Here is a 113,514-nt window from a genome sequence, read left to right as displayed (position 1 = left end):
CTCGCCATGATCGGCATGCACCTGCTGGAACGACGCGCCGCCCGTGGATTTACCAGGAGCACCCAATGAACTGGGACATCATCATCAAGTGGCTGCCGAAGCTGGCCCAAGGCGCCACACTGACCCTGGAACTGGTGGCCATCGCCGTGATCGCCGGACTGCTGCTGGCGATTCCACTGGGCATCGCCCGCTCTTCGCGCCTGTGGCAGGTGCGGGCATTGCCCTACGCCTACATCTTCTTTTTCCGTGGCACGCCGCTGTTGGTCCAGCTGTTCCTGGTCTACTACGGCCTGGCGCAATTCGATGCCGTGCGCAGCAGTGCGCTGTGGCCGTACCTGCGGGATCCGTTCTGGTGCGCCACGGCCACCATGACCCTGCACACGGCCGCCTACATCGCCGAGATCCTGCGCGGCGCGATCCAGGCCATCCCCCGTGGCGAGATCGAAGCCGCCCGGGCCCTGGGCATGTCGCGGCCCAAGGCGCTGTTCTACATCATGCTGCCCCGCGCCGCGCGCATAGGCCTGCCGGCCTACAGCAACGAAGTGATCCTGATGCTCAAGGCCAGCGCCCTGGCGAGCACCGTGACCCTGCTGGAACTCACCGGCATGGCCCGCACCATCATTGCCCGGACCTATATGCCGGTGGAGATCTTCTTCGCGGCGGGCATGTTCTACCTGCTGATGTCCTTCGTCCTGGTTCAAGGTTTCAAGCAACTGGAACGCTGGTTGCGTGTCGATGCCTGCCAAGGACGCTGACAGCGGCGGTCTAACGGGCGAGGCACTGCTCGCCCGCTTCACGGCGTTGGATGTTTTTCTCACAGCGCACCAGGCGCTGTGGAAACCACGTCCATTCACCTATCTGCATCTGCCTTGGGAAACATCCCACCCGGAATTGGCCCAATGGCTACGCCAGCGTTCGCTGAAAGCGGCGGAAAACGATCATCACCAGCCATGGTTGATGGAAGACGCGCCAGCGCCATTCCCGGAACTGGCCGCTACCTCTCGCGCGTTGAGTGCTGTCGCAGCATTACCCGCCAACACGCTCGAAGCGCCAAGCCATCGCCTGAACGTCGACGTGCCCGGGCGCAAATGGCAGCAAATCGAAGCCTTCGCCAGCCGCCTGCGCTTCACCACCCCGCCGACCCACTGGCTCGATTGGTGCGCCGGCAAAGGCCACCTCGGTCGGCGCCTGCTGCACGATGAGCAGCAACTGACCTGCCTGGAGTACGATCCTACGCTGGTCGCCAGCGGCCACTTGTTGAGCCAGCGCCATCACCTGCCGGCCACGCACCTGCAACAAGATGTGCTCGCAGCGGACGCGGCCCACGCACTGCATCCGGGACACACCCCCGTGGCCTTGCACGCCTGCGGCGACCTGCATGTGCGCCTGATGCACCTGGCCAGCGCCGCTGGCTGTGCACAACTGGCTATCGCGCCATGCTGTTACAACCGCATCAGCAGCGAGCGCTATCAAGCGCTGTCCGACGCAGCCAAAGTCGCTGCCCTACAGCTATCACTCGACGATCTCGGCCTGCCGCAAACCGAAACCGTCACCGCTGGCGCGCGTGTAAGAAGACAGCGGGACCAATCCATGGCCTGGCGCCTGGGTTTCGACCTCCTGCAACGGCAGATCAGAGGGTGCGACGACTACCTGCCCACCCCGTCGTTGCCCAGCGCCTGGCTGGAAAAATCCTTCGCCCAGTACTGCACCGATCTGGCGGCCCTGAAAGACTTATCCACAGTCGGCACGCCTGATTGGGTCGCTCTGGAAGCAGCAGGTCACCAGCGCCTGGCCGAGGTGCGCAACCTGGAGTTGCTGCGAGGCCTTTTCCGACGGCCACTGGAGCTTTGGCTGGTGCTGGACCGAGCACTTTTCCTCACGCAAAAGGGCTACGACGTTCGCCTTGGCACCTTCTGTGAAACACCCCTGACGCCGCGCAATCTGCTGTTGCTGGCAGAGCGTTACTGAGACGAAACAGCCTGTGGATAACTCTGTTGATGAAATAAACTCGAATCCAAGAAATCCGTGATTTCCTGACCGAATCAGCATTGGTCATTTTTTGTTCATATGGATAAAAAACCATGAAAACAGGCATTTGCGACGAAACGCGAAAGCGGTCACAAAATCGCAAGGTACCCCGCGTGTCATCCAGCCTGTTGTGCATAAGCGTCTAAGCAAAACGACATAACCGCCGAATTCAGTGCTGCCCCGCGCCAATAATTGCGTCCACCGCGCCCGTGCTATACAACAGCCCCACGTATCGTGATTGACACCATGCCGACACACTCAAGGACAGGCCGTGACGTTCATTTCCTACGCACAAAACTTCGAAGACATACGCCTGTGGCGCGCCCTTCAATCGGTGGAAAACGGCTTTTACCTCGACGTCGGCGCCAACCATCCGACAGATGATTCGGTCACCCGCGCGTTTTACGACCGCGGCTGGCGCGGCATCAACATCGAACCGGTGCCAGCCTACTACGACGCGCTCTGCCAACAACGCCCGTACGACATCAACCTGCAATGCGTGGCCGGCGAAAACGCCGACAGCCTGACTTTCTACACCATCGCCGACACAGGCTTATCCACAGTAGAAACCAGCGTCGCCCAACAACACCGCGACGCCGGCATGGACGTGCGCACCCAGACAGTCCAATCCCGCACCCTGGCCTCCATCTGCGAGCAATACGCCCAGGACCGCCCCATCCACTTCCTGAAAATCGACGTCGAAGGCCATGAAGAAACCGTGCTGCGCGGCATGGACTTCAGCCGCTGGCGCCCTTGGATCATCCTCATCGAAACCCCATGGGCCCGCGACCAGACCTGGGAAAACCTGGTAACCGACGCTGGCTACCAATCCATCCTGTTTGACGGCATCAACACCTACTACCTCGCCGAAGAGCACCTGGCCCTCAAACCCGCCTTCGACATCCCCCCGTGCAACCTCGACGGCTTCCAGCTCTGCAAAGGCCACAAACTCAGCCACCCCGTCGACGATGCAAACCCACAGCTCAGCGCCGCACTGCAACGCGCCGAGCAGGCCGAAGCCCAACTCCACGCCATGCAAAACAGCCGTGCGTGGCGAGCCTTGCAGAAAGTACGCGCCCTGCTGCGCCGCGCTTGAGCATGGGTCGTGCAAAAATAGTCAGAATTCAGGGGTTTACAGAACGCACCCAATCGCTATAATCGTCGCCCACACGCCGGTATAGCTCAGTTGGTAGAGCAACTGACTTGTAATCAGTAGGTCCCGGGTTCGACTCCTGGTGCCGGCACCATACAAGGTTCCAGAGAAGGCTTTCAAAATCTCTGGAACCCCCGAAAAACCCGCCTTCTGGCGGGTTTTTTCGTTTTGGCGTTCCATCGGTTTCCGTCAGAAACTGGTGGATTCCAACCGTTTTAAGGGTAGAGTTTGGGATACAGGTCACTTCGATAAAAGGGAGTACCCTTATGTCGCGCACCACAGCTCCGCTCTCCGACGCAGCTTGCCGCCTGGCAAAACCTACAGACCGCGCCTACAAGCTTTTCGACGGCGATGGCCTCTACCTCCTAGTCCAACCCAATGGCCGCAAAGGCTGGCGGCTCCGTTACGTCAAACCCGACGGACGGGAAGGACTGACCTCGTTCGGCAACTACCCCGTCATTGGCCTCGCCGATGCGCGCCGCAAGCGCTTGGAGGTCAAGCGAATGCTGTCGGATGGCATTGATCCCATAGAGACCAAGCACCAAGCCAAGGCGGAAGCCGTGATCAAAGGCAGAACCTTTGAAAGCGTTGCGCTGGACTGGCACACGGAAATGTCGGCCAAGTGGGCGCCGGGCCACTCCAAGACTGTGATGAGCCGCCTCAAAACCCACGTATTCCCGCTGATCGGCGCCCGCGCCATTGTCGACCTCGACACCCATGACCTCATGCAGCCCTTGGAAGCGATCAAGAAGCGCGGAACGATAGACGTTGCTTTAAGGGTACAAAATTACCTGCAGAGCATCATGCGCGAGGCAAAACGCCTCCGGCTTATCACCATAAACCCTGCTTACGACCTCGAAGGCTCGATCAAGGCCCCGCGTGTGGTCCATCGCCCGGCTCTACCCTTATCGCGACTGCCGGAACTGCAGGAGCGGATCGACACCTATAAAGGCCGGGCACTTACCCGTCTGACGGTGATGCTGTCGCTGCATGTGTTTGTACGTTCCAGCGAACTGCGTTTCGCACGCTGGAGCGAGTTCGACCTCAAGCGCGGTACATGGGAGATACCCGACACTCGACCCGCGCTGGAGGGAGTACCCTTTTCCACAAGGGGTACGAAGATGGCAGGGGATATCCATTTAGTACCCTTATCGCCGCAAGCAGTGGCACTACTCGAAAAAATCCATGCACTCACGGGTAAATTCGCATTGGTCTTCGCAGGTGATGCCAAACCCTGGAAACCCATGTCCGAAAATACCGTGAACAACGCGCTACGAACGATGGGATACGACACCAAAATCGATATCTGCGGGCATGGGTTTCGTTCGATGGCCTGTAGCGCACTGATCGAGTCAGGACTGTGGTCCGAGACCGCCATTGAAAGGCAGATGAGCCACAAGGAACGCAACAACGTCCGCGCCGCTTACATCCACAAGGCCGAGTTTATTGAGGAGCGCAGGCTGATCATGAACTGGTGGAGCCGGTACCTGGAGGCCAATGGGCAGGAGCATGTCACTCCACACGAATTCGCGAACCAGACCGGACCGAACGTCACTCGCCTAAAAGCAAAACGTGGCGCAACTGAGTAAGCGCTCGGTCTTCATATCTCAGCGATCCGCTTGTCCACGCGGGTCCATCCAAGCAGGGCTGCAAAGCCGCCCTGTTTGGATGGACCTCACTTAAAAAATCTAAAGCCCACCCAACTGTCTGTGGAAAACCACGGATTTCCACCGGTGGATAATTTCATCCACAGCCGCAGAACTCCCGAAAATTGGAGTCTTGACCCGAATTATCCACAGGCGTAGAAAAGATCGGGCAAAGCGCTGTCGTTGACAGCAACCCAGGTAGCCAGAACCTTTAAGGCTACGCCACACCGTGGTGGTTCCCCCAAAGTGCGATTAGCGTCCGGCGGCTCGCACGGTCACAGCGATGTGATGGATGCCTACTTTTATCAGTGTGCCCACTGCGGCAACTCATACCCCTTCATCGCTGCCCTGCAGCAACCTATCCGCTTGGCCATTTCATTGCGCCAACCTGCGCCCGTCTCTTTCTCCCGGAAAGAGACGGGCGCTCCTACCGCTGCTGCAGCCCAACTCGTACAAGGCTTTGCGGCATTCCCCCTCGTGACAATCGGCGTGACAAACACCGAAGTCACCCGCAACAGCGATGCAGATGATGGTGCCGCAGCCCACGAAATGGACTGCACCTGACTGACAGTCAGGGATGCCCCGGTCATCGCCTCACTGCCTTCACCTGACTCAGGATCCCACGGCGCTGGTCTCGTCAGCCAATGCAACCTCCGCCCGCCCACCGGTAACGGTGTTCAGGAGGCCAGATCATGAGATGCCCAAGCTCCCGGTCGTAAAGAGCCGTCAGTCCCGCGTTAGTGGACAACCCTCACAGGTCGCAGGGGCCTTGATCCCTGATAACACTCAACATTCTTGGCGGGATGACGTGGGGAAAGTTTTAAAAGTTTTGGCTTCGAGAGGAGTTTGATCATGGCATTGGTCGGTAGACGGGACGGACGCAATTTTGGCTATGGTCGGCAGTTGAGCTATGCCGGGCCGCAAGCGCTGAAAGACATGTTCGGCGGCGGGCACTATGGGACCGTTAAAGCGCACAGTGATCGCTGGCAGGCGTTTGTTCGGTGGTGTCGGTCGGAGGATGGGCCCGGGTTTAACGATGCGCGACAAATTGATCGGCAGACCTTGCTGAACTACGCGATACATCTGCGTCACCAAGTTGAACAGGGCGACCTCGCCATCGCCACCGCGCAAAACCGGTTGTCCAGTGTGAACCGGACCCTGGCGGCGATTCGCGGTGATCAATATGTGAAGGTGGCGAGTCCGAGTAAGACTTTGGGGATGCAGCGCACTACTGTCCGTACAACAGCCCCACAAGGTCAAGATCGTGAACAAATAATGCAGATCGTCGACGCGCTTTGCGAGCGGTACCCACGTGCCGCTGCAATAGCTCACTTGGCACGAGCCACCGGAATGCGCTTGCGCGAGGCCATTTTGGCCGACCTTCCGCGCCTAAAACGAGAAGCTGAACAATTTGGCAAGATCAACATCCAGAATGGCACCAAAGGTGGCCGCTCTGGTGCATTGGCACCCCGTTGGATCAGGGTAGATGATCATATTCGCGATGCGCTGAGGTATGCGGAACAGGTCTCTCCCGACGGTAGCCGCAACCTGGTTGCGTCAAATGAAAGCTACCTCGATTTCCAAAAGGGAATCATCCGCCCCGCACGAGAGATCCTCCATACGCACAACCTCAAAGGATTCCACGAACTGCGTGCGGCTTATGCGTGCGAACGCTATGAGCAAATCACCCATCATCTTGCGCCCGCCAACGGAGGCCGTTGCCACCAAGTCGACCGACATCTCGATCAAGAAGCCCGAGTACAGATCAGCTATGAGTTGGGGCACAGGCGTATCGACGTGGTAGCGGCATATATTGGGGGGACGCATGTGTAAACCATTTAGCATGGAACTCTTCATATCCGGGATCGTCCATGGCTCCTCGACAACTCGAGCAAGACACTTTCATCAGGCAAAAAATATCCAAGCAGCGATTCTGGAACGTTGGCAGCTGGAGAATCCGTGGAAGTGGAAAGAAAAGCATCTGAAATGGTTCTTGAACAGCTACCTTCGAAATCGGAAAACCGTAACTGTTTACTCTTACTATCTAACCAGCAGGTACATCGTGATGCGGATGGGTAGACCCTGGCGGTTGGATAACCCACGCCTAGGTATCTCAAGGAGAGCAGATACGTTGGAGGGTTAGCGCTCGTCTACCCATGTCGAATACAAAGCTCGACGGCAGCACGAAAAAATCGCATCATGGCCATACGACATCACTAAGAGCTACCGCAGCTCGCATAAGTGGCGACGAAAGTAGTTCGCCAACAGGGATTGAGAAATGGATTTTGAAGTTCTAATTGACAGTAGTTTTATTAATTTAAATATAGACCCTGAACTAATCCCAATAGAAAACAAACATGTACTTAGCATAATTAATGACTTTGAAGACGGTGATTGGCGTTACGAGAAATTTAGTAATTTCATCTGGGACAACATCGCACAAACCGCGCTATCTCATCAAGAACGTAAAAATCTTGAACACAAATCACAGTCAACCCTAAAGCGTGCAGCAGAGAACCTAAGACTTACAGATAAGGATCAAGATATAAGCAAGGGTAGTGAGTTAGCAGAAATTGTTCTATATGCCATCATGAAGCATAAATACAAAGCCCTACCTGTTGTTCCAAAAATATTCTATAAGCAAAATGCTCAAGACAATGCTAAGGGAGCGGATAGCGTCCATATTGTTCTGGAAGGGGACGACGATTTCTCTTTATGGTTTGGGGAAGCGAAATTCTTCAACAGTATTGAGGATTCAAGATTACCAAGCATTATTACCTCCGTAGGAAACTCATTAAAAACAGATAAGCTAAAAAAAGAAAACAGCATAATCACTAATATCGCGGACATTGATCACTTAGAAATAAATGATCAATTGAAGAAAAAAATAAAAGCTTCGCTATCACATCAAGCTTCAATTGATACCTTAAAACCGAAGATCAACATACCAATATTACTGCTACACGAGTGCAGCATCACAAATGCATCAACAGAGATCTCTGAAGACTACAAGGAAAAAATAATCGCATTCCACTCAGAGCGAGCAAACGCTTATTTCAAGAAGCAAATAAAGAGCCTGGCCAATATACACTTCTACGAAAAAATAAAATTTCACATAATTCTTTTCCCTGTGCCTGAGAAGGAGCCCATCATAGAGGCATTCGTAAGCGACGCGGAACATTATAAAAAACCGAAAAAAAAGCAGGGCTAAGAAATGGAAATCTTTGAAGAATGTGGAAGAATAAACAACCTGATCACCGAGGGTAATGAATTTTCAGCACGCAATGAACTTATAAAACTACTCGATTACTTCCAACGCCAGAAGCTAGAATATACTCCTCTTCTAAACAACCTAATTAGACAAACTGGCCTTTACCCCTACCTAGAACTTGGCAGCTCAATTTGGCAAGATAGGTATGTGCACGAATCTTTTAAGGTAGACACAGGAGCACCTGAGCTAGTCACCTTGCACCGTGAGCAATCATTACTTCTAAGCAAATTACTCTCGGGAAAAAGTGTGGCGGTAAGCGCACCAACAAGTTTCGGAAAGAGCTTTGTTATTGACTCTTTTATTTCAATAAAAAAGCCTAAAAACATTGCCATAATCGTTCCAACAATCGCTCTCACCGATGAGACAAGGCGTCGATTACAAAGAAAGTTCGGGCTTGACTATAAAATAATTACGACATCCGACCAAGAGCTTTCCGATCAAAACATATTCATATTCCCTCAAGAAAGATCAATATCTTACGTAGATAAAATTGATGTGTTAGATATGCTTGTCATCGATGAATTTTATAAAGCAAGCTCGGTTTTTGATAAAGAAAGATCTCCATCCTTGCTAAGGGCTATTTTGAAGCTAGGCGACAAGGCAACGCAGCGATATTTTTTAGCCCCAAACATAAACAAGTTGAAAGATAATATATTTACAAAGGGCATGGAGTTTTGCAGCCTTGATTTCAATACCGTTTTTCTAGAAAAACAAGATTTATATAAAGAAATAGGAAAAGACGAAACCAAAAAAAGCCAAGAGCTCCTACGAATACTGGACTCCACGACTGGCAAAACTTTAATCTACGCGGGCACCTATACAAATATTGAAAAATTATCCACCCTAATATTAAGTAATCGAAACAAACAAAACACTAAGCTACTTAGCAATTTCAGTAAATGGCTTGCTAAAAATTATGACCCCAACTGGGGACTCACCAACATGGTTCTACGGGGAACTGGAATTCATAATGGCCAGCTACACAGATCCCTAAGCCAAATCCAGATAAAACTTTTTGAAGAGCCGGATGCACTTCAAACCATAATTTCCACTTCATCAATTATAGAAGGAGTTAATACATCCGCCCAAAATGTAATATTATGGAGCAACTTAAGTGGAAAAGGCAGAGCGCGAATAACTGACTTCACCTATAAAAACATTATAGGCCGAGGTGGACGAATGCTTCGTCACTTTGTTGGGAAGATTTATATACTTGAAGAACCACCAAAAGAGACAGACAACTCACTAAATCTTGAAATCCCGGACGAACTAGTTTCCGACTTGGAAAGTAGAGTCGCCTCTGAAGAGCTGACTCCAGAACAAATCGCCAAAATCATTGCCTACCGAGAGGAAATGTCAGAACTCATTGGGGAGAAGAGCTATAAAGATATAAAAAACAACAGCATGCTTCAAAGTAGCAATTCGTTTCTTATTATGGATATCGTTAAAGACCTCAAAAATAATCCTGCCTCATGGAACGGACTCGGATACCTTAACTCTCAAAACCCAGAAAATTGGGAAAGATTATTATTCAAAGTCATTCGACTTCAGCCAGCAGGCTGGGGAACTGATTATACAAAAGTTGTTGAATTTGTAAAAATCCTGTCCCAAAACTGGACAAAAACGATCCCGGAACTATTACAACAGCTCAACGCCATTGATGTTGGAGTTGACGATTTTTTCAAATTAGAAAGGACTGTAACATTTAAACTTGCAGCTCTCTTCAATGACGTATCTATAATACAAAAAGAAATTCTCGGCGATAGCGCACAAGACATTTCACCATTTGTATCAAAACTAGCTCACGCATTCCTCCCGAAAGTCGTATATCAACTAGAGGAATATGGACTCCCACGAAACATCTCCAAGCAAATTCACCATGCGGGACTTATAGACTTCAACTCCGAAGAATTAAACATATACCAAGCGATTGATAAACTACAGGCCTTGAATACACAAGGACTCAACCACCTTATCGGCGAGTTGGATGAGTTCGACTTATATATTCTAGATTATTTTTTTGATGGCGTCGAAACACAGACTCGCAACAGCAAGCCTTGAAACAACATCGACTACTTCCAATGGGCTCCAGTACTTTTATAGTCATGGAGCCTAAAAACTTACGACTCCAATTTAACAACAGGCAAAGCCCTATTCGCCCCACCCCCATCATAACTGGAGAACATAACCCTATCCCCGATTTTCAGCGGTGCACCATAGACACTATCGTTATGATAGAACACATTTCCCAATGGTGAAGATATAAACCCGTACGAACTGTACAAAATATTATTGATCGTACCATTGTGTCTTGGAGAAGATGTGTAACACAGCTCACTACAACTCAACACTAAGTCATCAGCGGTAGGTCTTTGCTGTGGATCTTTTTTCAAACAAGACAACGCCAAGTTCATAACCTCGCTACCAAGTGGTGCGAATTGAGCTTTATTCGTTATAAACTCCGGAATTCCAGGAAGGACAGCAGCAATAATTTGGGGAACTGCCTTTAAACCCTGTCCGAACGGATACTGCCCGGACAGCAAATGATACATCATTGCACCAATTGACCAGATATCGGAGGCTTTCGATACATCCTTAGGGCTTTCTATTGCCTCAGGAGCCATATACGGCAGTGCACCGACAGCAGTCTGTGAGCTAGTCATGCTAGTATCCCCACCCTCGACCGCTTCAGCCAATTCCTCTTCAGCCATCTTCGCAATACCGAAGTCAGTGACTTTCAGCTCGTTCAAAGAGTAATCGCCTACTACCATGATATTTGTCGGCTTCAAATCTCGATGAATGACACCAGCATGATGTGCTGCGGCTACACCTTTGGCTAGATGATGAAAAACTTTTGCGGCCAAATATGGATCTAAGAACTTAGCATCCTTTAGCAAGGCTGCCTTCAGATCCTTACCTTCAATTAGCTCTTCAATTAAAAACCGGCGATCCCCTTCCCGTACGTAGTCAAGTGTCTTCGCTACATTGGGATGATTCACCTTCGCAGCAACCACTGCGCTTCGGCGAAAACGTTTTTGTGCTGACTTATTCTTAGGAGTTTTCAGAGCGACAATTCTCCCAGTCAATAAATCCTTCGCAACATAAACGAACTGCATCCCTCCCTCATCCAAATAACGCTCTACCTCATATCGCGTTCCAATAACATCACCCGCAGCCAACGGACCGCTCATAGAACTATCTCCGGATGTGAAAGATCGAACGTTATGTATCGGCGTCTATTACCATGTGCAGGAGCACCCAATGCGACAACACATGCGCCAGGGAGTACGTATCCAACAACCGCACGGCGGTTATTCACAAAAACATCCCCGCTCATGCTTATAACTGAAAAATTCAGTCCATCGTAGCTGATCTCAACTTCTCCCATTGTAGGCAACTTTAGTGAAACGGAACGAGACGAATGGTCCAGGTAGGAAGCTTGATTCCCAAAGACTACAAGTGCCTTGTGCCTACCTGACAACAAGTACTTCCCGATCAGGTCTCGAACAGCCGCCATTGCAGGTCGTTGAGCAGGGTCAGGATTTAGACAGGCATTTAAGATCTGTACTAACTCAACAGGCAGGTTAAAATTGTTATTTTGAAAATTATCTTGCGGGAACGAAGGAGGCTGCGCAGTAAGTTCGGCAGGCAGCCCCCTTTTAGCCATAAACAAGGCTGTAGCACCGAATGCGAAGGTATCGACGGCGGCGGTGAAATTTACATGTTGCGCATAAAGTTCCGGTGCAGCAAACCCACGCGTTCCTACAAATCCAACTGTGGAAGCCTCATCTCCATCAGGTCGAGAAAGCCCAAAATCAAATATTTTAAGAACGCCCTCTCCATCGACCTTCATATTATTCGGCTTTATATCGCGATGAATTATTCCAAGCTTGTGAATATCCGCGATACCCGAAGAAATTTGCCATATGAGCTTTAGGTAATCTTTAGTATTTTCAGGAAACATTGTGGCATCAAACAAGTCTCTGCCATCTATGAATTCTTGAACTATCGCTAGGTCTTCCCTACTCTCAGCAAGCGCAAAAACGTCGTAGACTTGAACCACATGCTTAGACCGTAACGTGAGTAGTGCAGATATTTCGTCTCTTACACGCCGTTGATTTCCATCACCGGGCATTACCTTAATGGCGACTATTCGTTCCAAGATAAGGTCACGACAAACGTACACATGGGCCATCCCTCCAGAAAAGGAATCCCCCCCCATTTCATATCGGCCTGCCAATACCATGACTGAATCCTGTCAGTTAATTTTGTTTGGGAAGTCAATTAGTAACTGTGGAATTTTCTTCGAGGCCTTTGGCTTAGCAGAGGTTTTTTTTGTAGATACAGGCTTATTTCTTTGATGCTCGTTGTTATTTTTTACGTGTGCGTATTCAGCGCTGGTCGAAGCACTACTATCAGGTACTGTTTCCGATACAACGGCTCTTTTTATACGAGGTCTCGAATATTGTTGCCTAGGCAATATTTCCTGCTTAGGAGTGGAATTTGACTCGGACATACTAGCGTCATTCAAATGGATTTGAATCTCGCCAAACCCGTCCCAAACCTCAATGAAGTCGTATGGCATTTTTGGATTAAGGTCTAAAACCTCATTTAGTGACAGTATCGCAACAGTTGCGTTGTCGGGTCCGCCACACCACTTCGCCAAGTCTAAAAATCGCTTCGCACAAACGCCTGGATCGGCAGCATTTATAAAGATAGCTTCCAATAGCTTCGGCGTAGGAGCTACGTAGTGGATACCATCCGTTGTTAAAATAATCGTTTGGACATATTCAGTATTAATCTGCGAAACATGTACTTCAAGATCATCGCCCATCCCGATGAACTGCAGAAGCTTCGATTGCTCTGCTGCTACATTTGTATTTTTTCCAAGTTGGCCTGCGATAGTGTCATCTATGGAAGCCTGATGGAGCTCCTTATTAGACACTTCATAAACACGACTATCCCCAACACTCATCCAAAAAGCATCTCGGTTTGGCCGCAACACAACGGCGACCATCGTTGAGCCGCCATCCCCATGAAAGTGGCTATAAACTGACCTGTTAGATACATTTGCAGCTTCACGAAGCCAATTCTCAGGATTAGTAGATGTCGAACGCGCTTTCTCATGCAGGGCAGCTAAAAAAGAACCTACAGCTATAGAAGCGCAAGCACCTCCATTTCGCATACCGCCAATCCCATCAGCAACGACAGCGACTATGAAATCGTGCCCCTCACGATCCCAACCATGCGCAAGAATAGCTCGGTCTTGGTTCTCGGTTCGAACATTCCCTATGTCACTAGCCACCGAAGCCGCAAGTGCTGCCACTCGACGAACTCCACCTGTAGGGGTTTTACGCGACAGCCAATTGGTCAGCTGTTGCTGGAGGAAGAGGTTGTTGGAACTCATATCGATCTTTTCTGCATACTGACAATCCTGCGTGATGTGGCTATGTGCCGGCAAACCAAAAGGCATCAAATGCTGAAAGGAGATACTACACGACACTGGCAGCTCACCACGGTTAACTGCTAATGGCTTTATAGCATCAATTCGAAGCAGGTGCCGCTCACCACACGGACAAAAATGAGGTTCTATTAGCGCGAATTCGGCATAAAAACCTGACTACGACATCTAGCATGAGGGCAGCCTGCATTCTAAGGATACAAATAGAGGTAGAAAAAATTCTACCTACGAAATTTTCCTTTATTTTCAGATACAAAGACATGGATTCGACTCTTGGTGCCGCACCATACAAAACGAAGCCCTCGCAGAAATGCGAGGGCTTTGTTGTTTCTGGGGTGTTCACTTTTCATCCGCCCCTCTGAAAAACCTGTGGGAGCGAGCTTGCTCGCGATGAGGCCGTCAAACCCATCGACAATCTTTCGGCCAGGACAACCGGCAACCTTTCCAAAACCAGCTCAACCAAACAGCATCTTTTGCCAGTAATCCTCACCCACAATGGCAATCGAAGCACCCGCCTCCCAATGTCCGGGTACAAAAATGCCCCCGACAGCGACGTTGTGGGGCTTGTCATCAGCGATCAGCCACTGGGCCTAGGCTGCTTCCACTGAAAGCGAGAGTCGGCGCCCGAGTTGCTCCAAAGCGCGCTCGACGCTCTCAATTTTGGAGTGGTGCAAAAAGTCGACCAGACGATCTACTTGAGGCCTTTGTACGTCCAGGCGGCGCGCCAGCTCGGCTTTGCTCATTCCAGACTCCAGAAGCGCATTCCACAGCCCAACCTTGGCTGCAGTTAGAGCAGGCAGGCGGAGCAGGAAATGGTCTGTCTTCCCATCTGATTTACCGTCGGGAATTGCCCGACGTTCATCGACGTAGATGGACAGTGCTGTCTCGATCGCATCAAGGGCACCGTCCAAGGCTTCTGCGAGATTATCGCCAGCGGCGTGCATTTCCGGAATTTCCGCGCACGACAGCCAGACGCAGCCTGGCTCCTCGTGAATTTCCAACGCATATTCAAACATGCCGCTTCTCCTCTGCCTCAACTACCGGTACAGCTAGGCCTCAATCCTTCACCCATTTCCTTGGCTCCATGGTCGGGAAACACAGTTGACCTGCCATTCAAGGAACCTGAGGTGACTGCCCTTCCTGGGTTGAAACTCAACCCCTTGGGCTTTCAACCATCGCCGAAACTCGCTGTATTTCATGTGCATCCTTCGCCGTTTCGGTGGAGCACACCGTGCAACAAAAAAGATGCGCTCGCAACATTTATGTTGCGCTTCGATTTGCCGGGCGATGCCCATCAGTCTCCCTTTTGGTGCCGTGGAATAAGCCTTCATATGCGCCAAGCGGGCTAAGAGGCAACAATGTCCGATGGCCCCAATGACCATCGGACATCGAGATCACCGACGAGGAATGAAATAGGCCACGTTACCGATCGTCATCAACCAAATATGGGTTGAACTGTCGACCGGGGTATCGTTACCAAACAAGATCATGGTTTTCATGAGTTGAACTCCAGCCAGGAGGAGTGGACCTCAGCCGAAAATGGCCGAGGTTGTTCCTGACTAAGAGTATTTATAGGGGGGCGCAAAAAAAATGGATTATTTTGATCACCTTTTCGATGATCGCACCGACCGCCGAACTCAACCACCTAATCGCTCAGCCGCTTTCCGATAAACCTGATCTCGTTCACATTTGTCGACGGCCACGACAAACACCACGACCTCCTGATCAATCACCTGATAAAACAACCGATAACCGCTGCTTTGCAGCTTAATCTTGTAGCAATCAGGAAAGGCATGCAGTCGGTTTGCTTCGATACGCGGATTGGCCAGGATCGTAGTGGGCTTCTTTTTTGAGCTGCTCACGGACGGGATTCCCTAGCTTTTGCCATTCCTTTAGTGCCCGTGCATCGAATTCGAGGCTATAGGTCGTCTAGCGAAACCTTAACCCGCCGCGGAGCTGCGAGTCGCTCGCGCACCGTTGCGATCAAGGCTTCATCGTCTTCGGTCGTCAGGACGGGCTTGAACGGTAACTGGCCGCGCTCCGCTACGTACTGCAAGGCTTGGCGCATCAGCTCAGAAGGGGTCACGCCGAGTTTTTCCAGTTCGCGGTATGCACGCGCCTTTAGGTCGTCGTCGATACGGACGTTGATGGAAGCCATAAGATGGCCCTCACTGTAATGACATTGGTCTTTACAGTGAAAGAAAAGCTTGCTTCCGGCAAGCCCAGAACTCACCCATGTTCCTGCTCCAGCGCCGAGCACGCATCGCTACCTAAACCTCACCCGCCAGCATCGCGCCACGATTGCACCCTACCCAATCGCCCGCTACCCTCCAACCGTCGCTGCCAATTCAGCGACCGGGCCTGAGAACCCGAGTAAGATGCAGGCGCTACAGCGCCCGAACCACGTTTTGCGGCGTTTTTTTATGTCCGCATTCCGTGCAATGGCGGCTGTGCGTGGGAGACCTTCGGGTCTGCCGGGTTCCTGTATCTCCGGTTTCTCAGCCTGCGCACAGCTGCCACCCATTCGCCTGAGAACGAACGTGGCAGCTCTCATTTGATATGGGAGTTTATCGATGCATGCCATGGATCTGCTGCAGCCTCGCTTTATCGCTTTGCTAGTCACCGCCCGCCGCCAGTTGACAAATGGAGGAGCGCAATGACCCATCCCAGAGACCTCAAAACCCCAGGCCTAACCCCCTTCTGCTACCACTCCGACCGCCCGCTCTTCCGCGTCAACAGCGGCATCCCCATCGGCGAAGCCCTGTCCCACGCCTCCGACCTGCTCCACGTTGCCAAGGTCCTGGCCGAGGACGCGGCGATGATTCGCAGTACGGATCGGTATGCCTGGGCGTCGTGTTATTTGCAGGATATGAGCAAGGCCGTCATCGATGATGTGGTGAAGGTGCTTGAGGCGCCAGGGAGCAATCCGGCCTAAGGGCTGCCACTGCAATGCTGCTCTGAGAGGGCAGCATTGAATTTTATTTGCGGGAGCGGATGAGGGAAGGGCTGTTTCAGCCCAGCGGGAGCAAGCTCTCTCGCCACAGGAAGCAAATTCCTACGAGATTTTCAGAAGCAAAGTTTCAGGTGGTGTGATCAGCGGTCAGTATGCTGAATGTCACTTTCCCATTCGGGATGCCCGTCACAAGACGCTTGAAATGTCCGCTATTAAGGACATACTCAGGGCTCTCTAGCAAAAAGTCCGTTATGGTGGACATCATGCTCATTCTCAATCCTTCAGCTCTCGGCGAAAGAATACGTTCGCTGCGCCGTGCCAAAGGCTACAGCCAACAACGTCTCGCTGAAAAAGCCCACTGCAATCGCAAGACGATCATCGACCTCGAAGCCGGTGAAAACGTGGCCATGTACACCGTGTTTCGGGTCGTGTCTGCATTGGGAATGGCACTGGAAATCGTCGACAAACGCATTGATCTCAAATCCCTGGCAGATCTGGTGGAACATGATGAGTAGGGTCAAGTTGCTCAATGTCATGACACCACAAGGCTATAGCGGCGACTTGTCCAAAGGTTCGCAGTTCTCGTTTGCGTATGCCAGTGCCGAGGCGCCTCGGGAGGTTTCGCTGGTCATGCCCTATGACCCTACGCCTTCAGTTAGCAATGTCCTTCATCCTATATTCGACATGAATGTGCCTGAGGGTTTTCTGGCGGACCAGATCAAGCGTCGGATGGCCAGGCATATGCAGGTCGATGATATGCGCCTGCTGTCGATAATAGGCGGCAATCAAATCGGGCGACTCAGCTATCTAAATCCTGTCGAGGCTTCGGTGCCTGTTCTTGCTCAGGTCGGACTGCAGGACATTCTGTCGGCGGACATTTCACAAAGCGTTTTTGATTTTCTGGTCGATACGTATTTCGAGTCGGGTATTTCGGGTGTGCAGCCCAAGGTGCTCGTGCCTGACTTGGACAAGCTGACGGGTGATCGAAAAACCATGCTCAGCTCCGATCTGATCGTTAAATCCGGTGCTGAGGAGTATGCCCATCTGGCGCAAAACGAATTCCTTTGCCTGGAGGCGGCACGCCTGGCAGGGCTTGAAACGCCGCCATTCTGGCTCTCGGAAAACGGCGAGTTGTTTGTTATGGAGAGGTTCGACCTGACCCCTTCCGGACGGCTGGGGTTCGAAGACATGGCGGTATTGCTCGGCCTGCATAAAGACCCCCACGACAATTACAAATACTCCCAAAGCTACGAAATTCTTGCCGCAGTAGTGGAACAGGTATGCCGTCATGCTGAACCGCTTCGCGAGTTGGAGCGCTTTTTTTCTTCGGTGTGCCTCTCGGTGATGGTGCGCAACGGCGACGCCCATCTAAAAAACTTTGGTGTTATCTATACGCATCCAGACGCACTGGAAAGCGTGCGATTGGCGCCGGTTTTTGATGTCACCACCACCACGGTTTATGAACACTACAACCCCAAGTCTGGCCGTTCGCTGGTAGACCGCACATTGGCGATCAAGATGAACAAGGTAAAAACTTATCCTGATCGCAAGCAATTGATCGAGTTCGGTCGTAAGCATTGCAAAGTCGATAAGCCCGCCTTGATCATCGAACGAATCGCCGATGCGATGAGCCAGGCGCTGGCAAGCAGCGGGTATCGAATCGATGGAGGGTTGCTGGAGGGTATGCGAGGAGAGTGGGACGCGGGCCGGTTTGCCGCACTTTATGACTCGGCACCGTTGCGCTTCAGGGAGAAGCCATTGGCGCAAAAATGAACTCGGCTTATGGTTGCAAGGATCTTGAGCGTGCCGGCCCCCGTCGCAAGGGGAGCCTGCTCCCGCTCGGAGGCGAATCCGCCGTAAAACCGGTGCGTGCGATAGAGCTGGTAAAAGGAACGGGCTACCTATATCGCAGCCCAGCGCAAGCAAGCTCCCTCGCCACGGGCTCATCTAATCATTTCCCCCGCCGATAGCCTCGAATAAGGGCATTGCCTGTTCCAAGGCTCCGCTTGCGCTCGACTACACTTCCCAGAATTCCCCCGCTCCAAGGAGCAGTAAGCGATGAAAATCCGCACCAAGGTCATAGGCTCGGGGTTGGTCAGTCTTTCTTTTGCGCTGCTGCTTGGCGGTATCGGGTTATGGGGTTATCACTCCATGACCGAGGCCCTGGTGCAGAACGAGACCAGTATCTCGGCCATGCGCAAGCACATGGAGGCGGACATGATGCACGACGCCATTCGTGCCGATGTGCTCGCCGCCCTGCTGGTGAAGCCGGGGGATGCCCAGGGGGCGAAGGAAGTGTTGGAGGCGTTCGATGAGCATACGCAGCGGATGCGCAAGGTCATCGCCGAAAACGCCGAGGCGAAGTTGCCGGGGGATGTCGCCAAGGCGATTGTCGAGCTCAAGCCACAGGTCGAGACCTACATCGATAAAGCCAAGCAAATCATTGGCAAGGCCTTGGGCGGTGCCCAGGACGGCCATGCGTTGCGGGCGGAGTTCGACGGGGCGTTTTCGGCGCTGGAGGAGCGCAACGAAGCGGTGAGCGAGCTGATCGAAAACCAGGCGCAGTCATCGCGTGAGCATCAGGACCACAGCATTCAGACTTCGGAGCGCTGGCTGATCGCGACGTTGCTGGCCACTTGCGTGGCGCTGGCGCTGTTGTCGTGGAGCCTGCTCAAGGCGGTGCTGACGCCGCTGAACAAGATCATCCTCAATACCCAGGCGATTTCCCAAGGGGATTTGCAGCGCTCGATGGGGGCCCAAAGCAAGGATGAGTTGGGTCAGTTGCAGGGCGTGATCGAGCAGATGCAGTCCAATCTGCGGCAGATGATCGCCACGATCCGCAGCCAGAGCGATGAATTGCACGGCACCTCCCAGAATTTGGGTAATACGGCGCGGGAGATTGTGTCCAGCGCCGATCAACAGGCCCAGAGCGCCACCAGCATGGCCGCGAGCATGGAGCAGATGATGGCGAACATCAGCCAGATCCATCAGCACGCCGACAGCGCCCGGACGATTTCGGCGCAGTCCGAGCATTTGGCGAGCAGCGGTGGCCAGGTGATCCTCGGGGTGGTGGAAGGCATGAACCGGATCGCCGAGGTGGTCAACCAGTCGTCCAGCAAGATCACGGCGCTGGACGCCTCATCCGAAGACATTCATTCGATTATCCAGGTGATCAAGAGCATCGCCGAACAGACCAACTTACTGGCCCTCAACGCTGCCATCGAAGCCGCCCGCGCCGGTGAGGCGGGGCGTGGTTTTGCGGTGGTGGCCGATGAGGTGCGCAACCTCGCGGCGCGCACGACGCAGTCCACCCAGGAAATCACTGCGATGATCGAGCGCATCCAGTCCAGCGCCCGGGACGCGGTGGCGAACATGCAGGCCTGCGTCAGCCGTGTGGACGAAGGCGTCAACCTGGCCCAACAGGCCGGGGTGTCCATCAGCGAAATCCGCACCGGCGCCCGGCATGCGGCCGAAGTGGTGGAGGAAATTTCCCAGACCATCGCCGAGCAGTCCAAAGCCAGTGATGAAATGGCCCAGCGTGTGGAGTCGATTGCCGAGCAGTCCCGTGAAAACACCCGCTCCATTCACAATCTGACGCAAACGGCGGATCAATTGAACGATGCGGCGGGGTCGATGCAGGCTTCGGTGCAGCAGTTCAAGATTTGATCAATAGACGCTCTTGTGGCGAGGGAGCTTGCTCCCGTGGGCTGCATAGCAGCCTCTGCTTTCAATAATCGCGAATTATTGGAAATTATGGCTGGGCAATAATTATTGCCCAGCCATAAAACACCCTAAAAGCCTGACTCACACCTGACTCACCTCAAACACAAACGAAATCTCCCGCTTCTGGGCACTCCAGACATACCGAATATGCTTGCCCTGCACCGGAATCGAAACCGCCGGCGGGCGAAACGCGGCCACGCATTCGTGGCCGGGCAATCGGACGCTGTTGTACAGCAGCCCCCACGACAGGGTTTCACGCAGTTGTCGGGCGAACACTTGAGATGGACCGTAGGCGGTAGGGTCCGGGTCGTGGAGGTGGGGATAATCGTGGCGGATGTCGTGCAAGGGTTTGACGACCTTGTTGACGTAGGTGCGCATGGTCAACTCGAGATCGGGCTCGTTGGTCGCGCCGAGGAATCGTGCCTGGTGGTAGCAGGTTTCGGCAATGGCCGCTTCCTGGCTGCTGGCGGCGTAATAGACGCCGAAGGTGCCGTCGCTGAAGCGGCTGCTCTTGCCGATGTGAGTAAACGCCGCCATCACCGGCGAGGAACCGGGCCCGGAAATACGGTCCTCGGGGCGTACCCGGGACAGCACCCCAGCCTGTTCCATCAGCCGATCGTTGGTCAACGCTTCCAGTGCGTAGGCGGTGGGCAGGTCTTCGGGGTCAAGTACGTCTTCAAACAGCGAAATCGGCGGGAAGCTGCTGTTGACGATCCGATAGGCCCGTTTCCATTGCGGGTCCGCCAGTGGTGGCAGCATCAGCCGCGCACTCCGTCGAGGTATCGTCGCACATCAGCGATGTCCACCACCCGACCGGTCAACATGTAGGACAGCGCCGATTGGCCGTTGAACGGTGCAGCAGTGTTGGGGCTGCTGACCCACTGATAGGCACGGTCCCGGCTGTTGCTGAAGATGATGCTCAGCGCCTTGTGAATACCCATGAGGTAGGAAATGCGCTCCAGCGTATCGCGAGGCAGCCTCACGTTTTCCGGCAATTGCTTGTACTTGTAGAAGGTCGTGTTGCCCACCTTGCCCAACAAAGTACGCTGCTGCTCGACGCTGCAACCCCAGAGCGCCATGAGGTTGAAGAAAAACTTCAACGCGACTCGACCCGCGTCCGGGGAATCCAATTGCTGCTGTGCGTTGAGGGTGATGGAGGAAGTCGCCATGGGTTTGGGCTCCTTTGTAGCGGGGTGGTGCTTAGAGGATAGTACAGATATGGATTATTTTTAAGTTTTTATTCATAAGTGAATCACAAAGATCCCCTATTTGAACAATTCGGCATGACTTCCCAAGTCAACAAACGTAACCAGGTTCGGGCGCGAATGCTCATAAATCAACAGAAAGTCACCGCCAATATGGCACTCTCGAAATCCAACCCAGTGACCAGTCAAGGCATGATCCATGTATTCGCTCGGTAGCTGCTCACCCAAAAAAAGCATGACCATCACATGACGCACTTCATTCATATCACGCCGCCCTGCCCGTTTGTAACGCTCCCAGGATTTTTTGAATTCAGACGTATATGCACATTGCTTCGGCAATTCAGCGCGCTTTTGCTTTTCTCCCGGTTTCGCCATCAGCCTCTCTCAGCATGTCGTCTATCGAGTTGAATCGTTGACGGATATCCCGTGCCTCAGTCATGGCCCGGGCGGTCTTGTCCGAAGGCACTCGTATTTCGAATGGAAGCCCCTGAGTCTCAACAACCTGGCGCAGGAAAAGACGCATCGCGTCGCTAACACTCAATCCGCAGGCGTTCAAAACCTCGGTGGCACGAGCCTTCAAGTCCTCATCAATGCGGCAACGCACGTCGGTGGTTTTTAATAATGCACCCATGAAATAAACCTCATCGCTAAATTTGTAGCTACATTGGCGCTACCTCAAAAACATTGTGGTGAGACTGCCGCCATGGGTCAACGTCAGGTGGATAAGCGGCCTTGCATGGATAACAGCAGGTTTGGCATCGCCTGTATTAAGGGGTGTATTTCAACCTGAGTTTCCAAGGACGGATATCAGAGCGATCAGCCATGATGTTGGGAGTGTTCCGAGACTCACGCAGGATTTTTCGCAAGACAGTCCACCTTTGACCCTGCTAACTGATCCCGGCCAGCAACGACTGGGCAAAACCTCCAAATCCCGCATAAGCTCCAACCATCGCCTCCCGGCGCTTTTCGGCACAAAATCGCGACAAGCGTGGCAAGGTGCATGATGATAGCCAGCATGACCCCTGGCCTGACCCAGGTGCACAACAATAGCGAGCCCACTTAAGCAGAGGGCATTACCTCATGGATAGCAGAACCCTACGCAACCTCATGCGTATCGTGCAGACCGGCTCGTTGTCGGCAGCGGCCGAGCATTCGTGCCTCACGGTGCAGGCATTGGCGGCGCAGTTGAACAAGGTCGAGGAGCAGTTCGGTTTCCGGTTGTTCCGGCGTTCGAACAAAGGCCTGACGTTGACGAGCCAGGGCTCGGAACTGACGCCCTTCATGGACCAGGTGCTGGTTGCCACCCGACAATTGGAAGAAAAAGTCGCAGCGCTCAAGACGCCGCGACAGCGCACGCTCAAAGTGGCGCTCAATACCACCCTGCCAGCGGAGTTCAACCGGCGGATGATCGATCGGTTGATCGCTGTATTCCCCCAGTATCAGCTGGAATTCAGCTATGCCGAGTCGATGGAGAACCTGAGCAAGCTCAAGAACGAGGATTTTGACCTGGCGATCCTGATCGGGCAGCAACAGGGCGGTTTTACCAGCATCACCATGCCGGATGTGCAGGTGCGCGTGGTCGGTGCCCATTGTGGCGACGAAGACGACTCCCTTGGTTTGCTCGGCGACAAGTTTCAGGTGCGTCCGGCAGAAGAATGTCCGTATTCCCACAGTTTCCTGCGCTTTCTCGACGCCGGCCTGGGTGAATACGGGTCGAGCCAGCGCATGGTGTATTCCTGCAGTGAGACGCTGACGCTGTCGTTGATCACGCAGCTCGATGGCCTGGGGCTGGTGTCCCGGGAAGCGGCGCTGCGCAACGGCCTGGCGATTTTTCCGGACTTCGAGGACTTTCTTGAAGTCCGCCTGGCGGTGAACAATGCGGAGTTGTCTGGCCAGGCGCTGCACGATGTGGTGGACCTGACGCTACAGGAGCGAGCCGAGCGCGATGTACGCCGCCGTGCCCAGCGCCACACTGAGAAACAGGTTGCGGCTGAAATACGCACATAACAGCGTCGGAATCGCGGCATAAAACTCAGGGCGATCGAGTTGTATCTGCTGGTCCTTGATCAACAATGGCGTCAGGCTGATGGCAGCGACGATCGCCACGGGCAGGTATTCCAAGGCACGGGCGACGAAGGGCGGCCAGTGGTCGGTATTGATCTGCAGCGGCAGGGCGCGCGGCAGGAAGGTCACGGCCATCATCAGGACCACGACCAGGATCAGGAACGTTTGGTCAGGCATACGCCTACCCCGCAGCCAACGAACGTGGCAATGAAGACATTGAACGGCGAGCTGCCCAGCAGGCTCAGCCCGCCCATGCAGACGACAGCCGCCAGGGCCGCGATCAGTTTGTTGCGGGTGTCGCATAACGAAACCAGCACATAGAGCATCATCGCCGTCAGGGCATAGTCGAGCTGGTATTTGATGAGGTGCGCCGCATATTGCGCACACACTGCGCCCAGCAAGCCACCGAGCACCCAGGATGTATGGCAGAACAGGTTGAAGCCGACCAGGTAGCGCACGCTCACCGGCGCCCCGCTGCCGAGCTTGACGCTGTGGAACGCGAACGACTCGTCCGTCAGCCCCGCCGCGTAGCACCAGCGTTCGAAGCGACTGAGCCCCAGCGCGCGCAGGGCCTTGGCCATGTAGACCGACATCAGCATGTGGCGGGCATTGATCAGGAACGTGGTGAGCACGATGGTGGTCAGCGAGGCACCGCTGGAAATCAACGCCAGCGCTGCGAATTGCGAAGCGCCCGCGTAGACGAACAGGCACATCGCCACCGGCAACCACAGGGGCAGCCCGGCGTTGACCGCCATCAGACCGAACACAAACGAAACCGTGAAATAACCCGCTACCACCGGACTGGCTTCAGCAAAGGTACGCGAGGCTTGTGGTTCGACCGCCAGCGGCTGGCTGGAAGTCTTGTTCATAAATCCCTCTCGAAGGTGATTTCACCCCGAGGTTCACAGAACCCCTGGGCGGCCCAGAAACGCTTGCCGGCCAGATTAGCATCGTCGACGAAAAGGAACATGCGCAGCACGCCCACCCGCTTCATGTCTGCCGATGCCGCTTCGACCAGGCGCTGGCCCAGGCCTTTGGTGCGATGCTGCGGGCTGACCGCCAGGTGATTGATCGTGCCGCGGGTGCCGAGCATGCCGCCGATCACAGCGCCCACCACTTCACCGCTCGCATCGATAGCCAGGTACGCGGTGGTGGTGTCCTGCAACAACACACCGCGCAAGAATCGGGCATCCTGCCATTCGCAGAACGACACTTCGTCGAAACCGCGAAAGAACCGCTCCAGCCGCTCGGCGTCCCGGACCATGGCCCGACGCAACAGGACTTGCTGCGTCAGGTCGTCCATGGGTTCGAGCCGTTCAGCGAACAATGTCGAAAGCGGTCCCGGGCCGCGAGAACGAAATGGCGAGGATCTGCCGGTACGCCATGTCATGGCTATGGGTGTTGCGCGCCGGGGTTACGTAATGGCGCATGTCGCGATCCAGGAAAAACGTGGTGTCGAGAATGTCCTCGTAGGTCGTCGCCGCCAGCTGTTCTTCCTGGGCGGTGTACAAGCGGCTTTCCGCCCCCGCCACATTCTGACGGCCCCAGAAGTGCACGCCGCTGAACGGATAACCGTCGCAGTGAATCCCTTCAGGGGTGATTTCCAGCTGTTTGCCCGGCTTGATCTCGATGCGGATCTGATGGATCTGGCACTGCCAGATTTCATCATGCAGTTCCTGCGGCAGGACGTTCTTGTACACCTCGAAGTCCGTGTCGATCAGGCTGCGCATCACCGGCGAGTTGATCACTTCGTTGGAGAAATCCTCGAAGTGCCGCTCCAGTCCGCCGACATAGCTGTTGTTGGCCTTGGACTGAACGTAGGCCCGGTGTTCGAGCTGCGTGAGCTCACGGGTCGTGGGGTTGTATTCGAAGTCGCTGTAGCGGCGAAAACGCATGCCTGACTCGGCCTGGCCGTAATAACTGTCGGGCTCCATGTTTTCCCAGCTTTTGGTCAGCCGGACAAAGTCGCCGAAATGACCGTAGAGGTTGAAGTCCCCACCGCGAACGTTGACGTATTTGTCACGTCTCAGCGCTTCGCCCACTTCCCTGTTCAGAACGATCATTTTTCATAGGTCTCCACTGCGTTGAGCGGCCTAATCTAGTAGGTGCAGGATTTACGTCCATGAGAAAGTATTTGAGGCATTTCAAGCGGCGCTTGAAATGGCGGGCAACGTTACATAAAGACGACTTTTTCTCGGGAAAACAGGCGATTCCAGCGGCTTTTCTTGGGCTAAAAGCCAAAAGAACCCGAGCTTGGCGTCGACATGCTGTTCACTTCAGGCAGGCATGAATCAACTGTGGCGAGGGAGCTTGCTCCCTCGCCACGGCTATCGACTTACAACCTGATCAGGCCTCAGAAGACGCTGATCGGATAATCCACGAACACCCGCAGCTCATTGCCGCTGACGTTGTACTCGCTGGATTTCTGCGACACCCGCAACACAGAGCTGCGCAACCTGACACTCAAGTCCTTGGCCGGGCCGTTCTGGACCACGTACTTGAACTGGTTGAAGATCTCGCGCTCGGTCCCGCCTTCGCTGGTGGACGTGGTGATGTTATCGCCACGTACATAAGCGACGTTATAGGTCAGGCCCGGTACGCCGAAGGTGCTGAAGTCCAGGCCGTAGCCCAACTGCCAGCTGCGCTCATCTTCAGCGTTGAAGTCGGACCAGTAGGAGTTGGCCAGGTAGATCGTGTTGCCGCCATCACCCACACGGTTCTGCTCGCGCTGATAGCCGCCGTAGGCGTAGCCCAGGTTACTGTCGCCGGTGCTGCGCTGGTGGGCGAGCGTGAAGCTGTGCGGGCCAGTGGCGAAAGTAGCGGCCAGGCTCCAGATCTTGTTGTCGTCGCCGGTGACGTTGTTTTCACGAACGTAGCTGTCGTCCAGCTTGGTGCGATAACCGTTGAAGTCCAGGGTCAGGGATTGATCCTTGGCCAGTGGGAACACGTAGTTGGCGTTTACGTATTGCTTCTTCAATACGTCTTCGACATCCGAGGCGTAGAGCGATGCCTTGAACTGCTCGGTGAACTGATAGCTGCCGCCCAACACGTTGATCGACTTCAGGCCACCGCTGTCATGGCCTTCGGCGCTCTTGCGCGATTCGGCGGTGAAACGACCGGCGTTCAGTTCCAGCCCCTTGATCTCCTTGGAGGTGATCAGCGTGCCGGTGTAGCTTTCCGGCAGCAGGCGCGAATTGTCATAGCTCAGCACTGGCAGGGCCGGCATCTGGTCACCGTAGGCCAGTACGGTATTGGAAACGCGGAACTTGACCGCCGCACCGAACTTGGACAAGTCATCGGCCGCGCTGCCGCTGTCGCCTTGCTTGAAGAAATCGATGCCTTGCGCACCGCTACGCCCCTTGCCGCCATCCAGACGCAACGCGTACAGGCCAAAGGCATCGACACCCACGCCCACCGTGCCTTGGGTGAAACCGGACGAGAACGTACCGATGGCCGCCTGGCCCCATTCGGCCTTGTCCTCTCTGCCGTCCTTGTAGTCGCGGTTGATATAAGCGTTGCGCAACAGCACTTTCAAGCTGCTGTCTTCAACGAACCCCTTTGACTCCGCCTGGTCATTGGCCATGGCGTGTGTCGTGCTCAAGATCCCCAGTGCGATCAAACTAATGCGCTTGTTCAACATGATTATTTTCCTTGTACGGGTTGATACGCACTGCGGCGAGCAGCCGAAATGGCGCTTTGCGCTCTTTTTCGGACTCTTGCTCCTGGAAATAATGAAAAGGCCCGCCCACGTCTGATCGTGTCGGGCCTTTTTATTATTTAAGAGTCATGGCTGTCAGCCACAGGCGTAGGGCGAATCCTAGTCGCGCCCTCAAGAGCGTGTCAATTTCGTGAATCGTCTTTAATTAGGCAAAAAATGTCTAAGAACAATCAAAACGAACAACCATCCAGACCGCAAGTGGCTGATGGCGCAGAGGCCTGCTCCGGCAGTGCTTGCTTCAACCATTGGGCGAATGCCTCGGGCTTGCCCAGCCAGGGACCGATGTCGATCAGCGTGAACTGGCCGTCCTGCTCCAGAGCCAAGGTTGGAAAGCCCTGGCCGCCAACCTGGGCGAGCAAGGCGCGACTGGCCTTGATATGCCCTTGCACATCAGCCACGCGGAACGCCGCCAGGAACGCCTGGGCCGGCAGGCCGATGGATTGAGCGAGCGCCAGCAGGACGGTTTCGTCTGCAATGCGCCGCCCTTCGACGTAGTGTGCGGTTTGCAGCCGTCCTAGCAGTTCCAGGCCATGGCCGCCGAGCTGTTCGGCCGCAAGGACGGCGGCGGTCGGCGGCGCCGAATCGAACACCGCGCTGTGGTCGCGCAGCAAACCGTCGAAATAGGCCTCGCCAAAGGGCTGCCCGGAGTATTCGGCGATGCGCCGGTCGTGGGGCATCACATAATTGCGCAGTTGTGGCGAGACCTGCTGGCGATTGGTACCGGTCATCATGCCGCCGCCATGGGCGATCACTGGCAATACAGCCTGCGCCGCCTGCACCAGCGGTTTGGCGCCGTAGCACCAACCGCACAGCGGGTCGTAGAGGTAATGGAGAGTGGTCATGGAAAACTCCGCTAGCCATGGGGATTCGAAGGCAGCAGGGTAGCCTCGCGAGCGCTGCGGAAAAACGCCGGAACGGCTTTCAGTGTGTTTCGTGGATCGGGCGAATAGCCGCTGAATTGAAACACCACCTCCTGTGGGAGCGAGCCTGCTCGCGATGGCGGCGTGTCAGTCGACATCAGTGGCATTGATCCACCGCTATCGCGAGCAGGCTCGCTCCCACAAGGATCCGGGTGAGCTTGAAAACCAGCGGACACAAAAAAAGCGCTGCCATCCCGGCCAGCGCTTTTTATCAATCCGTCGAATTCTATCCTTGCATCACATCCCACAGCGCTTCCAGCTCAGCCTCGCTGAACAGGCCAGCGGGGTAGCGCTCAACGATCATCCGGCGCGGATCAGGTTCTCTGATCTGACGCGTTCCGTTGGACTTCAACCACTGCGCCAACGCTTGAAGCGACTCACCATTAACGGCCAAGGGATGGCATGTGCGCTCGCTTGTCATATTCATTCCAGCGCCCTCTCCTGGTTGATGAGCGGCTAATTTATCCAAGGTTTATGACAAAACAACTCAGTTCCCTTCCCCGGAACTGCTGCTGATCCAATACAAGAGCTATGCCAATCCATCCCTGCCCAGCCACGAACGAACACAAAAAAACCCGCGACCCAATCGGGCCGCGGGCTTGCCGGGATGGATCCAAAATCACCGGTTTAGAGCCGGCGCTGGCGATATCATCAGGCTGTTACATCGCCACTCACTTTGCCCGCGGCGCGGGTTGCTGTTGAGTAAGGCAATGGATATTCCCGCCGCCCAGTAACAGTTCGCGTCCTGGCACCATGACCACTTCGTGCTGCGGGAACAGGTTCTGCAGGATGTCCCTGGCCGGTGCATCCAGCGGGTCGTCAAAACTCGGCGCGATGATGCCGCCGTTGACGATCAGGAAGTTCACATAGGAACCGGCCAGTCGCACGGTTGGGTTGCGTTCCTGGGAACCTTCCACCGCATCCACGCCCGCGCATTCCTCTTCGGTGGCATACAACGGCCCCGGGATCGGCATTTTATGCACTGTGAAGGAGCGCCCCTTGGCATCCGTGCTGTTTTGCAGCACGTCCAACGCCGCGTGGCAGCGGGTGTAGTTCGGGTTTTGCGGGTCGTCGGTCCAGGCAAGCAGGACTTCGCCAGGCCGTACGTAGCAGCAGAAGTTATCCACATGACCGTCGGTTTCGTCATTGAAAAGACCGTCCGGCAGCCAGATGATCTTGTCCACGGCCAATTGCGCACTGAGCACCGCCTCGATCTCCTCACGGCTCATGTGCGGGTTGCGATTGCGGTTGAGCAGACACTCCTCGGTGGTGATCACGGTGCCTTCGCCGTCCACATGGATCGACCCACCCTCGAGCACGAAACCTTCGGTGCGATAACGCGGGCTGCGCTCGAGCTCGAGGATCTTGCCGGCCACTTGCGAATCACGGTTCCACGGCGCGTACAGGCCGCCGTCAAAGCCGCCCCAGGCATTGAAGTCCCAGTCGATACCGCGCACTTCACCGCTGTCGTTGATCACGAACGTCGGGCCGGTATCGCGGACCCAGGCGTCGTCGCTGGACATTTCCACCAAGCGGATATTCGGCACGTCAAGCCGCGCCCGGGCATTTTCGTATTGGCCCGCGGACACCGCCACGGTCACCGGTTCAAAACGGGCGATGGCCTTGGCGACCGCCACGTGGGCAGCCTGTGCGGGCTTGCCGCCCAGGCGCCAGTTGTCCGGGCGCTCGGGCCAGATCATCCAGACCTGGGTCTGGGTCGCCCATTCGGCAGGCATGTGGAAACCATCCGCGCGCGGAGTGCTGTGCAACGTTGTCATGGGTCATCTCCTGGGCGATAGGCAGTGGTCATTTTATATACGATAAATATCGACTAATAAAGTCAAAAATCCAGTCAACAATAAATTCAAAGCGAAAAAGACCGACAAAAATCGATTATTAAAACGCTAAATCCCCTGTGGGAGCGAGCTTGCTCGCGATAGCGGTGGGTCAGCCACATGACGATTGGCTTGGCCACCGCTATCGCGAGCAAGCTCGCTCCCACAGGGAAACAGATCGGCATTCCAGATCGATTACAGCCCCTCGTCCAATACCTTCATCAGCATATCGACAAAGAAATCCACACTCTGGCGCGTAGTCACCATCGGCGGTTTGATCTTGAGGATGTTCAGGTAATCACCCGTCGGTTGCATGAAGATGCCCAGCTCCCGCAGGCGATTGCACAGCGCCGTGGTTTCCTCGGTGGCCGGCTCCAGAGTGTCGCGGTCGCGGATCAGCTCCACGCCCAGGTAGAACCCCGAGCCGTGCACTGCGCCGACCAATGGATACTGATCGATCAAGGCCTCCAGTCGAGCTTTGAAATGCCCGCCAACCGCCCGGGCGTTTTCCCAGAGATTGTCCTCCTCCATGACATCCAGCACCGCCATGCCGATCTGGCAACTGACCGGGCTGCCGCCGGCCGACGAGAAGAAATACCCCTCGGCCTCCAGCGCCTCGGCGATTTCCCGGCGAGTGATGACCGCGCCCAGCGGCTGGCCGTTGCCCATGCCCTTGGCCATGGTGATGATGTCCGGCACCACGCCTTGCTCTTCGAAACCCCAGAAGAACTCGCCCATGCGCCCGTAACCGACCTGTACCTCGTCGGCGATGCAGACCCCACCGCGCTCGCGCACCATCGCGTAGACCTGCTTCAGGTAACCGGGCGGCAGTGCGATCCCACCGGCGTTGCCGTACACCGGCTCGCAGATGAAACCGGCCAGTTGACGTTTGCTCTCGGCAATTTTCGCCAGGTTGTGTTCGACACTGCGCACGTAGTCCGGCGCACTGTCGGGGCCGCGGAATTCGCCGCGATAGGTGTTCGGCGCGGTCACCGGGTGCACCCAGTCCGGGCGACTGCTCAGGGCCTGGGGGTTGTCGGCGATGGAGGTCGATACCGCATCGGCGGCCACCGACCAGCCGTGGTAAGCCTCCAGCACGCTGAGCATGTCCCGTCCGCCGCTGTAGGCCCAGGCCAGGCGGATCGCCAGGTCGTTGGCCTCGGTGCCGCTGTTGACCAGGAACACTCGGTCCATGTTGGAGGGCGACAGCGCCAGCAGGCGCTCGGAAAACTCGGCGATCGCCGCATAGTGGAAACGCGAGTTGGTATTGAGCAGCGACCATTGCCGGGCTGCCACCGCCGCCATGCGCGGATGGCCGTGGCCCAACACCGCGACGTTATTGAGCATGTCCAGGTACGAGCGGCCCTGCATGTCGATCAGGTGGTTGCGCCAGCCACGCTCGATGCGCGGCGGATCGACGTAATAGTGTTTCTGCGAACGGGCAAAGCTCGCATCGCGACGAGCCAGCAGCGCCTCGGGATCGGTCTCCGGCTCGGCATCGCACGCCAGCCCCAGCAGCACCGCCGGCGAAGGGCAAAGCGCCTGCCAGGCCGGGGCCCTGGAGGGCGTGCAGAACAGTGGCGGATTCACGTGGGCGCCCCGGCACAACTGGACGCACAGCGACCCCGTCACTTCGCCCAGCACCTGCCCCTTGACCAGCGCCGCGCCGGAATGCAGCCGCGACGTCACGCCCCACAAGCGCACGCTCAACTGTGCACTGTCCAGTTGCAACATGCCGTCGGCAGACGTGTGCACAACCCCGGCGAACGGAGATTCGAGCGGCGTTCCCCGAGGCACACTCAACGCCACGTGCAAGGGATAAGTGTCGGGTTCGACGGCGCTGTCCGGCCGAGTGCGAGACAAGCGGTACTGCCCATAGCGGCTGGCCGCCAAGCCGTGAACACCCGCGGCTTCATCCAGCAGGCGCTGGTCGATTCCCGGCTGCTCCCAATTGCCGGCTTCGAAATGCGGGCTCAGCACTCCCAGGTCGATCAGGGCGAACTCACGCCCTACCAGGGTCGGCAAGAGCGGCGCAAAGCCCTCGCTGGCAATGGGCGGCAGGTTTTGACCGACGGCGGTGAGAATCGCCGCTTCCATCAGTTCGAAGGGCACCGAATGGGCGACGCGGAAAATCTCCCACTCATGGGCCAGGTTGTCGCGGCTGTAGTGGTTGTCCGGGTCGATGGAAACCTGCTGCTCACCGCTGAGCACCAGCACTGCGGCGCGCGCCACGATCAGCGGCCACAGCGCCAACAGTTCCTGATGCTGCAAGGGGTTGATCGCGTGGTAGGCCTTGATCGCCGGCAAGATAAAGAACGGATCGCCGTCGGCGTGATGCAGCAGGGCTGCGCACGTCACCGACAAGTCAGTGATGCGCCAGGTACGGACCAGGTCGCCGAAATCGATAACGCCCTGCAATTGCCATTGGCGCTGGGCATCGCGCTGCCAGACCACGTTGTCATCGGTGATGTCCATGTGGATCGCCTGCACCGGCAGGCTGGACTTGAGCGGCTGCAAGCGCCGCTCGGCCTGTTGCGCGACCTCGGCGACCCGATGGCGTCGTGTTTCATCCTCGATGACAGGCAGCAGGTAATCGACCAGGGCCGGGGCGTGGCGCGCGTCCCATTGCAGGGTGCGCTCCAGGCCCGGGTGGTCGAATGTCGCCAGGGCCAGGTCCATTTCCGCGCACAGGCGGCCCAGGCCAGTGACAAGCTCGGGTGTCAGGTGCTTGAGCTGCGTGAGGGACTGGCCGTCGATGTATTCCAGCAGACGCATGTGAATCGCTTGGCCGTCGACGTCCAAGGTCAGCAGGTCCTGGCCGTTGATCGCCGCAATGACCCGCGGCACTTTCACCGCGTCGTGTCCGGCCAAGTGCTTGAGGGCGGCATGTTGGGCCTGGATTTCCTGGACAGCGTAGTCGCCGTGGCAAATTTTCAACACAAAGCGTCCGCGCTCGCTGTCGACGCGGTAGTTGAGGTCCTGGTTGCTGCCAAGGGGTCGCAGGTCGCCGCTGAGTCCGTAATTCGAGCGCAACAGCACCAGCGCTTGCTCAGCGCTGATCTGTGGGCTTGGCAAACTGGCGCGGTGAACCAACGTAGCGAGTGGCATACAAGGACCCCTGAGGTGGTTTGTTCGGATGCCTATCTCGCCACCGAGTCGGGGGATAAGCAACCCCCCTGTTCAAAAATATGCACAGCTCTCCTGGGAAGCTGAATAGGAGGGTGTGTCCATGGGATATTCGCTTGCACCGCTCCCGCCATGCCGACAAGCTATGCTCCTATGCTTTGTCGTACCACGGAAAAAGGCTTACCCGGATGCGCATTCTCATCACTGGCGGTGCTGGCTTCATCGGCTCGGCGCTCATACGGCATCTGATTCTCGATACAGAGCATCAGGTCCTGAACCTCGACAAGCTGACCTACGCAGGCAATCTCGAGTCCCTGAGCAGCATCGATCACGACAGCCGCTACGAATTCGTCCACGCCGACATTGTCGATCAAGCCGCTGTCAGTGCGGTGCTGGCGCGATTCCAACCTGACGCCATCATGCACTTGGCGGCCGAGTCCCATGTGGACCGCTCCATCGATGGCCCCGCGGACTTCATCCAGACCAACATCGTAGGCACCTACAGCCTGCTGGAAGCCACCCGCGCGTATTGGCAGGCCCTGGCCGAACCGCAGAAGCGCGCGTTTCGCTTCCACCACATCTCCACCGATGAAGTGTATGGCGACTTGCACGGCGTGGATGACCTGTTCACCGAAACCACCGCCTATGCCCCAAGCTCCCCGTATTCGGCGAGCAAGGCGGCGTCCGATCATCTGGTCCGCGCCTGGCAACGCACCTACGGCTTGCCCGTGCTGTTGACCAACTGCTCGAACAACTACGGGCCGTTCCACTTCCCCGAAAAACTGATTCCCCTGGTGATTCTCAACGCGCTGGCTGGTAAACCGCTGCCGGTCTACGGCAACGGCCAGCAAGTGCGCGACTGGCTGTTCGTCGAAGACCATGCCCGGGCGCTGCTCAAAGTCGTCACCCAAGGTGCGATCGGCGAGACGTACAACATCGGCGGGCACAACGAGCAGAAAAACATCGACGTGGTGCGCAGCATCTGCACGCTGCTCGAAGAACTGGCGCCACGCAAACCCGAAGGCGTCGAGCACTATGCCGACCTGATCAGCTTCGTCCAGGATCGCCCCGGCCATGATTTGCGTTACGCCATCGACGCCAGCAAGATCGAACGGGAACTGGGCTGGACACCTCAAGAAACCTTCGAGACCGGGCTGCGCAAGACGGTGCAGTGGTATCTGGAAAACCTGCTGTGGTGCCAACGGGTCCAGGACGGTAGCTATCAGGGCGAGCGCCTGGGCTCGCTCGACAACAAGGATGCAATCGCATGATGAAAGGCATTGTTCTGGCCGGCGGTTCCGGCACCCGCCTGCACCCGATTACCCTAGGGGTTTCCAAGCAGCTATTGCCGATTTATGACAAACCGATGATCTATTACCCGATCTCGGTGCTGATGCTTGCAGGCATCAAGGACATTCTGATTATTTCCACGCCTCAGGATCTGCCGCAATACCGCAACCTGTTGGGCGACGGTCGGCAGTTTGGTGTGAATTTCAGCTATGCCGAGCAGCCGTCACCCGATGGCTTGGCCCAGGCGTTCCTGATCGGCGAGCAATTCATTGGCAGCGATTCGGTGTGCCTGATCCTGGGCGACAACATTTTCCACGGCCAGTATTTTGGCGAGCAATTGCAGACCGCCATCAACCGACCGAGCGGCGCCACGGTGTTCGGCTACTGGGTCAAGGACCCTGAGCGATTTGGCGTGATCGACTTCGATTCGGAAGGGCGGGCGATGTCCATCGAAGAAAAACCCACCGCACCCAAATCCAGCTACGCGGTGACCGGCCTGTATTTCTACGACAACGATGTGATCGAGATCGCCAAGGCCATCAAGCCATCCAAACGCGGCGAACTGGAAATCACCGACGTCAACAATGCGTACCTGAAACGCGGCAACCTGCACGTCGAGCGCTTCGGCCGTGGTTTCGCCTGGTTGGACACCGGCACCCACGACAGCCTGCTGGAAGCCTCGCAATACGTACAGACCATCGAACATCGCCAAGGCCTGAAAGTGGCATGCCTGGAAGAAATTGCCTACCAGCAAGGTTGGGTCAGCCGCGAACACATCCTTGAGCGCGCCCAGTATTTTGGCAAGACCGGCTACGGCCAGTACCTGTTCAAGATCGCCGGAGAAACACGTTGAACGTCATCGCCACCTGTTTGCCGGACGTCTTGATCATCGAACCGAAAGTCTTCGGTGATGATCGGGGGTTTTTCTACGAAAGCTTCAATGCCCGGGCATTTGCCGAGGCGACCGGCAGCACCTTGCAGTTTGTCCAGGACAATCACTCACGCTCCACCCGGGGCGTGCTGCGGGGCCTGCACTACCAGATCGAACAGGCCCAGGGAAAACTGGTGCGCGTCACGGCGGGGGAGGTGCTGGATATCGCGGTGGACATTCGCCGCAGCTCGCCGACCTTCGGCCAATGGGCGGGCGTTCGCCTGTCGGCGCAAAACCATCGGCAGCTGTGGGTGCCGCCAGGGTTTGCCCACGGTTTCGTCGTGTTGAGCGAATCGGCGGACTTCCTCTACAAAACCACCGATTACTACGCGCCCTCAGCTGAACGCTGCATTCGCTGGGACGATCCGCAACTGGCCATCGATTGGGCGCTGGACGACGCGCCGATCCTCTCGGCCAAGGACCAGAACGGCAAGGCCTTGCACGAGGCAGACCTGTTCCCATGAGTATTCCCTTGCGCATCCTGGTCATCGGCCGCAATGGCCAAGTTTCCCGAGCACTCCAATCGCGCCTGAGCGGCATGGGCGAGTTGCTCGTACGCGGCAGCGACCAGCTCGACCTGGCGCAGGCGGATTCCCTGCGCGCCCCCATCAAGGCCTTGAAGCCCGACCTGATCATCAATGCCGCCGCCCACACGGCCGTCGACCAGGCCGAGAGCGAGCCGGAACGGGCGTTCGCCATCAATGCCACGGCGCCGGGCATCCTGGCCCAGGCGGCGGCCGAACTGGGCATACCGTTGATTCACTACTCCACCGACTACGTCTTCGATGGCCTCAAGCCCGCCCCCTACACCGAGGACGACGCACCCAATCCGCTGAGCGTCTATGGGCGCAGCAAACTGGCCGGTGAAGATGCCATCCGCCAGGCTGGCGGCCAGCACCTGATCCTGCGCACCAGCTGGGTGTATTCCACCGAGGGCCGCAATTTCCTGTTGACCATGCAGCGCCTGTTGCAGGAAAAACCGCAGCTGCGGGTGGTGGCCGATCAAATTGGCGCACCGACCTGGGCGGGCACCATTGCCGACAGCACCGCCCAACTGATCGAACGCTGGCAGGCCGGTCAAGCCGGAGCCTGGGGCACCTATCACCTGACGGCCCGGGGGGAGACGTCCTGGTTCGGTTTCGCCCAGGCCATCGGCGAAAACCTGCTCGAGCGACACAAGCCGTGCGCGCGACTGGAGCCCATTGCGTCCAGCGACTATCCGACGCCGGCCCCTCGACCGTTGAACTCGCGCCTGGATTGCAGCCGCCTGTCCAAGGAATGGGCTGTGAGCCAGCCCGACTGGCGAAGCGCGTTGCAGCGGTGTCTGGCCGGACAAGCCTGGTAAGGCCTTACAAATAGTATTTGCGAGACAACTAGGCATAATACGCCTGTCACCACAGGCGCCCCATGTTCATGAATTCCACCCTTCCTCGCAGACCCCGTTGGCGCAGCCTGGCCTTGCTCGCGCTGTGCCTGGCGCCGTTGCTGTGGCCGTTGGAGCACCTGGCCGAGCGTTATTACCGCAGTGAACTGGCCGGCCAGAACCGCCAGACCCTGGACCTTTACGTCGCCAACCTGCTGGGCACGCTGCACCGCTATGAAGTGTTGCCACAGATCCTCGGCGAGCTGCCGGCCTTGCGCGCCGCCTTGTCGGCCCCGGACGACGGCGTCACCCAAGGCAACGCCAACCGGCTGCTGAAAAACATCAGCACCCAGACCGGCGCCGAAGTCATGTACCTGATGGACCCTTCCGGCAAGACGCTGGCCGCGTCGAACTGGGACAAACATGACAGTTTCGTTGGGCGTAATTTCGCCTTCCGGCCGTACTTCATCGAAGCCATGGCCGGGCGCCTGGGGCGTTTCTTCGGTTTGGGCACGACGTCGGCCAAGCGCGGTTATTTCTTCGCGGCCGCCGTGCACGATCGCGAAAAAGTTATCGGCGTGCTGGTGGTCAAGGTCGACCTCGACCACACCGAAAGCCTATGGGGCAAGACCCCGGAACAATTGCTGGTGACCGACCACAACGGCGTGGTCATTCTCACGTCGCGCCAGGAATGGCGCTTTCGCGCGACCCGGCCGCTCAATGACGACGAGCGCAAGGCCATCAGCGCGGTACAACCTTATCCAACCCGCGACCCCAAGCCGCTGAACCTGGATGCCAACGCCTGGCTGCCCCAGACCCAATCCATCGAAGAAACCGGCTGGAGCGTGAGCATCCTCGCCCCGCGCACGCTGATCGACCGTCCCGTGCGTACCGTGGTTGCCACCGGTGGCGCGGCCTTGCTGGTCTTGATGCTGTTGCTCGGGTTGATGATGCAACGCCGGCGCCACTATCTGCATCGGATCGCCTTCGAAGCCAAGGCCCGCCAGGAGCTGGAAGGCCGGGTGGCCGAACGGACCAGCGACCTGGAAGGGCTGAACCGGCGACTGAGACAAGAAGTGCTGGAGCGCGAGCAGGCCCAGCAGGAATTGGTCCGCGCCCAGGATGACCTGGTGCAGGCCGGCAAGCTGTCGGCCCTGGGCACCATGTCGGCGAGCATCAGCCACGAGCTCAACCAGCCACTGGCGGCGATTCGCAGCTACGCGGAAAACGCCGAGATCCTGCTTGACCACCAACGCACCGAAGACGCCCGCGGCAACCTCAAGCTGATCAGCGAACTGACCGGGCGCATGGCATCGATCATCGCCCACCTGCGCGCGTTCGCCCGTCGCGACCGTCATGCCCCGGAAAGCGTCGCCCTGCAGCCGGCGCTGGACGATGCCCTGGCGCTGCTCGCCAAACGTCGGCGCAGCATGGAAGTAGAGCTGATCCGCGACTTGCCGGCCGCCACGCTGTGGGTCGAGGCCGGCGAAACCCGCCTGCGCCAAGTACTCGGCAACCTGCTGGCCAACGCCCTCGATGCGCTCACCGAGAAGGGCCAGCCGCGCAAACTCTGGATCAGTGCCCAGGCCACCGACACCGGCGTCAACCTGTACATCCGTGATAACGGCCCAGGGTTTTGCATGGAAGCCTTGGGCCGCGCCGGCGAGCCTTTCTACACCACCAAGACTCGCACCCAGGGCCTTGGCCTGGGGCTGGCGATCTGCGACACCTTGATGCGCGCCTTCGGCGGCGAACTGTCGTTCGCCAACCACAAGGAAGGCGGCGCCCTGATTACCCTGAAGCTGCGCGCCGGTGCGCCCGGGGTGAGCCTGCAACCGTCCGAGGACCGAAGTGTATGACCATCGACAACCGGATTGAGGTGGTGCTGATCGATGACGATCCCCATCTGCGTCAGGCCTTGAGCCAGACCCTCGACCTGGCCGGCCTGAAAATCCTGCCCCTGGCCGAAGCCAAGGGCGTGGCCGGGCAGCTGCCCCGTGACTGGCCGGGGGTGGTGGTCAGTGATATTCGCATGCCGGGCATGGACGGCCTCGAACTGCTGGGCGAACTCCACGCGCAAGACCCGGAACTGCCGGTGCTGCTGATTACCGGCCACGGTGATGTGCCGCTGGCGGTGCAGGCGATGCGCGCCGGGGCCTACGACTTCCTGGAAAAACCGTTCGCCAGCGATCACCTGCTCGACAGCGTACGCCGCGCCCTGGCCTTGCGCCGCCTGGTGCTGGACAACCGCAGCCTGCGCCTGGCCCTGAGCGATCGTCAGGAACTCAGTGCCCGCCTCGTCGGCCAATCGACCCCGATGCTGCGCCTGCGCGAGCAGATCGGTGCGCTGGCCGCCACACGTGCCGACGTGCTGATCCTCGGAGAAACCGGCGCCGGCAAGGAAGTGGTCGCCCGTGCCTTGCACGACCTCTCAGGCCGGCGCAACGGCCCCTTCGTGGCGATCAACGCCGGTGCCCTGGCCGAGTCGGTGGTGGAGAGCGAATTGTTCGGCCACGAACCCGGTGCTTTTACCGGCGCGCAGAAACGCCGCATCGGCAAGTTCGAGTTCGCCAACGGCGGCACGCTGTTCCTGGATGAAATCGAGAGCATGAGCCTGGATGTCCAGGTCAAGCTGCTGCGTCTGCTGCAAGAGCGCGTGGTGGAGCGGTTGGGCGGCAATCAACAGATTCCCCTGGATATCCGTGTCATCGCCGCGACCAAGGAAGACCTGCGCCAGGCCGCCGACCAGGGGCGTTTTCGCGCCGACTTGTATTACCGCCTCAACGTCGCGCCGCTGCGCATACCGCCGTTGCGCGAACGGGGCGAGGATGCGCTGATGCTGTTCCAGCATTTCGCCAACGAAGCCAGTGCCCGACATGGCCTGCCGCCCCACGAATTACAGCCGGCGCACCGGGCGTTGCTGCTGCGCCACAGCTGGCCGGGCAATGTGCGAGAACTGCAGAACGCCGCAGAACGCTTTGCCCTGGGCCTGGAGCTGGCCCTGGACAACAGCGCGCCCGACGGCAACCCTGGGACACCGGTGGAACTGGTCAGCGGCGGCTTGAGCGAGCAGGTGGAAAATTTCGAGAAAACCCTGATCGCCGCCGAGCTGGCCCGCCCCCACAGCTCGGTGCGCAGCCTGGCCGAGGCCTTGGGCATTCCCCGCAAGACCCTGCACGACAAGTTGCGCAAGCATGGCCTGACCTTCGGCGACAGCAGCCAGGGGTCGGCCGATGAATCCGATTGAATTATCGTCATTACCCTGTCAAGCAAGAGGCCCCGCAATGAACCGCGACAGCCGTTACCTGGAATCGATCCTGCACCACGACATCCCCTTGACCCGGGACATGGGCCTCAAGGTGCTCGATTGGCAGGCCCGGCAACTGCGCCTGTCCTTGCCGTTGGCGGCCAACGTCAACCACAAGAGCACCATGTTCGGCGGCAGCCTGTATTGCGGCGCCGTACTCGGTGGCTGGGGCTGGCTGCACCTGGCCCTGCGCGAGGAAGGCATTGAAGACGGGCATATCGTGATTCAGGAAGGGCAGATCAGTTATCCGCTGCCGGTGACCCGCGATGCGGCCGTCGTCTGCCAAGCGCCTGAGGAAAAACTCTGGAAACGCTTCCTGGCCACCTACCGGCGTTACGGACGGGCGCGGCTGGCCTTGCAGACCCAGGTGATGAACAGTGGGAGCGAAGACGTGGCGGTGCAGTTCGAGGGGCAATACGTGTTGCACCGCTGAAACAGCACATGGCCTGGATTGTAGGGTGGGTAGCCCCTGTGGCAAAAAGCACTCTTGCCAGACAAAAAGCTTTTGCCACAAGAATCAGGTAGGGCTCAGGAGCGAGCCAGCTCCAACAGCTTCCCACGCCACGCCGCTTTCGCCGGCAACGCCAGGAACGACGCATTCAACAGCGACTCACGCGGTGGATAACAGAACGGCTCGCCGCTCAAGTCCAGCACCGCGCCTCCCGCACCTTCCAATACTCCCTGGGCGGCGGCGGTGTCCCACTGGGAGGTTGGCGCCAACCGTGGATAACAGTCCGCCGCGCCTTCGGCCACCAGGCAAAACTTCAACGAGCTGCCAATACTGGTCAGTTGCAGCTCACCCAGGCTCGCGCTCAAACCGTTGAGTAGGCGCTCCTGCTCCGGGCTGGTGTGCCGGCGACTGGCGACCACGGTGAACGCCTCGCCTGGCGCCACTGCGTCACGTACCGCGATAGGCAAAGGTACGCCCCCCTTGTCACCACGCCAGGCACCCAGCCCGGCGCCACCCACGTAGAAGCGACCACTGGTGGGCATCGACACCACGCCGAACACCACGCGGCCCTGTTCCACCAAGGCAATGTTGACGGTGAATTCCTCGCTACCGGAAATGAATTCCTTGGTGCCATCCAGCGGGTCCACCAACCACCAGCGTTGCCAGCCGGCCCGCACGCTTTGGGCGATATCCGCGTCTTCTTCGGAAAGGATTGGAATGTCCGGGGCCAGCGCCGCCAGCCCGGCCACGATCACATCATGAGCCGCCATGTCGGCAGCGGTCACTGGCGACTCGTCGGCCTTGTGGTTGACCAACACGTTGGCGCGCCAGAACGGCAGGATCGCCTCGCCGGCCTTGAGCGCCAGCTCGACCACCGGGGCCATCAGCGAATGAGGAAATATCATGACAGGAACGCTCCACGCTGGGCCAGCAGGTCACGGGCCAGGTACAGCGCCGCCAAGGCCCGGCCCTCGGTGAATTGCGGGTTTTGCGCCAGGGCCGACAGCTCGTGCAGGTTGACCTTGTCCACGCGCATCGGCTCGGGCTCGTCGCCCTCCAGCCGCTCTTCATACAGATCGGTCGCCAGCACCACTTGGATCTTCTGGCTCATGTAGCCGGGGGACAGCGACAACTCGGTCAGATGTTCCAACTGTCGCGCCCCGAAACCGGCCTCTTCCTTGAGCTCCCGCTCGGCCGCCGCCAGTACATCTTCCCCTGGCTCGATCAAGCCCTTGGGCAGGGATAACTCGTAAGCATCGGTGCCACCGCAATACTCTTCCACCAGCACCGCATGGTCGGCGTCGAGCATCGCCACGATCATCACCGCGCCGTAGCCTGCACCCTTGCTCGCCAGACGCTCATAAGTGCGCTCCACACCGTTGGAAAACCGCAATTTCAGTTCTTCCACGCAGAACAGGCGGCTGGTAGCGACGATCCGGCGATCGAGTATGGTGGGTTTCTGGCGCATAAACGGCTCCCTGGGCGATAGCGGGCTACTATACCCGGCCTATTCTGATTGTTTGTGTCGGATATCCGATTACCGCTGGAGAAGTTTTATGGCCTTGCTGCCCTGGCATGAGATCGATACGGTTCTGCTGGACATGGACGGCACCCTGCTGGACCTGCATTACGACAACCACTTCTGGCTCGAACACCTGCCCCAGCGCTACGCCGACCTGCATGGTGTGAGCCGGGCGATGGCCGAGATGGAGCTGCAGCCATTGTTCGAGCGCAACGCCGGCCAGTTGCAATGGTATTGCCTGGATTTCTGGAGCGCCGAGCTGAAACTGCCGGTGCGCGAACTGAAGTTGGAAACCGCCCACCTGATCGCCTTGCGCCCGGACGCCGATACATTCCTGGCCGCGATTCAGCGCGCCGGCAAACGCGTGGTGATGATCACCAATGCCCACCGCGATTCGTTGTCCTTGAAGTTGGAGCGCATCGAACTGGCCCCCTACTTCGAGCGTTTGATCAGCTCCCACGACTACGGCTTCCCCAAGGAAAACCCGCAGTTCTGGGACGCACTGCAAGCCGACCTGAATTTCGACCCGGCCCGCAGCCTGTTCATCGACGACACCCTCCCGGTGTTGCGCAGCGCCCGGGATTTCGGCGTGGCGCACCTGCTGGCCGTCAGCGAGCCGGACAGTCGCAAGGGACCGAAGGATACGGGGGAGTTCGAGGCATTGGGGGATTATCGCGATTTGATCGAAGGGCTCTGAACCGTGGTGCCTTCATCGCGAGCAAGCTCGCTCCCACACTGGTTTCGCGGCGAACCAAAAAAACCTGTGGGAGCGAGCTTGCTCGCGATGAAGGCACCACAGCCCTGGAAGTTATTCAGGGATACGCAGCACCTGCCCCGGGTAGATCTTGTCCGGATGCGACAGCATCGGTTTGTTGGCCTCGAAGATCTTGTTGTACTTGTTCGCGTCGCCGTACTCGGCCTTGGAGATGGCGCTGAGGGTGTCCCCCTTCTTCACAGTCACGAAGCGCGCCGCTTGTGCCACTGGGCCAGTCACGGTGATCTGGTCGTCTACGCTACCGACACCGGCGATATTACCCACCGCCAACAGGATTTTTTCCTTCTCTTCCTGGCTCGCCACTTCACCTGTGACGATGACTTTGTCGCCCTCGATGGTCGCCTGTACATTCGGATTACCCAGGCCGACCTTTGCAATGTGCTCTTTCAGTTGTTCGCTGGCATTGGCGTTACCGGGGGTCAGCAGGTCGATCAGCTTTTCACCGGCTTCCTTCACAAAGCTAAAGATACTCATGGCACACGCTCCTTGATTTAAGTGTCCAGACGCAAAGACTAGACCAGGCGAGACGAACCCGGTTCCCAGCCGACCAATGACCCCGCCACGCGCAAGCGCTAGAATCCGAACCTTCCCGCGCCCTGGAGCGAAGATGGACATCAAGCAGCTGAAATTTCTCATCGCGCTGGACGAAACCCGTCACTTCGGCCAAGCCGCCGCACGTTGCCATATCACCCAGCCGACGCTGTCGATGCGCCTGCGCAGCCTTGAAGAAGAACTCGACCTGCCATTGGTCAACCGCGGCCAGCGCTTTGAAGGTTTTACCGCGCCGGGGGAACGGGTGCTGGCCTGGGCACGCACGGTGCTGGCGGCCTATGACGGGCTGCAGGCCGAAGCAGCGGCCTGCCGCGGCAACCTGGTGGGCACGCTGCGCCTGGGCGTGGTGCCGTTGTCGGACTTCGACCCGCTGGCGATGATGCAGCGCTTGCACACCGAGCACCCCAGCTTGCGTTTCGAATTGTCGTCCCTGAGTTCCGAACGCATCCTCGAACAGTTGGCGAACAACCGCATCGACCTGGGCATCTCCTACTTGGAGCGGCTGGACAATGAACGCTTCGAGGCCCTGCCCTTCAGCCCCACCCGCATGGGTTTGCTTTACGACCAGCGGTATTTCTTTTTCGGTGAACAACCGCTGAGCTGGGAGGCGCTGATCGAACTGCCGCTGGGCATGCTCACCAGCGGCATGCATTTTCGTCAGTCCATCGACCACAATTTCCACAGCCGGGGTCTGACGCCCCAACCGCTGTTGCAAACCGACGCGGTGCATCAATTGTTACAAGCTGTGCATGGCGGATTGTGTTGCGCGGTGATGCCCCTGGACAGCGGCCTGAATGTCCTGACCGAAGACTTGCGCATCCAGCCCATTGAAAACGCCCAGACGCTGGTTTCGCTGGGCCTGATCATGCGACGCGGCGCCCCCCGCTCGGCGTTGGCCGAGGCCTGTTTTGCCCTCTATCAGAAATCATCGATGACTTCTTGATCGACGTCATCTATTGGAAGATCAGTAATAGCGATTAGACGTGGCAGATTGCCGCATTTAGTCTTAGCACTATTCCTACTTTCAGTGATGCCTATGAACGACAAGCCTCCGGTCAGTCCAGCGCCTGGGATGGAAACATCCGCGCCGGCCGCCAGCCAGAGCTATCGCTACTGCAATCTGGACCACGCCCAATCGGACAGCACCGCGCTGGCCGAGGAAGTGGCGCTGGCGATTGCCTATAACGGCATCAGCCAGGCGGTCATGCTGGTCACGCCCACCGACCTTGAAGACTTCATCGTCGGCTTCAGCCTCGGCAGCGGCATCATTGAAGACTCATCGGACATCTATGACCTGCAACTGAGCGGCACAGGTGCCGCGCACTACGCCCAAGTGACCATCGCCAACCGCGCCTTCTGGAACCTCAAGCAGCAACGCCGACAGTTGGCGGGCACCAGTGGCTGCGGGTTGTGCGGTGTGGAAGCGGTGGAACAGGCCTTGCCCAACCTCAAGGTGCTGCCCGGCGCGCCCTTGCCTGCCGCGCAATGGCTCGATGGCCTGCGTGACCGTATCGGTCAGTTCCAGCCCTTGGGCCAACATTGCGGCGCGGTGCATGCAGCCTTGTTCATGAATGCCCAGGGTGAGTTGCTCCTGGGTCGCGAAGACATTGGTCGGCACAACGCCCTCGACAAACTGATCGGCGCGCTGATCCGGCAACAAATCCCGGTGGCCGGTGGCGTGGCGATCGTCACCAGCCGTTGCAGCCTCGAACTGATCCAGAAAGTACTGCGCGCCGGCATCCAGACCCTGGTCAGCCTGTCGTCGCCCACGGGCCTCGCCGTGCAATGGGCCCGTCAACACAACCTCAACCTCATCCACCTGCCGCAAAAAAGTGCGCCGCGGGTCTACAGCCCTGCGATGGAGAAACAAGCGTGAGCAATCATCAACAAGCCGACCAGAAACCCGTACCACGCTACAAGCCCTACAAGGGCCCAGCCGGTGGTTGGGGTGCGCTGATCAGTGTCGCTCAGGCCTGGTTGACCAGCGACAACGCGCTGAAAAACATCCGCATGATGCTCAAGACCAACCAGAACGGCGGTTTTGACTGCCCGGGCTGTGCCTGGGGCGACTCGCCGGAAAGCGGCATGGTCAAGTTCTGCGAGAACGGCGCCAAGGCCGTGAACTGGGAGGCTACCAAGCGCCGTGTCGATGCCGCATTTTTCGCCAGGCACAGCGTGACCTCGCTGCTGGAACAGAGCGACTACTGGCTCGAATACCAAGGTCGCCTGACCGAGCCAATGCGCTACGATGCCGAAACCGACCGCTACAAGCCCATCAGTTGGGAAGCGGCGTTCGCCCTGGTTGGCAAGCACCTGCAAGGGCTGTCCAGCCCCAACCAGGCCGAGTTCTACACCTCGGGCCGGGCCAGCAACGAAGCGGCCTATTTGTATCAACTGTTCGTACGCGCCTATGGCACCAACAATTTCCCTGACTGCTCGAACATGTGCCACGAGGCCAGCGGCGTAGCGCTGGCCCAGAGCGTGGGCGTGGGCAAGGGCACGGTGACATTCGACGACTTCGAGCACGCCGACGCGATTTTCGTCTGGGGCCAGAACCCTGGCACCAATCATCCGCGGATGCTCGAACCACTGCGCGAGGCGGTGAAGCGCGGCGCCCAAGTGATCTGCATCAACCCGCTCAAGGAGCGTGGCCTGGAGCGCTTCCAGCATCCGCAGAGCCCGATCGAAATGCTCACCAACGGCAATAAGCCGACCAACACCGCGTATTTCCGCCCGGCCCTGGGGGGGGACATGGCGATCTTGCGCGGCATGGCGAAGTTCTTGCTGCAATGGGAGCGGGAGGCCCAGGACAGCGGTGCGCCGGCCGTGTTCGACCACGCGTTCCTCAACGAACACAGTGCCAACGTGCTGGATTACCTGGCAGCGGTCGACGATACGCCTTGGGCGCAGATCGTCGAGCAATCGGGCCTGACCCTGGTCGAAATCGAACAGGCCGCGCGCATGTACGCCAGAAGCAAGAACGTGATCATGTGCTGGGCGATGGGCATCACCCAGCACCGTCACTCGGTGGCGACCATCCAGGAGATCGCCAACGTGATGATGCTGCGCGGCAACATTGGCCGGCCAGGCGCTGGCCTTTGCCCGGTCCGCGGCCACAGCAACGTGCAGGGCGACCGGACCATGGGTATCAACGAACGTCCGCCAGTGGCGTTCCTCGACACGCTGGAGCGGCGCTTCCAGTTCAAGGTTCCGCGTGAGAACGGCCACAACGTGGTCGAGGCGATCCACGCCATGGCCGACGGCCAGGCGAAAGTATTCATCGCCCTGGGCGGCAATTTCGCCCAAGCCACGCCGGACAGCCACCGCACGTTCCAGGCCCTGGCCAATTGCGATCTGACAGTGCAGATCAGCACCAAGCTCAACCGCAGCCACCTGGCCCACGGCAAGGACGCGCTGATCCTGCCGTGCCTGGGCCGCACCGACATCGACCTGCAAACCGAAGGCGCGCAAGCGGTGACCGTGGAAGACTCCTTCAGCATGGTGCATGCCTCCATGGGTCAGTTGCAGCCACTGTCGAACCAGATGCGCTCGGAACCGTGGATCGTCGCCGGCATCGCCGCCGCCACTCTGGGTAGCCGCCCGGTGGATTGGAACTGGCTGGTGGCCGACTACAGCCGCATTCGCGACCTGATCGCCGAGACCGTCCCCGGCTTCAAGGACTTCAACGAAAAGCTGAAGAACCCCGGCGGATTCTACCTGGGCAACAGCGCCGGCTCGCGACGCTGGAACACCCCGTCGGGCCGCGCCAACTTCAAGCCGAACCTGTTGCCGACCGACCTCGTGCATGAGCGCACCCGTGCCACCGGCCAGTTGCCCGACCTGATCATGCAGTCCATGCGTTCCCACGATCAGTACAACACCACTATTTACGGCCTCGACGACCGCTATCGCGGTGTAAAGGGCCAGCGCGACGTGTTGTTCGTCAACGAAGCGGACATCATTCGCCTGGGCTTCAAGCCGGGGCAGAAAGCTGACATCGTCTCGCTCTGGGAAGACGGTCGCGAGCGCCGGGTCAAGGGTTTCACCTTGCTGGCGTTCGACATTCCGGCCGGGCAGGCTGCGGCCTACTACCCTGAGGTGAACCCGCTGGTCCCGCTGGAAAGCACCGGTGATGGCAGCCATACGCCGACGTCGAAATTCGTCGCGATCCGCCTGGAAGCGGCGAGTGAGAACGGACTGATCCTGGCCAAGTCGGCTTGATACAACCTTTTGGATCATGGTGGTCGTGTGGCGAGGGAGCTTGCTCCCGCTGGGCTGCGTAGCAGCCCCTTCCATCCATTCACCTGACACGCCGAGATGCTAAGCTTCAGGGCCGCTTCGCGCCCCAACGGGAGCAAGCTCCCTCGCCACAAACGACTTTTCGAACGGGCACAAAAAAGGCCGTTTCCCATGGAAAACGGCCTGTCTCAAGTAGCTAAAGACCGGCCAATTCACCTTAAGTTCCCACCGAAAAACAATAACTTAGAGAATTGTGCACAAGTCGTGCTACTCGTCGGATTTCGATTGTAAGCAAGCGAAGCCAGCCTCAGGATCGCGCCGTCATCCCTTTGAGGCTCCTCTATGAAGTTCTCCTCCATTCTCTTGTTGTCCCTTAGCCTGGCCAGTGGCATCGCTTCCGCCGGTGGTACTGCCGAAGCAGGTGTGGGCGGCGCATTAGGCGGGGTTTTGGGTTCGGTCGTCGGCCAGTCCCTGGGCGGCAATACCGGTTCCACTATCGGCGCGGCGCTGGGCGGTGCAGGCGGTAGTGCAGTCGGTGCAGACAGACACAGCCGCGGCGAAGCGGCAATCGGCGGCGCGCTGGGTGCGGCCGGCGGTAACGTGGTCGGCCGTAGCGTCGGCGGCAGCACCGGCAGTCTGATCGGTGCGGCAGCGGGCGGTGGCGCGGGTGGCGCCCTGGGTAACTACATGGGCAAGGACGATGACGATGACCGCCGTTATGACGGCCGCCGTGGCGACCGCCGCTACTACCGTGACGGCCATCCGGGTCGCGGCCATGCCTATGGGCATCGCAAGCACAAGCATAAACATCGTTATTACGACGATTGATCGCTGGCTTTGATACCTGCCGGTAAAAGATCGCAGCCTTTGGCAGCTCTTCACAGAGCCTGACCGGAGGCTGCGATTTTTGTTTCAGACCACCAAACGCTCCATCGCCCCACGCAGCCGATCCGGAATCGCCACCGGCCGATTCGATGTCCGATCCACGAATACGTGGACAAAACGCCCCGCCGCGCAGGCCTCTTCCTCGCCCGCCTTGAACACCGCCAGCTCGTACTGCACCGAACTGCTGCCCAACTTGCCGACCCGCAGGCCGATTTCAATCCGGTCTGGAAAGGCGATCGAGGCAAAATAGTCGCAGGCCGAACTCACCACGAACCCCACCACCTCTCCGTCATGGATATCCAGGCCACCGACCTCGATCAGGTAGGTATTCACGGCGGTATCGAAAAAGCTGTAGTAGGTAACGTTGTTGACGTGACCGTACACATCGTTGTCGTGCCAACGCGTGGTGATGGGTTGCAAGTGTGGGTATTCGCTACGTTGGGGCATCAAGTGCTCTTCATGGTTGTTCAATGACTTCAGGATGACGGCCTACCGGCTCGCGAACCCCTTGCCCTGCGCCGCCAGTTCGCCGATCAGGCGCGCGGGCTGCCACTGGTCACCCTGCTTCGTTTCGAGCTCCAGCAGGCGCTCGTGGATAGCTTCCAGCCCCTGCCCGTCGGCCCAGGCCATCGGCCCGCCCTTTTCCGCGGGAAAGCCATAGCCGTTGAGGTAGACCAGGTCGATATCATGGGCCGACTCGGCAATACCTTCCTGCAAGATCTTCGCCCCCTCGTTGACCAGCGCCAGCAAGCAGCGCTCAAGGATTTCCTCCGGGCCGATCTCGCGACGCTGGAACCCCAACGCTTCGCTGACCCGCAGCACCAGCGCATCGACCTCGACGTCATGCTCGGCCTGTCGGCTGCCCGGCTCGTAGTGATAGTACCCATTGCCGCTTTTCTGGCCGAACCGCCCCAGTTCGCACAAACGATTGTCCACTTGCACCTCGGGCGCGTCCTGGCCCTTCCCCGCCAGCTCACGGGCACGCCATTCCAGGTCGATGCCGACGACGTCGTACATGCGGAACGGCCCCATGGCGAAGCCGAAGCCTTGCAACGCCGCATCCACCTGGTAGGGGAACGCCCCCTCCAGCAGCATCTTGCGCGCTTCCAGCACATACGGGTGGAGCATCCGGTTACCGATGAAACCATGGCAGTTGCCCGATATCACGCTGACCTTGCCCATGCGCTTGCCCAGCACCAAGGCCGCGTCCAGAACCGCTTTGGAGGTTTGCGCACCGCGGACGATTTCCAGCAGCTTCATGATGTGCGCCGGGCTGAAGAAATGCAGGCCCAGGACTTGGGCTGGCCTGCGAGTGACAGCGGCGATGGCATCGATGTCCAGTGCCGACGTATTGCTCGCCAGGATCGCCTCGGGCTTCAGCAGGCCGTCCAGCTCGCGAAAGATAGTCTGCTTGAGCTCCAGGTTTTCGTAGACCGCCTCGATCACCAGGTCCACGTCGCGGATCGCCGCGTAATCCTGTGCCCGCGTCACCCGGGCGATCCGCGCATCCGCCTCACCCTGGTCGATACGGCCCTGGCGCACGCCATGGGCGTAGGTCTCGGCTACGGCGGCCAACGCTTGCTCGAGCATTTGCGGATTGTTGTCGACCCATTGCACCGCCACGCCGGCATTGGCCAGGCACATCACGATGCCCCGTCCCATGGTGCCTGCACCGACCACCGCGGCGCGCTGAATATCGAAGGGTGTCTGGCTCATGTCTGCTCTCTTGTTTTGGCGATCCGAAGACAGCCTTCACCTTAGTCAGCCAACGAATATTTTTGAAATTTATTCGTGTGATGAGGGGCATTCAGCGGATGGATGCAGCTCACAGGTGCGCTTGGGCCCACTGGCGAACTTCAGCGTATGGATACGTTTCCAGTGCGGCATACCCATGGATCTTCCGTGCCTTCAAACGGGTGAACAGTGGCACGCTGATTCCGCACAGGAACCGGGTGAGGCGCTCGGCAGACGGCACGCTGCCGCTGTGCTGCTCATGCGTGTGGATAAAATCGCCACACAGCGCCTCGAAATTTTTATCCACAAGCGCCGGCAATACGGGCGGCTCCGGCAGGCGGGCGACATGCCCATGGCACACCGAACAATGGCCGCACTGGCGTGGCGCATTGCCGTCGCCGAAGTACTCCGCCAAGCGATGACCCAGACAACGGGCAGTGGCGAACAATTCGAGCATGGCGTGGATCCGCGCGATCTCACCGTGTTCGTGCCGGGTGAAGTAGGCGTGTAGCTCGGTGCTCAAGAGCTGCGCATCCAGATCCGCTTCCAGCACGCTGTACACCTCGGTCATCTGTTTGCTTTCCAGCTCGATCCAGCCCTTTTCCTGGAAATAATCCAGCGCCTTCACCACCCGATTACGCTCAGCGCGATACTGCTGGTACATCCCGTCAAAATCCACCGTGGCCCAACTCCGGGCGCGACTGGAGGTTTGGATGATGGCCGCGACGAAGTCCCGTCGCTCACCTTCGAAGCGCTCCAGCAGCTCGTGCGGCTCGGTCAGGAACTTGAAGCGGTACTCGGCGAAATAGGCATAACGCGGCGCGATCAGCCGGCGCAATTCCAACTGGACCAGCAGCGTCTTGAGCGGCAGTTGCCGGATGTTGCTCTGGTCCGCCAGCGGTCCCAACAAGAATTCCCACTGCCCGTCGGCTGCCGCGGCCTTCAGTTCATCGAGCACGCAACGAATGCCGGTAAGCTCCGGCGTATCGCCATACACGAAGTTCTCCAGCACGTTGAGGCTGTCGCGGTTGGCCAGCACCAGGCAATCGGAGGGCTTCCCGTCCCGTCCCGCGCGGCCGATCTCCTGGCTGTAGTTTTCGATGGACTTGGGCAAGTCGAAATGCACGACGTTGCGGATGTCGCTCTTGTCGATGCCCATGCCAAAGGCGATGGTCGCGACGATGCAATTGGATTGGCCGCCCATGAATCGCCGCTGGATGGTTTCGCGCTGTTCATGGGGCAAACCGGCGTGATAGGCCTCGGCCTGGATACCGTGCCGCCCCAAGTGTTCAGCGATCTGCTCGGCGGTTCGCTGCAAGGTGACGTAGACGATGCTCGGCTGCCCGGCACGCTCGCCCAACCACTGCACCAGTCGCGCGCGCTTGTCGGCACCACGCACGGGCTCGACCAGCAGATTGAGGTTCGGTCGGTAGAAACCGGTCGTCACCACATCGGCGGCAGCGATGGCGAATTTCGTCTGCATGTCGGCGATGACCTTGGGTGTCGCGGTGGCCGTCAGCAGCAATACCTGGGGAATATTGAACTGGTGCTGGTAGTCGGGAAGCTTGAGGTAATCAGGTCGGAAGTTATGCCCCCATTCCGAAATGCAGTGGGCCTCGTCCACCACCAGCAACGAGATCGGAACCTGCTGCAGGAAATTGCGAAAGCGCTCGTTCTTCAAGCGCTCCACGGAAATCATCAGGATCTTCAACTCACCCGAACGGGCCCGCGCCATGGCGTCGTTGGCTTCGTCACGGCTCTGGGCCGAATCGATGCTGGCCGCCGCGATGCCGTGGCGCTGGAGGAACGCCAACTGGTCCTGCATCAACGCCAGCAACGGTGAGACCACCAGCGTCAGGTGCGGCAAGAGCAGGGCCGACAATTGATAACACAGGGACTTGCCCGATCCGGTGGGAAAGATGGCCGCCGCCGACCGACCGGCAAGCACGGCGCCGATGGCCGCCTCCTGACCGGGACGAAACTGTGGATAACCGAAAACCTGTTCCAGGGTGCTGTGCATGCGCGGTCGCTCCTTTGACTGCTGCGATGCCCAAAGCCTAGCGGGACACTGCGGCGAGTCGAGAAAAGGTCGGGGTTGAATCGATACGGGATGATACAGCCTGAATGGCCGCGACGCGGATCGACTCAACAGGCAACGCAAGCGCGAAAACGTTTGATAACTGACCGTTTGAGCTTGGCGTTCAGTCATAAGACGTTAAATAAAGATCCAGCCCCTGCGGAAAATTCAATGAGGCCAATCGCTCAATTTCAAGCACCTGCTCTGCTGAAAGTCTGAAGTCCGCACCGATGTGATCATTGCTACCTGCCCATTGCATCACAGGCTTCAAGTCTTCCACCGACAAGCTGATGCTCTGCTCAAATACCAGCTCATCCTTGCCAGGATAAAAACCCAACACCCCAAAACTCATGGCTCTACCTTCCTTGCCTTATCTGCTTTTTTGGTCTGCTCGCCCGTGATGTGATTGAACTCACCTAAATGTTTTCCACGCGGGTTGTACTTTTCAAGAGCGCCATGCTGCCGGTCCCATTCATAAATATTACCTTTGCGGTCGTGCCAACGTGGACGTAATCCTCCACCTCCTTGTACGGGAGTTTTAGAGCGACCGCGAACAAGGTCGGGAAAAGCAGGAAGTACGCCTGTCGGGGTCGGGTAATATTTGTGATCAGAAATGCTGAGCACGATATACAACGGCGAAACCCCAGAATCCGCCGGAAACACAAGAATGAAATCCTTATACTCCGGCGGATAGATCGGGTTGACGATGATGCTGTCCGCCGCAGGTGTCGGCGGAAAAATCCAGATGTGCGGAGCCTGTGGCGCGGCCTCCAGCGCCGGGATGCCCAACGTCGCGGATGGATCGACCGCAGGCGTCCAGATCAACTCGACCCCATCGCCAAAGTCCGCCACTTGTTGCTCGCCGCGAGCCTGGAACGTCACCACCGGGATCATTTCCCAGTCACGTCGTGCCTGGGTGTTATAGCCGTATCCCTTGAGCGTGCCATCGGCCTGGGTCTCGACGTGCAACCGCACCCGCGTACGTGCCTGCTCCAGGGAGCGCAGTTGCTCTTCGGTGTACAACGAACCGTCACCCAGGCTCGTGGGCATCAGCAGCCCCACCAGGCCGATCAGTACACCCGCCGCCACGGGTGCAGTGACCGCGCCAGCAGCCCCCGCCGCCACACCAAGGGAAACCGGCATCGCCCTACCCAAGGCAAACGAGCCGAAGCTTGCCGGCAACGACCCACTGATATTCTTGAGCTGAATGCGCCCTGACTCGTCAGCTTGACGCCCGCCCAACAAGGTAAATTGGCCGTACTCCCTCAGGGCTTCAGTCGGGATGTAGCCGCTCGGGTTGTGATAGTCGATCACCGAATCAGGCAGCTTGCAGGACTTGGCAAATACACAGCCCTTCACGTCGGAAGGTGATGCTTCGCGGACCTGGGTCAAACGCTCGCTCATGTACGCCGTCTGCCTGGCGAGCATGGCCTCATAGGCCTGTTGATCGTCGTCTCTTTTTGCCAGTTCGCTGGGGGTCATGTCCCGCAGGATCCTGTAGCCCCGATCGCCACCGTAATGCTCCCAGACTTGCGGAACGCCGGCCTTCCGTTTCGTCATGCTCATCCCTGCTTGGTCGCCGTTAACCCCCGTTAAAAGGGCGTTGGCGAACCTTACCGAGCGGCCAGGGAAATACTCAGCAGACGGTTCCGAGACCATTGTGAGATCTTTCTTCTTTTTCCAATGACCAGCGATTCCCCCTAAACTTTCCCCCCAGACGAACACACGCCAACACCCCGGAAACCTCACCATGCACCTCGCCCCAGACTTCCCCGACGATCACGCCATGCGCCAGCTCATGGAGCTGCTCCACGAAGAAATCGGCCTGCCTGAACGCAAGACGATTCGCCTGGACACTGCGATCAATCTCGACTGGGGTTGTGACGGCGCGGACGCTCGGCATCTGATGGAAGCAGTGGAGGAACGGTTCGCCATCGAATTCATCGACTACGACGCCTACCGCTATTTCCAGCCTGAAGGATTCGATGTGTTTCAAAAGCGCAGGGCCAAGGGCCGGGGGAACAAGCTGCCACTGACCATCGGCATGCTTTACAAGGCGATCAAGGCACAGAAATGGGATACGCGGGAAGTGGAGGAGAACGAGGTGATTTGAGCACCTTAAGTGGCATTATTCTGGCTGTCTGGCTCGATTTCAGCTGGAATAATGACAGTTTCCAGCCCCTACGCACCTAACTAACCGCCCATAAAAAACCGCCCATTGAAGGGCGGTTTTTTATTCAACAACCAAGCCTTACAGCTGTGGACCTGCCGCCTTGATCGCGTCGCTCACGTCGAACTTCTTGAAGTTCTCGATGAACAGACCGGCCAATGCCTTGGCGGCTTCATCGTAGGCGGCTTTGTCGGCCCAGGTGTTGCGTGGGTTCAACAGGCCAGTCTCGACGCCTGGAACTGCCAGCGGCACGTCCAGGTTGATGATGTCCAGGTGTTCGGTTTCAGCACCGATCAGCGCGCCGCTCTGGATCGCTGCGATCACAGCACGGGTGGTCGGGATGTTGAAGCGCTTGCCGACGCCGTAGCCACCGCCGGTCCAACCGGTGTTGACCAGGTAGACCTTGGAGCCGAAACCACGGATGCGCTTGATCAGCAGCTCAGCGTATTCACCGGCTGGACGCGGGAAGAACGGGGCGCCGAAGCAGGTGGAGAAGGTCGACTTGATGCCGCTGCCCGAACCCATTTCGGTCGAGCCCACCAGTGCGGTGTAGCCGGACAGGAAGTGGTAGGCGGCTTGTTCTTCGCTGAGGATCGACACAGGCGGCAACACGCCGGTCAGGTCGCAGGTCAGGAAGATTACAGCGTTTGGCTCGCCACCGAGGTTTTTCGGTGCGCGTTTTTCGATCAGCTCACGCGGGTAGGCGGCGCGGCTGTTCTGGGTCAGGCTGTCGTCGGCGTAGTCGGCTTTCTTGGTGACGGGGTCCAGGACGACGTTTTCCAGTACGGCACCGTGCTGGATGGCTTTCCAGATGACCGGCTCGTTCTTCTCGGACAGGTCGATGCACTTGGCATAGCAACCGCCTTCGATGTTGAAGACCACGCCCACGCCCCAACCGTGCTCGTCGTCACCGATCAGGTAACGGCTTTCATCGGCGGACAGGGTGGTCTTGCCGGTGCCCGACAGGCCGAAGAACAGGGTCACATCGCCCTCTTCGCCCATGTTCGCGGCGCAGTGCATCGGCAGCACGTCAACAGCCGGCAGCAGGAAGTTCTGCACGGAGAACAGGGCTTTTTTCATCTCACCGGCGTAGCGCATGCCGGCGATCAGCACTTTCTTGGCCGCGAAGTTGATGATCACGGTGCCATCGGAGTTGGTGCCGTCGCGCTCAGGCTCGCAAACGAAATTCGGCGCGTTGAGGATCTGCCATTCGTCCTTGCCGCCGGCGTTGTACTGCTCGGGGTTGATGAACAGGCAACGGCCGAACAGGTTGTGCCACGCCGTCTCGGTGGTCATCTTGACCGGCAGGTAGTGCGCAGGATCGGAGCCTACATGCACATGGGATACAAAACGCTCGCGCTCGCCCAGGTAGGCTTCAACGCGGCTCCACAGGGCATCGAACTTGTCGGCCGGGAACTTGCGGTTGATCGGGCCCCAGGCGATGGCGTCCTGGGTGGTTGGCTCTTCCACAATGAAACGGTCGACTGGCGAGCGACCGGTACGATGACCGGTACGAACAACCAGCGCGCCAGTATCGGCAAGCTCGCCTTCACCGCGATTCAGGGCTTCTTTGACCAGATCATCGACACTCAGATCGGTGTACACGGCGTTATTGGCTTGCGTCATGAGATTCCCCGTCGGCCCGTGGCCGAGTGCTCCAAACGTTTTGTAGTAGGAAGTCGCGCACTACTACCCGAAAAAAGTGGGCCGGATTATGCCAGAAAACCCCAAAAAGAGTAGGGCCCTCCCGTCAGTACGGCGTAAATCCGGCGTTTGCCAGGAGATTTACCTGCGCTGAACCGTTTTAGTGTCGAGTATCTGACGGTGTGTCGACACCCGCACCGGCGAACAATTGAGCGATGTCCGCCGCGTCGAACAGGTAGCGTTCGTTGCAGAACTGGCAGTCGACTTCGATGGCACCGCCATGCTCGATCACCAGTTGCTGCGCATCTTCCAGACCCAGACTGACCAGCGCATTGCCGGAACGTTCACGAGAGCAACTGCATTGGAAGCGCAACGGCTGACCGTCGAACAAGCGCACCTGCTCCTCGTGGTAGAGGCGATGCAGCACCGTTTCGTTGTCCAGGCCCAGTAGCTCATCGGCGCTCAAGGTGCTGGCCAGAGCGGTGATGTGCTGCCAGCTGGCATCACGTTCTTCCGGGTCGCGCAGGCGATCGGCAGGCAGTTGTTGCAGCAGCAAACCACGCGCGCGCCGCCCGTCGGCGTAGAGCCAGAAGCGGGTATTGGTCTGCTGGGACATGACGAAGTAGTTGGTGAAGCATTCAGCCAGGGTTGCCCCATCCAGATCGACGATGCCCTGGTAACGCTGGCCTTGGGTCGGATCGACCGTCAAAGCCAGCACGCCGTTGGGCATCATGTCGGCCAGGGTGGCGTCGGGCGCGATCTGTTCGGCCTCATACCGGGCCAGGCCACGGATCTCACGCTCGCTGGAGCACTCGATCATCAGCAACGGCACCGGACCGTCGGAACGCGCCTGGAGAATCAGCAAGCCATCGAACTTCAGGGTGCCCACCAGCAACGCTGCGGCCGCCATCAGCTCGCCGAGCATTTGTGCGACCGGCTCAGGATACGGGTGCTTGGCGAGGACTTCGGCGTAGCTACGCTCCAACGCCACCAGCTCGCCACGGGCGTCGCTGTCATCGAAGATGAAACGCTGGGTGTAGTCGGTATCCGGTAAATCAGTCATAGGGTCTGGTATCTGAGGTGATGACAAATGATGGCAGGCATTTTAGGGGCATTCAGGATGGGTTCCAAGCAAGGCTTGGGTTTGCCTGACGGGAAGGGATTGACCACCTACCTGTAGACGCTGCGTAGGAGCTGTGTAGGAGCTGTCGAGTGCAACGAGGCTGCGATCTTTCCCCAGACAGTTGAGTCCAGAGCGAAAGATCAAGATCAAGATCAAAAGATCGCAGGCTTCGCCAGCTCCTACAGAGCCAGCGGGAGCAAGCTCCCTCGCCACGGGTGACATGACCGGTGCTTTATTCGTTGTTGCTGCCATGAAACTTGAACAGGTCCCGGCGCTGCTTCTTGCTCGGTTTGCCGTCGGTGCTGACCCCCAGGGCGCCGGCCTTGCGTTGCGCGGCGGCGGCTTCGCGCTTGGCGATGCTGGCTTCGGTTTCACGATACAGCGCCTGTGCTTCAGGCGCGCCGCGCCGCACGATCGACAGGGCCTCGACCACCACGGTCTTTTCATCGAACCCGGTGCGGATGACAAACTCATCGCCGATACGTGGCTCCTTGCCCGGCTTGCAACGTTCTCCGCGGTGATGGACCTTGCCGCTTTCGATGGCGGTCTTGGCCAGGGCCCGCGTCTTGTAGAATCGCGCCGCCCATAACCATTTATCGAGACGGACCTTGTCGTCCTCTTCCTTTTTTTGTGCCACTGCCATTCCTCTTTTCTGCCAATAGCCGGAACTGTACTACCGTTTTTGTCGGGCGCACGAATCCGGCCCGACGGATAGAATGCCCGTCAAACCGACGCCATACGCATCGCAGGGGTCGGAATCGGTTACACGCACAAACAAGTGCGTAGATAACTGTCGCCATTTTGTGATTATTCTGCGTGAATACCGCGATTCGCGGAGTCCACGATCCGATGCACTGATCGCAGGTTTTTTTATTGAAGATTTTTGACCATTTGACCGTTGTCGGTCTGCGCGAGTGGGTGGCGCTCCCGGATCTGGGAGTCGCGGGCCTGCGGGCAAAAATCGACACCGGGGCCAGCACCTCCAGCCTGCATGCCACTGACATCGAACCCTTCGAGCGCGATGGCGAAAAGTGGGTACGCTTCACCGCGCACCTCGGCACGGTGGTGCAGTTGCGCCATCGCCGCTGCGAAGCCCCCCTGGTGGCGCGCAAGACCATCAAGAGTTCCAACGGTCACGCGCAGGTCCGCTACGTGATCAGCACCACGTTGGCGCTGGGCGACCGGATCTGGCGGGTCGAGTTCACCCTGGCCTGCCGCAAATCCATGCGATATCGCCTGTTACTGGGTTCCAAAGCCTTGATCGACGGCCAACTGGTGGTCAATCCGGGTAGCAAATACGTTCAAGACAAGCCGGCATTCCCGGTGTCCACTACCTCTGCCACAGGTGTTGCATGAAGATCGCTGTGCTGTCGCGTAATCCGCGTCTGTATTCCACCCGTCGCTTGGTCGAAGCAGGGACCGAACGTGGCCATGAAATGGTGGTGATCGACACCCTGCGCGCCTACATGAACATCGCCAGCCACAAGCCGCAGATCCATTACCGTGGCAAACCGCTGGAAGGGTTCGACGCGGTGATCCCGCGGATCGGCGCATCCGTGACGTTCTATGGCTGCGCGGTGTTGCGCCAGTTCGAAATGATGGGGGTGTTTCCCCTCAACGAGTCGGTGGCCATCGCCCGTTCCCGGGACAAATTGCGCTCGTTGCAGTTGCTGTCACGGCGTGGGATCGGCCTGCCGGTCACCGGTTTTGCCCACTCCCCCGACGATATTCCCGACCTGATTGCGATGGTCAACGGCGCACCGCTGGTAATCAAGGTGCTGGAAGGCACCCAGGGCATCGGCGTGGTCCTGTGTGAGACCGCGACGGCGGCGGAGTCGGTGATCGAAGCGTTCATGGGCCTGAAGCAGAACATCATGGTCCAGGAATACATCAAGGAAGCCGGTGGGGCAGACATTCGCTGCTTCGTGGTTGGCGACAAGGTGATTGCCTCGATGAAACGCCAGGCCAAGCCCGGTGAGTTCCGCTCCAACCTGCATCGCGGCGGCAGCGCCAGCCTGATCAAGATAACGCCGGAAGAGCGCATGACCGCCCTGCGGGCCGCAAAGGTCATGGGCCTGGCCGTGGCCGGCGTGGATATCCTGCGCTCCAACCACGGGCCGCTGGTGATGGAGGTCAACTCCTCGCCGGGCCTGGAAGGCATCGAGACCACCACGAACAAGAACGTGGCGGGGATCATTATCGAGCATCTGGAAAAGAATGGCGGGCCGAACATGACCCGGACCAAGGGCAAGGGCTGATTCAACACAAATCCCTGTGGGAGCCGAGCTTGCTTCCACAGCTTCTCTGTCTTGCTTGAGAGAGATCGCTACACCGCATCCCGAGGCAGCATCAAGCCCAACGGCAACCGCACCCGAGCTTCCAATCCACCACCGGCGCGGTTGCGCAGCTCGACGTTGCCGCCGTGCATCGAGGCGATGCGCTTGACGATGGCCAGGCCCAGCCCCGTGCCCTTCCCCCCACGGGCGCGATCGCCCCGGGTGAAGGGATTGAAGATGGCTTCCAGCTCCGATGGATCGATGCCGGCGCCACGGTCCATGACGCTCAGCACCACGTAGGGCGCGCTGGTGTCGCCGGAGACATAGGCCGCGACTTCGACGCCAGCACCGGCATGGTTCAGGGCATTGCCGATCAGGTTGTTCAGCAAACGCTTCATCGACACCCGGCGTAATGGAAACGGCTGGATCGGTTCCAGGCGCAACTGCACTTTCTCGTCGTTCTGGTTATAGGGCGCGACCACTTCCCGCACCAACTCGCTGAGGTCCACCTCTTCCACGGACTCATCACGTCCGTCGCGAATGAACGCCAGGAACTGGTCGAGAATCGCGTCCATATCCTCGATGTCGCGGACCATCTCGTCGGTCAGGTCGGTGTGCTCACCCATCAACTCCAGCGACAGCCGCAGCCGGGTCAGCGGCGTACGCAGGTCGTGGGAGACGCCCGCAAGCATCAATTCGCGCTCGCGCCCGGCCTGTTCTACATCCTCGGCCATCTGGTTGAAGGCACGGTAGACCTCAGTCATCTCGCTGGGCGTATCGCTGATGGGCAGCCGCACGCTGCGCCCCTGGCCCAGTTGCCGAGCGGCGTAGACCAGGCGCTTCAACGGTTGGTTGAGCTGGCTGACGAAGATCCACGCCGACGCAGTCGACAGCAGGCCGATGGCCAGGAACCAGCCGAGCACGTTCCAGATTTTCTGACCGCGCAGCGGATGCGGATACAGCGGCACCTTCAGCCAGCCATCCCCCAGGCTCGGGGCTCGCACCCAAAGCGCCGGCGGCGAATGCATGCGCAATCGCACCTCGGTATCGGCGCCCAGTTCGGCCTGCATCTGGCGTTGATAAATCTCGCTGTACGGCCAGTGCTGCTCGCCCACCGGCACGCCGGCACCGAAGACGCGGATCAGCGTCGCCGCCTCGGCGATTTTCGCCCGGTTGGTTTCGTCCGCCGCCCAATAAGCCCGTAGGGTCAGAGCAACACCATGGCTGTACTGCCGGTCCACGAGCACGTCTTCGTTCATCAGCAGGTACACCAACGTCAGTGCCTTGGAGAAGAGCACGACGATCAGCACCAGCCAGAGGGTGCGGGAGAAGAAACTCTGGGGGAACCACACGGGGGTTTTCATGAATAACCGCTACACACTTGCAGGAGCGAGCGATGCTCGCACAATGACAGACCGCGAGTCGCCTGGAAGAAGACATTTCAACCGGCCAGGCCACCCGCTCCTACAAATCGCCGATCACTTGCTGGCGGCGCCATCCGGCACGAACACGTAACCGACGCCCCAGACGGTCTGGATGTACCGCGGCTTGGAAGGATCGGGCTCGATCATCCGGCGCAGGCGGGAAATCTGCACGTCGATGGAGCGCTCCAGCGCATCCCACTCACGGCCACGGGCCAGGTTCATCAGTTTGTCGCGGGTCAGCGGCTGGCGGGCGTTCATCACCAGGGCCTTGAGCACGGCGAACTCACCGGTGGTGAGCATGTGGACCTCATCGCCGCGCTTGAGCTCGCGGGTGGCCAGGGACAGTTCATAGTCGCCGAAGGTCACGCTTTCGTCTTCGCTGCCCGGCGCACCCGGCACCGGTGCCGACTGGCGACGCAGCACCGCCTTGACGCGGGCCATCAGCTCGTCGGGGTTGAACGGCTTGGCCAGGTAATCGTCGGCGCCCAGTTCAAGGCCCTTGATACGGCTCAGCTCGTCGCCCTTGGCGGTGAGCATGATGATCGGGATCTGGTTGTTGGCGCCGCGCAGGCGGCGGCAGGCAGTCAGGCCGTCTTCGCCGGGTAGCATCAGGTCGAGTACGACCAGATTGAACACTTCACGGGCCAGCAACCGGTCCATTTGCTCGGTGTTCGGGACGGTGCGGGCGCGGTAGCCCTTGCTGACGAAAAAACGCTCCAGCAGGCTGCTCAGCCCTGGATCGTCGTCAACAATCAGAATTTTTTCGCCTTCAGCAGTTTGTGCAGTGCTGCTCATAGGAAGCTCCTTTGATCTCGGCGCGCATTATGGCCTAGCTGCCGTTATACGTACCGTGTGCATTGTTAGCAGATTTTTCCTCGATCTCCAGCAAACCTCCCATCAAAGCCACATTCCACAACGCCCCCGAACAGCGGAACGCTGGTTATAATGCGCGGCCCTTTGTGCCAGGGCAGACCGGATCGCCGGATCGGCGCCGCGCCTTATTATCTTTGGCCAGGCAGCACTTTTTGAATTTCGCGGGTCAACAGGCAGCCTTTTGACCCAGGCAGCGGCGCATGCCAGGCCGCTCAACCAGTCTCGCCGAGCCCCGTTTGCGCGGTGGCGAGCCTGATTTCACAATTTGTCAGGTGGTTTTATGGACAGCATCAACAGCCGCATCGCCGAGGAACTCGGTGTACGCCCACAACAGGTCGAAGCGGCCGTCGCGCTACTCGATGAAGGCTCCACGGTGCCTTTCATCGCCCGTTACCGGAAAGAAGTGACCGGCAGCCTCGATGACACCCAATTGCGGCATCTGGAAGAGCGCCTGCGCTACCTGCGAGAACTCGACGAACGGCGCATCAGCATCCTTGCCAGCATCCAGGAGCAGGGCAAGCTGACCCCGCAACTCGAGCGCGACATCAAGTTGGCCGACACCAAGACCCGTCTCGAAGACTTGTACCTGCCCTACAAGCAAAAGCGCCGCACCAAGGGCCAGATCGCTCTGGAAGCCGGCCTCGGCGAGTTGGCCGACGGTCTGTTCAACGACCCGACCCTGGCCCCGGAAACCGAAGCCGCGCGCTTCGTCGATGCCGAAAAAGGCGTGGCGGACGTGAAGGCGGCGCTGGAAGGCGCCAAGTACATCCTCATGGAGCGTTTCGCCGAAGACGCCAACCTGCTGGAAAAGCTGCGCAGCTACCTCAAGCAGGAAGCCACCCTCAGCGCCCGGGTCATCGCCGGCAAGGAAGAGGAAGGCGCGAAGTTCCGCGACTACTTCGAACACGACGAGCCGCTCAAGAGCATGCCGTCCCACCGCGCCCTGGCGATTTTCCGTGGTCGCAACGAAGGCATCCTCAGTTCCGCCCTGAAGGTCGGCGAAGAACTGCCCGGCACCATGCACCCGTGCGAAGGCATGATCGGCCAGCAGTTTGGCATCCAGAACCAGAACCGCGCCGCCGACAAATGGCTGGCCGAAGTGGTGCGCTGGACCTGGAAGGTCAAGCTCTATACCCATCTGGAAACCGACCTGCTGGGCGAGTTGCGCGACAACGCCGAGACCGAGGCGATCAACGTGTTCGCCCACAACCTGCACGACCTGCTGCTGGCCGCGCCGGCCGGGCCGCGCGCCACCCTGGGCCTTGACCCGGGCCTGCGCACCGGTTGCAAGGTGGCCGTAGTGGATTCCACCGGCAAACTGCTGGACCACGCCACGGTCTACCCGCACGTGCCGCACAACAAGTGGGACCAGACCCTCGCCGTGCTCGCCGCCCTGTGCGCCAAGCATTCGGTGGACCTGATCGCCATCGGCAACGGCACCGCCAGCCGTGAGACCGACAAGCTGGCCGCCGAGCTGATCAAGAAATACCCAGCCATGAAGATGACCAAGGTCATGGTCTCCGAGGCCGGCGCTTCGGTTTACTCGGCGTCGGAACTGGCTTCCAAGGAATTCCCGGACCTGGATGTGTCGATCCGTGGCGCGGTGTCCATCGCCCGTCGCCTGCAGGATCCACTGGCAGAGCTGGTGAAGATCGACCCTAAATCCATCGGTGTCGGCCAGTACCAGCACGACGTCTCCCAACTGAAACTGGCGCGCGGCCTGGACGCCGTGGTGGAAGATTGCGTGAACGCCGTGGGCGTGGACGTTAACACCGCTTCGGTGGCGCTGTTGGCGCGCATTTCCGGCCTGAACGCCACGCTGGCGCAGAACATCGTCACCCACCGTGACGAACACGGCGCGTTCAAGACCCGCGCCGCGCTGAAGAAGGTTCCACGCCTGGGCGAGAAAACCTTCGAACAGGCCGCCGGTTTCCTGCGAGTCATGAATGGCGACAATCCGCTGGACTCGTCGGCGGTCCACCCTGAAGCCTACCCGCTGGTGCAACGTATCGCCGCCCAGACCGACCGCGACATCCGCTCGCTGATCGGTGATGCCGCGTTCCTCAAGCGCCTGGATCCGAAGAAATTCACCGACGAAACCTTCGGCCTGCCGACCGTGACCGACATCCTGCAAGAACTGGAGAAACCGGGCCGCGACCCGCGTCCCGAGTTCAAGACCGCCGAGTTCCAGGACGGCGTCGAAGACCTCAAGGACCTGCAACCGGGCATGATCCTCGAAGGCGTAGTGACCAACGTCACCAACTTCGGTGCCTTCGTCGATATCGGCGTGCACCAGGACGGTCTGGTACACATCTCGGCCTTGTCCGAGAAGTTCATCAAGGACCCGCGCGAAGCGGTGAAGGCCGGTGATGTGGTGAAAGTGAAGGTCATGGAAGTCGACATCCCGCGCAAACGCGTCGGCCTGTCGATGCGCATGAGCGACACGCCGGGCGAGAAAGTCGACGGTGCCCGTGGTGCGCGTCCTGGCTCGACGCCACGCCAGTCGCAAAACACCGCGCCACGCAAGGAAACCGCCACCGCAGCCCCGGCGAACAACGCCATGGCTTCGTTGTTCGCCAATGCCAAGCAGTTGAAGAAACGCTGATGGACGCACCGGCCGGGTTGGTGGAGAGCGCGTTCTTCAAGCTGCTCGGCTGCCGTCTGCAGAGCCTTGGGGATGGGGTGGCGCAAGTCGCCCTGAGCCTCAAGCCGCCGTTGCGCAACCGCGGCGGCAAGCTGCACGGCGGCGCGCTGTTCAGCTTGGTGGACATTGCCATGGGACTGGCCTGCTCCAGTGTCCATGGCTTTGACCAGCAGAGCGCGACCATCGAATGCAAGATCAATTACATTCGCGCCGTGTCCGACGGCGACGTGTTGTGCACCGCCCGGGTCATCCACCCCGGCCGGCGCACGCTGGTGGTCGAGGCCGAGGTGGTGCAAGGCGACAAACTGGTCGCAAAAGCGCAAGGCACGTTCGCTGTCCTATAGCTCCCTGTCATCGATTTGAGTTAATTTCGATGCCATGAATACCGCGCCGAAACCCCTTGTGGGAGCGAGCTTGCTCGCGATAGCGGTGGACCAGTCAATATAAAGTTGACTGACATACCGCTATCGCGAGCAAGCTCGCTCCCACAGTAAGGTTGCGGTGGCTGGCTTTTGGCACAAAAACCAGGCGAAAACGCCAGTTTTAACTTCACCCTTGTAGACCGTCTTGCCCACCCCCATATTGGGGCGACTGACGCGTGAAGGAATTCAACTTGAGCGACCTTTTAAACCGCCGCCTGGCCCTGCTCGGCGAGCGCGCCAACCTCTCCCTGCTCGAACAGTGCCTGCACGGCATCGAGCGTGAATGCCTGCGCGTCACTGGCGATGGGCGCCTGGCGCAGACCCCGCATCCCAAGGCCCTGGGTTCGGCGCTGACCAACGAACAGATCACCACCGACTATTCCGAGTCGCTGCTGGAATTCATCACGCCGGCCCTGGCCGACCCGGCCGATACCCTGCGCAGCCTCGACAAGATCCACCGGTTTGCCTACAGCAAGCTCGGCGACGAGTACTTGTGGAGCCCCTCGATGCCGTGCCCGTTGCCGGCGGAAGAAGACATCCCGATCGCGTATTACGGCACCTCGAATATCGGTCGGCTCAAGTACGTCTATCGCCAGGGCCTGGCCCTGCGCTACGGCAAGACCATGCAGTGCATTGCCGGTATCCACTACAACTTTTCCCTGCCGGAAAAACTCTGGCCGCTGCTCCGGCAGGACGAAGCCGCCGATGTGAGCGACCGTGACTTCCAGTCGTCAGCCTACATCGCACTGATCCGCAATTTCCGCCGCTACAGCTGGTTGCTGATGTACCTGTTCGGTGCCTCGCCGGCCCTGGACATCGGTTTCCTGCGAGGCCGTCCGCACCAGTTGGAGCAGTTGGATCCGGACACCTTGTACCTGCCCTACGCCACCAGCCTGCGCATGAGCGACCTGGGTTACCAAAGCAACGCCCAAGCCGGCCTCACGCCGTGCTACAACGACCTGGCGAGCTACACCGACAGCCTGCGCAAAGCGGTGGCGACGCCCTACGCACCGTACGTCGAAGTCGGCACGCACCAGAACGGCGAGTGGGTGCAGCTCAACACCAACATCCTGCAGATCGAAAACGAGTACTACTCCAACATCCGCCCCAAACGCGTGACCTACACTGGCGAGCGGCCGATCCAGGCCTTGATGGCCCGGGGTATCCAGTACGTCGAAGTGCGTTGCCTGGACATCAACCCGTTCCTGCCGATGGGCATCGACCTCACCGAGTCGCGCTTCCTCGATGCGTTCCTGCTGTATTGCGGCCTCAACGACAGCCCGCAGCTGGAAAACAACGAATGCGGCAACGCCACCAGCAACTTCCTGACCGTGGTCAAGGAAGGCCGCAAGCCTGGCCTGCAATTGCAGCGTCAGGGCCAAGCGGTGGATATGCAGGCCTGGGCCGTCGAATTGCTGGAAAAAATCGCCCCGCTGGCCTCGTTGCTCGACCAGAGCCAGGGTGGCGATGCCCACCGCCAGGCCCTGGACGCGCAACTGGCGAAAGTCCGCGATCCGTCCTTGACCCCTTCCGCCCAGGTGCTGGCCGCCATGGCCGAACACCAGGAAAGCTTCGCCCAGTTCTCCCTGCGCCAGAGCAAGGCCCACGCCGAATTCTTCCGCGCCGAGCCGTTGCCTGCCCAGGAGCAAGCGACGTTCGAGGAAACTGCCCGTAAGTCATTGGTCCAGCAGGCCGAGCTGGAACAGAACGAGGTGGGGGATTTCGATGTGTTCGTGGGCTCGTATCAGGCGAGCATCCTGGCGATCAGTAACTGACTCCCCGCTGGCGAGAACGCTTTTGTGGCGAGGGAGCTTGCTCCCGCTCGGCTGCGCAGCAGTCGTAAAAACGGGCCTGCTGCGCAGTCCAGCGGGAGCAAGCTCCCTCGCCACAAAGGGTACTGGTCGGTTCCAATAGATTTTTTCGAAAATAAGCTCATTCGAAAAAGTTATTTATTTTCCAATTCTTAGATCATTTAGTCTCCTCCAACGCCGAACTCCCGGCGGCCTGTTGAGGAGTTTCCCCATGTCTTTGCGCTTCCCCCTTCGCCTTCTCGCAGCCGCCTCCCTGGCTGCAACGAGTCTTTTTGCCCAGGCGGCCGACCTGACTGTCGCCTACCAGACCACCGTCGACCCGGCCAAAGTCGCCCAGGCCGATGGCGCCTATGAAAAAGCCACCCAAGCCAAGATCGACTGGCGCAAGTTCGACAATGGCGCCGACGTCATCACCGCCATCGCCTCGGGCGATGTGCAAATCGGCTACCTCGGTTCCAGCCCTTTGACCGCGGCCATTACCCGCCAGGTCCCGGTGGAAACCTTCCTCATCGCCACGCAGATCGGCGCCGCCGAAGCCTTGGTGGTGCGTGACGGTTCCGGCATCAATTCGCCAAAAGACCTGATCGGCAAGAAAATCGCCGTGCCGTTCGTCTCCACGGGCCACTACAGCCTGCTCGCCGCGTTGAAACACTGGAACATCGACCCGTCGACAGTCACCGTGCTCAACCTGGCGCCACCGGCCATCATCGCTGCCTGGAAGCGTGGCGACATCGACGCCACTTATGTCTGGGACCCGGCCCTGGGCGTGGCCAAGGAAAACGGCAAGGTGCTGATCACCTCCGCGGAGCTGGCCAAGTTCGGCGCACCGACCTTCGACGCCTGGATCGTGCGCAAGGACTTCGCCCAGAAGCATCCCGAGATTGTCACCGCCTTCGCTAAAGTGACCCTGGACGCCTACGCCCAGTACCGCAAGGACCCACAGGCCTGGCTGGCCGATGCGTCCAACGTCGACAAACTGGTGAAGCTTTCCGGCGCCAAGGCCAGCGATATCCCGCTGTTGCTGCAAGGCAACGTCTTCCCCTTGGCAGCCGATCAGGTCGTGAGCCTCGGCGCACCGACTACCCAAGCCATCACCGACACCGCAGCGTTCCTGAAGGAACAAGGCAAGGTCGACGCCGTGCTGCCGGACTACGCACCGTACGTCAGCGCCAAATACATCACTCGCTGATCGAAAAAGGGAGACACGCGATGGCCTTGCTACAGCTGGAGCGCATCAGCGCACAGTACCCCGGCGCGACGGAACCGGTGCTGGCGGATATATCCCTGACCCTGGGGCCGAAGCAATTGCTGGTTGCCCTCGGCCCGTCCGGCAGCGGCAAGACCTCGCTGTTGAACCTGATTGCCGGGTTCGTCGAGCCCAGCGCCGGACAGATCACCCTCGACGGCACACCCGTCAAGGGCCCGGGCGCCGAGCGCGGCGTGGTGTTCCAGGACGATGCGCTGCTGCCTTGGCAGGACGTGTTGGCAAACGTTGGGTTCGGCCTGGAACTGGCCGGGGTCGCCAAGCAAACGCGCGAAGCCCGGGCTCGGGAAATGCTGGCACTGGTGGACCTGGCCGGCTTCGAGCAACGCCGCGTCTGGCAGCTCTCCGGCGGCCAGAAACAACGTGTTGGCCTGGCCCGGGCATTGGCGGCCGACCCTCGCGTGCTGTTGATGGACGAACCGTTCGGTGCCCTGGACGCCTTCACCCGCGAGCAGATGCAGGAACTGTTGCTGCAGGTCTGGCAGCGCACTGCCAAGCCGGTGTTCCTGATCACCCATGACATTGAAGAAGCCGTGTTCCTTGCCACTGACTTGATTCTGCTGGCACCGAACCCGGGGCAGATCGTCGAGCGCCTGAGCCTGGATTTCGGCCAGCGCTACGGGGCCGGGGAATCGGCGCGGTCGATCAAGTCCGACCCGCGCTTCATCGAAACCCGCGAGCACGTGCTCGCCAAAGTGTTCTCCCAACGCAGCACCACTCGGCCACAGGAGCGCGCATGAGCAGCTATGAAATTCCAGCGGTGGTCCGTGACGCGGCGACCAAGCCCACGGCCCGTGGCTTGAGACCCCACCTGAGCACGCGCTGGATCAGCGGCTTGACCCTGATCGCCTTGCTGGCGATCTGGTGGGCCGTCACCGCCAGCGGCCTGATCGAACCGCTGTTCCTGCCCTCACCGTCGGCCGTGCTGGAAAAAGGCTGGCTGCTGGCGACTCGCGGCTACATGGATTCCACCCTCTGGCAGCACTTGGCCGCCAGCCTTGAACGCATTGGCCTGGGACTGTTGTTCGCGGTGCTGACGGCGGTGCCGGTGGGCATCGCCATCGGCACCAACCGCATCGCGCGCGGCGTGCTCGATCCGTTGATCGAGTTCTACCGGCCGATTCCACCGTTGGCGTACCTGCCGTTGATCGTAATCTGGTGCGGCATCGGCGAGCTGTCGAAGGTGCTGCTGATCTACCTGGCGATCTTCGCCCCGATCGCCATTGCCACCGCCACCGGCGTGCGCACCGTCGACCGGACCAAGCTGCGCGCGGCGCAATCGTTGGGTGCCACGCGGGCCCAGTTGATTCGCCATGTGATCGTGCCCAGTGCCCTGCCGGACATTCTCACCGGCATTCGCATTGGCCTGGGCGTGGGTTGGTCGACGCTGGTGGCCGCCGAACTGATTGCCGCCACCAGTGGCCTGGGGTTCATGGTGCAGTCGGCGGCGCAGTTCCTCGTTACTGACGTGGTGGTGCTGGGCATCCTGGTGATCGCACTGATCGCCTTCGCCATGGAAATGGGCCTGCGCGCCCTGCAACGCAAACTGGTGCCGTGGCACGGCCAGACCCATTGATATCCAATGACCACGCCGACCATTCGGCGCCCCAGACCGAGAACATTGCGATGAACCGTCCGACCATTACGCCTTTGAGCACCGCCCTCGGCGCGCAGATCGATGGGATCGACACCAGCCAGCCGCTGAGCCTGGCGGATCGCGACACCGTTGAGCAGGCGCTGCTTGAGCATCAGGTATTGTTTTTCCGCGACCAGCCGATCGAGCCGCCCCAGCAGGCACGCTTCGCCGCGTATTTTGGCGACCTGCACATTCATCCGATCTACCCCAACGTGCCGGAGCAGCCCGAAGTATTGGTGCTCGACACCGCCGTCACCGATGTGCGCGACAACGCCGTGTGGCACACCGACGTGACCTTTCTCCCGACGCCCGCCCTGGGCGCGGTGCTCAGTGCCAAGCTGCTACCGACGGTGGGTGGCGATACGTTGTGGGCCAGTGGCATCGCCGCCTACGAAGCCTTGTCGACGCCCATGAAACGTTTGCTGGAAGGCCTGACGGCGACCCACGATTTCACCCGCTCGTTTCCGTTGGAGAGGTTTGGCAATAGCGCCGAGGACCTCGCGCGCTGGGAAGAAGCACGGCGAAAAAAACCGCCGCTGTCCCATCCGGTGATCCGCACTCATCCGGTGAGCGGGCGACGGTCGCTGTTCGTCAATGAAGGCTTCACCACGCGCATCAACGAGCTGTCGGACACCGAGAGCGAGGTGATCCTGAAACTGCTCTTCGCCCACGCCACCCGCCCGGAGTTCACCCTGCGCTGGCGCTGGCAGGTCAACGACGTGGCGTTCTGGGACAACCGCGTCACCCAGCATTTTGCCGTGGACGACTACCGCCCTGCCCGGCGGGTGATGCACCGGGCGACGGTGTTGGGGGATGTACCGTTTTTCAGGTGAGTGTCTTGCCCGAATGGTTTCCGGGGTAACGCATATCCCCGTGGCGAGGGAGCTTGCTCCCGCTCGACTGCGCAGCAGTCGCAAAACCTGTCCCACTGCTTTTCCTGATACGCAGTGTTGAATGGGTTTGGGGTCGCTTCGCGGCCCAGCGGGAGCAAGCTCCCTCGCCACAGGGATTTGTGTGCACCCTACTTGCGTTACTCAGCCGACGAAGGCTTCTCCCAAAGATTGATCCCGCCTTCCTGGGCAAACCGGTCGATCTCGGCCAGTTCGTCGGCGCTGAAATTCAAATTCTGCAACGCCGCGACGTTCTCGATGATCTGCTCCGGCCGGCTGGCGCCGATCAGGGCGGAGGTGATCCGTGGGTCGCGCAAAGTCCAGGCCAGGGCCATCTGGGCCAGGCTCTGGCCGCGTCGCTGGGCGATCTCATTGAGCGCTCGCACGTGGGCAAGGTTCTCCTGCGACAAGTGCGAAGCCTGCAACGAACCGCCCCCCGGACGATTCACCCGGGCATCGGCCGGAACACCCTTGAGGTACTTGTCGGTCAGCAGGCCTTGGGCCAATGGCGTGAAGGCGATCACACCCGTACCCAATTCCTCGGTGGCATCCAGCAGGTCTTTTTCCACCCAGCGGTTGAGCAGGTTGTAGGCCGGCTGGTGAATCAGCAATGGGACTTTCCATTCCTTGAGCAGCGCCGCCATTTCCCGGGTCTTCACTCCGGAATACGAGGAAATGCCGATGTACAGCGCCTTGCCCTGCTGCACCGCAGTGGCCAGCGCACTGGCGGTTTCTTCCAGGGGCGTATCGGGGTCGAAACGGTGGGAATAAAAGATATCCACATAGTCCAGCCCCAGGCGCTGCAGGCTCTGGTCGAGGCTGGCCAGCACATATTTGCGCGAGCCCCCGCCCTGGCCGTAAGGCCCCGGCCACATGTCCCAACCGGCCTTGCTGGAGATGATCAACTCATCGCGGTACTGCTTGAAGTCTTCACGTAGCAAGCGGCCAAAATTGATTTCGGCGCTGCCGTAGGGCGGGCCGTAATTGTTCGCCAGGTCGAAATGGTTGATGCCCAGGTCGAACGCCGTGCGCAGCAAGGCGCGCTGGGTGTCGATGGGCGTGCTGTCGCCAAAGTTATGCCACAACCCCAGCGACAACGCCGGCAGCACCAGCCCGCTGCGCCCGACGCGGCGGTAAGGAATGGACTCGTAGCGGTTTTGCGCAGCGGTGTAGGTCATCGAAAAGGCTCTCTGTTCGGACGGCTGGAGGCAGAAACTAACATTTCACAGACGCCTCGGTCAGGCGGAAAGTTCGCGAATCAGGTGTGGGAGCGAGCTTGCTCGCGAACGCATCTGCCCAGACAACCCAGAACCCGTGGCGAGGGAGCTTGCTCCCGCTGGCCTGCGCAGCAGGGCCCCAGCATGCTGACAGGCAGAACGCGTTGTTTGATTTTACGACTGCTGCGCAGCCGAGCGGGAGCAAGCTCCCTCGCCACAGGGGCTTGGCAATGGCCGGAATTGGGTACCCATCCCACAGGGTTTTGCAGTGCGAGGAAATCGGGGACCACGTTAACGCGCCTGCGCAAACACCTCCGCCACCCAATCCACGAACACGCGAACCCGCGGCGACATGAGTCGGTTGTGCGGATAGAGCACTGACACCGGCATGGACGGTGGTGGGGTGTTGGTGAGGACCTCCTGCATCAGGCCCTGCCGGATCGGCTCTTCCATTCGGTAATGCGGGCATTGGATCAGGCCCAGGCCGGCGATGGCCGAGGCGGCGTAGATTTCCGCGCCGGACACCGACAACGTGCCCCCGATCGGTACCTCCTTGAGTTCGCCATCGACCATGAACTCAAACGGATAGAGCTTGGCGGTGGTCCGCGAGACGTAATTCACTGCCCGGTGATGTTTCAAGTCATCGAGGCTCTTCGGCTCGCCGTACTGGCGCAGGTAACCGGGACTGGCACAGGTGATCTGCCGAAGATTGGCGACACGCCGGCCAATCAATGAAGAGTCCGCGAGCGAACCGGAGCGCAGCACGCAATCGACGCCTTCGGCAATCAGGTCGACGAAACGATCTGCTTCGCTGATGAACAGTTCTATTTCGGGGTAGCGGGCCATGAATTGCGGCAACGCCGGAATCACGAAATACCTGGCCTGGGTGCCATGCAGGTCCACCCTCAGTTTGCCTTTTGGCGCCACGCCGCGAAACGCCAGCTCGGCTTCTTCCAGCTCCGCCAGCAACTGCACGCAACGCGGGTAATAGGCTTCGCCGTCGAGGGTCGGGCGCACCTTGCGGGTGCTGCGCTCCAGCAAACGCACGCCCAGCCAGGCTTCGAATTGGTTGAGTGTGTGGGTCAGCGTGGCCCGGGGCATGTTCAGGTCTTCAGCGGCCAGAGTGAAACTGCTGCGCTCGTAGATGCGGACAAACACTCTCATTGCCTTGACCTGATCCATCTGAATCCTGCGCTCTGATTGTTGGGAAATGTTGAACAGTCAAGGCAACTTTCCGGCATTTATCGTCAAGAGTAAACATGTGAATCTGGCTTCAACGACTCAAGCCTCAACAACAAAGGAACCCTCACATGACTGTTCAAAACTCGAAAGTTGCCATCGTGACCGGCGCCTCCCGCGGCATCGGCGCCGAAATCGCCAAGCACCTGGCCAGCGAAGGCTTCGCCGTTGTCGTCAATTACGCCAATAGCGCCAGCGAAGCGTCCAAGCTGGTGGTGCAATTGCGCCAGGCCGGCCACCAAGCCATAGCGGTCAAGGCCGACGTGTCATCTGCCGCCGATGTGCGTCGGTTGTTCGATGAGACCGAAGCGCAGTTGGGCAAGGTCGATGTGTTGATCAACAACGCCGGCATCCTCCAAGTGATGCCCCTGGCGCAGCACAGCGACGAGTTGTTCGACCAGACGTTCGCCATCAACACCCGTGGCACCTTCAACACCCTGCGCGAAGCCGCGACCCGCCTGAACGACGGTGGCCGGATCGTGAATTTTTCCAGTAGCACCGTAGGCCTGAACCTGCCCGGCTACTCGGTGTACATCGCCAGCAAGGCGGCGGTGGAATCCTTGACCCAGGTATTTGCCAAGGAACTGCGCGGTCGCCAGATCACGGTCAATGCCGTAGCTCCCGGCCCGGTCGCCACTGAGTTGTTCATGCACGGCAAGAGTGAGGAGCAAGTGCAACACTACGCCAAGATGCCGCCCCTGGAGCGCCTCGGCCAGCCGCAGGACATTGCCAGCATCATCGCGTTCCTGGTGAGCCCGGCCGCTGGATGGGTGAATGGCCAGATCTTGCGGGCCAACGGTGGGCTGGTCTGAGACTTTTTCCCGCGTCGCCAGTCAAGGCGCTATCGCGAGCAAGCTCGCTCCCACAGGGAACCACTTAACCCTGTGGGAGCGAGCTTGCTCGCGATGAGGCCGGTGAAGATGGAAGATCTGGCGCCTCGGTCACCGCACCAAATGCAGGAACTGCAGGTGCCGCTCGTACTGGTCGAGGATGTCGTTGATGACTTGCTCCTTGGTGTAGCCCACCAGGTCGTAATCCTGGCTGCCTTCGCTCAAGTGCACCTCGGCGCGGTAGTAACGACGGTTGTTCAATTGCTTGGACCCCATGCCGCCACGGGCGAAGGACGGCGTGAAGTAGCCGCGCATCTGCACCTGGTAGATGAACGGATGCTGCTCGCCATGGCCAATCTCCAGGCTGACGCTGTCGTTGGCCGGGTCGGGCTGGGTCACCACCGTCAGGCCCTTCTCGGCAAACACCGCGGTCACTTCTTCAATGGCCGGGCGCACCGTGGTGTCGAGGAAACGGTACACCTCATCACGGGACGGGAAATGCACCGCCTGGCTCAAGCGTTGGCGCCAGCCGCCCGTGCCCCGACGTGAACCCGAGACCGGTGCCAGGGAATGCAATTGTGCGATCTGCTTCTGGGATTCCAGGTAGAACGCCTTGTGCAGGCCCCACATCATCAGCAAGAGAATCAGCGAGAACGGCAGGGACGTCAGCACCACCGCCGACTTCAAGGCATCAATGCTGCCGGAGAACAACAACGCACTGGTCACCAGGGCGGTCATCGCGCCCCAGAACACTCGCAACCATTTCGGCCCGTCCTCGTCGGGGTTGCCACCCTTGGCCGACAGCGTCGACAGCACCACGGTGCCTGAGTCGGCGGACGTGACGAAAAACACGAAGCTGATGAACACCGTGACCGCGATGACGGTCTTGCTCCAGGGGTAGGTCTCCAGCAGCAGGTAAAGGCTCATCGATGGGTTTTCCAAGGCGGACATGCCCAAGGCACTCATGCCGTGGTTCAACACCTGGTCGATGGCGCTGTTGCCGAAGATCGACATCCACGCCAAGGTGAACCCCAGGGGAATCAGCAGCACACCAAAGACAAATTCACGGATGGTGCGACCGCGGGAAATCCGGGCGATGAACAGCCCCACGAACGGCGACCACGCGATCCACCAGGCCCAGTAGAACACCGTCCAGCCACCCAGCCAGTCGCTGGGTTCGTTGTAGGCATACAGGTCGAAACTCTTCATCGGCAGGGCGCCGAGGTAATCGCCGATGTTCTGGATCAAGGTGTTGAGCAAATGCTGGGTCGGGCCGGCGAACAACACGAACAGCAACAACGCGCAGGCCAGCAGCATGTTGATGTCGGACATGACCCGCACGCCCTTGTCGACGCCGGCCACGGCGACGATGATCGCCGCCCCCATCATCAGCACGATCAGGCCGACCTGAATCCATTGGGTATGGGCGATGCCGAACAGATAATCGAGCCCGGAATTGAGGTGCAGCACACCAAAGCCCATGTCCGCGCCGAGGCCGAACACCGTCGCGATAATGCCGAAGCCGTCCACGGCGTAACCGATGGGACCGTTGATGCGCTTGCCGATCAGCGGGTAAAGCGCCGAGCGCAGGGCCAGCGGCAAATTGTGCCGGTAGGCGAAGTACGCCAGGGCCATGCCGACGAACGCAAAAACGCCCCAGCCATGCAGGCCCCAGTGCAAGAACAAGATCTGCATGGCCTGGCGCGCTGCCTCCGCGGTACCGGCTTCGCCCTGGGGTGGTTGCACCATGTGAGTGAGTGGCTCGGACACGCAGAAGAAAAACAGCGTGATGCTGATGCCGGCGGCGAACAACATGCCGGCCCAGGACAGATAACTGAATTCGGGCTCGTCGTGGTCGGCACCGAGCTTGATCTTGCCGTAGCCGGACAAGGCGGTGACCACCACGAAGACCAGATACAGCGTCATCGCCAGCATGTAGTACCAGCCGACCGTATTGGCCGCCCAGTTCTGCGCCGCCAGCAACCAGGCGCCGGCCTGCGCGGGCATGGCGATCACCACCAGGCCGAACAGCAGAATGAAAGTCGCGGCGAAGTAAAAGACCGGCGGGTTCATGCGGACCAGGCCGCTGGGTGGAAGGGACGAAGCGCTCATGGACGAAGCACCTCGGGAAGCGAAAGGGCGGCAGTGAAATACGGACTCGGCAAAGGCAAGCCTCCTGTTGTGAGCGGGCAGCAAACCGACGGTTTAACTTGAATGAACGTTCAAGTTAAACATGAATAGGCAGCTAAGGACTAATCGCAGGGCTAAACGGCATGCTTCCTACACTAGCTTACGGGTGGGTATGACGGTGCCTGGGGAGCATTCGTTCAGCGTTCAAAGACATAAACACAGACCCTGTGGGAGCGAGCTTGCTCGCGATAGCGGTCGTTCAGCCGGCAAATTTATTTACTGATATGCCGCTATCGCGAGCAAGCTCGCTCCCACAGTGTTTGTTGTCGGCTGATTCATGGGGTGATGGCTTTTGTGGCGAGGGAGCTTGCTCCCGCTTGAGTGCGAAGCACTCATCGCTTTTTGGGGGCCGCTACGCGCCCCAGCGGGAGCAAGCGCCCTCGCCACGGAACGTGTACCGTTCTCTAAACCAGCCCGCCCCCACGGTCCGGCAACAAGACAAACCGACGACGGTGTCGCCAGATTCACGCTCGGACAAAAACATGCCGGTTGCCCCTGAATATCGGCGTGCCTATAGTCCAGGCATCGCCTACAACCAGTACGGACCCATGATCAAACAACAGCTGTCTCGCTTTAACCGTCTCGACCTGCTCGGCCATCCGACACCGCTGGAAAAACTCGACCGCCTCTCCACCTGGCTCGGCCGCGACCTCTATATCAAGCGCGACGACCTGACGCCCCTGGCCTTGGGCGGCAACAAGCTGCGCAAGCTCGAATACCTGGCCGCCGATGCCATCGCCCAGGGCGCCGATACCCTCATCACCGCCGGGGCGATCCAATCCAACCACGTGCGCCAGACCGCCGCCCTGGCCGCGAAGCTCGGCCTGGGTTGCGTGGCCTTGCTGGAAAACCCCATCGACACCGAAGACAGCAATTACCTGGGCAACGGTAACCGGCTGCTGCTGGAGCTGTTCGATGCCAAGGTCGAATTGGTGGCAAACCTGGACAATGCCGATGAGCAATTGCAGGCCCTCGCCGGTCGCCTGCGCAGCAATGGGAAAAAGCCCTACCTGGTGCCGATTGGAGGTTCGAACGCCTTGGGTGCGCTGGGTTATGTACGCGCCGGCCTGGAACTGGCCGAGCAGATCAAGGACACCGGGATCGAGTTCGCCGCCGTGGTATTGGCCTCGGGCAGTGCCGGGACCCACAGTGGCCTGGCGTTGGCCTTGAGCGAAAGCCTGCCGGCGCTTCCGGTCATTGGCGTCACGGTTTCGCGCAGCGAGGAAGACCAGTTTCCGAAGGTCCAGGGCCTGGCCGAGCGCACGGCCGCGTTACTCGAAGTCGCCCTTCCAGAAGCGTTCAAAGTGAACCTGTGGGAAGAGTATTTCGCCCCCCGCTACGGCGAACCGAACGCCGGGACACTGGCGGCGATCAAGCTGCTGGCCAGCCAGGAAGGGCTGTTGCTCGATCCGGTCTACACTGGCAAGGCCATGGCCGGCCTGCTTGACGGCGTGGGTCGCAACCGTTTCGACGAAGGCCCGATCATCTTCCTGCACACCGGCGGCGCACCGGCGCTGTTTGCCTATGACGCAGCGTTCCAGGCTTAGTGGAAGACTCGATGGAAGGCTTTTTGTGGGAGCGAGCTTGCTCGCGATAGCGGTCGATCAGCCGACAATTGTTTAACTGACATACCGCCATCGCGAGCAAGCTCGCTCCCACAGGCTTTTCATTCCAAATAAGCATAGATGCTTGATTTAATATTATTTTCCAATCTATAAAAGCCACCCTATAGTCTCGCCGCAGGCACATTTGCCGCGAGACGCCCAGGCTGCTTTAAGGCAGGATGTGGCAATCTTTTTGGATCGCGGCTACGCCTTATCTCAGCCAAAATAACCTCTTCATAAGAAAACACAGGGGCTTGTCATGAATTTTTCCGCATTACGTCGCAACCTGTTGGTGGGTTCGCTGGGCCTGGCATTGAGCGCCGGCCTGTTGGGGCAAGCGGTTGCCGGTGAGCAACTGCAGAAAATCAAGGATGCCGGTGAAATCAAGATCGGCTTGGAAGGCACTTATCCACCGTTCAGCTTCGTGGATGAAAGCGGCAAACTGACCGGCTTCGAAGTGGAGTTTTCCGAAGCCCTGGCCAAGGAGCTGGGTGTGAAGGTCAAGCTGCAGACCACCCCATGGGCGGGCATCCTCGCGGCGTTGGAATCCAAGCGTCTGGACGCCGTGGTCAACCAAGTGACCATCTCCGAGGAACGTAAGAAAAAATACGATTTCTCCGAGCCGTACACCGTTTCCGGGATTCAAGCGCTGGTCCTGACCAAGAAAGCAGCCGATCTGAACATCAAATCGGCAGCTGACCTAGGCGGTAAAAAAGTCGGCGTCGGCTTGGGCACCAATTACGAACAGTGGGTCAAAGCCAACGTACCCACCGCCGATGTGCGCACCTACGAAGATGACCCGACCAAGTTCCAGGATCTACGCGTAGGCCGCATTGACGCCATCCTGATCGATCGTCTGGCCGCGCTGGAATACGCCAAGAAAGCCAAGGACACGACGGCCGCCGGCGAAGCCTTCTCGCGCCAGGAATCCGGTATTGCCCTGCGCAAAGGCGAGCCTGAACTGCTGGCCGCCGTGAACAAAGCCATCGAAAAACTTCGCGCCGACGGTACGCTGAAAAAACTCTCGGAAAAATATTTCGACGCTGACGTCACCCAATAATGGAAGCAGCTCTTCAACTCGCGCTGGACTCCGCGCCCTTCTTGCTCAAGGGCGCGTACTACACGGTCATCCTCAGCCTCGGCGGCATGTTCTTCGGCTTGCTGCTGGGGTTCGGCCTGGCGCTGATGCGCCTGTCGCGTCTCAAGGTGATCAACTGGATCGCCCGCATGTACGTGTCGTTCTTTCGCGGCACGCCATTGCTGGTGCAGTTATTCCTGATCTACTACGGACTGCCGCAACTGGGCCTCGAACTTGACCCACTGCCGGCGGCGCTTATCGGTTTCTCGCTGAACATGGCTGCCTATGCGTGTGAAATCCTGCGGGCCGCCATCAGTTCCATCGAGCGCGGCCAGTGGGAAGCCGCGGCGAGTATTGGCATGACCCGTGCGCAGACCCTGCGCCGGGCCATCCTGCCGCAAGCCGCACGCACGGCCCTGCCACCGCTGGGCAACAGCTTCATTTCCCTGGTCAAGGACACCGCGCTGGCGGCGACCATCCAGGTACCGGAGCTGTTCCGCCAGGCGCAGTTGATCACCGCGCGAACCTTCGAAATCTTCACCATGTACCTTGCCGCCGCGCTGATCTACTGGGTTCTTGCCACCGTGCTCTCGCACCTGCAGAACGTATTGGAAGCCCGGGTCAATCGGCACGACCAGGAGTCCTGACCCATGATTGTCGTGGAAAAACTGACAAAGCAGTTCAAGGGTCAGGTGGTGCTCAACGGTATCGACCTGAAGATCGAAGAAGGCGAAGTGGTTGCGATCATCGGCCCCAGCGGCTCGGGCAAGACCACGTTCCTGCGCTGCCTGAACTTCCTCGAAGAGCCTACCAGCGGCCGGATCAAGGTCGGCGACATCGAGATCGATGGCAGTCGCCCGCTGAACCAGCAACAGGGCCTGGTGCGCCGCTTGCGCCAGCAGGTGGGCTTCGTGTTCCAAAACTTCAACCTGTTCCCCCATCGCACCGCGTTGGAAAACGTCACCGAAGGCCCGCAGGTGGTGAAGAAGGTTCCCCGGGCCGAAGCCGAAGCCCTGGGGCGCAAGCTGTTGGCCAAGGTCGGACTGGCCGGCAAGGAGGACGCCTACCCACGGCGCCTTTCCGGCGGCCAGCAACAGCGCGTGGCGATTGCCCGGGCGCTGGCGATGGAGCCGGCGGTGATCCTGTTCGACGAGCCAACCTCGGCCCTCGATCCGGAACTGGTAGGCGAGGTCCTGGCAACCATCCGTGGCCTGGCCGAAGAAAAACGCACCATGGTCATCGTGACCCACGAAATGGGCTTTGCCCGGGACGTGGCCAACCGTGTGGTGTTTTTCGACAAAGGCGTGATCGTCGAACAAGGCGAAGCCAAGGCCTTGTTTGCAGCGCCCAAGGAAGAACGCACGCGACAGTTCCTCAGCAAGTTCCTCTCTGCCGGACACGGCGATCAGTAAGTAAGTGTGCATCACTTCCAGGGATGGAAGTCATGCCATTACACAACTAACGCGTCTCGCTACTCATTTTATCCAGACAACACAACTTGCAACTTCTGCCTCACCAACCTCCTCAACTATTTATACAGTTTCAAATACCGAACAGCCTGGGAAAACGACCTGTGGCGCCGAGTATTCTTGACAGACAAGCGTAGGACGTTTCTGAAGCCATTCACAATGAGTTATTAGGCAACCCACTCTATTGACACTGAAACTATAGAGCCTTATCTAGTGGCCAACAGGCGACGTACATGACGTTAGTTGCGCAATGATTTAGCGCAGACAGCCCATATAGCTGCCTAAATAAAAATAGGCCGTATTATCCGTCGCCTTTGATCTTTCTGAAACGGACTTAGTTTTCAAGCATCAAGGAGAACACCATGACATGTAAGTCGAAGAGTCCCGAACTGGCCGCCCCGACCCTGGCCAATGCCCACCCTGCGGGCATCAACATCGCCAGCGCCGCTCACCTGGAAGTTGCCATCGCACCTTACCCCGGCATGGACGCGGGTGACCTGATCGAACTGTTCTGGGACGACTGCTACGTCGGCTCGCGCGTGCTCTCACAGGCCGACGTGCTGGACGGCATCACGATGCGCATCCCGGAGAGTTTCATCGTCAACGGGACCTCGCGCATCCATTATCGGGTGATGCGGGTTGGTCGCGGGCCGGCGCTGTCAACCAAGCAACGCGTGCAGGTCAAGCTCGACTGTCCCGGCGGCCAGCCCTCGGCCTTGAGCGGCGATGAAAACCAGGGCCTGGCGCCAGTGCGCATTCCCGCCACCATCCGACGCCAAGGGGTGAACCCGAACCAGATCAAACGTGGCGTACCGCTGACCATCGAACCCTACCTGAACATGGCCGCCGGTGATGCCGTGACCCTGCGCTGGGGCGACGTGCGCATGGACCTGCCGGCGGTCACCGCCAGCGACGTCGGCCAGCCAATCAATATCTGGGTCCCGCCGCAGATCATTCTGGAAGCGGGAGAAGACCTGCGCCTGGAAGTGACCTATTGCGTCCTCGACCGCGTGGGCAACAACTCCCACTGGGCACCGCCACGGACGTTGAAGATTGGTTGTGCCAATTCGTATCTGGACACTTCACCGAGACAGGCGCTCATGGTCGCTGAAACGCGCCGCCGAGAGCCCTGATGCAACCCTTTTTGCGGCCTACAGGCTTTTGTGGCGAGGGAGCTTGCTCCCGCTTGGGTGCGTAGCACCCACTGGCAAACAAAGAAGGGTCGCAGCGCAACCCAGCGGGAGCAAGCTCCCTCGCCACAAAAGCTGCCTGGCCTCGCTGAGTGTATGGCCTTCAAATTAAAACCAACCTATTCATATTCCTAAAAGTTAGTTTGAAAATAATTTATACACGCTTAGGGTATATGAACCGGACCACCGGACATTCTTGATTTTTACTCGCCGCAATCATCGCGGCGCTTCTTGAGATGTGAGGTGGGTATGGAACGGAACACAATCAGCCCAGTGCAGTATGCCAAGGCTCTGCCCGCAGCCACGGAGTGGCTGTAATGTCGGATCTGGCGCAAGCAAAGGTCCAGAGCGACCTGGACATCGCACCCCTGCTGTTGCCCGCACAAGTGCTGCGCAACGATGCCGAAGCGATCAAAGCCGCCCACGAACTGGCACAGGTCGCCCGTCAACAAGCGGCGCGTCGTGACCAACAACGCAAGCTGCCTTGGGCTGAAATCGAGCAATTCACCCGCAGCGGCCTGGGCAGCATCGCCATTCCCCGGGCATACGGCGGCCCGCAGGTTTCGTTCGTCACCCTGGCCGATGTGTTCGCGATCATTTCCGCCGCCGACCCGGCCCTCGGGCAGATTCCGCAAAACCAATTTGGCGTGCTCCAACTGATTCTCGGCACCGGCACCGAGCGGCAGAAGAAAATCCTGCTGCAAAGCGTGCTCGAAGGCTGGCGCATCGGTAACGCCGGGCCCGAACGTGGCACTCGCAATACCCTTGAACTCAAGGCCCGGATCAGCGCCGACGGTGATGGGTTTGTCATCAATGGCCAGAAGTTCTATTCCACCGGGGCACTGTTTGCCCACTGGGTCGCGGTCAAGGCGCTGAACGACGAAGGTCGGCAGGTGCTGGCGTTCGTGCGGCGCGGCACCCCGGGCCTGCGGATCGTCGACGATTGGTCAGGCTTCGGCCAGCGCACCACGGCCAGTGGCACCGTGCTGCTGAACAATGTACGGGTGGATGCCGAGTTGGTCCTGGATAACTGGCGCATCAACGATACGCCCGGTGTGCAAGGGGCGATTTCCCAACTGATCCAGGCCGCCATCGATGCCGGCATCGCCCGCGGCGCCATCGACGATGCCATCGCCTTCGTGCGCGAACGCGCCCGGCCCTGGATCGACGCCAAGGTCGACCGGGCCCGTGATGACCTCTACGTGATCGCCGACATCGGCAAGCTGAAAATCGAACTGCACGCCGCCGAAGCATTGCTGCGCAAGGCTGGACAGGTACTGGACCAGATCAGCGCCGCCCCCATCACGGCGCAATCGTCCGCCCGCGCCTCGATTGCCGTGGCCGAAGCCAAGGCGCTCACCACCGAGATCGCCCTGCAGGCCAGCGAAAAATTGTTCGAACTGGCCGGCAGCCGCGCCACCCTCGCTGAATTCAACCTCGATCGCCACTGGCGCAACGCCCGGGTCCACACCCTGCACGACCCGGTGCGCTGGAAATATCACGCGATAGGCGCCTACCACCTGAACGGCACCTTGCCGGCCCGACATTCCTGGATCTGACGACCCGACCTCTGGAGCAGCACATGCCGTTTTCCCAACACGTCGCGGTGATCACCAGCGATGAACAAGCCCTGATCGTGGCCAGTGACCTGGCCGATGACTTCAAGCGCGACAGCGCACTGCGCGACCGTGAGCGCCGCTTGCCGTATCCGGAACTGGAAGCTTTCTCCCGCTCCGGCCTGTGGGGCATCAGTGTGCCCAAGGCCTACGGCGGCGCCGGTGTGTCCAACGTCACCCTGGCCAAAGTGATCGCCTTGATTTCCCAGGCCGACGGCTCTCTTGGGCAGATTCCCCAGAATCATTTCTACGCGCTGGAAGTGCTGCGGGTAAATGGCAACGAAGCGCAGAAGCAACGTTTGTACGCCGAAGTCCTGGCCGGCCAACGCTTTGGCAATGCCCTGGCCGAGCTTGGCACCAAGACCGCCCACGACCGCGTCACTCAACTGCGACGCGACGGCGAGGGCTACCGCATCAACGGGCGCAAGTTCTACGCCACTGGTGCGATTTACGCCCAGCGCATCCCCTCGTCGGTGGTGGATGAAAACGGCGTGCAGCAACTGGCGTTCGTCCCTCGCGACAGCCAAGGCCTGACGGTGATCGATGACTGGAGCGGTTTCGGCCAGCGCACCACCGGCAGCGGTTCGGTGGTGTTCGAAGACGTGTACGTCGCTGCCGACGACATCGTGCCCTTCCAGAGCGCCTTCGAACGTCCCACACCGGTGGGGCCGCTGGCGCAGATTCTTCACGCCGCCATCGACACCGGCATTGCCCGCGCCGCCTATGAAGACGCCTTGCATTTTGTCCGTAGCAAAACCCGTCCCTGGATCGACGCCACCAGCGATGTCGCCACCGAAGACCCGCACACCCTCAAGAGTTTCGGCCAACTGAGTATCCGCCTGCACGCCGCCGAAGCCCTGTTGGAACGCGCTGGTGAATTCCTCGACCGGGCCCAGGCCGACACCCAGGCCGACACGGTCGCCGCCGCCTCGATTGCCGTGGCCGAAGCCCGCGCCATCAGCACCGAGATTTCCCTGGCCGCCGGCAGCAAGCTGTTCGAATTGGCCGGCAGCCAGGCGACCCTGGCCGAGCATGGTCTCGACCGCCACTGGCGCAACGCCCGGGTGCACACCCTGCATGACCCGGTGCGCTGGAAATACCACGCCGTAGGCAACTTCTACCTCAACGATGAAAAACCGCCCCTGCGGGGGACGATCTGATGGCGGTCGGGAAGAAGAAAATCCTCCTCAATGCGTTCAACATGAACTGCATCGGGCACATCAATCATGGCCTGTGGACCCATCCACAGGACACATCGACCCAGTACAACACGATCGAATACTGGACCGCCCTGGCCCAATTGCTCGAGCGCGGATTGTTCGACGGGTTGTTCATCGCCGACATCGTCGGGGTCTACGACGTGTATCAACAGTCGGTGGACGTGACGCTAAAGGAGTCGATCCAACTGCCGGTCAATGACCCGCTACTGCTGGTGTCCGCGATGGCCGCCGTGACGAAAAACCTGGGTTTCGGCCTCACCGCCAACCTGACCTACGAACCGCCCTACCTGTTCGCCCGGCGCATGAGCACCCTCGACCACCTGAGTCGCGGCCGGGTCGGCTGGAACATCGTTACCGGCTACCTGGACAGTGCCGCCAAAGCCATGGGCCTGACGGCGCAGGTCGAGCATGACCGCCGCTACGACCAGGCCGACGAATACCTGCAAGTGCTCTACAAATTGTGGGAGGGCAGCTGGGAAAACGACGCGGTCATCAACGACCGCGAACAGCGAATCTATGCCCAACCGGAAAAAGTGCACAAGGTCCGGCACCAAGGCGAGTTCTACCAGGTCGAGGGCTATCACCTGTGCGAGCCCTCGCCCCAACGCACGCCGGTGCTGTTCCAGGCCGGCAGCTCCGAGCGCGGCTTGACGTTCGCCGGGCGGCATGCCGAGTGCGTGTTCATCAGTGGCCAGAACAAACCGACGACCAAGGTCCAGGTGGACAAGGTCCGCGCCAGCGCCGCCGAGGCCGGGCGCAACCCCGAAGACATCAAGGTGTTCATGGGCCTGAACGTGATCGTCGGTGAGACCGAAGCCGCCGCCTGGGCCAAGCATGCCGAGTACTTGGGGTACGCCAGCGCCGAGGCCGGGGTGGCGCACTTCTCCGCGTCAACAGGGATCGATTTTTCCCAGTACGAACTGGACGAGCCGATCCAGTACGTCAAGAGCAACGCGATCCAGTCGGCCACCAAGACCTTGCAGAACAACGATTGGACCCGGCGCAAATTGCTCGAACAGCACGCCCTGGGCGGTCGCTACATCACGGTGGTTGGCTCACCCGAACAGGTGGCCGATGAGCTGGAATCGTGGATCACCGAAACCGGCCTCGACGGCTTCAACCTGACCCGCATCGTCACGCCGCAAAGCTACGTGGACTTCATCGACCTGGTGATCCCCGAGTTGCAGCGACGCGGCTCGTACAAGACCGAATACGCCAGCGGCACCCTGCGCGAGAAGCTGTTTCACGCCGGGGACCAGTTGCCCGAACAACACACTGGCTCGACCTACCGGCACTGACCCCGGGGCTACCGACACTGATCCTGTGGCGAGGGAGCTTGCTCCCGCTGGTGGGCGAAGCCCGCCCAAAAAGGCTTTGTGGTCACTTCGTAGCCCAGCGGGAGCAAGCTCCCTCGCCACAAAGGCCTGAGACTCATCCATTAATGACTGGAATAACCGACATGACCAAACACTTCCTCACCCTGCCAGTCAAAACCCTGGCCCTGGCCCTCGGCCTGTTCAGCTCGGCGCTGTTTGCCGCCGACGCACCGTTGAAGATCGGCACCACCGCCGCCTTCGCCATTCCCCTGGAAGCGGCGGTCGAAGAAGCCGACAAGCAGGGCCTGAAAGTCGAGTTGGTGGAGTTCAGCGACTGGATTGCGCCCAACGTCAGCCTGGCCTCCGGTGATATCGACGTGAATTACTTCCAGCACATCCCGTTCCTGGAAAATGCCAAGGCTGCCGCCGGATTCGACCTGGTGCCCTTCGCCCCGGGGATCATCAACAACGTCGGCCTCTATTCGAAAAAATACAAAAGCTTCGACGAACTGCCTAAAGGCGCCAGCGTCGCCATCGCCAACGACCCGATCAACAGCGGTCGCGGCCTGCAATTGCTGGCCAAGGCCGGGCTGATCAGCCTCAAGCCGGGCGTCGGCTACAAGGCCACCGAAGACGACATCGTCGCTAACCCGAAGCAACTCAAGATCCTGCAAGTCGAAGCCGTGCAACTGGTGCGCGCTTATGAAGACGCCGACCTGGTGCAGGGATATCCGGCCTACATCCGCCTGGCCAAGACTTTCGATGCCAGTTCCGCCTTGCTGTTCGACGGCCTCGATCACAAGGAATACGTGATTCAGTTCGTGATCCAGCCCAAGAGCAAGGACGACCCGCGGCTGATCAAGTTCGTCGACATCTACCAACACTCGCCCGCCGTGCGCGCCGCCCTGGACAAGGCCCACGGCAAGCTCTACCAAGCCGGCTGGGAAGGCTGACATGAACGCCGTCAACGCTCGACTCCGCCACGAAGCCCCCGCGCCGCAAAGCGCCGACCAGACCGAACTGCACCCGGAGCTGAACCGCGCCCACGTGCGCTTCATCGGCCTGGGCAAGACCTACAATGGCGCCCAAGGGCCGGTGGCCGCCCTGCAAGGCATCGACCTGGCGATCCAACACGGCGAAGTGTTCGGGATCATCGGCCGCAGCGGCGCCGGCAAGTCGTCGCTGATCCGCACCATCAACCGGCTCGAACGACCCACCAGCGGCCGGGTGTTGATCGATCGGGTGGACATTGGCGAATTCGATGAAGACCACCTGGTGGAACTGCGCCGACGCATCGGCATGATCTTCCAGCACTTCAACCTGATGTCGGCAAAGACCGTGTGGCAGAACGTTGAACTGCCCTTGAAAGTCGCTGGCATGCCCAAGGCGCAGCGCCAGCGCAAAGTCCGCGAGCTGCTGGAACTGGTGGGCCTGCAAGGCAAGCACCTGGCCTATCCGGCACAACTTTCCGGTGGGCAGAAGCAGCGGGTCGGGATTGCCCGGGCGCTGGTGCACGACCCGCAGATCCTGCTGTGCGACGAGGCCACCTCGGCCCTGGACCCGGAGACCACCCAATCGATCCTCGGGCTGCTGCGCGAGATCAACCAGCGGCTGGGCCTGACCATCGTCTTGATCACCCACGAGATGGCGGTGATTCGCGAAGTCTGCGACCGGGTGGTGGTGCTCGAGCAAGGACGAATCGTCGAGCAGGGCCCGGTCTGGGAAGTTTTCGGCAACCCTCGACACGAGGTCAGCCGGACGCTGCTGGCGCCGTTGCAACACGCCATCCCGGAGGAACTGCAAAGTCGCTTGCAGGTGCAGCCGGCGCCGGCTGACGCGGCGACGGTGCTGCGCCTGCAATTCACTGGCGCAGGTGATGATGAAGTAGACCTGGCCGCCTTGTTCAGTGCCCTCGGTGGGCGGGTGCGCTTGCTGCACGGCGGCATCGAACGGATTCAGGGCCACGGGCTGGGTCAGTTGCTGCTGGCCGTGAGTGGTTCGTCGTGGGGTGCCGAGGAGCTGCGCCAACGGGCGGGCAATTGGGCGCAACGGGTGGAGGTACTGGGTTATGTGGTTTGATCGGTTGTTGCAGGGTTTCATCGACACGTTCCTGATGGTCGGCGTGTCGTCGTTGATCGCATTGATGGCGGGCATACCGCTGGCGGTGATCCTGGTCACCAGCGGCAAGGGCGGGATCTATGAAGCGCCAGTCTTGAACAAGGCCCTGGGCGCGTTCGTGAACCTGTTCCGCTCGATACCGTTCCTGATCCTGATGGTGGCGCTGATTCCGTTTACCCGGCTGATCGTCGGCACCACCTATGGCGTGTGGGCTGCGGTCGTACCGCTGACCATCGCCGCCACGCCGTTCTTCGCCCGCATCGCCGAAGTCAGCCTGCGGGAAGTCGACCATGGCCTGATCGAAGCGGCCCAGGCCATGGGTTGCAGGCGCTGGCACATTGTCTGGCATGTGCTGCTGCCCGAAGCCCTGCCGGGCATCGTCGGTGGTTTTACCATTACGCTGGTGACCATGATCAACTCCTCGGCCATGGCCGGAGCGATCGGTGCCGGTGGCCTGGGCGACATTGCCTACCGTTATGGCTACCAGCGTTTCGACAGCCAGATCATGCTCACGGTGATCGTATTGCTGGTGGCGTTGGTGGCGGTGATCCAGTTGGGTGGTGACCGCCTGGCACGGGGCTTGAATAAACGCTGAAATGCATTTCACTGTGGGAGCGAGCTTGCTCGCGATTGACCGCAAAGCGGTCAGTACGCTTGCGGTATAGTCACCTGACGCTCCCTACCCAAGCCCGCGATCATGAAACACACCACCGAAGACCTGCACGCCATCACCGCCACGACCCTGGGCCACTACAACGCCGTGGCGGAAAGTTTCCGCGAAGGCACCCGCGACCACGATGTCAGCCAGAACATCGACGCCTTGCTGCGCCATATCCAGGGCCAGGCACCGCTGCACATCCTGGATCTGGGCTGCGGCCCGGGGCGCGACCTGCGCACATTCACGGCCTTGGGCCATGTCGCGGTCGGCCTCGACGGCTCAGAAGAATTTGCCCGAATGGCGCGCCAGGACAGCGGCTGCGAGGTGTGGCAACAAGACTTCCTGGCGCTCGACCTGCCGGCCGAACGTTTTGACGGGATTTTCGCCAACGCGGTGCTGTTTCATGTCCCCGTCCAGGAGCTGCCCCGGGTGCTCAAGCAATTGCACGCCACGCTCAAGCCCGGCGGCGTGCTGTTCAGCTCCAACCCCCGGGGCGAAAACCAGGAAGGCTGGAATGGCCAGCGCTTCGGCGCCTACCACGACCTCGCGGCCTGGCAAACGCTGCTTGGCGAAGCAGGCTTCGTGGAGCTGGAGCACTACTACCGACCGGCGGGGCTGCCACGGGAGCAACAGCCTTGGCTGGCGAGTGTGTGGCGTAGACCTTGAAGGCAAACCCGCCCGAACCGGATGGACGCTGGCCCCTGTGGCGAGGGAGCTTGCTCCCGCTGGGCCGCGAAGCGGCCCCAATCCGGATGATGTGATTTTTCCAGGCAGACGGCGTCATCGGCTTTACGACGGCTGCGCCGCCGAGCGGGAGCAAGCTCCCTCGCCACAAGAGTTGCGCTTGATTCAAGGTTTTCCTCACTCCTGCTTTTTCAACCACTTCTGCGACAACTGCTCCAGCCTCCCATCATCCTTGATCCGCGCCAGGGCATTATCCAGGCTGGCCTTGAACGCCGGGTTGCCCTTCTGGAACGGAATCACCAGGCTCGGCGGCGGGCCGCTCTTTTCTTCCGGCTGGAACGACTGCGCCATGACCAACGGACGCTGCGGCTCTTCCTTGCTCGCCAGCAGTTGCGCATCCGGACGGCTATAAGCCGCACTGAGGTCGAAACGTTCCGCCAGTTCCGGGGTCATTGCTATGTGGTTGATGGCGACGTCGTATTTGCCGCTTTCCACACCGGGCAGCAGATCCGCGGCATCGGTGACGACGAAGTCGGGGCGTACATCGAGCTCGGCCGCGAGCATTTCACCCAGCTCCACTTCGAAACCGGTGAGTTTGCCGTCTTCCTTGAAGTTGAAGGGCGCGGTGTTGGCCTCGAGAGCGATGCGCAGCTCGCCACGGTCATTGATGTCGTCGATCAGTTCGGCATGAGCCAGGGGGCTCAAAAGGGGTAGCAGGCAGATCAGGCCAGGCAGGAAACGCATGGTCACTCCTAGTATTTATACAAGCGACGCTCGTTTCAGGCTCGCTTTGCTATGGTTGTTGCAGGCTTCGACAACGATTGGCCATGAAGTTGTGATGGCCAGGCGGATTTCATGGAAAAACTGGAGAAAAAAATGAAAAGCTTTATGTCTCGTGCCGCGTTGGCCGGTCTGTTATTGGGCGCTTCGATGCTGGCAAGCGCCGCGACGCCGGCGCCCAAAGGCGCCGAAGTGTTCATCGTTTCCCCGGAAGACGGCGCCACGGTCGCCCAGGAATTCAAGGTCAAGTTCGGCGTCAAGAACATCGCCCTGGCCCCGGCGGGCGATGTGACCAAGAATACCGGCCACCATCATTTGCTGATCGATGTCGACGACGTACCCGCCGAAGGCGCGCCGATTCCGACCGACGCCCACCACATGCACTTCGGCAAGGCACAGACCGAGGCCACCATCAAACTGGCCCCGGGCAAGCACACCTTGCAATTGATCCTGGGCGACAGCGGCCACATGCCGTTCGACCCGTCGATTGTGTCCAAGAAAATCACTGTCAATGTGAAGTAAGACTGGGAAAGTGCAGCCCCCCCTGTGGGAGCGAGCTTGCTCGCGATAGCGGTGGTTCAGTCGATAGCTCTTTTTTCTGACACACCGCCATCGCGAGCAAGCTCGCTCCCACAGGGTTTCCAGATTGTGTCGGAAAAAAAAACGGGAGCCCTTTGGGGCTCCCGTTTTTCATTGCAAGCCAGAGCTGTTTAGAACAACACGCGGCAACGAATCGTGCCATTGATGTGCTGTAGCTTCTCTTGCGCCAGGTCCGAGTATTCGGCGTCGACGTCGATCACGACGTAGCCGACTTTCTCGTTGGTCTGCAGGAACTGACCGGAAATGTTGATGCCGTTTTCGGCGAAGACCTTGTTGATCTCGCTCATCACACCCGGGATGTTCTCGTGGATGTGCAACAGGCGGTGCTTGCCAGGGTGGGCAGGCAGGGCCACTTCCGGGAAGTTCACCGACGATACCGACGTACCGTTGTCGCTGTACTTGACCAGCTTCTCCGCCACTTCCAGGCCGATGTTGGCTTGGGCTTCAGCGGTGGAACCGCCGATGTGCGGGGTCAGGATCACGTTGTCCAGGCCACGCAGCGGGCTTTCGAAAATGTCGTCGTTGGAGCGTGGCTCCACCGGGAACACGTCGATGGCGGCGCCGATCAGGTGCTTGTCCTTGATCGCGTCGGCCAGGGCGTCGAGCTTGACCACGGTGCCACGCGCGGCGTTGATCAGGATCCCGCCCTTCTTGATGGCACGGATTTCCTTCTCGCCGATCATCCACTGGGTGGCAGCGGTTTCCGGCACATGCAGGGTCACGATGTCGGACATGCCCAACAACTCGTGCAAGTCGTTGACCTGGGTGGCGTTGCCCAGGGGCAGCTTGGTCACGGTGTCATAGAAGAACACCTGCATGCCAAGGCCTTCAGCCAGTACCGACAACTGCGTGCCGATCGAGCCGTAGCCGACGATACCCAGCTTCTTGCCGCGGATTTCGAAGGAGTTGGCCGCGCTCTTGATCCAGCCGCCACGGTGGCAGGAAGCGTTCTTCTCGGGGATGCCGCGCAGCAGCAGGATCGCTTCGGCCAATACCAGCTCGGCAACGGAACGGGTGTTGGAGTACGGCGCGTTGAACACCGCGATACCGCGCTCGCGCGCCGCGTTGAGGTCAACCTGGTTGGTGCCGATGCAGAAGCAGCCAACCGCGACCAGTTTCTTGGCGTGGTCGAAGATCTCTTCGGTCAGTTGAGTACGGGAGCGAATGCCGATGAAGTGAGCATCGGCGATCTTTTCCTTGAGCTGGGCTTCCGGCAGAGAACTGGTGATGTACTCGATGCTGGTGTAGCCCGCCGACTTGAGGACGTCGACAGCCGATTGGTGGACGCCTTCGAGAAGAAGGAACTTGATCTTGCTCTTATCGAGAGAAGTCTTGCTCATCTGCGTAAACCTGTGTCCCGGAGAAAAATGGCAGGGAATCGGACAGCGCATGCTGGCCCGACCGGCGTGACAGCCGTCGCCGCAGAACAGCCGTTGGGCACTACGCTGCGGGGTCGGTATGCTAGCATATGCCCCCCGCAAACACTCATTCCTGCGACGTGAAGCGTTCTCAGGATGACCATGAATTGTTCGAGAGTTCTGTCGATGACCCATCCTGCCGTGATAGATGAGCTGAAGACCCTGGTTGAGCCTGGCAAGGTCTTGACCGATGCTGACTCCCTGAACGCTTACGGCAAGGATTGGACCAAGCATTTCGCCCCGGCGCCTTCGGCCATCGTCTTTCCCAAGACCTCCGAACAGGTCCAGGCCATTGTGCGCTGGGCCAATGCGCACAAAGTCGCGCTGGTGCCCTCGGGCGGGCGCACCGGGTTGTCCGCCGCCGCCGTGGCTGCCAACGGCGAAGTGGTGGTGTCATTCGACTACATGAACCAGATTCTCGACGTGAACCTTACCGACCGCACTGCCGTGTGCCAGCCGGGCGTGGTCACCGAGCAACTGCAGAACAAGGCTGAAGAACATGGGCTGTACTACCCGGTTGACTTCGCTTCGGCAGGTTCCAGCCAGATTGGCGGCAATATCGGCACCAATGCCGGCGGAATCAAGGTCATTCGCTACGGCATGACCCGCAACTGGGTGGCGGGCATGAAGGTCGTCACCGGCAAGGGCGACCTGCTGGAGCTGAACAAGGACCTGATCAAGAACGCCACCGGCTACGACTTGCGGCAGCTGTTCATCGGCGCCGAAGGCACCCTGGGCTTCGTGGTCGAGGCCACCATGCGCCTGGACCGTGCGCCGAAGAACCTCACCGCCATGGTGCTCGGCACCTCGGACTTCGACTCCATCATGCCGGTGCTGCACGCCTTCCAGGGCAAGCTGGACCTGACCGCCTTCGAATTTTTCTCCGACAAGGCCCTGGCCAAGGTCCTCGGTCGTGGCGACGTACCGGCGCCATTCGAAACCGAGTGCCCGTTCTACGCGCTGCTGGAATTCGAAGCCACCACCGAAGAGGTCGCCAACCAGGCCTTGGAGACCTTTGAGCACTGCGTGGAGCAGGGCTGGGTGCTGGACGGTGTGATGAGCCAGAGCGAAACCCAACTGCAAAACCTGTGGAAATTGCGCGAGTACATCTCCGAAACCATCTCCCACTGGACGCCGTACAAGAACGACATTTCAGTGACCGTCTCCAAAGTCCCAGCCTTCTTGCAGGAAATCGACGGGATCGTTGGCGAACATTACCCGGACTTCGAAATCGTCTGGTTCGGTCACATCGGCGACGGCAACCTGCACTTGAACATCCTCAAGCCAGAAAACCTGAGCAAGGATGAATTCTTCGCCAAGTGCGCGACCGTGAACAAATGGGTCTTTGAAACCGTCGAGAAGTACAACGGCTCGATTTCCGCCGAACACGGCGTGGGCATGACCAAGCGCGACTACCTGACTTATAGTCGTTCGCCAGTGGAGATCGAATACATGAAAGCCGTGAAAGCCGTATTCGACCCGAACGGCATCATGAACCCGGGCAAGATTTTCGCGGTTAACGCCTAAAAAACACCTGATGAACCCCAGAGCAGGAGTCGGTAAATGAGCTATCAGCACCAGTATGTCGACGGTACACGTATTCATTTTCCGCTAGGGAAAGTGGTGTGCATTGGCCGCAACTACGCCGAACATGCCAAGGAACTGGATAACCCGGTGCCCACCGAACCCTTGTTGTTCATCAAGCCGGGCAGCTGCGTGGTGCCGCTGGAAGGCGGTTTCAGCATTCCCGCCGACCGTGGCTCGGTGCACTACGAGGCGGAAATCGCCGTGTTGATCGGCAAGCCGCTGTCCACCAAGCCCAGCGTTGAAGAGGTGCTGGACGCGATCTCCGGCTTCGCCCCGGCCCTGGACCTGACCCTGCGGGACAAGCAGGCCGAGCTCAAGGCCAAGGGCCTGCCGTGGGAGGTCGCCAAGTCCTTCGACGGCGCGGCAGTGATCGCGCCATTTGTCTCGAAGGATACGTTTGCCGACCTGACCGACATTCCCGTGCGCCTGACCATCAACGGTGAAGTGCGCCAGGACGGCAACAGCAGCCTGATGCTCAACCCCATCGTGCCGATGATCCAATACATGGCCGGTTGCTTCTCGCTGCAGGCCGGCGACGTGATCCTCACCGGCACCCCGGCGGGCGTCGGGCCACTGAATGCGGGCGATGAACTGGTCCTGGAACTGCCAGGGGCGAGCCGCTTCGAGAGCAGCGTTCGCTAACAGCTACACCTATGCCGCCTGTGGGAGCGAGCTTGCTCGCGATAGCGATCTATCCGACACATCAATGTGGGCTGACACACCGCTATCGCGAGCAAGCTCGCTCCCACAGGGTATAGAGGGTGCATATCCGATCATTTACCGTTTTTTTCACATGCCATCCGGATAATTCCGAGGAATGCGGCATCTGAGCCAGCCACTCCCTTAGCCGAACTTTCTGGAACGCATTCCCCGATGGCCAAAACCCAAACACTGCCTGCCGCCAAGCCTGCCCGCCGCTCTCGCTTCGCCCTGCCCTGGTATGCCTGGTCGCTGCTGGCGGTGGCTGCAGCCTATGGCTTGGCGTTTGCGATGCATTGGGACGACCGCGGCCTGCTTTGGCTGTCGGAACACTTCCAGAGCCCGGTCCAGCGCCAGGAAAGCATCTGGTTGCCAGACTATCGCGCCGTGATCGACGCCAAGCCGCTACCGGGCATGGAGAAGGACGAAGCGTCCGATGTGACCTATAACCCGCAGACCAAGACCCTGTTCGCAGTCATGGGCAAGAACCCATTCCTGGTGGAACTGACCCTGCAAGGCGATGTATTGCGCAAGATGCCATTGGTGGGCTGGGGCAATCCGGAAGGCGTGGCGTTTATGGAAAACGGTCTGCTGGCCATTACCGATGAACGAAAGCACCTGTTGTCGATCGTTCAGGTCGATGCCGACACCCGCGCGCTGAACATCAATGACTTTCCTCGCTATGACCTGGGCACGTCGAAGAATCAGAACAAGGGATTCGAAGCCATCGTCTGGGACCTGAAAAATCAGCGACTGGTCCTCGGCGAGGAGCGCCCACCTGCGCTGTTCACCTGGAAAAGTGACGGTAGCCAGTTGCTCAAGGGCGATAAGCAGATCCATGTCAGCAACGAATTGGACCTGCGCAACCTTTCAGCATTGGCCGTAGATCCCCGCACCGGTCACATGCTGGTGCTGTCAGCCGACTCCCATCTATTGCTGGAGCTGGACGAAGAAGGCGAGCAGGTCAGCTTCATGACCTTGCTGGGCGGCTTCAACGGCCTGAAAGACACGATCCCTCGTGCCGAAGGTGTCACCATCGATGAGGCCGGTAACCTGTACATGGTCAGCGAGCCGAACCTGTTCTATCGTTTCGAAAAACAGCGCTGACAACTAACTCTGTAGGATAAGTCCTCCTTCGTTGTAGGGTGTGGCACGCGGCCATTAAGTTTCAGTTCAGGCAGCCGTGGTATTTCCACCCACCTGTTCTTATCCGAGCCCACTCCAACATGCGTCGACTCGCCCACCCCAAACCCTTGATGCTGATACTGCTGACGCTGGTGCTGATCAGCCTGATCACCGTCGGCCAGCACCTGCGCCTGTTCGAACGCGCCTGGTTCAACCTGAATACGCTCTGGAAAAATACCAGCGAACAGGCCATTGCCCTGGATCAATACCGGGTCCACGTCGAGGCGCAGGTGATCGAAGGCCTGGACGATGACGTTTCCGCGCTGACGTTCGATCCGGTCCGCAAGAGCCTTTTCACTGTCACCAATAAAAACGCCGAGCTGATCGAGCTGTCGCTGGATGGCAAGATTCTGCGGCGCATCGCCCTGATCGGCTTTGGCGACCCAGAGGCGGTGGAATTCATCAGTGAAGACACCTACGTCATCACTGACGAGCGCCAGCAACGGCTGATTAAGATTCACTTGGAAGACAACACCCAATTCCTCGACGCCGCCGACGCCGAACAGATCACCCTCGGCGTGCACATGAGGAGCAACAAGGGGTTCGAAGGATTGGCCTACGATTCGGTGGGCAAGCGCCTGTTCGTGGCAAAGGAACGCGACCCGATGCTGATTTATGAAGTGCATGGGTTCCCCCATCACAATCCGGAAAAATCCTACGCGGTCCATGTGATCAACAACCCCAAGCGCGATGCCGGGCTATTCGTACGCGACCTTTCAAGCCTGCAATACGATGAACGCAGCGGCCATTTGCTGGCGCTGTCCGATGAGTCGCGGTTGATTATCGAGTTGGATATCGACGGCCGACCGTTGAGCACGCTCTCATTGAGCAAGGGCCGCCAGGGGCTGCAGCAAACCGTACCCCAGGCCGAAGGCCTGGCCATGGACGACGATGGCAACCTGTACCTGGTGAGCGAGCCGAACCTGTTTTATGTGTTCAAGAAGCCGCAGCCTTGATGCACCACAAAACCAAATGCGGGAAACCCAATGTGGGAGCGAGCTTGCTCGCGATGGCGGTGGGTCAGCCAACATTGATGTGTCGGATAGACCGTTATCGCGAGCAAGCTCGCTCCCACAGGGTTCGGTGTTGAGTCAGCCCGGCTTATTCACCCCGCAGGGTCTTCACCCCATCAGCAGTCCCCAGCAACAGCACATCCGCCGGGCGAGCAGCGAACAAACCGTTGGTGACCACGCCGACGATGGCGTTGATCTGGCTTTCCAGTTCCACCGGGTTAGTGATCTGCAGGTTGTGCACATCCAGGATGATGTTGCCGTTATCGGTCAGCACGCCTTCGCGATACACCGGGTCCCCGCCCAGTTTCACCAGTTGGCGGGCCACATGGCTACGGGCCATGGGGATAACTTCCACCGGCAATGGGAACCCGCCGAGTACCGGCACCAGTTTGCTGGCGTCAGCAATGCAGATGAAGGTCTTGGCCACCGCCGCGACGATCTTCTCGCGGGTCAGGGCCGCGCCGCCGCCCTTGATCAGGTTCAGGTGCGCGTCGCTTTCATCGGCGCCGTCGATGTAGAACTCCAAGTCGCTGACGGTATTGAGTTCGTACACCGGGATCCCGTGGCCCTTGAGGCGCGCAGCGGTCGCTTCGGAGCTGGCGACTGCGCCATCGAACGCACCCTTGTGTTGCGCCAGCGCGTCGATGAAGCAATTGGCCGTGGAGCCGGTGCCGACCCCGACGACGCTCTTGTCATCCAGTTTCGGGAGGATGAGGTCGACGGCGGCCTGGGCCACGGCCTGTTTGAGTTGATCCTGGGTCATGCGGGCTCCGAAGGTGCCGAGAGAGAACGAAAGGCCGGCATTATAGGCGCCGAAAGGGCCCTGGTCATTGCCTGATTGGCACCGAGCCCGTGTGGCGAGGGAGCTTGCTCCCGCTCGGCTGCGAAGCAGTCGTGATTGATGTCTACCGCATATCGAAGGGGCCGCTGCGCGACCCAGCGGGAGCAAGCTCCCTCGCCACGGGGTTTCTGCGCTCAAAGTGCCTTAATCGTGTGGTCGCCCGGCCAAAAGCCGGGTTAGACTCCTTGGCCCTGCCCAACCCGCTCAGTGATGCTTTCCGATGCTTGAACAGTACGTCAAAAAGATCCTCACCTCGCGCGTTTACGACGTTGCCGTAGAAACCCCGCTGCAGGCCGCTCGCCAGCTCTCCGAGCGGCTGGGCAACAGCATCTTGCTCAAGCGTGAAGACTTGCAGCCGGTGTTCTCGTTCAAAATTCGCGGGGCCTATAACAAGCTGACCCAGCTCAGCGACGAAGAACGCGCACGCGGCGTGGTCACGGCTTCGGCGGGCAACCACGCCCAGGGCCTGGCCCTGGCGGCCAAGGTGCTGGGGGTCAAGGCCACCATCGTGATGCCCAAGACCACGCCGGAAATCAAGGTCGAAGGCGTGCGCTCCCGTGGCGGCAAAGTGGTCTTGCACGGTGACTCGTTTCCCGAAGCCCTGGCCTATTCGCTGAAACTGGTCGACGAAAAGGGCTACGTCTACATCCACCCGTATGACGATCCCCACACCATTGCCGGGCAGGGCACCGTGGCGATGGAAATCCTGCGCCAGCATCCGGGGCGCCTGGATGCGATTTTCGTCCCGGTGGGCGGTGGCGGGCTGATCGCCGGGATCGCGGCCTACGTGAAATACCTGCGCCCGGACATCAAGATCATCGGCGTCGAGCCGGACGACTCCAACTGCCTGCAAGCGGCCATGGCCGCGGGCGAGCGCGTGGTGCTGCCGACCGTGGGGCTGTTCGCCGACGGCGTTGCCGTGGCACAGATCGGCCAGCACACCTTTGATATCTGCAAGCACCACGTGGACGAAGTCATCACCGTCAGCACCGACGAGATCTGCGCCGCCATCAAGGATATCTACGACGATACTCGCTCGATCACCGAACCTGCCGGCGCACTGGGCGTGGCCGGGATCAAGAAATATGTCGAGTCACGGAACATCAGCGGCCAGACCCTGGTGGCGATCGACTCCGGCGCCAACGTCAACTTCGACCGCTTGCGCCATGTCGCCGAGCGCGCCGAGCTGGGCGAGGGCCGCGAAGCGATCATCGCCGTGACCATCCCCGAGAAGCCGGGCAGCTTCAAGGCGTTCTGCGAAGCCGTGGGCAAGCGCCAGATCACCGAATTCAACTATCGCTACAACACCGGCAGCGAAGCGCACATCTTCGTCGGCGTGCAGACCCACCCGGAAAACGACCCGCGCAGCGCGCTGATCGCCAGCCTGACCGAACAAGGCTTCCCGGTGCTGGACCTGACCGACAACGAACTGGCCAAGTTGCACATTCGCCACATGGTCGGCGGGCATGCGGCCCATGTCATCGACGAAGTGGTGCTGCGCTTCGAATTCCCGGAACGTCCGGGGGCGCTGTTCAACTTCTTGAACAAGCTGGGTGGGCGCTGGAATATCTCGATGTTCCACTACCGCAACCATGGCGCGGCGGATGGCCGTGTGGTCGCGGGGCTCCAAGTGCCCCACGATGAACGCCACCTGGTCCCGGCCGCCCTGGAAGAAATCGGCTACCCGTACTGGGATGAAAGCGATAACCCGGCCTATCAGTTGTTCCTGGGTTGATAAAGCCGGGCTAGGCTGTGAGCAAGACTTAAGGAAATCGAACCCATGGAAACATTGACCGCGCTGAAGATCGCCCACGGCATCGCCACTGTATTACTGCTGGCGGGTGCCCTGGGGCTGGCCATCTGGGTCTGGCGCGCACGCCGCAACGGCGACGCAACGGCGGCTGCGCGCACGCTGCAACGTCCGCGGCTGTTCATCTGGCTGGTCATGATCCTGGCGCTGACTAGCCTGCCATTCACCGGCTGGTGGATGGTTCATCAAATCGGCTGGCCACTGGGACAGACCTGGCTGCTGGCTTCCAGCGTGCTCTACACCTTGGCGGCGCTGGCGGGATTCTGGCTGCTGGTGCGGCTGAACACATTGCGCAAGACGCCAGGCGGTAGCGGGAAGTTTACCTTTGTCCTGGCGCTGTTCAGCGTTGTCTGCTTTGTGGCCATTGCGGGGTTGATGGGGGCCAAGCCGGTTTAAGGCTTTGGACCTCGTCGCTTTTATCGCGAGCAAGCTCGCTCCCACAAAGGTTGCGTGATTGACGCAAATCCCCTGTGGGAGCGAGCTCGCGATAGCTATATCAGCCGCGCAACGAAATCACTGGCCAACCCCGCTTCTGGGCCTCGGCCCGAAGATTCGGATCCGGATCCACCGCCACCGGATGCGTCACCGCTTCCAGCAACGGCAAATCGTTCATCGAATCGCTATAAAAGTAGCTATCGTCGAGCGAGTACCCGGTTTCTTCCAGCCAACGGTTCAACCGGGTCACCTTGCCCTCGCGGAAACACGGGATGTCGGTGCTGCGTCCGCTGTAGCGCCCGTCGACCATCTCGCACTCGGTGGCAATCAGGGTTTCGACCCCCAGGCGCTCGGCAATTGGCGCGGTAACGAAGCGGTTGGTGGCGGTGATGATGACCAGCTTGTCGCCGGCGTCACGGTGCTTTTTCAGCAGTTCGATGGCCTGGGGCAACACGATCGGCTCGATGCAGTCGCGCATGTAGTCCAAGTGCCACTGGGCCAGGATGTGCATTTCGGTACGGCCGAGGATTTCCAGGCAAAAGTTCAGGTACTCGGCATTGTCGAGCTTGCCGGCCAGGTAATCCTGGTAGAACGCGTCGTTGCGTGCCTTATAGGTGACAGCGTCCAGAAAACCGCGCTCGCACAGGTAATCGCCCCACGCGTGGTCGCTGTCGCCGCCCAGCAATGTGTTGTCCAAGTCGAATAAAGCCAGCCGCATCGCAGTTACTCGCTGAAAAATCTAAAGAAAGGCGTCCAGAATACGGACTTTTCACAAGAGTGCACATAAGCTAGGGACGCTCGTTGCTGCTTTCACAACCTTTGTGGAACAATGCGGCGACATGCGTTTGCGAGGTTGTTGCCGTGATCGATCCCGATGGTTTCCGTCCCAATGTGGGGATCATTCTTACGAATGATGCTGGGCAGGTGCTATGGGCACGCCGTATCAATCAAGATGCCTGGCAGTTTCCCCAGGGTGGGATCAACCCCCAGGAGACGCCGGAAGAGGCCTTGTACCGCGAGTTGAATGAAGAAGTGGGGCTTGAGCGCGAAGATGTCGAAATACTCGCCTGCACCCGAGGCTGGTTGCGCTATCGTTTGCCGCAACGCCTGGTCAGGACGCACAGCCAACCGCTGTGCATCGGCCAGAAGCAGAAATGGTTTCTCCTGCGCCTGATCTCCAACGAGCAGCGGGTGCGGATGGATTTGACCGGTAAACCGGAGTTCGATGGCTGGCGCTGGGTCAGCTATTGGTATCCGTTGGGCCAGGTGGTGACATTCAAGCGCGAGGTGTACCGACGCGCCCTCAAAGAGCTTGCCCCGCGCCTGCTGACGCGCGACTGACGACGGAGTTCGACCCCGAGCCATGCTCAATACGCTGCGCAAGATCGTCCAGGAAGTTAACTCCGCCAAGGATCTCAAGGCGGCGTTGGGGATTATTGTATTGCGCGTCAAAGAGGCCATGGGCAGCCAGGTCTGCTCGGTCTACCTGCTGGACCCCGAGACCAATCGTTTCGTGCTGATGGCCACCGAGGGCTTGAACAAGCGCTCCATCGGCAAGGTGAGCATGGCGCCCAATGAAGGCCTGGTCGGTCTGGTCGGCACGCGCGAAGAACCCCTGAACCTCGAAAACGCCGCGGATCACCCGCGCTACCGCTACTTTGCCGAAACGGGCGAAGAACGCTACGCGTCGTTCCTTGGCGCACCGATCATCCACCACCGCCGCGTCGTCGGCGTGTTGGTCATCCAGCAAAAAGAGCGCCGACAGTTCGACGAAGGTGAAGAAGCTTTCCTTGTAACCATGAGCGCGCAACTGGCCGGGGTTATCGCCCACGCCGAGGCCACTGGCTCGATCAGCGGCCTGGGGCGCCAGGGCAAGGGTATCCAGGAAGCGAAGTTCGTCGGTGTGCCGGGTTCACCGGGCGCGGCAGTGGGCACGGCGGTGGTCATGTTGCCGCCCGCCGACCTCGACGTGGTGCCGGACAAGACCGTCGCCGACATCAATGCCGAGCTGGGCTTGTTCAAGACCGCCATCGAAGGCGTGCGGGCCGACATGCGGGCCCTGTCGGCCAAGCTGGCGACGCAGTTGCGCCCCGAAGAACGCGCACTGTTCGACGTCTACCTGATGATGCTCGACGATGCCTCCCTGGGCAGCGAAGTGACCACCGTCATCAAGACCGGCCAATGGGCCCAGGGTGCGCTGCGCCAGGTGGTGACCGACCACGTCAACCGTTTCGAATTGATGGACGACGCCTACCTGCGTGAGCGCGCCTCGGACGTCAAGGACCTTGGCCGTCGCTTGCTGGCGTACTTGCAGCAGGAGCGCCAGCAGACCCTGGTCTACCCCGACAACACCATCCTGGTCAGCGAAGAGCTGACCCCGGCCATGCTCGGCGAAGTGCCCGAAGGCAAGCTGGCGGGCCTGGTCTCGGTACTGGGTTCGGGCAACTCCCACGTGGCGATCCTGGCCCGGGCGATGGGCATTCCGACGGTGATGGGCCTGGTGGACCTGCCGTATTCCAAGGTCGACGGCATCCAGATGATCGTCGACGGCTACCACGGCGAGGTCTACACCAACCCCAGCGACGTGCTGCGCAAGCAGTTCGCCGATGTGGTGGAGGAAGAAAAGCAACTGTCCCTAGGGCTGGATGCGCTGCGGGACCTGCCGTGCATTACCCTCGATGGCCACCGCATGCCATTGTGGGTCAACACCGGCCTGCTGGCCGACGTCGCCCGGGCGCAGAAGCGTGGCGCCGAAGGTGTGGGGCTGTACCGCACCGAAGTGCCGTTCATGATCAACCAGCGCTTCCCCAGCGAAAAAGAACAGTTGGCGATCTACCGCGAACAACTGGCCGCGTTCCACCCACAACCGGTGACCATGCGCAGCCTGGACATCGGCGGCGACAAGTCCCTGTCCTACTTCCCGATCAAGGAAGACAACCCGTTCCTCGGCTGGCGCGGCATCCGCGTGACGCTCGACCACCCGGAAATCTTCCTGGTCCAGGCCCGCGCCATGCTCAAGGCCAGCGAAGGCCTGAACAACCTGCGCATCCTGTTGCCGATGATCTCCGGCACCCATGAACTGGAAGAAGCCCTGCACTTGATCCACCGGGCCTGGGGCGAAGTCCGCGACGAAGGCACCGACGTGCCGATGCCGCCGGTCGGCGTGATGATCGAGATTCCGGCCGCGGTGTACCAGACCAAGGAACTGGCGCGGCAGGTGGACTTCCTGTCGGTGGGTTCCAACGACCTGACCCAATACCTGCTGGCCGTGGACCGTAACAACCCACGGGTCGCCGACCTGTACGACTACCTGCACCCGGCGGTGCTGCAAGCCTTGCAGAACGTGGTGCGTGACGCCCATGCCGAAGGCAAGCCGGTCAGTATCTGCGGCGAAATGGCCGGCGACCCGGCGGCCGCGGTGCTGCTGATGGCGATGGGGTTCGACAGTTTGTCGATGAACGCCACCAACCTGCCGAAAGTGAAGTGGATGCTGCGCCAGATCAACCTCAGCAAGGCCCAGGAACTGCTGGCGGAAGTGATGACCATCGACAACCCGCAAGTGATCCACAGCTCCTTGCAACTGGCGCTGAAGAACCTTGGGTTGGCGCGGATGATCAATCCGGCTTCGAACAAGACCCTCTAGACAGTTCAGCGAGCATTTGTGGCGAGGGAGCTTGCTCCCGCTGGGCTACGAAGTAGCCCCAAGGCTTTTTTGGGCGGGCTTCGCCCACCAGCGGGAGCAAGCTCCCTCGCCACAAGTGACTCTCATTCAAATGTGTAGCGCCACTTCCCCCAAATGCCCCCCATGGGGCCCGAAACTGCGCTCGACCATCTGCCGCGTCCCATCGGCATGGACAATCAGCGCCGTACTCGCCCGCGTCCCATAAGCCGGGCTGGCGATGAACACACTCGACAACAATGCCTCGGTCGCCAGCCCGACGCCGGTGTCGGGCAGTTCAGCCACCGGCGCAGGTTGTGGATCGTTCAGCAACGCCAACAAGGCCTGGGGTTGCGGATCGTCCAGCACCTCCTCCAGCGCCAACCGGGCCTTGAGCAACTTGGGCCATGGCGTGTTCAGCCCAGCGTTCGACAGGCCATACACGCCCCTGGCCAATTGCTGTGGCCGGGTATCACGGGCGTTGTAGTGCCAGAGCTCGGCGCCATCGCCGAGCAGCAGGTTGAAGCCACCGTATTCGCCAGCACGGGGCACGACTTCGCTCAGGTAGTCGGCAATCGACAGATTCCCGGTGAGGAACCGCGCCACCAGCTCACCGCGGGACTTGAAGGCCGGCAATTGGCCTGGGTCGCGGATGTTGGTCAGCGCGGCAAAACGGCCCTCGGCGCCGATGCCGAGCCAAGTACCGCCGGCTTCAAGGTCGCGCCCTGCATGGACATGGGGCGCGTCAGGCCATTGGGCCAGGGGCAAGGTCGGCCGGGCGTAGAACTCGTCGCGGTTGGCCGCCACGACCAGCGGCTGGGCGTGGCCAGGGCGCCAGGCAAATACGATCAGGCACATCAGGTTGTCCTGTTAACAATGCCAATCCGTTAAAAGAATAAAGCCGAACACCACCTTTGTGGCGAGGGAGCTTGCTCCCGCTGGGCTACGAAGTAGCCCCAAAAGCCTTGTTGGGTGGGCTTCGCCCACCAGCGGGAGCAAGCTCCCTCGCCACAAAGGCTATTCGTCGCATCCCCACCACTCTACCCATACATCACTGACGCATCCATCGCCTTCAGTAGAGCCCAAGCCCCTCGATCCGTTACCATGCCGCTCTTATTTCGGGGATGGGCGGGGAGAGTCTGGTGGAATTTGTGCTCTATCTGCTACTCGGCGCCTGCGCCGGCGTGCTGGCCGGGTTGTTTGGTGTAGGGGGCGGGATCATCATCGTCCCGGTGCTGGTATTCAGTTTCACCCTGCAGGGCTTCGACCCGCAGGTGTTGACGCACCTGGCCGTCGGCACCTCCCTGGCGTCGATTATCTTTACCTCGGTCAATGCCGTGCGCGAACATCAGCGCAAAGGCGCGGTGCGCTGGCCGGTATTCGCCTGGATGACCGTCGGCATCCTGATCGGTGCCGGTTTCGGCGCGATCACCGCCGAAGCGATTTCCGGCCCACACCTGCAAAAGATCATTGGCGTGTTCGCCTTGGTCGTTGCCGTGCAACTGGCCCTGGACTTCAAGCCCAAGGCCAGCCGCACCGTACCGGGCAAGGCTGGGCTGACCTTGGCCGGCACGGTGATCGGCTGGGCCTCGGCGATTTTCGGCATCGGTGGTGGTTCGCTGACCGTACCGTTCCTGACCTGGCGCAGCGTGCCGATGCAACAAGCGGTGGCGACGTCATCGGCCTGCGGCTTGCCGATCGCCCTGGTCAGTGCATTGAGTTTCATGATTCTGGGCTGGCACGATCCGTTGCTGCCGGCCCATAGTCTCGGTTTTGTGTATTTGCCGGCGCTGCTGGGCATCGCCTTGACCAGCATGGTCTTTGCCCGCTTTGGTGCGCGGCTGGCCCATCGCCTGTCGCCACGCTTGCTCAAGCGCTTGTTCGCCGCCTTGCTATTCTGCGTGGGGGTGAGTTTTCTGCTCTGACGCAATCCTGGCTTAATCCCGTGGTGGCAGCGTCGCCCGGGTATTTTTGACGTTTACGAGGAATATCAATGCTGCCTTACCCGCAGATCGATCCGGTAGCCCTGGCCATCGGCCCGCTGAAAATCCACTGGTACGGCCTGATGTACCTGATCGGCATCGGCGGCGCCTGGTGGCTGGCGTCGCGCCGGCTCAACCGCTTCGACCCGACCTGGAACAAGGAAAAGCTCTCCGACCTGGTGTTCTGGCTGTCCATGGGCGTGATCGTCGGCGGACGCCTGGGCTACGTGCTGTTCTACGACCTGAGTGCCTACCTGGCCAACCCGACGCTGATCTTCGAAGTGTGGAAGGGCGGCATGTCGTTCCACGGTGGGTTCATTGGTGTGATGCTGGCGGCGTTGTGGTTCGGCAAGCGCAACAACAAGTCGTTTTTCGAGCTGATGGACTTCGTCGCGCCGATGGTGCCGATCGGCCTAGGTGCCGGGCGCATCGGCAACTTCATCAACGCCGAGTTGTGGGGCAAGCCGACCGACGTGCCCTGGGCGATGATCTTCCCGCCGTTCAGCGACCCGGCGCAGTTGCCGCGCCATCCGTCGCAGCTGTACCAGTTCGCCCTCGAGGGTGTGGCACTGTTCCTGATCCTCTGGCTGTTCTCGCGCAAGCCGCGCCCCACCATGGCGGTGTCGGGCATGTTCGCGCTGTTCTATGGCATCTTCCGTTTCATCGTCGAATTCGTCCGTGTGCCGGATGCCCAGCTCGGCTATCTGGCGTGGAACTGGCTGACCATGGGCCAGGTGCTGTGCCTGCCGATGATCATCGGTGGCCTGGCGCTGATCTGGCTGGCTTATCATCGCGCGCCGGCTGCGGCGGCCAAGGTTTAAAATTCGAACCCCGGGGCGCAGGCCCCGGGTTCAAGGACACAGGTAACCCATGAAGCAATATCTCGATCTGGTGGCCCACGTCATCAAGAACGGCACCAAGCAAGCCAACCGCACCGGTGTGAACACCATCAGCTTCCCCGGCGCCATGCTGCGCTATGACTTGAAGGAGGGCTTTCCCGCTATCACCACCCGCAAGATGGCCTTCAAATCGGCCATCGGCGAGATGTGCGGTTTTCTCCGTGGCGTGAACAATGCCGCTGAGTTTCGCGCCCTGGGCTGCAAGGTCTGGGACCAGAACGCCAACGAAAACGCCCAGTGGCTGGCCAACCCGTTCCGCCAGGGCGAAGACGACCTGGGCGAGATCTACGGCGTGCAGTGGCGCAAGTGGCCGGCCTATAAGCAGATTCCGGTAAGCAACCCGGCAGCCATCGAGCAGACGCTGGCCCAGGGTTACCGGCAGATCGCCGAGGGCGAAGAAAACGGCCAGGCCTACGTGGTGCTGTACAAGGCCATCGACCAGGTTCGCCAGTGCGTCGACACCATCATCAAGGACCCGGGCAGCCGGCGCATCCTGTTCCACGGCTGGAACTGCGCCCAGCTTGATGAAATGGCCCTGCCGCCGTGCCATCTGCTCTACCAGTTCCACCCGAATGTCGAGACCAGGGAAATTTCCCTGACCCTCTACATCCGCTCCAACGACCTGGGCCTGGGCACGCCGTTCAACCTCACCGAAGGCGCCGCGCTGCTGAGCCTGATCGGCCGCCTGACCGGCTACACGCCGCGCTGGTTCACCTATTTCATCGGCGACGCCCACGTCTACGAAAACCACTTGGACATGCTCAACGAACAGCTCACCCGCGAGCCGTTCCCGATGCCCAAGCTGGTGATTTCCGAGCGCGTGCCAGAGTTTGCCAAGACTGGCGTGTACCAACCTGAGTGGCTGGAGTTGGTGGAACCGAGCGACTTCTCCCTCGAAGGCTACCAGCACCACGCGCCGATGACCGCGCCGATGGCGGTCTAGAAAACACCACCATTCCCCTGTGGGAGCGAGCTTGCTCGCGATAGGGCCAGTACATTCAACATCAATGTTGACTGATAGGTTGCTATCGCGAGCAAGCTCGCTCCCACATTAGATCGCCATGTGCTTCAAGAGCAGTTCAATGCCCATGACTCCTGCCCACATGTGAATGCTCCACCTCCGGCGCCACCGCCCCGCTCACCTCCAACCGCTGCAAGATCCCGCATTGATCCAGATCCGGCCCTTCACCACAGCGATGGCGCAGGTCGATCAGTTGCGCCTGCAAGGCCAGCAGGCCATCGATGCGGGCCTTGACGTGGTGGATGTGTTCGTCGATCAGCGCATTGACGCTTTCACATTGATCCTGGGGGCTGTCGCGCAGGGCCAGGAGACTGCGGATTTCCTCCAGGGTCATGTCCAGGGTGCGGCAGTTGCGGATGAACGTCAGTCGTTCGGCATGGGCCTGGGTGTAGACGCGGTAGTTGCCGTCGCTGCGGGCCGGTTCCGGCAGCAGGCCTTCGCGCTCGTAGTAGCGGATGGTTTCGACTTGGCAGTCGGTGATTTTCGCCAGTTCTCCGATCTTCATGGTGCGATCTCCCCAATAGGTGCTTGACCCTATAGTGGCTACAGGGTCTTTACTGCGCAACAGGCACTTTTCACGGACGTCACCCGATGAGCGATTCCCTTCACATCCACAAACCCGACCACGGCCATGACCACGGGCATTCCTGCTGCGCCTCGAAAGCGGCGCCGGCGGTGGTCGATCTCGGCAAAACGCCGACGGACGGCGCGCGGCTGAGCAGTTTCCGCATCGAAGCCATGGACTGCCCTACCGAACAGACGCTGATCCAGAACAAGCTCGGCAAACTCGAAGGCGTGCAGCGACTGGAGTTCAACCTGATCAACCGCGTCTTGGGCGTGACCCACGATCTGCCCAGCGACGCGCCGATCATCAAGGCCATCGAATCCTTAGGCATGCAGGCCGACCCGCTGATTGCGGGCGAGAAACCGCAAAGCCACGACCTGCCCGCCCCGGCCAAGCCCTGGTGGCCGTTGGCGCTGTCCGGCGTGACGGCCCTGGGCGCCGAGGTGATCCACTTCACCAATGCCGCGCCAAACTGGGTGGTCGCGCTGGTGGCGTTGGTGTCGATCCTCAGCGGTGGCCTGGGTACCTACAAGAAGGGCTGGATCGCCCTGAAGAACCGCAACCTGAACATCAACGCGCTGATGAGCATCGCCGTGACCGGCGCCGTGCTGATTGGCCAATGGCCGGAAGCGGCAATGGTGATGTTCCTGTTCACCGTGGCCGAACTGATCGAAGCCAAATCCCTGGATCGGGCGCGCAACGCCATCAGCGGCCTGATGCAGATGGCCCCGGAACAGGCCACCGTGCAGCAGGCCGATGGCACCTGGCAGGTCCAGGAGGTCAAGGCCATTGCCCTCGGCGCGCGGGTGCGGGTGCGGCCCGGCGAACGCGTCGGCCTGGACGGCGAGGTGATCGCCGGCCGCTCGACCGTCGACCAGGCACCGATTACCGGTGAAAGCCTGCCGGTGGAAAAAATCGCCGGTGACAAAGTGTTCGCCGGCACCATCAACCAGGCTGGCGAACTGGAATATCGGGTGACGGCGGCGGCCGATCAATCGACCCTGGCGCGAATCATCCACGCCGTGGAACAGGCACAGGGCTCCCGGGCGCCGACCCAGCGCTTCGTCGACCGCTTTTCGACGATCTATACCCCGGCGGTGTTTGCCCTGGCCCTGGCGGTAGCGGTCATTCCTCCGCTGTTCATGGGCGCCTTGTGGTTCGACTGGATCTACCGGGCCCTGGTGCTGCTGGTGGTCGCCTGCCCGTGCGCGCTGGTGATTTCCACCCCCGTGACCATCGTCAGCGGCCTCGCCGCCGCCGCGCGCAAAGGCATCCTGGTCAAGGGTGGCGTCTATCTGGAGGGCGGCTACAAGCTCGACTATCTCGCGTTGGACAAGACCGGCACGATCACCCACGGCAAACCGGTGCAAACCGACTATGTGGCCTTGGACCCTACTCTGGAAAGCACAGCCCCGGCCCTGGCCGCCAGCCTCGCCGCCCGCTCCGACCACCCGGTGTCCCGGGCGATTGCCAACGCGGCGGTGGATAAGCAAGTGGTGCAGCAGGCTGTGGATAACTTCGCCGCGCTGGCCGGGCGCGGCGTGCGCGGCGACATCGACGGCCGGACCTATCACTTGGGCAACCACCGCCTGGTGGAAGACCTCGGCCTGTGCTCTCCCGAACTGGAAGAAAAACTCTTCACCCTGGAAAAACAAGGCAAGTCGGTGGTGCTGCTGCTCGACGCTACAGGCCCCTTGGCGCTGTTTGCCGTGGCCGACACCGTGAAGGATTCCAGCCGCGAGGCCATCCGGCAACTGCATGAACTGGGCATCAAGACCCTGATGCTCACCGGCGACAACGCCCACACCGCCGAAGCGATTGCCGCACAGGTGGGCATGGATCAGGCGCGGGGCGACCTGTTGCCGGAAGACAAGCTGCAAGCCATCGAAGCGCTGTACGCCCAGGGTCACCGCGTCGGCATGGTGGGCGACGGCATCAACGACGCCCCGGCCCTGGCCCGTTCGGAAATCGGTTTCGCCATGGCGGCGGCCGGCACCGACACGGCCATCGAGACCGCCGATGTCGCCTTGATGGACGATGACCTGCGCAAGATCCCGGCCTTCATTCGCCTGTCGCGGCAGACGTCCAGCATTCTGAAACAGAACATTGCCTTGGCCTTGGTGATCAAGGCGATCTTTCTCGGGGTCACCTTCGCCGGGTTCGCCACCATGTGGATGGCGGTGTTTGCCGACATGGGGGTGAGTTTGCTGGTGGTGTTCAATGGGTTGCGGTTGTTGCGCAAATAAAAAAACGGGGTGATTGGGCTGGACCCATCGCGAGCAAGCTCGCTCCCACAGGGAGCTCCAGTGAACACATATTCTGTGGGCAACAGAGAACCACTGTGGGAGCGAGCTTGCTCGCGATAGCGGTATGTCAGCCAACGCGGTGCTGGAGCAGGTGCAAAGCCTGTTCCAGCAACCCAGAGTTCAAGTTTGCGACGTATCCCTGTGGCGAGGGAGCTTGCTCCCGCTGGGCGGTGTAGGAGCTGGCGAAGCCTGCGATCTTTTGATCTTGATCTTCACTCCGGACTCAATTGGTAGTGGAAAGATCGCAGCCTCGTTGCACTCGACAGCTCCTACAGGACCGAGCGGGAGCAAGCTCCCTCGCCACAAGGGCAGCGAAGGCGGCCGCGTCAATCACGCTTCGGCTCGCGGATCTTGTACCAGGCCACATACAGCGCCGGCAGGAACAGCAGCGTCAGCAACGTGGCGATGATGATCCCGCCGATCATCGCGTAGGCCATCGGCCCCCAGAACACTTCCCGGGCAATCGGGATCATCCCCAGGCTCGCCGCGGCGGCCGTGAGCAGGATCGGCCGACGGCGGTGTTCGGTGGCCTCCACCACCGCGTCCCAGGGTTCGTAGCCGTCACGTTCGTATTCATCGATCTGGGTCACCAGGATCACCGAGTTACGGATAATGATGCCGATCAGCGCGAGGATCCCGAGGATCGCCACGAAGCCCATGGGCGTGCCCGTCGGCACCAGCGCCAGCACCACGCCGATCAACCCGAGGGGCGCGACGCTCGCCACCAGAAACAGCTTCTGCACGCTGTGCAACTGGATCATCAGGAAGGTCGCCATCAGAAACAGCATCAGCGGCACGACGCTGGCGATCGGCCCTTGGGCCTTGCTGCTCTCCTCCACCGTACCGCCCGTGGCGACCTTGTAGCCCACCGGCAGGCCGGCGGCGAACTTGTCGATGTCCGGTTGCAGTTGCTTGACCAGGTCGGTGGGCTGGATCTCGTCGCGCACCGCGGCCTTGATGGTGATGGTCGGCTTGCGGTCACGACGCCACACCAGCGGTTGCTCCAGTTCATAGCGCACCGTGGCAAACGCCAGCAACGGAATCGACGTGCCACTCGGGGTGACGATCTGCAGGTTCTGCAGGGTTTCCGGCGAACCGCGCTCGGCATCCTCGGCACGGCCGACCACGTTGATCAGGTAGATATCATCGTTGACCTGGGTTACCGGCGAGCCGCTGACGATACTGTTCATCAGCCTGGCCACGTCATCGGACGACAAGCCCAATTGCCGCGCCTTGTCCTGGGCGATATCGATGCGCAGCACTTTGCCCGGCTCGTTCCAGTCGTAGATGATTTCGCCAATGTGCGAGTTCTTGTCCAGTTCGGTAGCCAGTTCGATCGCATGCTTGCGCACCAGGTCGATGTCCTTGCCGCTGACCCGGTACTGGATCGGCCGCCCCACCGGCGGGCCCATTTCCAAGGCCTGGACGTAGCTGCCAATCCCGACGAAATCCTCACGCAGACGCTTTTGCAGGCGTTCGGTCAGCGCCGTGCGCGACTCCAGGCCTTTGCTGACGATCACCAGTTGCGCGTAGTACGGGTTCTGCAACTGCTGGTCCAGCGGCAGGTAGAAACGAATCGCGCCTTCGCCGATGTAGGTACTCCAGCGCTCAATGTCCGGGTCGCCCTTGAGGGTCGCCTCCAGGCGATCGACGGCTTTGCGGGTCTCGTCCATCGAAGCGTTTTGCGGCAGGTTGAGGTCCACCAGGATTTCTGGCCGGTCCGAGGACGGGAAGAACTGGTTCTGCACAAAACGCATGCAAAACACCGCCAGCACGAACAGCAGCACGGTGATACCGATGGCCCACCAGCGATTGCGCATCGCCCACAACAGGCCGCCGTTGAATGCCCGGCCGATCCGCCCCGGCTCGGCGCTGTGGGGTTTGACGTTGGCGCTGAGGATATGCACGCCGATCACCGGGGCAAACAGCACCGCGACGATCCACGATACCAGCATCGCCACGGCAATGACCGCGAACAGGGTGAAGGTGTATTCACCGGCGGAGCTGGCGTTCAAGCCGATAGGCACGAAACCGGCCACGGTCACCAGGGTCCCGGTGAGCATGGGAAACGCCGTCGAGGTGTAGGCGAACGTCGCGGCCTGCTCCTTGCTGTCGCCTTTTTCCAGGCGTGTGACCATCATCTCCACGGTGATCATCGCGTCGTCCACCAGCAGGCCAAGGGCGATGATCAACGCGCCGAGGGAAATCCGCTGCATGGTGATGCCGCTGTATTCCATGAACAGGAAGACCATCGCCAGCACCAGCGGAATCGAACAGGCCACCACCAGCCCGGCCCGTACGCCAAGGCTGATGAAGCTGACGACCAGTACAATAATCACCGCCTCGAACAGCGCACTGGTGAAGCCGCCGACCGCCTCCTCCACCACTTCGGCCTGGTCCGACACGGTATGTACGCCAACGCCCACCGGCAGGTCGGCGGTCAATTCGGTCATGCGCGCGTGCAGCGCCTTGCCGAAATCCTGGATGTTGCCACCCTTCTTCATCGCAATGGCGAGGCCGATGGCCGGCGTGCCGTTGAAACGGAACATCGGTGTGGCGGGGTCGACGTAGCCGCGACGGATGTCGGCGATGTCGGCCAGTCGATAGAACCGGTCATTGAGCCGCAGGTTGACGTTGGCCAGGTCTTTTTCCGACTGGAACTGCCCGGACGTACGTACGGAAATCCGCTCCGGTCCCGCATCGATCACCCCGGCCGGGGTCACGGCATTCTGCGATTGCAGGCTCTGTACCACTTGGCGCTGGTCGATGCCCAGGGCGGCGAGTTTGCGCGTGGAGAAGTTCAGGTACAGCACTTCGTCCTGCTCGCCCACCATCTCGACCTTGCCCAGGCCCGGTACCTCGCGGATCTCGGCGCGCACCTGTTCCACGTAGTCGCGCAACTGGCGCATCGACAGGCCGTCGCCGGTGAAGGCGTACACCGAACCGTAGACATCGCCGAACTCATCATTGAACCCAGGCCCTTGCAAACCTTCGGGGAAATCGCCGCGAATGTCGTTGATCTTCTTGCGTACCTGGTACCAGATCTCGGGGATTTCCTTGGCCCCGGTGGTATCGCGCAGGTACACGAACACCGTCGACTCTCCCGGGCGGGTGTAGCTCTTGACGTAGTCGAGGGAGTCGAGCTCTTCGAGTTTCTTCTCGATGCGGTCGGTGACCTGCCTGAGGGTTTCTTCCTGGGTCGCGCCCGGCCAGCGAGTCTGGATGATCATGGTCTTGATGGTGAACGACGGGTCTTCCTCGCGACCCAGGTTCATGTACGAAAACACGCCCATCAACAGCGCCACGAACATCAGGTACCAGACGAACGACTGATGCCGCAGGGCCCATTCGGATAAGTTGAAAGGCCCTTTCATCGTACGTCCTCGTCGAGTTTCACTTTCTGTCCTGGCTGGAGGCTGTGCACGCCGGCACTGACCACGCGGTCGCCGGCCTTGATGCCGTTGGCCACCAGCACCGAGTTGGCCGAACGCTCGATAATCCGTACCTCACGGGGAGAGACGGTCTGCGTTTGCGGGTCGATCAGCCAGATGCGTGCCTTGCCATCAATCTCTTGCAACGCGCTGAGCGGCAGTTCGATGCGCGGTTCGATGGTCGAGCTCAGGGTCACGCTGATGGCCGTGCCCAGGCGAAAACCTGGCGGTGTGTCGGTCAGCGTCAGGCGCGCGCGGCGGGTGCGGGTCGCGCTCTGGGCCTGGGGCTCGATCTCGCGGACGATGGCGGTGGTGTGGATGCTCGGGTCCAATTGCGCGGCGACCTCGAATACCACGTCCGTGGGCAAGCGTTCGACCAGCCCGGCCGGCAGGTCGATCACCGCTTCCTTGATGTCCGGGCGGGCCAGGGTCACCACTTGCTGGCCGGC

At 59.8% G+C, this 113,514-nt stretch carries 103 protein-coding genes, 1 tRNA gene and 2 pseudogenes (2 of these 106 running past the window's edge); 62 read left to right on the top strand and 44 right to left on the bottom strand.

The window, feature by feature from the left end; genetic code table 11:
* The 9 genes from ACLH0I_RS02660 to ACLH0I_RS02620 all read left to right on the top strand — a co-directional run.
* Positions 1–69, top strand: the final stretch of a protein-coding gene (locus tag ACLH0I_RS02660; RefSeq protein ID WP_250961876.1) for an ABC transporter permease. 627 nt of this gene lie to the left of the window's left edge; only the last 69 of its 696 coding nucleotides appear in the window; the start codon falls outside the window, past its left edge; its stop codon occupies positions 67–69.
* Entirely contained in the window at positions 66–755 is a 690-nt protein-coding gene (locus ACLH0I_RS02655; protein ID WP_250961875.1) for an ABC transporter permease, read from the top strand. The genes ACLH0I_RS02660 and ACLH0I_RS02655 overlap by 4 nt, the downstream gene beginning before the upstream one ends.
* Entirely contained in the window at positions 736–1,968 is a 1,233-nt protein-coding gene (locus tag ACLH0I_RS02650; RefSeq protein WP_411387451.1) for a methyltransferase, read from the top strand. The genes ACLH0I_RS02655 and ACLH0I_RS02650 overlap by 20 nt, the downstream gene beginning before the upstream one ends.
* Before the next feature lie 331 nt (positions 1,969–2,299).
* Complete coding sequence (locus ACLH0I_RS02645; RefSeq protein WP_411386227.1) at positions 2,300–3,124, top strand: FkbM family methyltransferase; 825 nt, start codon at positions 2,300–2,302, stop codon at positions 3,122–3,124.
* Positions 3,125–3,199: 75 nt separating this feature from the next.
* Positions 3,200–3,275 (top strand) — tRNA-Thr (locus ACLH0I_RS02640).
* 172 nt (positions 3,276–3,447) lie between these two features.
* A complete protein-coding gene (locus tag ACLH0I_RS02635; RefSeq protein WP_411386226.1) occupies positions 3,448–4,770 on the top strand; it encodes a tyrosine-type recombinase/integrase in 1,323 nt (440 codons plus the stop codon).
* Between the two features lie 909 nt (positions 4,771–5,679).
* Positions 5,680–6,660 carry an integrase domain-containing protein gene (locus ACLH0I_RS02630; RefSeq protein WP_223524231.1) on the top strand — a complete coding sequence of 327 codons (981 nt, stop codon included), beginning with the start codon at positions 5,680–5,682 and terminating at the stop codon, positions 6,658–6,660.
* Positions 6,661–7,105: 445 nt separating this feature from the next.
* Complete coding sequence (locus ACLH0I_RS02625; RefSeq protein WP_223524228.1) at positions 7,106–8,038, top strand: DUF1837 domain-containing protein; 933 nt, start codon at positions 7,106–7,108, stop codon at positions 8,036–8,038.
* 3 nt (positions 8,039–8,041) lie between these two features.
* Entirely contained in the window at positions 8,042–10,159 is a 2,118-nt protein-coding gene (locus tag ACLH0I_RS02620) for a DEAD/DEAH box helicase (protein ID WP_411386225.1), read from the top strand.
* A gap of 59 nt (positions 10,160–10,218) precedes the next feature.
* On the opposite strand, the gene ACLH0I_RS02615 is transcribed toward ACLH0I_RS02620, so the two are convergent.
* The 7 genes and pseudogenes from ACLH0I_RS02615 to ACLH0I_RS02585 form a co-directional block, all read right to left on the bottom strand.
* Positions 10,219–11,289, bottom strand: a complete 1,071-nt coding sequence (locus ACLH0I_RS02615) for a serine/threonine-protein kinase (RefSeq protein WP_223524222.1) — start codon at positions 11,287–11,289, stop codon at positions 10,219–10,221.
* Complete coding sequence (locus ACLH0I_RS02610) at positions 11,286–12,344, bottom strand: serine/threonine-protein kinase (RefSeq protein WP_223524219.1); 1,059 nt, start codon at positions 12,342–12,344, stop codon at positions 11,286–11,288. Before ACLH0I_RS02610 ends, ACLH0I_RS02615 begins: the two co-directional genes overlap by 4 nt.
* 12 nt (positions 12,345–12,356) lie before the next feature.
* Positions 12,357–13,505, bottom strand: coding sequence for a PP2C family protein-serine/threonine phosphatase (locus ACLH0I_RS02605; RefSeq protein ID WP_411386224.1), 1,149 nt, complete (start codon positions 13,503–13,505; stop codon positions 12,357–12,359).
* A 644-nt stretch (positions 13,506–14,149) separates the two neighbouring features.
* Positions 14,150–14,575, bottom strand: coding sequence for a type II toxin-antitoxin system HicB family antitoxin (locus ACLH0I_RS02600; protein ID WP_411386223.1), 426 nt, complete (start codon positions 14,573–14,575; stop codon positions 14,150–14,152).
* Between the two features lie 17 nt (positions 14,576–14,592).
* Positions 14,593–14,758: pseudogene (locus ACLH0I_RS02595) on the bottom strand (type II toxin-antitoxin system HicA family toxin).
* A gap of 438 nt (positions 14,759–15,196) precedes the next feature.
* A pseudogene (locus tag ACLH0I_RS02590) lies at positions 15,197–15,485 on the bottom strand (type II toxin-antitoxin system RelE family toxin); the annotation flags it as partial.
* Positions 15,478–15,717 (bottom strand): type II toxin-antitoxin system RelB/DinJ family antitoxin, encoded by a 240-nt coding sequence (locus ACLH0I_RS02585; RefSeq protein ID WP_411386222.1) that lies wholly within the window; start codon positions 15,715–15,717, stop codon positions 15,478–15,480. The pseudogene ACLH0I_RS02590 and the gene ACLH0I_RS02585, both read right to left, overlap by 8 nt.
* A 498-nt stretch (positions 15,718–16,215) precedes the next feature.
* Here ACLH0I_RS02585 and ACLH0I_RS02580 point away from each other — a divergent pair, with 498 nt between their 5' ends.
* The 4 genes from ACLH0I_RS02580 (at position 16,216) to ACLH0I_RS02565 (ending at position 20,178) form a co-directional block, all read left to right on the top strand.
* Entirely contained in the window at positions 16,216–16,494 is a 279-nt protein-coding gene (locus ACLH0I_RS02580) for a DUF3077 domain-containing protein (protein WP_411386221.1), read from the top strand.
* A 281-nt stretch (positions 16,495–16,775) separates the two neighbouring features.
* Complete coding sequence (locus tag ACLH0I_RS02575; RefSeq protein WP_250961871.1) at positions 16,776–17,027, top strand: helix-turn-helix transcriptional regulator; 252 nt, start codon at positions 16,776–16,778, stop codon at positions 17,025–17,027.
* Entirely contained in the window at positions 17,020–18,285 is a 1,266-nt protein-coding gene (locus ACLH0I_RS02570; RefSeq protein WP_411386220.1) for a type II toxin-antitoxin system HipA family toxin, read from the top strand. Before ACLH0I_RS02575 ends, ACLH0I_RS02570 begins: the two co-directional genes overlap by 8 nt.
* 285 nt (positions 18,286–18,570) lie before the next feature.
* Positions 18,571–20,178 (top strand): methyl-accepting chemotaxis protein, encoded by a 1,608-nt coding sequence (locus ACLH0I_RS02565; protein ID WP_411386219.1) that lies wholly within the window; start codon positions 18,571–18,573, stop codon positions 20,176–20,178.
* Positions 20,179–20,316: 138 nt separating this feature from the next.
* On the opposite strand, the gene ACLH0I_RS02560 is transcribed toward ACLH0I_RS02565, so the two are convergent.
* The 4 genes from ACLH0I_RS02560 to ACLH0I_RS02545 form a co-directional block, all read right to left on the bottom strand.
* On the bottom strand, positions 20,317–20,994 hold the full coding sequence (locus tag ACLH0I_RS02560) for an RES family NAD+ phosphorylase (RefSeq protein ID WP_411386218.1): 678 nt from the start codon (positions 20,992–20,994) through the stop codon (positions 20,317–20,319).
* Positions 20,994–21,404: an MbcA/ParS/Xre antitoxin family protein gene (locus ACLH0I_RS02555; protein ID WP_060739641.1), complete on the bottom strand. Its 411-nt coding sequence runs from the start codon at positions 21,402–21,404 to the stop codon at positions 20,994–20,996. The genes ACLH0I_RS02560 and ACLH0I_RS02555 overlap by 1 nt, the downstream gene beginning before the upstream one ends.
* A gap of 96 nt (positions 21,405–21,500) precedes the next feature.
* Positions 21,501–21,815 carry a type II toxin-antitoxin system YafQ family toxin gene (locus ACLH0I_RS02550; RefSeq protein ID WP_411386217.1) on the bottom strand — a complete coding sequence of 105 codons (315 nt, stop codon included), beginning with the start codon at positions 21,813–21,815 and terminating at the stop codon, positions 21,501–21,503.
* On the bottom strand, positions 21,781–22,071 hold the full coding sequence (locus ACLH0I_RS02545) for a type II toxin-antitoxin system RelB/DinJ family antitoxin (RefSeq protein ID WP_411386216.1): 291 nt from the start codon (positions 22,069–22,071) through the stop codon (positions 21,781–21,783). Before ACLH0I_RS02545 ends, ACLH0I_RS02550 begins: the two co-directional genes overlap by 35 nt.
* Positions 22,072–22,520: 449 nt before the next feature.
* On the opposite strand from ACLH0I_RS02545, the gene ACLH0I_RS02540 reads away from it, so the two are divergent.
* Positions 22,521–23,447, top strand: coding sequence for a LysR family transcriptional regulator (locus ACLH0I_RS02540; RefSeq protein ID WP_411386215.1), 927 nt, complete (start codon positions 22,521–22,523; stop codon positions 23,445–23,447).
* On the opposite strand, the gene ACLH0I_RS02535 is transcribed toward ACLH0I_RS02540, so the two are convergent.
* The 9 genes from ACLH0I_RS02535 to ACLH0I_RS02495 all read right to left on the bottom strand — a co-directional run bounded on the left by ACLH0I_RS02535 (position 23,364) and on the right by ACLH0I_RS02495 (position 33,085).
* On the bottom strand, positions 23,364–23,681 hold the full coding sequence (locus tag ACLH0I_RS02535; RefSeq protein ID WP_122565219.1) for an AzlD domain-containing protein: 318 nt from the start codon (positions 23,679–23,681) through the stop codon (positions 23,364–23,366). The genes ACLH0I_RS02540 and ACLH0I_RS02535 overlap by 84 nt on opposite strands.
* On the bottom strand, positions 23,660–24,373 hold the full coding sequence (locus ACLH0I_RS02530; RefSeq protein WP_053117411.1) for an AzlC family ABC transporter permease: 714 nt from the start codon (positions 24,371–24,373) through the stop codon (positions 23,660–23,662). The genes ACLH0I_RS02535 and ACLH0I_RS02530 overlap by 22 nt, the downstream gene beginning before the upstream one ends.
* Positions 24,370–24,807 carry a GNAT family N-acetyltransferase gene (locus ACLH0I_RS02525; RefSeq protein ID WP_186707274.1) on the bottom strand — a complete coding sequence of 146 codons (438 nt, stop codon included), beginning with the start codon at positions 24,805–24,807 and terminating at the stop codon, positions 24,370–24,372. Before ACLH0I_RS02525 ends, ACLH0I_RS02530 begins: the two co-directional genes overlap by 4 nt.
* Before the next feature lie 13 nt (positions 24,808–24,820).
* Positions 24,821–25,567, bottom strand: a complete 747-nt coding sequence (locus tag ACLH0I_RS02520) for a 2OG-Fe dioxygenase family protein (RefSeq protein WP_250961866.1) — start codon at positions 25,565–25,567, stop codon at positions 24,821–24,823.
* 290 nt (positions 25,568–25,857) lie between these two features.
* Positions 25,858–27,144 (bottom strand): OprD family porin, encoded by a 1,287-nt coding sequence (locus ACLH0I_RS02515; protein ID WP_250961865.1) that lies wholly within the window; start codon positions 27,142–27,144, stop codon positions 25,858–25,860.
* Positions 27,145–27,392: 248 nt separating this feature from the next.
* Positions 27,393–28,064, bottom strand: a complete 672-nt coding sequence (locus ACLH0I_RS02510; protein WP_250961864.1) for a DsbA family protein — start codon at positions 28,062–28,064, stop codon at positions 27,393–27,395.
* Between the two features lie 304 nt (positions 28,065–28,368).
* Positions 28,369–28,569: a hypothetical protein gene (locus tag ACLH0I_RS02505; RefSeq protein ID WP_057449186.1), complete on the bottom strand. Its 201-nt coding sequence runs from the start codon at positions 28,567–28,569 to the stop codon at positions 28,369–28,371.
* Between the two features lie 244 nt (positions 28,570–28,813).
* Entirely contained in the window at positions 28,814–29,920 is a 1,107-nt protein-coding gene (gene aguA / locus ACLH0I_RS02500) for an agmatine deiminase (RefSeq protein ID WP_411386214.1), read from the bottom strand.
* A gap of 252 nt (positions 29,921–30,172) precedes the next feature.
* On the bottom strand, positions 30,173–33,085 hold the full coding sequence (locus ACLH0I_RS02495; RefSeq protein ID WP_411386213.1) for an aminotransferase: 2,913 nt from the start codon (positions 33,083–33,085) through the stop codon (positions 30,173–30,175).
* A gap of 206 nt (positions 33,086–33,291) precedes the next feature.
* Between ACLH0I_RS02495 and rfbB the strand changes: the two genes are divergently transcribed.
* The 7 genes from rfbB (at position 33,292) to ACLH0I_RS02460 (ending at position 40,427) form a co-directional block, all read left to right on the top strand.
* On the top strand, positions 33,292–34,374 hold the full coding sequence (rfbB, locus tag ACLH0I_RS02490) for a dTDP-glucose 4,6-dehydratase (RefSeq protein WP_411386212.1): 1,083 nt from the start codon (positions 33,292–33,294) through the stop codon (positions 34,372–34,374).
* The gene (rfbA, locus tag ACLH0I_RS02485; RefSeq protein ID WP_411386211.1) at positions 34,371–35,246 is read left to right on the top strand and encodes a glucose-1-phosphate thymidylyltransferase RfbA; all 876 of its coding nucleotides are present in this window, start codon (positions 34,371–34,373) and stop codon (positions 35,244–35,246) included. Before rfbB ends, rfbA begins: the two co-directional genes overlap by 4 nt.
* The gene (gene rfbC, locus ACLH0I_RS02480; RefSeq protein WP_411386210.1) at positions 35,243–35,788 is read left to right on the top strand and encodes a dTDP-4-dehydrorhamnose 3,5-epimerase; all 546 of its coding nucleotides are present in this window, start codon (positions 35,243–35,245) and stop codon (positions 35,786–35,788) included. Before rfbA ends, rfbC begins: the two co-directional genes overlap by 4 nt.
* Entirely contained in the window at positions 35,785–36,669 is an 885-nt protein-coding gene (gene rfbD, locus ACLH0I_RS02475) for a dTDP-4-dehydrorhamnose reductase (protein ID WP_411386209.1), read from the top strand. The genes rfbC and rfbD overlap by 4 nt, the downstream gene beginning before the upstream one ends.
* A gap of 68 nt (positions 36,670–36,737) precedes the next feature.
* Positions 36,738–38,546: an ATP-binding protein gene (locus ACLH0I_RS02470; RefSeq protein ID WP_411386208.1), complete on the top strand. Its 1,809-nt coding sequence runs from the start codon at positions 36,738–36,740 to the stop codon at positions 38,544–38,546.
* Entirely contained in the window at positions 38,543–39,934 is a 1,392-nt protein-coding gene (locus tag ACLH0I_RS02465) for a sigma-54-dependent transcriptional regulator (RefSeq protein WP_411386207.1), read from the top strand. Before ACLH0I_RS02470 ends, ACLH0I_RS02465 begins: the two co-directional genes overlap by 4 nt.
* A 37-nt stretch (positions 39,935–39,971) precedes the next feature.
* Complete coding sequence (locus ACLH0I_RS02460) at positions 39,972–40,427, top strand: YiiD C-terminal domain-containing protein (protein WP_186707286.1); 456 nt, start codon at positions 39,972–39,974, stop codon at positions 40,425–40,427.
* A gap of 95 nt (positions 40,428–40,522) precedes the next feature.
* Here ACLH0I_RS02460 and cysQ read toward each other — a convergent pair whose 3' ends face one another.
* Both cysQ and nudE read right to left on the bottom strand, forming a co-directional pair.
* Positions 40,523–41,350: a 3'(2'),5'-bisphosphate nucleotidase CysQ gene (gene cysQ, locus ACLH0I_RS02455; protein ID WP_411386206.1), complete on the bottom strand. Its 828-nt coding sequence runs from the start codon at positions 41,348–41,350 to the stop codon at positions 40,523–40,525.
* Positions 41,347–41,913: an ADP compounds hydrolase NudE gene (gene nudE / locus ACLH0I_RS02450; protein ID WP_186707288.1), complete on the bottom strand. Its 567-nt coding sequence runs from the start codon at positions 41,911–41,913 to the stop codon at positions 41,347–41,349. The genes cysQ and nudE overlap by 4 nt, the downstream gene beginning before the upstream one ends.
* Positions 41,914–42,001: 88 nt before the next feature.
* On the opposite strand from nudE, the gene yrfG reads away from it, so the two are divergent.
* The gene (yrfG, locus tag ACLH0I_RS02445; RefSeq protein WP_411386205.1) at positions 42,002–42,664 is read left to right on the top strand and encodes a GMP/IMP nucleotidase; all 663 of its coding nucleotides are present in this window, start codon (positions 42,002–42,004) and stop codon (positions 42,662–42,664) included.
* Positions 42,665–42,775: 111 nt separating this feature from the next.
* On the opposite strand, the gene lysM is transcribed toward yrfG, so the two are convergent.
* Positions 42,776–43,216, bottom strand: coding sequence for a peptidoglycan-binding protein LysM (gene lysM / locus ACLH0I_RS02440; RefSeq protein WP_186707290.1), 441 nt, complete (start codon positions 43,214–43,216; stop codon positions 42,776–42,778).
* 133 nt (positions 43,217–43,349) lie between these two features.
* Between lysM and ACLH0I_RS02435 the strand changes: the two genes are divergently transcribed.
* The 4 genes from ACLH0I_RS02435 (at position 43,350) to ACLH0I_RS02420 (ending at position 48,361) form a co-directional block, all read left to right on the top strand.
* Positions 43,350–44,237: a LysR family transcriptional regulator gene (locus ACLH0I_RS02435; RefSeq protein ID WP_411386204.1), complete on the top strand. Its 888-nt coding sequence runs from the start codon at positions 43,350–43,352 to the stop codon at positions 44,235–44,237.
* 93 nt (positions 44,238–44,330) lie between these two features.
* Positions 44,331–45,170 (top strand): formate dehydrogenase accessory sulfurtransferase FdhD, encoded by an 840-nt coding sequence (fdhD, locus tag ACLH0I_RS02430; RefSeq protein ID WP_250961852.1) that lies wholly within the window; start codon positions 44,331–44,333, stop codon positions 45,168–45,170.
* The gene (locus ACLH0I_RS02425; RefSeq protein ID WP_250961851.1) at positions 45,167–47,515 is read left to right on the top strand and encodes an FdhF/YdeP family oxidoreductase; all 2,349 of its coding nucleotides are present in this window, start codon (positions 45,167–45,169) and stop codon (positions 47,513–47,515) included. The genes fdhD and ACLH0I_RS02425 overlap by 4 nt, the downstream gene beginning before the upstream one ends.
* Positions 47,516–47,875: 360 nt before the next feature.
* Positions 47,876–48,361: a glycine zipper domain-containing protein gene (locus ACLH0I_RS02420; protein WP_053181061.1), complete on the top strand. Its 486-nt coding sequence runs from the start codon at positions 47,876–47,878 to the stop codon at positions 48,359–48,361.
* 84 nt (positions 48,362–48,445) lie between these two features.
* Here the strand turns inward: ACLH0I_RS02420 and ACLH0I_RS02415 are convergent, their stop codons facing one another.
* The 5 genes from ACLH0I_RS02415 to ACLH0I_RS02395 form a co-directional block, all read right to left on the bottom strand.
* Positions 48,446–48,865: an acyl-CoA thioesterase gene (locus ACLH0I_RS02415; RefSeq protein ID WP_411386203.1), complete on the bottom strand. Its 420-nt coding sequence runs from the start codon at positions 48,863–48,865 to the stop codon at positions 48,446–48,448.
* Positions 48,866–48,907: 42 nt separating this feature from the next.
* A complete protein-coding gene (locus ACLH0I_RS02410; RefSeq protein ID WP_411386202.1) occupies positions 48,908–50,134 on the bottom strand; it encodes a 3-hydroxyacyl-CoA dehydrogenase NAD-binding domain-containing protein in 1,227 nt (408 codons plus the stop codon).
* A gap of 109 nt (positions 50,135–50,243) precedes the next feature.
* Positions 50,244–52,172, bottom strand: coding sequence for an ATP-dependent DNA helicase RecQ (locus tag ACLH0I_RS02405; RefSeq protein ID WP_411386201.1), 1,929 nt, complete (start codon positions 52,170–52,172; stop codon positions 50,244–50,246).
* Between the two features lie 181 nt (positions 52,173–52,353).
* Positions 52,354–52,581: a hypothetical protein gene (locus ACLH0I_RS02400; RefSeq protein ID WP_411386200.1), complete on the bottom strand. Its 228-nt coding sequence runs from the start codon at positions 52,579–52,581 to the stop codon at positions 52,354–52,356.
* Complete coding sequence (locus ACLH0I_RS02395; protein ID WP_411386199.1) at positions 52,578–53,789, bottom strand: colicin E3/pyocin S6 family cytotoxin; 1,212 nt, start codon at positions 53,787–53,789, stop codon at positions 52,578–52,580. The genes ACLH0I_RS02400 and ACLH0I_RS02395 overlap by 4 nt, the downstream gene beginning before the upstream one ends.
* Before the next feature lie 190 nt (positions 53,790–53,979).
* Between ACLH0I_RS02395 and ACLH0I_RS02390 the strand changes: the two genes are divergently transcribed.
* On the top strand, positions 53,980–54,342 hold the full coding sequence (locus ACLH0I_RS02390; protein WP_411386198.1) for a DUF1493 family protein: 363 nt from the start codon (positions 53,980–53,982) through the stop codon (positions 54,340–54,342).
* Between the two features lie 138 nt (positions 54,343–54,480).
* Here the strand turns inward: ACLH0I_RS02390 and ACLH0I_RS02385 are convergent, their stop codons facing one another.
* The 3 genes from ACLH0I_RS02385 to ACLH0I_RS02375 form a co-directional block, all read right to left on the bottom strand.
* Positions 54,481–56,025, bottom strand: coding sequence for a phosphoenolpyruvate carboxykinase (locus tag ACLH0I_RS02385; RefSeq protein WP_186707301.1), 1,545 nt, complete (start codon positions 56,023–56,025; stop codon positions 54,481–54,483).
* Positions 56,026–56,203: 178 nt separating this feature from the next.
* Positions 56,204–57,106: an Hsp33 family molecular chaperone HslO gene (gene hslO, locus ACLH0I_RS02380; RefSeq protein WP_411386197.1), complete on the bottom strand. Its 903-nt coding sequence runs from the start codon at positions 57,104–57,106 to the stop codon at positions 56,204–56,206.
* 292 nt (positions 57,107–57,398) lie between these two features.
* The gene (locus ACLH0I_RS02375) at positions 57,399–57,803 is read right to left on the bottom strand and encodes an RNA-binding S4 domain-containing protein (protein WP_060739670.1); all 405 of its coding nucleotides are present in this window, start codon (positions 57,801–57,803) and stop codon (positions 57,399–57,401) included.
* Positions 57,804–58,057: 254 nt separating this feature from the next.
* On the opposite strand from ACLH0I_RS02375, the gene ACLH0I_RS02370 reads away from it, so the two are divergent.
* The gene (locus tag ACLH0I_RS02370; RefSeq protein WP_186707337.1) at positions 58,058–58,522 is read left to right on the top strand and encodes an ATP-dependent zinc protease; all 465 of its coding nucleotides are present in this window, start codon (positions 58,058–58,060) and stop codon (positions 58,520–58,522) included.
* Positions 58,519–59,424, top strand: a complete 906-nt coding sequence (gene rimK, locus ACLH0I_RS02365) for a 30S ribosomal protein S6--L-glutamate ligase (protein ID WP_053117324.1) — start codon at positions 58,519–58,521, stop codon at positions 59,422–59,424. Before ACLH0I_RS02370 ends, rimK begins: the two co-directional genes overlap by 4 nt.
* A 68-nt stretch (positions 59,425–59,492) precedes the next feature.
* On the opposite strand, the gene ACLH0I_RS02360 is transcribed toward rimK, so the two are convergent.
* Positions 59,493–60,806, bottom strand: a complete 1,314-nt coding sequence (locus ACLH0I_RS02360) for an ATP-binding protein (RefSeq protein WP_411386196.1) — start codon at positions 60,804–60,806, stop codon at positions 59,493–59,495.
* Positions 60,807–60,920: 114 nt separating this feature from the next.
* Positions 60,921–61,661: a two-component system response regulator OmpR gene (gene ompR / locus ACLH0I_RS02355; protein ID WP_003196691.1), complete on the bottom strand. Its 741-nt coding sequence runs from the start codon at positions 61,659–61,661 to the stop codon at positions 60,921–60,923.
* A 358-nt stretch (positions 61,662–62,019) separates the two neighbouring features.
* Between ompR and ACLH0I_RS02350 the strand changes: the two genes are divergently transcribed.
* The 7 genes from ACLH0I_RS02350 (at position 62,020) to tauD (ending at position 70,349) form a co-directional block, all read left to right on the top strand.
* On the top strand, positions 62,020–64,344 hold the full coding sequence (locus ACLH0I_RS02350; RefSeq protein ID WP_411386195.1) for a Tex family protein: 2,325 nt from the start codon (positions 62,020–62,022) through the stop codon (positions 64,342–64,344).
* On the top strand, positions 64,344–64,727 hold the full coding sequence (locus ACLH0I_RS02345) for a PaaI family thioesterase (protein ID WP_411386194.1): 384 nt from the start codon (positions 64,344–64,346) through the stop codon (positions 64,725–64,727). Before ACLH0I_RS02350 ends, ACLH0I_RS02345 begins: the two co-directional genes overlap by 1 nt.
* Before the next feature lie 269 nt (positions 64,728–64,996).
* Complete coding sequence (gene gshA, locus ACLH0I_RS02340) at positions 64,997–66,580, top strand: glutamate--cysteine ligase (RefSeq protein WP_411386193.1); 1,584 nt, start codon at positions 64,997–64,999, stop codon at positions 66,578–66,580.
* 247 nt (positions 66,581–66,827) lie between these two features.
* Positions 66,828–67,805, top strand: a complete 978-nt coding sequence (tauA, locus tag ACLH0I_RS02335) for a taurine ABC transporter substrate-binding protein (RefSeq protein WP_186707306.1) — start codon at positions 66,828–66,830, stop codon at positions 67,803–67,805.
* A gap of 20 nt (positions 67,806–67,825) precedes the next feature.
* Positions 67,826–68,620 carry a taurine ABC transporter ATP-binding subunit gene (gene tauB / locus ACLH0I_RS02330; protein WP_186707307.1) on the top strand — a complete coding sequence of 265 codons (795 nt, stop codon included), beginning with the start codon at positions 67,826–67,828 and terminating at the stop codon, positions 68,618–68,620.
* Positions 68,617–69,456 (top strand): taurine ABC transporter permease TauC, encoded by an 840-nt coding sequence (gene tauC, locus ACLH0I_RS02325; protein ID WP_411386192.1) that lies wholly within the window; start codon positions 68,617–68,619, stop codon positions 69,454–69,456. The genes tauB and tauC overlap by 4 nt, the downstream gene beginning before the upstream one ends.
* A gap of 50 nt (positions 69,457–69,506) precedes the next feature.
* Positions 69,507–70,349 (top strand): taurine dioxygenase, encoded by an 843-nt coding sequence (gene tauD / locus ACLH0I_RS02320; RefSeq protein ID WP_411387450.1) that lies wholly within the window; start codon positions 69,507–69,509, stop codon positions 70,347–70,349.
* A gap of 197 nt (positions 70,350–70,546) precedes the next feature.
* Here the strand turns inward: tauD and mgrA are convergent, their stop codons facing one another.
* Both mgrA and ACLH0I_RS02310 read right to left on the bottom strand, forming a co-directional pair.
* The gene (gene mgrA / locus ACLH0I_RS02315; RefSeq protein WP_411386191.1) at positions 70,547–71,584 is read right to left on the bottom strand and encodes an L-glyceraldehyde 3-phosphate reductase; all 1,038 of its coding nucleotides are present in this window, start codon (positions 71,582–71,584) and stop codon (positions 70,547–70,549) included.
* Between the two features lie 330 nt (positions 71,585–71,914).
* The gene (locus tag ACLH0I_RS02310) at positions 71,915–72,805 is read right to left on the bottom strand and encodes a LysR family transcriptional regulator (protein ID WP_250961832.1); all 891 of its coding nucleotides are present in this window, start codon (positions 72,803–72,805) and stop codon (positions 71,915–71,917) included.
* 128 nt (positions 72,806–72,933) lie between these two features.
* On the opposite strand from ACLH0I_RS02310, the gene ACLH0I_RS02305 reads away from it, so the two are divergent.
* Positions 72,934–73,674: an SDR family oxidoreductase gene (locus ACLH0I_RS02305; protein WP_186729766.1), complete on the top strand. Its 741-nt coding sequence runs from the start codon at positions 72,934–72,936 to the stop codon at positions 73,672–73,674.
* Positions 73,675–73,803: 129 nt separating this feature from the next.
* Here the strand turns inward: ACLH0I_RS02305 and betT are convergent, their stop codons facing one another.
* Positions 73,804–75,765, bottom strand: a complete 1,962-nt coding sequence (gene betT, locus ACLH0I_RS02300) for a choline transporter BetT (RefSeq protein ID WP_411387449.1) — start codon at positions 75,763–75,765, stop codon at positions 73,804–73,806.
* 665 nt (positions 75,766–76,430) lie between these two features.
* On the opposite strand from betT, the gene ACLH0I_RS02295 reads away from it, so the two are divergent.
* From ACLH0I_RS02295 to ACLH0I_RS02240, 12 genes are all read left to right on the top strand, one after another.
* Positions 76,431–77,429, top strand: coding sequence for a D-cysteine desulfhydrase (locus tag ACLH0I_RS02295; RefSeq protein WP_411387448.1), 999 nt, complete (start codon positions 76,431–76,433; stop codon positions 77,427–77,429).
* Positions 77,430–77,745: 316 nt separating this feature from the next.
* On the top strand, positions 77,746–78,546 hold the full coding sequence (gene tcyJ, locus ACLH0I_RS02290; protein WP_186707313.1) for a cystine ABC transporter substrate-binding protein: 801 nt from the start codon (positions 77,746–77,748) through the stop codon (positions 78,544–78,546).
* On the top strand, positions 78,546–79,211 hold the full coding sequence (tcyL, locus tag ACLH0I_RS02285) for a cystine ABC transporter permease (RefSeq protein ID WP_186707314.1): 666 nt from the start codon (positions 78,546–78,548) through the stop codon (positions 79,209–79,211). Before tcyJ ends, tcyL begins: the two co-directional genes overlap by 1 nt.
* Before the next feature lie 3 nt (positions 79,212–79,214).
* Positions 79,215–79,976, top strand: coding sequence for an L-cystine ABC transporter ATP-binding protein TcyN (tcyN, locus tag ACLH0I_RS02280; protein ID WP_186707315.1), 762 nt, complete (start codon positions 79,215–79,217; stop codon positions 79,974–79,976).
* Positions 79,977–80,395: 419 nt separating this feature from the next.
* Entirely contained in the window at positions 80,396–81,166 is a 771-nt protein-coding gene (locus tag ACLH0I_RS02275; RefSeq protein WP_411386190.1) for a hypothetical protein, read from the top strand.
* 374 nt (positions 81,167–81,540) lie between these two features.
* A complete protein-coding gene (locus ACLH0I_RS02270) occupies positions 81,541–82,782 on the top strand; it encodes an SfnB family sulfur acquisition oxidoreductase (RefSeq protein WP_411386189.1) in 1,242 nt (413 codons plus the stop codon).
* Between the two features lie 23 nt (positions 82,783–82,805).
* Positions 82,806–83,999: an SfnB family sulfur acquisition oxidoreductase gene (locus tag ACLH0I_RS02265; protein WP_411386188.1), complete on the top strand. Its 1,194-nt coding sequence runs from the start codon at positions 82,806–82,808 to the stop codon at positions 83,997–83,999.
* Positions 83,999–85,357, top strand: a complete 1,359-nt coding sequence (locus tag ACLH0I_RS02260) for an LLM class flavin-dependent oxidoreductase (protein ID WP_250961826.1) — start codon at positions 83,999–84,001, stop codon at positions 85,355–85,357. The genes ACLH0I_RS02265 and ACLH0I_RS02260 overlap by 1 nt, the downstream gene beginning before the upstream one ends.
* 161 nt (positions 85,358–85,518) lie before the next feature.
* Positions 85,519–86,328 (top strand): MetQ/NlpA family ABC transporter substrate-binding protein, encoded by an 810-nt coding sequence (locus ACLH0I_RS02255; RefSeq protein ID WP_411386187.1) that lies wholly within the window; start codon positions 85,519–85,521, stop codon positions 86,326–86,328.
* Between the two features lies 1 nt (position 86,329).
* Positions 86,330–87,454, top strand: a complete 1,125-nt coding sequence (locus ACLH0I_RS02250) for a methionine ABC transporter ATP-binding protein (RefSeq protein WP_411386186.1) — start codon at positions 86,330–86,332, stop codon at positions 87,452–87,454.
* Positions 87,444–88,088 (top strand): methionine ABC transporter permease, encoded by a 645-nt coding sequence (locus ACLH0I_RS02245; protein WP_186707322.1) that lies wholly within the window; start codon positions 87,444–87,446, stop codon positions 88,086–88,088. The genes ACLH0I_RS02250 and ACLH0I_RS02245 overlap by 11 nt, the downstream gene beginning before the upstream one ends.
* A gap of 102 nt (positions 88,089–88,190) precedes the next feature.
* On the top strand, positions 88,191–88,817 hold the full coding sequence (locus ACLH0I_RS02240; RefSeq protein ID WP_411386185.1) for a class I SAM-dependent methyltransferase: 627 nt from the start codon (positions 88,191–88,193) through the stop codon (positions 88,815–88,817).
* 195 nt (positions 88,818–89,012) lie between these two features.
* Here the strand turns inward: ACLH0I_RS02240 and ACLH0I_RS02235 are convergent, their stop codons facing one another.
* A complete protein-coding gene (locus tag ACLH0I_RS02235) occupies positions 89,013–89,579 on the bottom strand; it encodes a transporter substrate-binding domain-containing protein (protein ID WP_411386184.1) in 567 nt (188 codons plus the stop codon).
* Positions 89,580–89,711: 132 nt separating this feature from the next.
* Here ACLH0I_RS02235 and ACLH0I_RS02230 point away from each other — a divergent pair, with 132 nt between their 5' ends.
* Entirely contained in the window at positions 89,712–90,137 is a 426-nt protein-coding gene (locus ACLH0I_RS02230) for a DUF4399 domain-containing protein (RefSeq protein ID WP_250961822.1), read from the top strand.
* 188 nt (positions 90,138–90,325) lie between these two features.
* On the opposite strand, the gene serA is transcribed toward ACLH0I_RS02230, so the two are convergent.
* Positions 90,326–91,555, bottom strand: coding sequence for a phosphoglycerate dehydrogenase (gene serA, locus ACLH0I_RS02225; RefSeq protein ID WP_053117264.1), 1,230 nt, complete (start codon positions 91,553–91,555; stop codon positions 90,326–90,328).
* A gap of 204 nt (positions 91,556–91,759) precedes the next feature.
* Between serA and ACLH0I_RS02220 the strand changes: the two genes are divergently transcribed.
* The 4 genes from ACLH0I_RS02220 (at position 91,760) to ACLH0I_RS02205 (ending at position 96,060) form a co-directional block, all read left to right on the top strand.
* Positions 91,760–93,160 carry an FAD-binding oxidoreductase gene (locus ACLH0I_RS02220; RefSeq protein ID WP_411386183.1) on the top strand — a complete coding sequence of 467 codons (1,401 nt, stop codon included), beginning with the start codon at positions 91,760–91,762 and terminating at the stop codon, positions 93,158–93,160.
* A gap of 36 nt (positions 93,161–93,196) precedes the next feature.
* A complete protein-coding gene (locus ACLH0I_RS02215; protein ID WP_411386182.1) occupies positions 93,197–93,862 on the top strand; it encodes a fumarylacetoacetate hydrolase family protein in 666 nt (221 codons plus the stop codon).
* A 231-nt stretch (positions 93,863–94,093) separates the two neighbouring features.
* Entirely contained in the window at positions 94,094–95,026 is a 933-nt protein-coding gene (locus ACLH0I_RS02210; RefSeq protein WP_411386181.1) for an SdiA-regulated domain-containing protein, read from the top strand.
* Between the two features lie 119 nt (positions 95,027–95,145).
* The gene (locus ACLH0I_RS02205) at positions 95,146–96,060 is read left to right on the top strand and encodes an SdiA-regulated domain-containing protein (RefSeq protein ID WP_411386180.1); all 915 of its coding nucleotides are present in this window, start codon (positions 95,146–95,148) and stop codon (positions 96,058–96,060) included.
* Positions 96,061–96,205: 145 nt separating this feature from the next.
* On the opposite strand, the gene rpiA is transcribed toward ACLH0I_RS02205, so the two are convergent.
* Complete coding sequence (gene rpiA, locus ACLH0I_RS02200; protein WP_411386179.1) at positions 96,206–96,880, bottom strand: ribose-5-phosphate isomerase RpiA; 675 nt, start codon at positions 96,878–96,880, stop codon at positions 96,206–96,208.
* A 298-nt stretch (positions 96,881–97,178) separates the two neighbouring features.
* On the opposite strand from rpiA, the gene ilvA reads away from it, so the two are divergent.
* Both ilvA and ACLH0I_RS02190 read left to right on the top strand, forming a co-directional pair.
* Complete coding sequence (gene ilvA / locus ACLH0I_RS02195) at positions 97,179–98,693, top strand: threonine ammonia-lyase, biosynthetic (protein ID WP_411386178.1); 1,515 nt, start codon at positions 97,179–97,181, stop codon at positions 98,691–98,693.
* A 45-nt stretch (positions 98,694–98,738) separates the two neighbouring features.
* Complete coding sequence (locus ACLH0I_RS02190) at positions 98,739–99,164, top strand: DUF2269 family protein (RefSeq protein WP_411386177.1); 426 nt, start codon at positions 98,739–98,741, stop codon at positions 99,162–99,164.
* A gap of 100 nt (positions 99,165–99,264) precedes the next feature.
* On the opposite strand, the gene ACLH0I_RS02185 is transcribed toward ACLH0I_RS02190, so the two are convergent.
* Positions 99,265–99,921, bottom strand: a complete 657-nt coding sequence (locus ACLH0I_RS02185; protein WP_186707333.1) for an HAD family hydrolase — start codon at positions 99,919–99,921, stop codon at positions 99,265–99,267.
* Between the two features lie 143 nt (positions 99,922–100,064).
* On the opposite strand from ACLH0I_RS02185, the gene ACLH0I_RS02180 reads away from it, so the two are divergent.
* Both ACLH0I_RS02180 and ptsP read left to right on the top strand, forming a co-directional pair.
* Entirely contained in the window at positions 100,065–100,544 is a 480-nt protein-coding gene (locus ACLH0I_RS02180) for an RNA pyrophosphohydrolase (RefSeq protein ID WP_003186867.1), read from the top strand.
* Positions 100,545–100,566: 22 nt separating this feature from the next.
* Complete coding sequence (ptsP, locus tag ACLH0I_RS02175; RefSeq protein WP_186707334.1) at positions 100,567–102,846, top strand: phosphoenolpyruvate--protein phosphotransferase; 2,280 nt, start codon at positions 100,567–100,569, stop codon at positions 102,844–102,846.
* A 126-nt stretch (positions 102,847–102,972) separates the two neighbouring features.
* Here the strand turns inward: ptsP and ACLH0I_RS02170 are convergent, their stop codons facing one another.
* On the bottom strand, positions 102,973–103,719 hold the full coding sequence (locus tag ACLH0I_RS02170) for an NRDE family protein (protein ID WP_250964211.1): 747 nt from the start codon (positions 103,717–103,719) through the stop codon (positions 102,973–102,975).
* 284 nt (positions 103,720–104,003) lie between these two features.
* Here ACLH0I_RS02170 and ACLH0I_RS02165 point away from each other — a divergent pair, with 284 nt between their 5' ends.
* The 3 genes from ACLH0I_RS02165 to ACLH0I_RS02155 all read left to right on the top strand — a co-directional run bounded on the left by ACLH0I_RS02165 (position 104,004) and on the right by ACLH0I_RS02155 (position 106,685).
* The gene (locus ACLH0I_RS02165; RefSeq protein WP_411386176.1) at positions 104,004–104,786 is read left to right on the top strand and encodes a sulfite exporter TauE/SafE family protein; all 783 of its coding nucleotides are present in this window, start codon (positions 104,004–104,006) and stop codon (positions 104,784–104,786) included.
* Positions 104,787–104,854: 68 nt separating this feature from the next.
* On the top strand, positions 104,855–105,664 hold the full coding sequence (gene lgt, locus ACLH0I_RS02160; protein WP_053117240.1) for a prolipoprotein diacylglyceryl transferase: 810 nt from the start codon (positions 104,855–104,857) through the stop codon (positions 105,662–105,664).
* A gap of 49 nt (positions 105,665–105,713) precedes the next feature.
* A complete protein-coding gene (locus ACLH0I_RS02155; protein WP_250964214.1) occupies positions 105,714–106,685 on the top strand; it encodes a thymidylate synthase in 972 nt (323 codons plus the stop codon).
* Positions 106,686–106,821: 136 nt separating this feature from the next.
* On the opposite strand, the gene cadR is transcribed toward ACLH0I_RS02155, so the two are convergent.
* Positions 106,822–107,268, bottom strand: a complete 447-nt coding sequence (cadR, locus tag ACLH0I_RS02150) for a Cd(II)/Pb(II)-responsive transcriptional regulator (protein WP_186730349.1) — start codon at positions 107,266–107,268, stop codon at positions 106,822–106,824.
* A gap of 86 nt (positions 107,269–107,354) precedes the next feature.
* Here cadR and ACLH0I_RS02145 point away from each other — a divergent pair, with 86 nt between their 5' ends.
* Positions 107,355–109,574 carry a heavy metal translocating P-type ATPase gene (locus ACLH0I_RS02145; protein WP_411386175.1) on the top strand — a complete coding sequence of 740 codons (2,220 nt, stop codon included), beginning with the start codon at positions 107,355–107,357 and terminating at the stop codon, positions 109,572–109,574.
* Between the two features lie 386 nt (positions 109,575–109,960).
* Here ACLH0I_RS02145 and ACLH0I_RS02140 read toward each other — a convergent pair whose 3' ends face one another.
* Positions 109,961–113,008, bottom strand: a complete 3,048-nt coding sequence (locus ACLH0I_RS02140; protein ID WP_411386174.1) for an efflux RND transporter permease subunit — start codon at positions 113,006–113,008, stop codon at positions 109,961–109,963.
* Positions 113,005–113,514, bottom strand: partial view of an efflux RND transporter periplasmic adaptor subunit gene (locus tag ACLH0I_RS02135; protein ID WP_411386173.1) — the 3' end only. It continues 555 nt past the right edge of the window; 510 of the gene's 1,065 nt are visible here — the last part of the coding sequence; its start codon lies off the right edge, out of view — the gene reads right to left on this strand; its stop codon occupies positions 113,005–113,007. Before ACLH0I_RS02135 ends, ACLH0I_RS02140 begins: the two co-directional genes overlap by 4 nt.

The organism is Pseudomonas sp. MPB03 (genome assembly GCF_046605385.1).
Lineage (GTDB): Bacteria > Pseudomonadota > Gammaproteobacteria > Pseudomonadales > Pseudomonadaceae > Aquipseudomonas > Aquipseudomonas zanjanensis.
Note: the sequence above shows the minus strand (reverse complement) of the source record. Positions and strands in the feature narration are given on the sequence as shown.

Excerpts from the sequence above, each read along its gene's own strand:
- ACLH0I_RS02295 (WP_411387448.1), top strand. The coding sequence starts at position 76,431 with ATGATCAAACAACAGCTGTCTCGCTTTAACCGTCTCGACCTGCTCGGC.
- ACLH0I_RS02145 (WP_411386175.1), top strand. The coding sequence starts at position 107,355 with ATGAGCGATTCCCTTCACATCCACAAACCCGACCACGGCCATGACCAC.
- ACLH0I_RS02535 (WP_122565219.1), bottom strand. The coding sequence starts at position 23,681 with ATGCCTGACCAAACGTTCCTGATCCTGGTCGTGGTCCTGATGATGGCC.
- ACLH0I_RS02570 (WP_411386220.1), top strand. The coding sequence starts at position 17,020 with ATGAGTAGGGTCAAGTTGCTCAATGTCATGACACCACAAGGCTATAGC.
- cysQ (WP_411386206.1), bottom strand. The coding sequence starts at position 41,350 with ATGATATTTCCTCATTCGCTGATGGCCCCGGTGGTCGAGCTGGCGCTC.
- ACLH0I_RS02510 (WP_250961864.1), bottom strand. The coding sequence starts at position 28,064 with ATGACCACTCTCCATTACCTCTACGACCCGCTGTGCGGTTGGTGCTAC.
- ilvA (WP_411386178.1), top strand. The coding sequence starts at position 97,179 with ATGCTTGAACAGTACGTCAAAAAGATCCTCACCTCGCGCGTTTACGAC.
- ACLH0I_RS02650 (WP_411387451.1), top strand. The coding sequence starts at position 736 with ATGCCTGCCAAGGACGCTGACAGCGGCGGTCTAACGGGCGAGGCACTG.
- ptsP (WP_186707334.1), top strand. The coding sequence starts at position 100,567 with ATGCTCAATACGCTGCGCAAGATCGTCCAGGAAGTTAACTCCGCCAAG.
- ACLH0I_RS02545 (WP_411386216.1), bottom strand. The coding sequence starts at position 22,071 with ATGGGTGCATTATTAAAAACCACCGACGTGCGTTGCCGCATTGATGAG.
- ACLH0I_RS02600 (WP_411386223.1), bottom strand. The coding sequence starts at position 14,575 with ATGTTTGAATATGCGTTGGAAATTCACGAGGAGCCAGGCTGCGTCTGG.
- serA (WP_053117264.1), bottom strand. The coding sequence starts at position 91,555 with ATGAGCAAGACTTCTCTCGATAAGAGCAAGATCAAGTTCCTTCTTCTC.
- ACLH0I_RS02390 (WP_411386198.1), top strand. The coding sequence starts at position 53,980 with ATGCACCTCGCCCCAGACTTCCCCGACGATCACGCCATGCGCCAGCTC.
- ACLH0I_RS02250 (WP_411386186.1), top strand. The coding sequence starts at position 86,330 with ATGAACGCCGTCAACGCTCGACTCCGCCACGAAGCCCCCGCGCCGCAA.
- ACLH0I_RS02230 (WP_250961822.1), top strand. The coding sequence starts at position 89,712 with ATGAAAAGCTTTATGTCTCGTGCCGCGTTGGCCGGTCTGTTATTGGGC.
- rfbB (WP_411386212.1), top strand. The coding sequence starts at position 33,292 with ATGCGCATTCTCATCACTGGCGGTGCTGGCTTCATCGGCTCGGCGCTC.
- ACLH0I_RS02140 (WP_411386174.1), bottom strand. The coding sequence starts at position 113,008 with ATGAAAGGGCCTTTCAACTTATCCGAATGGGCCCTGCGGCATCAGTCG.
- ACLH0I_RS02550 (WP_411386217.1), bottom strand. The coding sequence starts at position 21,815 with ATGGCGAAACCGGGAGAAAAGCAAAAGCGCGCTGAATTGCCGAAGCAA.
- hslO (WP_411386197.1), bottom strand. The coding sequence starts at position 57,106 with ATGACTGATTTACCGGATACCGACTACACCCAGCGTTTCATCTTCGAT.
- nudE (WP_186707288.1), bottom strand. The coding sequence starts at position 41,913 with ATGCGCCAGAAACCCACCATACTCGATCGCCGGATCGTCGCTACCAGC.
- ACLH0I_RS02505 (WP_057449186.1), bottom strand. The coding sequence starts at position 28,569 with ATGAATATGACAAGCGAGCGCACATGCCATCCCTTGGCCGTTAATGGT.
- ACLH0I_RS02580 (WP_411386221.1), top strand. The coding sequence starts at position 16,216 with ATGACCCATCCCAGAGACCTCAAAACCCCAGGCCTAACCCCCTTCTGC.
- cadR (WP_186730349.1), bottom strand. The coding sequence starts at position 107,268 with ATGAAGATCGGAGAACTGGCGAAAATCACCGACTGCCAAGTCGAAACC.
- ACLH0I_RS02420 (WP_053181061.1), top strand. The coding sequence starts at position 47,876 with ATGAAGTTCTCCTCCATTCTCTTGTTGTCCCTTAGCCTGGCCAGTGGC.
- tcyN (WP_186707315.1), top strand. The coding sequence starts at position 79,215 with ATGATTGTCGTGGAAAAACTGACAAAGCAGTTCAAGGGTCAGGTGGTG.
- ACLH0I_RS02305 (WP_186729766.1), top strand. The coding sequence starts at position 72,934 with ATGACTGTTCAAAACTCGAAAGTTGCCATCGTGACCGGCGCCTCCCGC.
- ACLH0I_RS02350 (WP_411386195.1), top strand. The coding sequence starts at position 62,020 with ATGGACAGCATCAACAGCCGCATCGCCGAGGAACTCGGTGTACGCCCA.
- tauB (WP_186707307.1), top strand. The coding sequence starts at position 67,826 with ATGGCCTTGCTACAGCTGGAGCGCATCAGCGCACAGTACCCCGGCGCG.
- ACLH0I_RS02635 (WP_411386226.1), top strand. The coding sequence starts at position 3,448 with ATGTCGCGCACCACAGCTCCGCTCTCCGACGCAGCTTGCCGCCTGGCA.
- ACLH0I_RS02620 (WP_411386225.1), top strand. The coding sequence starts at position 8,042 with ATGGAAATCTTTGAAGAATGTGGAAGAATAAACAACCTGATCACCGAG.
- ACLH0I_RS02400 (WP_411386200.1), bottom strand. The coding sequence starts at position 52,581 with ATGAGTTTTGGGGTGTTGGGTTTTTATCCTGGCAAGGATGAGCTGGTA.
- ACLH0I_RS02465 (WP_411386207.1), top strand. The coding sequence starts at position 38,543 with ATGACCATCGACAACCGGATTGAGGTGGTGCTGATCGATGACGATCCC.
- ACLH0I_RS02655 (WP_250961875.1), top strand. The coding sequence starts at position 66 with ATGAACTGGGACATCATCATCAAGTGGCTGCCGAAGCTGGCCCAAGGC.
- ACLH0I_RS02220 (WP_411386183.1), top strand. The coding sequence starts at position 91,760 with ATGACCCATCCTGCCGTGATAGATGAGCTGAAGACCCTGGTTGAGCCT.
- ACLH0I_RS02525 (WP_186707274.1), bottom strand. The coding sequence starts at position 24,807 with ATGGACGACCTGACGCAGCAAGTCCTGTTGCGTCGGGCCATGGTCCGG.
- mgrA (WP_411386191.1), bottom strand. The coding sequence starts at position 71,584 with ATGACCTACACCGCTGCGCAAAACCGCTACGAGTCCATTCCTTACCGC.
- ACLH0I_RS02345 (WP_411386194.1), top strand. The coding sequence starts at position 64,344 with ATGGACGCACCGGCCGGGTTGGTGGAGAGCGCGTTCTTCAAGCTGCTC.
- ACLH0I_RS02205 (WP_411386180.1), top strand. The coding sequence starts at position 95,146 with ATGCGTCGACTCGCCCACCCCAAACCCTTGATGCTGATACTGCTGACG.
- ACLH0I_RS02405 (WP_411386201.1), bottom strand. The coding sequence starts at position 52,172 with ATGCACAGCACCCTGGAACAGGTTTTCGGTTATCCACAGTTTCGTCCC.
- ACLH0I_RS02270 (WP_411386189.1), top strand. The coding sequence starts at position 81,541 with ATGTCGGATCTGGCGCAAGCAAAGGTCCAGAGCGACCTGGACATCGCA.
- ACLH0I_RS02360 (WP_411386196.1), bottom strand. The coding sequence starts at position 60,806 with ATGAAAACCCCCGTGTGGTTCCCCCAGAGTTTCTTCTCCCGCACCCTC.
- ACLH0I_RS02190 (WP_411386177.1), top strand. The coding sequence starts at position 98,739 with ATGGAAACATTGACCGCGCTGAAGATCGCCCACGGCATCGCCACTGTA.
- ACLH0I_RS02415 (WP_411386203.1), bottom strand. The coding sequence starts at position 48,865 with ATGCCCCAACGTAGCGAATACCCACACTTGCAACCCATCACCACGCGT.
- ACLH0I_RS02495 (WP_411386213.1), bottom strand. The coding sequence starts at position 33,085 with ATGCCACTCGCTACGTTGGTTCACCGCGCCAGTTTGCCAAGCCCACAG.
- ACLH0I_RS02610 (WP_223524219.1), bottom strand. The coding sequence starts at position 12,344 with ATGGTATTGGCAGGCCGATATGAAATGGGGGGGGATTCCTTTTCTGGA.
- ACLH0I_RS02540 (WP_411386215.1), top strand. The coding sequence starts at position 22,521 with ATGGATAGCAGAACCCTACGCAACCTCATGCGTATCGTGCAGACCGGC.
- ACLH0I_RS02215 (WP_411386182.1), top strand. The coding sequence starts at position 93,197 with ATGAGCTATCAGCACCAGTATGTCGACGGTACACGTATTCATTTTCCG.
- ACLH0I_RS02625 (WP_223524228.1), top strand. The coding sequence starts at position 7,106 with ATGGATTTTGAAGTTCTAATTGACAGTAGTTTTATTAATTTAAATATA.
- ACLH0I_RS02170 (WP_250964211.1), bottom strand. The coding sequence starts at position 103,719 with ATGTGCCTGATCGTATTTGCCTGGCGCCCTGGCCACGCCCAGCCGCTG.
- ACLH0I_RS02210 (WP_411386181.1), top strand. The coding sequence starts at position 94,094 with ATGGCCAAAACCCAAACACTGCCTGCCGCCAAGCCTGCCCGCCGCTCT.
- ACLH0I_RS02240 (WP_411386185.1), top strand. The coding sequence starts at position 88,191 with ATGAAACACACCACCGAAGACCTGCACGCCATCACCGCCACGACCCTG.
- ACLH0I_RS02460 (WP_186707286.1), top strand. The coding sequence starts at position 39,972 with ATGAACCGCGACAGCCGTTACCTGGAATCGATCCTGCACCACGACATC.
- rimK (WP_053117324.1), top strand. The coding sequence starts at position 58,519 with ATGAAGATCGCTGTGCTGTCGCGTAATCCGCGTCTGTATTCCACCCGT.
- ACLH0I_RS02385 (WP_186707301.1), bottom strand. The coding sequence starts at position 56,025 with ATGACGCAAGCCAATAACGCCGTGTACACCGATCTGAGTGTCGATGAT.
- ACLH0I_RS02555 (WP_060739641.1), bottom strand. The coding sequence starts at position 21,404 with ATGGCGACTTCCTCCATCACCCTCAACGCACAGCAGCAATTGGATTCC.
- ACLH0I_RS02615 (WP_223524222.1), bottom strand. The coding sequence starts at position 11,289 with ATGAGCGGTCCGTTGGCTGCGGGTGATGTTATTGGAACGCGATATGAG.
- ACLH0I_RS02560 (WP_411386218.1), bottom strand. The coding sequence starts at position 20,994 with ATGCTGCCACCACTGGCGGACCCGCAATGGAAACGGGCCTATCGGATC.
- ACLH0I_RS02255 (WP_411386187.1), top strand. The coding sequence starts at position 85,519 with ATGACCAAACACTTCCTCACCCTGCCAGTCAAAACCCTGGCCCTGGCC.
- ACLH0I_RS02410 (WP_411386202.1), bottom strand. The coding sequence starts at position 50,134 with ATGAGCCAGACACCCTTCGATATTCAGCGCGCCGCGGTGGTCGGTGCA.
- tauA (WP_186707306.1), top strand. The coding sequence starts at position 66,828 with ATGTCTTTGCGCTTCCCCCTTCGCCTTCTCGCAGCCGCCTCCCTGGCT.
- ACLH0I_RS02395 (WP_411386199.1), bottom strand. The coding sequence starts at position 53,789 with ATGACGAAACGGAAGGCCGGCGTTCCGCAAGTCTGGGAGCATTACGGT.
- ACLH0I_RS02260 (WP_250961826.1), top strand. The coding sequence starts at position 83,999 with ATGGCGGTCGGGAAGAAGAAAATCCTCCTCAATGCGTTCAACATGAAC.
- rfbA (WP_411386211.1), top strand. The coding sequence starts at position 34,371 with ATGATGAAAGGCATTGTTCTGGCCGGCGGTTCCGGCACCCGCCTGCAC.
- ACLH0I_RS02155 (WP_250964214.1), top strand. The coding sequence starts at position 105,714 with ATGAAGCAATATCTCGATCTGGTGGCCCACGTCATCAAGAACGGCACC.
- ACLH0I_RS02310 (WP_250961832.1), bottom strand. The coding sequence starts at position 72,805 with ATGGATCAGGTCAAGGCAATGAGAGTGTTTGTCCGCATCTACGAGCGC.
- fdhD (WP_250961852.1), top strand. The coding sequence starts at position 44,331 with ATGAACGACAAGCCTCCGGTCAGTCCAGCGCCTGGGATGGAAACATCC.
- ACLH0I_RS02435 (WP_411386204.1), top strand. The coding sequence starts at position 43,350 with ATGGACATCAAGCAGCTGAAATTTCTCATCGCGCTGGACGAAACCCGT.
- tcyJ (WP_186707313.1), top strand. The coding sequence starts at position 77,746 with ATGAATTTTTCCGCATTACGTCGCAACCTGTTGGTGGGTTCGCTGGGC.
- rfbD (WP_411386209.1), top strand. The coding sequence starts at position 35,785 with ATGAGTATTCCCTTGCGCATCCTGGTCATCGGCCGCAATGGCCAAGTT.
- ACLH0I_RS02275 (WP_411386190.1), top strand. The coding sequence starts at position 80,396 with ATGACATGTAAGTCGAAGAGTCCCGAACTGGCCGCCCCGACCCTGGCC.
- ACLH0I_RS02265 (WP_411386188.1), top strand. The coding sequence starts at position 82,806 with ATGCCGTTTTCCCAACACGTCGCGGTGATCACCAGCGATGAACAAGCC.
- lysM (WP_186707290.1), bottom strand. The coding sequence starts at position 43,216 with ATGAGTATCTTTAGCTTTGTGAAGGAAGCCGGTGAAAAGCTGATCGAC.
- lgt (WP_053117240.1), top strand. The coding sequence starts at position 104,855 with ATGCTGCCTTACCCGCAGATCGATCCGGTAGCCCTGGCCATCGGCCCG.
- ACLH0I_RS02585 (WP_411386222.1), bottom strand. The coding sequence starts at position 15,717 with ATGGCTTCCATCAACGTCCGTATCGACGACGACCTAAAGGCGCGTGCA.
- ACLH0I_RS02565 (WP_411386219.1), top strand. The coding sequence starts at position 18,571 with ATGAAAATCCGCACCAAGGTCATAGGCTCGGGGTTGGTCAGTCTTTCT.
- yrfG (WP_411386205.1), top strand. The coding sequence starts at position 42,002 with ATGGCCTTGCTGCCCTGGCATGAGATCGATACGGTTCTGCTGGACATG.
- ACLH0I_RS02235 (WP_411386184.1), bottom strand. The coding sequence starts at position 89,579 with ATGCGTTTCCTGCCTGGCCTGATCTGCCTGCTACCCCTTTTGAGCCCC.
- ACLH0I_RS02605 (WP_411386224.1), bottom strand. The coding sequence starts at position 13,505 with ATGAGTTCCAACAACCTCTTCCTCCAGCAACAGCTGACCAATTGGCTG.
- ACLH0I_RS02470 (WP_411386208.1), top strand. The coding sequence starts at position 36,738 with ATGAATTCCACCCTTCCTCGCAGACCCCGTTGGCGCAGCCTGGCCTTG.
- ACLH0I_RS02185 (WP_186707333.1), bottom strand. The coding sequence starts at position 99,921 with ATGCGGCTGGCTTTATTCGACTTGGACAACACATTGCTGGGCGGCGAC.
- rpiA (WP_411386179.1), bottom strand. The coding sequence starts at position 96,880 with ATGACCCAGGATCAACTCAAACAGGCCGTGGCCCAGGCCGCCGTCGAC.
- tauC (WP_411386192.1), top strand. The coding sequence starts at position 68,617 with ATGAGCAGCTATGAAATTCCAGCGGTGGTCCGTGACGCGGCGACCAAG.
- ACLH0I_RS02520 (WP_250961866.1), bottom strand. The coding sequence starts at position 25,567 with ATGATCGTTCTGAACAGGGAAGTGGGCGAAGCGCTGAGACGTGACAAA.
- aguA (WP_411386214.1), bottom strand. The coding sequence starts at position 29,920 with ATGACAACGTTGCACAGCACTCCGCGCGCGGATGGTTTCCACATGCCT.
- ACLH0I_RS02530 (WP_053117411.1), bottom strand. The coding sequence starts at position 24,373 with ATGAACAAGACTTCCAGCCAGCCGCTGGCGGTCGAACCACAAGCCTCG.
- ACLH0I_RS02245 (WP_186707322.1), top strand. The coding sequence starts at position 87,444 with ATGTGGTTTGATCGGTTGTTGCAGGGTTTCATCGACACGTTCCTGATG.
- betT (WP_411387449.1), bottom strand. The coding sequence starts at position 75,765 with ATGAACCCGCCGGTCTTTTACTTCGCCGCGACTTTCATTCTGCTGTTC.
- tauD (WP_411387450.1), top strand. The coding sequence starts at position 69,507 with ATGAACCGTCCGACCATTACGCCTTTGAGCACCGCCCTCGGCGCGCAG.
- tcyL (WP_186707314.1), top strand. The coding sequence starts at position 78,546 with ATGGAAGCAGCTCTTCAACTCGCGCTGGACTCCGCGCCCTTCTTGCTC.
- ACLH0I_RS02575 (WP_250961871.1), top strand. The coding sequence starts at position 16,776 with ATGCTCATTCTCAATCCTTCAGCTCTCGGCGAAAGAATACGTTCGCTG.
- ompR (WP_003196691.1), bottom strand. The coding sequence starts at position 61,661 with ATGAGCAGCACTGCACAAACTGCTGAAGGCGAAAAAATTCTGATTGTT.
- ACLH0I_RS02515 (WP_250961865.1), bottom strand. The coding sequence starts at position 27,144 with ATGTTGAACAAGCGCATTAGTTTGATCGCACTGGGGATCTTGAGCACG.
- ACLH0I_RS02630 (WP_223524231.1), top strand. The coding sequence starts at position 5,680 with ATGGCATTGGTCGGTAGACGGGACGGACGCAATTTTGGCTATGGTCGG.